The organism is Shewanella sp. BC20, assembly GCF_003129585.1.
In the GTDB taxonomy this organism is placed as follows: domain Bacteria; phylum Pseudomonadota; class Gammaproteobacteria; order Enterobacterales; family Shewanellaceae; genus Shewanella; species Shewanella seohaensis.
In genome coordinates this window covers 57,672-153,931 of record NZ_NHRI01000012.1, presented here as the reverse complement: position 1 = coordinate 153,931, position 96,260 = coordinate 57,672, and the positions used below count along the sequence as shown (strand labels likewise).

81 protein-coding genes and 1 tRNA gene (1 of these 82 only partly in view) are annotated in these 96,260 nt (G+C 48.3%); 51 read left to right on the top strand and 31 right to left on the bottom strand.

What is annotated here, in order from left to right; genetic code table 11:
- Positions 1 to 624 precede the first annotated feature (624 nt).
- Complete coding sequence (locus CBX96_RS13760; protein ID WP_109287066.1) at positions 625 to 2,082, top strand: OmpA family protein; 1,458 nt, start codon at positions 625 to 627, stop codon at positions 2,080 to 2,082.
- Positions 2,083 to 2,244: 162 nt separating this feature from the next.
- Here CBX96_RS13760 and CBX96_RS13755 read toward each other — a convergent pair whose 3' ends face one another.
- From CBX96_RS13755 to CBX96_RS13745, 3 genes are all read right to left on the bottom strand, one after another.
- Positions 2,245 to 2,955: a 23S rRNA pseudouridine(2604) synthase RluF gene (locus tag CBX96_RS13755; protein ID WP_109287065.1), complete on the bottom strand. Its 711-nt coding sequence runs from the start codon at positions 2,953 to 2,955 to the stop codon at positions 2,245 to 2,247.
- 11 nt (positions 2,956 to 2,966) lie between these two features.
- Positions 2,967 to 3,659 (bottom strand): hypothetical protein, encoded by a 693-nt coding sequence (locus CBX96_RS13750; RefSeq protein WP_109287064.1) that lies wholly within the window; start codon positions 3,657 to 3,659, stop codon positions 2,967 to 2,969.
- A gap of 186 nt (positions 3,660 to 3,845) precedes the next feature.
- Entirely contained in the window at positions 3,846 to 5,183 is a 1,338-nt protein-coding gene (locus CBX96_RS13745) for a Na+/H+ antiporter NhaC family protein (protein WP_011625394.1), read from the bottom strand.
- Positions 5,184 to 5,731: 548 nt separating this feature from the next.
- Here CBX96_RS13745 and CBX96_RS13735 point away from each other — a divergent pair.
- The 4 genes from CBX96_RS13735 to CBX96_RS13720 all read left to right on the top strand — a co-directional run bounded on the left by CBX96_RS13735 (position 5,732) and on the right by CBX96_RS13720 (position 8,642).
- Positions 5,732 to 6,640 (top strand): DUF6662 family protein, encoded by a 909-nt coding sequence (locus CBX96_RS13735; protein WP_109287062.1) that lies wholly within the window; start codon positions 5,732 to 5,734, stop codon positions 6,638 to 6,640.
- 79 nt (positions 6,641 to 6,719) lie between these two features.
- Entirely contained in the window at positions 6,720 to 7,271 is a 552-nt protein-coding gene (locus CBX96_RS13730) for an FMN-binding protein (protein WP_011621715.1), read from the top strand.
- The gene (locus CBX96_RS13725; protein WP_109287061.1) at positions 7,271 to 8,119 is read left to right on the top strand and encodes an FAD:protein FMN transferase; all 849 of its coding nucleotides are present in this window, start codon (positions 7,271 to 7,273) and stop codon (positions 8,117 to 8,119) included. Before CBX96_RS13730 ends, CBX96_RS13725 begins: the two co-directional genes overlap by 1 nt.
- A 55-nt stretch (positions 8,120 to 8,174) precedes the next feature.
- Positions 8,175 to 8,642 carry a hypothetical protein gene (locus tag CBX96_RS13720; protein WP_109287060.1) on the top strand — a complete coding sequence of 156 codons (468 nt, stop codon included), beginning with the start codon at positions 8,175 to 8,177 and terminating at the stop codon, positions 8,640 to 8,642.
- Positions 8,643 to 8,726: 84 nt separating this feature from the next.
- Here CBX96_RS13720 and CBX96_RS13715 read toward each other — a convergent pair whose 3' ends face one another.
- Positions 8,727 to 10,358: a methyl-accepting chemotaxis protein gene (locus CBX96_RS13715; RefSeq protein WP_109287059.1), complete on the bottom strand. Its 1,632-nt coding sequence runs from the start codon at positions 10,356 to 10,358 to the stop codon at positions 8,727 to 8,729.
- Between the two features lie 142 nt (positions 10,359 to 10,500).
- Positions 10,501 to 11,391 carry a DMT family transporter gene (locus tag CBX96_RS13710; protein WP_109287058.1) on the bottom strand — a complete coding sequence of 297 codons (891 nt, stop codon included), beginning with the start codon at positions 11,389 to 11,391 and terminating at the stop codon, positions 10,501 to 10,503.
- A 212-nt stretch (positions 11,392 to 11,603) separates the two neighbouring features.
- Between CBX96_RS13710 and CBX96_RS13705 the strand changes: the two genes are divergently transcribed.
- A complete protein-coding gene (locus tag CBX96_RS13705) occupies positions 11,604 to 12,383 on the top strand; it encodes a helix-turn-helix domain-containing protein (protein WP_109287057.1) in 780 nt (259 codons plus the stop codon).
- A 567-nt stretch (positions 12,384 to 12,950) separates the two neighbouring features.
- On the opposite strand, the gene CBX96_RS13700 is transcribed toward CBX96_RS13705, so the two are convergent.
- From CBX96_RS13700 to CBX96_RS13685, 4 genes are all read right to left on the bottom strand, one after another.
- Positions 12,951 to 13,337 carry a GreA/GreB family elongation factor gene (locus CBX96_RS13700; protein ID WP_011621721.1) on the bottom strand — a complete coding sequence of 129 codons (387 nt, stop codon included), beginning with the start codon at positions 13,335 to 13,337 and terminating at the stop codon, positions 12,951 to 12,953.
- A gap of 466 nt (positions 13,338 to 13,803) precedes the next feature.
- A complete protein-coding gene (locus CBX96_RS13695) occupies positions 13,804 to 13,938 on the bottom strand; it encodes a DUF2474 family protein (RefSeq protein ID WP_084789167.1) in 135 nt (44 codons plus the stop codon).
- A gap of 61 nt (positions 13,939 to 13,999) precedes the next feature.
- Positions 14,000 to 15,007, bottom strand: coding sequence for a cytochrome d ubiquinol oxidase subunit II (cydB, locus tag CBX96_RS13690; RefSeq protein WP_109287056.1), 1,008 nt, complete (start codon positions 15,005 to 15,007; stop codon positions 14,000 to 14,002).
- A 55-nt stretch (positions 15,008 to 15,062) separates the two neighbouring features.
- Positions 15,063 to 16,403, bottom strand: a complete 1,341-nt coding sequence (locus tag CBX96_RS13685) for a cytochrome ubiquinol oxidase subunit I (protein ID WP_109287055.1) — start codon at positions 16,401 to 16,403, stop codon at positions 15,063 to 15,065.
- 145 nt (positions 16,404 to 16,548) lie between these two features.
- Between CBX96_RS13685 and CBX96_RS13680 the strand changes: the two genes are divergently transcribed.
- Together CBX96_RS13680 and CBX96_RS13675 are read left to right on the top strand one after the other, a co-directional pair.
- The gene (locus CBX96_RS13680) at positions 16,549 to 17,961 is read left to right on the top strand and encodes a PLP-dependent aminotransferase family protein (protein WP_109287054.1); all 1,413 of its coding nucleotides are present in this window, start codon (positions 16,549 to 16,551) and stop codon (positions 17,959 to 17,961) included.
- 206 nt (positions 17,962 to 18,167) lie between these two features.
- Complete coding sequence (locus CBX96_RS13675) at positions 18,168 to 19,460, top strand: O-acetylhomoserine aminocarboxypropyltransferase/cysteine synthase family protein (protein ID WP_023268366.1); 1,293 nt, start codon at positions 18,168 to 18,170, stop codon at positions 19,458 to 19,460.
- A 352-nt stretch (positions 19,461 to 19,812) separates the two neighbouring features.
- On the opposite strand, the gene CBX96_RS13665 is transcribed toward CBX96_RS13675, so the two are convergent.
- Positions 19,813 to 22,959, bottom strand: a complete 3,147-nt coding sequence (locus CBX96_RS13665; protein WP_109287053.1) for a DUF2339 domain-containing protein — start codon at positions 22,957 to 22,959, stop codon at positions 19,813 to 19,815.
- Between the two features lie 206 nt (positions 22,960 to 23,165).
- Complete coding sequence (locus CBX96_RS13660; protein ID WP_109287052.1) at positions 23,166 to 24,299, bottom strand: methyltransferase; 1,134 nt, start codon at positions 24,297 to 24,299, stop codon at positions 23,166 to 23,168.
- A gap of 234 nt (positions 24,300 to 24,533) precedes the next feature.
- On the opposite strand from CBX96_RS13660, the gene CBX96_RS13655 reads away from it, so the two are divergent.
- From CBX96_RS13655 to dinB, 17 genes are all read left to right on the top strand, one after another.
- Positions 24,534 to 25,136 (top strand): alpha-ketoglutarate-dependent dioxygenase AlkB, encoded by a 603-nt coding sequence (locus CBX96_RS13655; protein ID WP_375136847.1) that lies wholly within the window; start codon positions 24,534 to 24,536, stop codon positions 25,134 to 25,136.
- A 134-nt stretch (positions 25,137 to 25,270) separates the two neighbouring features.
- Positions 25,271 to 25,591: a BolA family transcriptional regulator gene (locus CBX96_RS13650; protein ID WP_109287050.1), complete on the top strand. Its 321-nt coding sequence runs from the start codon at positions 25,271 to 25,273 to the stop codon at positions 25,589 to 25,591.
- Between the two features lie 203 nt (positions 25,592 to 25,794).
- Positions 25,795 to 26,910, top strand: coding sequence for a TRAP transporter substrate-binding protein (locus CBX96_RS13645; RefSeq protein WP_109287049.1), 1,116 nt, complete (start codon positions 25,795 to 25,797; stop codon positions 26,908 to 26,910).
- 155 nt (positions 26,911 to 27,065) lie between these two features.
- Positions 27,066 to 27,575 carry an S-ribosylhomocysteine lyase gene (gene luxS, locus CBX96_RS13640; protein ID WP_109287048.1) on the top strand — a complete coding sequence of 170 codons (510 nt, stop codon included), beginning with the start codon at positions 27,066 to 27,068 and terminating at the stop codon, positions 27,573 to 27,575.
- A gap of 154 nt (positions 27,576 to 27,729) precedes the next feature.
- Positions 27,730 to 29,781, top strand: a complete 2,052-nt coding sequence (locus tag CBX96_RS13635) for a TonB-dependent receptor domain-containing protein (protein WP_109287047.1) — start codon at positions 27,730 to 27,732, stop codon at positions 29,779 to 29,781.
- A 403-nt stretch (positions 29,782 to 30,184) separates the two neighbouring features.
- Complete coding sequence (locus CBX96_RS13630) at positions 30,185 to 31,519, top strand: Na(+)-translocating NADH-quinone reductase subunit A (RefSeq protein WP_109287073.1); 1,335 nt, start codon at positions 30,185 to 30,187, stop codon at positions 31,517 to 31,519.
- Positions 31,519 to 32,718: an NADH:ubiquinone reductase (Na(+)-transporting) subunit B gene (locus CBX96_RS13625; protein ID WP_011716068.1), complete on the top strand. Its 1,200-nt coding sequence runs from the start codon at positions 31,519 to 31,521 to the stop codon at positions 32,716 to 32,718. Before CBX96_RS13630 ends, CBX96_RS13625 begins: the two co-directional genes overlap by 1 nt.
- Positions 32,711 to 33,499, top strand: coding sequence for a Na(+)-translocating NADH-quinone reductase subunit C (locus tag CBX96_RS13620; protein ID WP_011621732.1), 789 nt, complete (start codon positions 32,711 to 32,713; stop codon positions 33,497 to 33,499). Before CBX96_RS13625 ends, CBX96_RS13620 begins: the two co-directional genes overlap by 8 nt.
- A complete protein-coding gene (locus tag CBX96_RS13615; RefSeq protein ID WP_011621733.1) occupies positions 33,499 to 34,131 on the top strand; it encodes an NADH:ubiquinone reductase (Na(+)-transporting) subunit D in 633 nt (210 codons plus the stop codon). The genes CBX96_RS13620 and CBX96_RS13615 overlap by 1 nt, the downstream gene beginning before the upstream one ends.
- A gap of 6 nt (positions 34,132 to 34,137) precedes the next feature.
- A complete protein-coding gene (gene nqrE / locus CBX96_RS13610) occupies positions 34,138 to 34,746 on the top strand; it encodes an NADH:ubiquinone reductase (Na(+)-transporting) subunit E (RefSeq protein ID WP_006080469.1) in 609 nt (202 codons plus the stop codon).
- A 46-nt stretch (positions 34,747 to 34,792) separates the two neighbouring features.
- Positions 34,793 to 36,049: an NADH:ubiquinone reductase (Na(+)-transporting) subunit F gene (gene nqrF / locus CBX96_RS13605; protein ID WP_011621734.1), complete on the top strand. Its 1,257-nt coding sequence runs from the start codon at positions 34,793 to 34,795 to the stop codon at positions 36,047 to 36,049.
- Between the two features lie 98 nt (positions 36,050 to 36,147).
- Complete coding sequence (locus CBX96_RS13600) at positions 36,148 to 37,206, top strand: FAD:protein FMN transferase (RefSeq protein ID WP_089068993.1); 1,059 nt, start codon at positions 36,148 to 36,150, stop codon at positions 37,204 to 37,206.
- Positions 37,207 to 37,217: 11 nt separating this feature from the next.
- Positions 37,218 to 37,442, top strand: a complete 225-nt coding sequence (gene nqrM, locus CBX96_RS13595) for a (Na+)-NQR maturation NqrM (protein ID WP_007645837.1) — start codon at positions 37,218 to 37,220, stop codon at positions 37,440 to 37,442.
- A gap of 375 nt (positions 37,443 to 37,817) precedes the next feature.
- Positions 37,818 to 38,291 (top strand): bacterioferritin, encoded by a 474-nt coding sequence (gene bfr, locus CBX96_RS13590; RefSeq protein ID WP_011621736.1) that lies wholly within the window; start codon positions 37,818 to 37,820, stop codon positions 38,289 to 38,291.
- 9 nt (positions 38,292 to 38,300) lie between these two features.
- On the top strand, positions 38,301 to 38,768 hold the full coding sequence (gene bfr / locus CBX96_RS13585) for a bacterioferritin (protein ID WP_011625412.1): 468 nt from the start codon (positions 38,301 to 38,303) through the stop codon (positions 38,766 to 38,768).
- 299 nt (positions 38,769 to 39,067) lie between these two features.
- Complete coding sequence (locus CBX96_RS13580; protein ID WP_109287046.1) at positions 39,068 to 41,071, top strand: methyl-accepting chemotaxis protein; 2,004 nt, start codon at positions 39,068 to 39,070, stop codon at positions 41,069 to 41,071.
- Positions 41,072 to 41,221: 150 nt separating this feature from the next.
- Positions 41,222 to 42,301 carry a DNA polymerase IV gene (gene dinB / locus CBX96_RS13575; protein WP_109287045.1) on the top strand — a complete coding sequence of 360 codons (1,080 nt, stop codon included), beginning with the start codon at positions 41,222 to 41,224 and terminating at the stop codon, positions 42,299 to 42,301.
- A 189-nt stretch (positions 42,302 to 42,490) separates the two neighbouring features.
- Here dinB and CBX96_RS13570 read toward each other — a convergent pair whose 3' ends face one another.
- A complete protein-coding gene (locus tag CBX96_RS13570) occupies positions 42,491 to 43,954 on the bottom strand; it encodes an aminoacyl-histidine dipeptidase (RefSeq protein ID WP_109287044.1) in 1,464 nt (487 codons plus the stop codon).
- A 218-nt stretch (positions 43,955 to 44,172) separates the two neighbouring features.
- Between CBX96_RS13570 and CBX96_RS13565 the strand changes: the two genes are divergently transcribed.
- The 5 genes from CBX96_RS13565 to CBX96_RS13535 all read left to right on the top strand — a co-directional run bounded on the left by CBX96_RS13565 (position 44,173) and on the right by CBX96_RS13535 (position 53,076).
- Entirely contained in the window at positions 44,173 to 45,711 is a 1,539-nt protein-coding gene (locus tag CBX96_RS13565) for a peptidase M17 (RefSeq protein ID WP_109287043.1), read from the top strand.
- 919 nt (positions 45,712 to 46,630) lie between these two features.
- Positions 46,631 to 48,796 (top strand): TonB-dependent siderophore receptor, encoded by a 2,166-nt coding sequence (locus tag CBX96_RS13550; RefSeq protein WP_109287042.1) that lies wholly within the window; start codon positions 46,631 to 46,633, stop codon positions 48,794 to 48,796.
- 406 nt (positions 48,797 to 49,202) lie between these two features.
- On the top strand, positions 49,203 to 50,492 hold the full coding sequence (locus tag CBX96_RS13545) for an NCS2 family permease (RefSeq protein ID WP_011621743.1): 1,290 nt from the start codon (positions 49,203 to 49,205) through the stop codon (positions 50,490 to 50,492).
- A gap of 175 nt (positions 50,493 to 50,667) precedes the next feature.
- Positions 50,668 to 51,786 carry a glutamate 5-kinase gene (proB, locus tag CBX96_RS13540; RefSeq protein WP_086903377.1) on the top strand — a complete coding sequence of 373 codons (1,119 nt, stop codon included), beginning with the start codon at positions 50,668 to 50,670 and terminating at the stop codon, positions 51,784 to 51,786.
- Between the two features lie 12 nt (positions 51,787 to 51,798).
- Positions 51,799 to 53,076 carry a glutamate-5-semialdehyde dehydrogenase gene (locus CBX96_RS13535; protein ID WP_109287041.1) on the top strand — a complete coding sequence of 426 codons (1,278 nt, stop codon included), beginning with the start codon at positions 51,799 to 51,801 and terminating at the stop codon, positions 53,074 to 53,076.
- A 111-nt stretch (positions 53,077 to 53,187) separates the two neighbouring features.
- On the opposite strand, the gene CBX96_RS13530 is transcribed toward CBX96_RS13535, so the two are convergent.
- From CBX96_RS13530 to CBX96_RS13520, 3 genes are all read right to left on the bottom strand, one after another.
- The gene (locus CBX96_RS13530) at positions 53,188 to 53,490 is read right to left on the bottom strand and encodes a hypothetical protein (RefSeq protein ID WP_086903375.1); all 303 of its coding nucleotides are present in this window, start codon (positions 53,488 to 53,490) and stop codon (positions 53,188 to 53,190) included.
- A 124-nt stretch (positions 53,491 to 53,614) separates the two neighbouring features.
- Entirely contained in the window at positions 53,615 to 54,091 is a 477-nt protein-coding gene (gene ybaK, locus CBX96_RS13525; RefSeq protein WP_109287040.1) for a Cys-tRNA(Pro) deacylase, read from the bottom strand.
- Positions 54,092 to 54,224: 133 nt separating this feature from the next.
- Entirely contained in the window at positions 54,225 to 55,145 is a 921-nt protein-coding gene (locus CBX96_RS13520; RefSeq protein WP_011621748.1) for a DMT family transporter, read from the bottom strand.
- 285 nt (positions 55,146 to 55,430) lie between these two features.
- Here CBX96_RS13520 and dnaK point away from each other — a divergent pair, with 285 nt between their 5' ends.
- The 10 genes from dnaK to carB all read left to right on the top strand — a co-directional run bounded on the left by dnaK (position 55,431) and on the right by carB (position 70,073).
- Entirely contained in the window at positions 55,431 to 57,350 is a 1,920-nt protein-coding gene (dnaK, locus tag CBX96_RS13515) for a molecular chaperone DnaK (RefSeq protein WP_011625422.1), read from the top strand.
- 109 nt (positions 57,351 to 57,459) lie between these two features.
- A complete protein-coding gene (dnaJ, locus tag CBX96_RS13510; RefSeq protein ID WP_011716086.1) occupies positions 57,460 to 58,593 on the top strand; it encodes a molecular chaperone DnaJ in 1,134 nt (377 codons plus the stop codon).
- Between the two features lie 1,008 nt (positions 58,594 to 59,601).
- Entirely contained in the window at positions 59,602 to 60,282 is a 681-nt protein-coding gene (locus CBX96_RS13495; RefSeq protein ID WP_109287038.1) for a site-specific DNA-methyltransferase, read from the top strand.
- A 490-nt stretch (positions 60,283 to 60,772) separates the two neighbouring features.
- Positions 60,773 to 62,128 (top strand): DEAD/DEAH box helicase, encoded by a 1,356-nt coding sequence (locus CBX96_RS13490; protein ID WP_109287037.1) that lies wholly within the window; start codon positions 60,773 to 60,775, stop codon positions 62,126 to 62,128.
- Positions 62,129 to 62,251: 123 nt separating this feature from the next.
- A complete protein-coding gene (locus tag CBX96_RS13485) occupies positions 62,252 to 62,845 on the top strand; it encodes a GNAT family N-acetyltransferase (RefSeq protein WP_109287036.1) in 594 nt (197 codons plus the stop codon).
- Positions 62,846 to 62,987: 142 nt separating this feature from the next.
- Positions 62,988 to 63,797 (top strand): M48 family metallopeptidase, encoded by an 810-nt coding sequence (locus CBX96_RS13480; RefSeq protein ID WP_109287035.1) that lies wholly within the window; start codon positions 62,988 to 62,990, stop codon positions 63,795 to 63,797.
- A 192-nt stretch (positions 63,798 to 63,989) separates the two neighbouring features.
- Positions 63,990 to 64,607 (top strand): FKBP-type peptidyl-prolyl cis-trans isomerase, encoded by a 618-nt coding sequence (locus tag CBX96_RS13475; RefSeq protein ID WP_055647162.1) that lies wholly within the window; start codon positions 63,990 to 63,992, stop codon positions 64,605 to 64,607.
- A gap of 72 nt (positions 64,608 to 64,679) precedes the next feature.
- Positions 64,680 to 65,492 (top strand): 4-hydroxy-tetrahydrodipicolinate reductase, encoded by an 813-nt coding sequence (gene dapB, locus CBX96_RS13470; RefSeq protein WP_055647169.1) that lies wholly within the window; start codon positions 64,680 to 64,682, stop codon positions 65,490 to 65,492.
- 168 nt (positions 65,493 to 65,660) lie between these two features.
- On the top strand, positions 65,661 to 66,821 hold the full coding sequence (gene carA, locus CBX96_RS13465) for a glutamine-hydrolyzing carbamoyl-phosphate synthase small subunit (RefSeq protein ID WP_109287034.1): 1,161 nt from the start codon (positions 65,661 to 65,663) through the stop codon (positions 66,819 to 66,821).
- A 27-nt stretch (positions 66,822 to 66,848) separates the two neighbouring features.
- On the top strand, positions 66,849 to 70,073 hold the full coding sequence (gene carB / locus CBX96_RS13460) for a carbamoyl-phosphate synthase large subunit (protein WP_086903370.1): 3,225 nt from the start codon (positions 66,849 to 66,851) through the stop codon (positions 70,071 to 70,073).
- 82 nt (positions 70,074 to 70,155) lie between these two features.
- Here the strand turns inward: carB and CBX96_RS13455 are convergent, their stop codons facing one another.
- The 4 genes from CBX96_RS13455 to CBX96_RS13440 form a co-directional block, all read right to left on the bottom strand.
- On the bottom strand, positions 70,156 to 70,923 hold the full coding sequence (locus tag CBX96_RS13455) for an ABC transporter substrate-binding protein (RefSeq protein WP_109287033.1): 768 nt from the start codon (positions 70,921 to 70,923) through the stop codon (positions 70,156 to 70,158).
- A 248-nt stretch (positions 70,924 to 71,171) separates the two neighbouring features.
- Positions 71,172 to 72,260 (bottom strand): methyl-accepting chemotaxis protein, encoded by a 1,089-nt coding sequence (locus CBX96_RS13450; RefSeq protein ID WP_011621760.1) that lies wholly within the window; start codon positions 72,258 to 72,260, stop codon positions 71,172 to 71,174.
- A 316-nt stretch (positions 72,261 to 72,576) separates the two neighbouring features.
- The gene (mgtE, locus tag CBX96_RS13445) at positions 72,577 to 73,950 is read right to left on the bottom strand and encodes a magnesium transporter (protein WP_109287032.1); all 1,374 of its coding nucleotides are present in this window, start codon (positions 73,948 to 73,950) and stop codon (positions 72,577 to 72,579) included.
- Positions 73,951 to 73,972: 22 nt separating this feature from the next.
- On the bottom strand, positions 73,973 to 74,674 hold the full coding sequence (locus CBX96_RS13440) for a hypothetical protein (RefSeq protein ID WP_109287031.1): 702 nt from the start codon (positions 74,672 to 74,674) through the stop codon (positions 73,973 to 73,975).
- A 680-nt stretch (positions 74,675 to 75,354) separates the two neighbouring features.
- Between CBX96_RS13440 and CBX96_RS13435 the strand changes: the two genes are divergently transcribed.
- Entirely contained in the window at positions 75,355 to 76,488 is a 1,134-nt protein-coding gene (locus CBX96_RS13435) for an endonuclease/exonuclease/phosphatase family protein (RefSeq protein ID WP_109287072.1), read from the top strand.
- 39 nt (positions 76,489 to 76,527) lie between these two features.
- Here the strand turns inward: CBX96_RS13435 and CBX96_RS13430 are convergent, their stop codons facing one another.
- The 3 genes from CBX96_RS13430 to CBX96_RS13420 all read right to left on the bottom strand — a co-directional run bounded on the left by CBX96_RS13430 (position 76,528) and on the right by CBX96_RS13420 (position 78,757).
- Positions 76,528 to 77,343, bottom strand: a complete 816-nt coding sequence (locus CBX96_RS13430) for a DNA-binding domain-containing protein (protein ID WP_109287030.1) — start codon at positions 77,341 to 77,343, stop codon at positions 76,528 to 76,530.
- On the bottom strand, positions 77,340 to 78,221 hold the full coding sequence (locus CBX96_RS13425) for a DUF692 domain-containing protein (protein WP_109287029.1): 882 nt from the start codon (positions 78,219 to 78,221) through the stop codon (positions 77,340 to 77,342). Before CBX96_RS13425 ends, CBX96_RS13430 begins: the two co-directional genes overlap by 4 nt.
- Before the next feature lie 83 nt (positions 78,222 to 78,304).
- Positions 78,305 to 78,757 carry a hypothetical protein gene (locus CBX96_RS13420; RefSeq protein ID WP_011621764.1) on the bottom strand — a complete coding sequence of 151 codons (453 nt, stop codon included), beginning with the start codon at positions 78,755 to 78,757 and terminating at the stop codon, positions 78,305 to 78,307.
- Between the two features lie 448 nt (positions 78,758 to 79,205).
- Between CBX96_RS13420 and CBX96_RS13415 the strand changes: the two genes are divergently transcribed.
- Positions 79,206 to 80,396: a class I SAM-dependent rRNA methyltransferase gene (locus CBX96_RS13415; protein WP_011621765.1), complete on the top strand. Its 1,191-nt coding sequence runs from the start codon at positions 79,206 to 79,208 to the stop codon at positions 80,394 to 80,396.
- Between the two features lie 107 nt (positions 80,397 to 80,503).
- Here CBX96_RS13415 and rpiA read toward each other — a convergent pair whose 3' ends face one another.
- A complete protein-coding gene (gene rpiA / locus CBX96_RS13410) occupies positions 80,504 to 81,163 on the bottom strand; it encodes a ribose-5-phosphate isomerase RpiA (protein ID WP_039978629.1) in 660 nt (219 codons plus the stop codon).
- A gap of 294 nt (positions 81,164 to 81,457) precedes the next feature.
- On the opposite strand from rpiA, the gene CBX96_RS13405 reads away from it, so the two are divergent.
- From CBX96_RS13405 to CBX96_RS13375, 7 genes are all read left to right on the top strand, one after another.
- Positions 81,458 to 82,384, top strand: coding sequence for a DUF808 domain-containing protein (locus CBX96_RS13405; protein ID WP_109287028.1), 927 nt, complete (start codon positions 81,458 to 81,460; stop codon positions 82,382 to 82,384).
- A gap of 93 nt (positions 82,385 to 82,477) precedes the next feature.
- Positions 82,478 to 83,377 (top strand): 3'-5' exonuclease, encoded by a 900-nt coding sequence (locus tag CBX96_RS13400; RefSeq protein ID WP_109287027.1) that lies wholly within the window; start codon positions 82,478 to 82,480, stop codon positions 83,375 to 83,377.
- A 43-nt stretch (positions 83,378 to 83,420) separates the two neighbouring features.
- Positions 83,421 to 84,389 carry a hypothetical protein gene (locus tag CBX96_RS13395; protein WP_109287026.1) on the top strand — a complete coding sequence of 323 codons (969 nt, stop codon included), beginning with the start codon at positions 83,421 to 83,423 and terminating at the stop codon, positions 84,387 to 84,389.
- Between the two features lie 306 nt (positions 84,390 to 84,695).
- Positions 84,696 to 84,772: transfer RNA gene (locus tag CBX96_RS13390), tRNA-Trp, on the top strand.
- Positions 84,773 to 84,930: 158 nt separating this feature from the next.
- Complete coding sequence (locus tag CBX96_RS13385; RefSeq protein WP_109287071.1) at positions 84,931 to 85,221, top strand: DUF2946 domain-containing protein; 291 nt, start codon at positions 84,931 to 84,933, stop codon at positions 85,219 to 85,221.
- An 85-nt stretch (positions 85,222 to 85,306) separates the two neighbouring features.
- Positions 85,307 to 87,454, top strand: coding sequence for a TonB-dependent siderophore receptor (locus CBX96_RS13380; protein WP_109287025.1), 2,148 nt, complete (start codon positions 85,307 to 85,309; stop codon positions 87,452 to 87,454).
- Positions 87,444 to 88,649 (top strand): DUF1624 domain-containing protein, encoded by a 1,206-nt coding sequence (locus CBX96_RS13375; RefSeq protein ID WP_109287024.1) that lies wholly within the window; start codon positions 87,444 to 87,446, stop codon positions 88,647 to 88,649. Before CBX96_RS13380 ends, CBX96_RS13375 begins: the two co-directional genes overlap by 11 nt.
- An 84-nt stretch (positions 88,650 to 88,733) precedes the next feature.
- On the opposite strand, the gene dpsA is transcribed toward CBX96_RS13375, so the two are convergent.
- On the bottom strand, positions 88,734 to 89,201 hold the full coding sequence (gene dpsA / locus CBX96_RS13370) for a DNA starvation/stationary phase protection protein DpsA (protein ID WP_109287023.1): 468 nt from the start codon (positions 89,199 to 89,201) through the stop codon (positions 88,734 to 88,736).
- Between the two features lie 228 nt (positions 89,202 to 89,429).
- Between dpsA and CBX96_RS13365 the strand changes: the two genes are divergently transcribed.
- The gene (locus tag CBX96_RS13365) at positions 89,430 to 89,780 is read left to right on the top strand and encodes a DNA polymerase III subunit psi (RefSeq protein WP_109287022.1); all 351 of its coding nucleotides are present in this window, start codon (positions 89,430 to 89,432) and stop codon (positions 89,778 to 89,780) included.
- Positions 89,781 to 89,877: 97 nt separating this feature from the next.
- Entirely contained in the window at positions 89,878 to 90,330 is a 453-nt protein-coding gene (gene rimI / locus CBX96_RS13360; protein ID WP_181382207.1) for a ribosomal protein S18-alanine N-acetyltransferase, read from the top strand.
- A 68-nt stretch (positions 90,331 to 90,398) separates the two neighbouring features.
- Here rimI and lipA read toward each other — a convergent pair whose 3' ends face one another.
- The 7 genes from lipA to rodA form a co-directional block, all read right to left on the bottom strand.
- Complete coding sequence (lipA, locus tag CBX96_RS13355) at positions 90,399 to 91,364, bottom strand: lipoyl synthase (RefSeq protein WP_011621776.1); 966 nt, start codon at positions 91,362 to 91,364, stop codon at positions 90,399 to 90,401.
- Entirely contained in the window at positions 91,361 to 92,014 is a 654-nt protein-coding gene (lipB, locus tag CBX96_RS13350; RefSeq protein ID WP_109287070.1) for a lipoyl(octanoyl) transferase LipB, read from the bottom strand. Before lipB ends, lipA begins: the two co-directional genes overlap by 4 nt.
- Before the next feature lie 92 nt (positions 92,015 to 92,106).
- Positions 92,107 to 92,373 carry a DUF493 family protein YbeD gene (gene ybeD, locus CBX96_RS13345; RefSeq protein WP_011621778.1) on the bottom strand — a complete coding sequence of 89 codons (267 nt, stop codon included), beginning with the start codon at positions 92,371 to 92,373 and terminating at the stop codon, positions 92,107 to 92,109.
- A gap of 121 nt (positions 92,374 to 92,494) precedes the next feature.
- A complete protein-coding gene (locus tag CBX96_RS13340) occupies positions 92,495 to 93,670 on the bottom strand; it encodes a serine hydrolase (protein WP_011621779.1) in 1,176 nt (391 codons plus the stop codon).
- A 144-nt stretch (positions 93,671 to 93,814) separates the two neighbouring features.
- Entirely contained in the window at positions 93,815 to 94,657 is an 843-nt protein-coding gene (locus CBX96_RS13335; RefSeq protein WP_011621780.1) for a septal ring lytic transglycosylase RlpA family protein, read from the bottom strand.
- Positions 94,641 to 95,705: a lytic murein transglycosylase B gene (gene mltB, locus CBX96_RS13330; RefSeq protein ID WP_109287020.1), complete on the bottom strand. Its 1,065-nt coding sequence runs from the start codon at positions 95,703 to 95,705 to the stop codon at positions 94,641 to 94,643. The genes CBX96_RS13335 and mltB overlap by 17 nt, the downstream gene beginning before the upstream one ends.
- Before the next feature lie 17 nt (positions 95,706 to 95,722).
- Positions 95,723 to 96,260, bottom strand: partial view of a rod shape-determining protein RodA gene (gene rodA, locus CBX96_RS13325; protein ID WP_011621782.1) — the final stretch only. It continues 566 nt past the right edge of the window; only the last 538 of its 1,104 coding nucleotides appear in the window; its start codon lies off the right edge, out of view; the stop codon is at positions 95,723 to 95,725.

Sequence of the window (96,260 nt, the reverse complement as noted above, 5' to 3'; positions counted from 1 at the left end):
AAACTGCGTTGTAAGTTGCTGGGTATTATCTTAATGCCTTCGTGGAGGCTTGAGCCGTATGCAGTGAAAGTTGCACGTACGGTTCTTAGGAGGGCGGCACTTGGTAACAGGTGTCGCCTATCCGACAAAAAGCTTTTAGCCAGATGAACAGTTCAATGGTCGTTAAGATTGCCACTGTTACAACAGTGACCGTTGGCGGCATGGATGCCGCCGTCGAGCCTATAGGGATATATTCACGGCGTGTCACTGGGGAAACAGTGGCAATGCATATAACGCAATATCCGATTCGACTGTCTTGTTTGGGGGCAAAAAGCTTTTAGCCAGATGAACAGTTCAATGGTCGTTAAAATTGCCATTGTTGCAATAGTGACCGTTGGTAGCATGGCTGCTCTTTCACATTCATATGAACATGGTATCTCTACTTCTGTGTGCTATTTAAAGATGGGGCTTCTATATTTTTCTTTATTTCTTCGCAGTATTTCCCGTATTTCCTTTTCAATAAAAAGTATTACTTTTATGTCGTTTAATACCTAGGTAAAAATTTTTATCGTATTATCCCGTCACTATTTTTATCTATTTAATTGCTTCGCGAGAGCTAGACTCCCCCACAGAAAAGGATTTTTTATGGGACATAAGACGTTATTGAGTGCTGTACTTTTGACTGCGACCTGCGGTGTCGCTACTTTTGCGGTGAATGCTGAATCGCTGTTTACTCCCTTTCCTGACGCCAAATCGCCTGAAGAAAAGCGCATCCACTTTACGCCCTTTGAACTTATCACCGCAGTGAATGGTGATAAGTTCACTCTGTTGCCTGTATCAGGCAAATTAACTCGACAAAGCGTTGAGTTGCCAGCGGGGTATAGTCCTGAACATGTGATCAATAACTATTTTGCACAGCTTAAAAAACTGAATGCTGAAGTGCTATTTAGCTGTCAGGCCGCCAGCTGCGGTGATGGTCAAGCGATGCAAGCTCAGCTAAAGCCGCTTAAGAGCGTGAATGCCGATTATCACAGTGCTTACGTGGCGGCAAAACTGAAAGGTTCTCGCGGTGAGGTTTACGCCAGTATCTATGTCGTCAATCGCGAGGATAGATATACCTATCTGCAGGTCGATATCCTCGATTCTATTCCTGAGCCGCTGGATTTGATCCAAGCCAATAGTGACTTTTTACAGCAGGCGCCGAAGCAAATTGAGATAAAAGATAGGCGTAGTGACGATGCTCAAGGCGCGACCGACCATCCTTTATTGGGGCGCATGCCCGGCAGTTATATTACCAGTTACAAACAAACTAACTTTACCCAAGTGCCTGTATTGGTTGGGATCTCGGGCGCAGATTATCAAACCCAATCGCTGGGCGCCAAGCTTACCCAAATCAGTTATCAGATGCCTGAAAGCTATTCGTTGTTTGAAATCAACAGCAATTATGCCGCAGCAGCACAAAAACTGCAGGCTGAGCGGGTGTTCCATTGTAAAGGCACGGCCTGCGGCGACGATGATAACCTGATCAATGCCATCAAATTAATCAAGGACGATAAAGAGGACGAATGGCAGGAGTATCAGCTGTTTAAGCTGAGCCACGCCAAGGGAGATGTTTACTTCGATATCTATTCCCAAGGATATTTCGATGGCACACCTGCCGATACTACGCTTAGGGTAATGGAGCTTTCTACTCTGAAGGATGATCGTGTGGCGATTAACCTCGATGCCCTGACCGATGCGATTAGCCAAACAGGCAAGGCAACATTAGAGGGATTGTTGTTTGATTATGACAGTGAGCGTTTGTTACCTGAGTCCAAGCCTGTACTCGAGGTCCTCGCGAGTTATCTTAAGCAGAATCCGACGCTGAGTTTTTATGTGGTCGGACATACCGATGACAAGGGCGAGCGGAGTTACAATCAAAGCCTGTCGGAGCGCCGCGCCGCAGCCGTGATTAAGCAGTTGAGTGACGAGTTTAAAATTCCGTCGGTCCAATTAACCGCCCACGGTAACGGGGAATACAGCCCTGTGGCCAGTAACACTAATGACGCCGGACAAAAGTTGAATCGCAGAGTGGAGTTAGTGCTTCGTTCCGATAAAAAGTAGCTCAACGCATCAGCTTGAAAGGCTATCTTCGTTCCATCAAAAACGCCTGAGATGACTCAGGCGTTTCTATCTTCATTGGCGCTCTTTGGCAGATATTGTTCGCGCAGGTATTTGTCTCAAATTGAGATTTGCTGCTTGAGGGCATTCGCCATTTGTCTTCCACTAAATTGCCACAGCGGCTTTAAGCGCTGTAACTTCCTCTGGGCTGAGTGGGCGCATTTCGCCTTCGGCTAAGGAGCCTAGCGTTAATGTCATTAACGCGACGCGTTGTAAGTCGACCACCTTATAACCTAAGGCGTTGGACATGCGCCGAATCTGGCGATTTAACCCTTGGATAAGCACTATTTCAAAACTCACATCACTTAACCGCGTGACTTGGCAGGGGAGTGTGCGCACCTCTTTATATTGCACGCCGCTGGCCATTTGCTCGATAAAGGCATCGTTGAAGGGTCTATCGAGTTGCACATGGTAAGTTTTACTGTGAGCAAAACTGGGGTGCATCAGTTTATGGGTGAGTTCGCCATCGTTGGTGAGCAGCAATAAGCCACGGGAATCCTTATCTAATCTGCCAACAGGGTAGAGTCTTGGCGTGGTTGGTAGTATATGCAGCAAACTGGATTTATCGGCGTCTAACAAACGGCAATCTGTGCCTATGGCTTTATTGAAGATCCAATAGGTAAGCGCTTCGGTGCCCGAAATGGGCTTTTCATCTAAGCAGAGGCTATCGAGACAATGACCGTCAGCATCGACATGCACGGCATCGGTATGCTTGGCTATCTTGCCATTGAGGCTGATGCGTCCGGCCTCAATCAAGCGGCAGGCTTCGCGGCGTGAACTAATGCCGCATTGGGCAAGGTATTTGGCGAGACGCATAAATGACTAAGCTAAAACGGGTGATGGACTTGGGCGCGATAATACAGGATTTTGGATAAACGGCGCATGGCAAATGCAAGGCTGATGCACCAAATAATATTGAGGTTTGTTTGCAGCCACATGTTGGCGGCGACAAAACAGAAGTGATTGTCTGTCTCGCAGGGCGGGAAATCTAGCTGGCTCCAGTCCAGCTGTAAGCTCAGACAAACGGCACTCATAAAGCTTAATAAGCTTAAGTAAAACAAAGGTCTTGGGCAGATCAGTTTAGGCATGATTCCCGCAATAATCACCAAGGCATGCAGGGTTAGCGTGCTTAACAGATAGCTAGTGGAAACCAGTCTGTGCATGGTTAAAAAGTTAATCGGAAAAATACCCATCAAAATCACCGAGGTGCCAACCCAGGCGCCGGTGAGCGCAATATATTGGCTAAAGCTGTCGAGCTTAAGTAAGTAGAGCCCAGCCATAGAGATCAACATACAAATCCCTGCGGCTAATAATCCGAGGTTAAAGACATAGGCGAGGGGCGAGTTGATATAGTCACCGAGAAAATCGGCACGCATAAACAGGGCAGCAGTGCCGACGACTTGATATTCGGCGTAGAGCGCGATGATAACCCCTGTGGCACTTAGCATCGCCGCACCCACAATCAACCAAGTAATCAGGCGATGTAAGTCGTAAAAGCTGGGTTCATGTTGCGGATTCATATTGTTATGGATGCATTTTGGGGTGAATGATTATGCCGTAAATTAAGGTTAATACCGCGCAAATAACCCGCTGTAACTTGCCTTAATCCGAAACTGATGGCAAGTCTTGAGCTAATTTGAACCTTAGGCAGAGAAAAACAAAGGGAGCGAATGGCTCCCTTTGTTTTTATCGACAGTCGAATAAGATTAGTGGCGCTTACGGAAAATCACAATCGCAATCGCGACAGCCGCTAGGATCATGCAGTACCAAGCGTGGGAGACGGCCGCCAGCGGTGTGATGCTAAAGGTTGAAGCGATCAGCAGTGCTTGGGCGCCATAGGGAATTAACCCTTGGATAATACAGGCAAAAATATCGAGTACACTGGCCGCGCGCTTAGGGCTAACACCGTGTTTTTCTGCCAGATCTTTAGCAATATCACCCGTCACAACGATAGACACTGTGTTGTTGGCAACGCAGCTGTTAGTGACGGCCACAATCCCTGCCATGCCTAATTCGGCCGCGCGGCATGAGGCTTCGCCTTGAGCTTTTGAGAAACGGGTGATGAGCTTTTCAATCTGCTTGCTTACAAAGGCTAAACCCCCTTGTTGCTGCATCAGCGCGGCTAAACCCCCGACTAGCATCGACAGGATGAAGATTTCCTGCATATTGCTAAAGCCCGCGTAGATATCCTTACCAAATTGGATAACGCCATAGTCCATGGTCAGGAATCCCGCCGCGCCCGCCAGCAGAATGCCTAAGGTCAAGACGACGAATACGTTTAACCCTGCGACCGCTAATACCAGAATCGTCAGGTAAGGAATCACCTTAATAAAGTCAATTTCTTGAGCGGCTAGATCGGCTTGGCCTTGACCAGCAATCACAAAGGCGATAAAGGTCAACAGTGAAGCCGGGATAGCAAAAATCAGGTTCTCACGGAATTTATCTTTCATATCACAGCCTTGAGTACGAGTGGCCGCAATAGTGGTATCCGAAATAATCGAGAGGTTATCGCCAAACAGTGCGCCAGACATCACGGCGCCCGCCATCAGGGCATAATCAATTTGTGCCTGATCGGCAACGCCTAAGGCGATAGGTGCCACGGCGGCAATAGTGCCCATAGAGGTACCCATTGCGGTGGCAATAAAGGCGGCAATCACAAAAAAGCCGGGCAGTAACAGGTTTGAAGGAATAAGTGATAAACCTAAGGCAACAGTCGCATCGACACCGCCTGTGGCTTTCGCTACTGCAGCAAAACCGCCAGCCAACAAGTAAATCAAACACATAGCAATAATATTGCTATGGCCAATACCGCCGATAAAGGTATCAATCGCTTGATTGAGTTTTTGTTTTGATAATACCAAGGCCAGAATAATGGCTGGCAGAATGGCAATCACACTCGGTAATTGATAGAAGGCAAAGTCCACACCTTGGCTTTGGAAATAGACGCCTGCGCCAATAAACAGACTTAGAAAAACGAATAAGGGTAACAGGGCAATAAAGGATGCCGGGCTACTTGGTGCAGTGGTTTGGGCTGATTGACTCAATGTAATTTCTCTTTTACTCGGCGGGTTGTCCGCGTGATCCTTGGCAGTCTAACTCGCTTAAAATCTATGCCGCTTTGGCATCATATCCTAGCAACTTGGTGCCAAGCATATTGGATTGCCATTTTACTGTCAATCTAGACGTCTAGATGTTTTTACTTCCGTTGTGATCTGTTCGTTAAAAAGAGGTTTAAATCGTGGTTTTTACTCAGTTTAGCCCTTATTTATCAGTTGGTTAATTACCGCTATTTTGTTGTCCCCACGCAAAGAACGAACCCTGTATTTGTGTGAGTAGATTGGCCGTGAGCCGATTCAAGGCTGTGGTGAGTATAGTCATTAAGCAGAAATGCGTGATGATCTGAGCAGATTGATTTGCATAGCAAAAAAATATTAATTGAATATTAATTTGTAACATCATGTTTTAAATGAAATATCCTTATTATTTGGTACTTTATCTGATAAAACACTAATGATAATGATTTGCGTTGTTTTTGTTGCTCTACTAGAATCGCCTCCAAATTATGTTAATAACTCTTTGGAGCTTTGTTTAAATGCGCACATCTTTTCGTCATCGCCTGAGTGTCGTCGCTGCCTCTGTGCTAACACTCGGTATCTGCCACACAGCCACTGCGGGTGAAGATTTATTTGGTTATGTCAAAGGCGCTGAGGCTATGCCTAAAGAAGCCATTGAACTCTATCAAAAAGTGACGTTGCGTAACGACAAAGGCCAAGGTACTTACCGTGGCATTAATTACGAAACTGAGCTGGAATACGGTGTGACCGACAAGTTTGCGGTATCGGGTTCGGCTAAGTTTATGTCTTTAGATACCAGTGGCTTAATCATCGATGGTTACCTGCCGAAAGAGAAAAACATTGGTTTTGCCACCTCTGGCGCTGAAGTCGGCTTAAGCTACATGTTTTTAAGCCCTGCCAAGGATGATATCGGTCTGTCTATGACTGCCTCGTTAGACTATGACTGGATTGATGTGCACTCTGGTCAAGACAAAGACACCCTGTCACTCGATTTAGGCTTACAGACTCAAAAGTACATGCTCGAAGGCGAGTTAATTTGGGTTGGCAACCTTGGCATGGAATCGACCTATGCCGACCGTGCGCCAATTGCCAATTTGCCTGAAGACTTTGATTGGTCAACCGATCCAGAGATGGAACTGGAGCTGAAAATGGGCACTGGCCTGAGCTACCGTTTCGCGCCTAACTGGTTTATCAGTGCCGAAGTGTTATTCGAAACCGAATTTGAAACTGAGATTGGTCAAGAGCGTTGGTCATTCTTCGCCGGCCCTTCATTGCACTATGGTAGCGCCAATTGGTGGGCGACCCTCACTTGGTTACCTCAGTTAAGTGGTGGCGGTGAGCAGTACGAAGGTCAAAAGGACACCAGTCTACATCTGATTGAAAAAACAGAACAAGAAGTCAGATTAAAAGTGGCATTTAACTTCTAATTTGTACTTTACTCTTAGGCAGGGCAGCGTTGCTCTGCCTGCGATGAATCAAGCTTTTGCTTTAACACTAGGTATTGAAATGGCGCATACATATCTGAATAGCTTGTGGTTTATGCCAATGGTCGTCGTGGCCGCCCCTGCATTTTCTGCGGATTATTTAACAGTGGCCCAAGCGCAGGCGTTGATTTTTGATAAGGCAGCGGTATTTAGTGAGCGTCCAACCTTACTGAGCTCCGATGCGAAAGATCAGATCAAAGATTTATCGGGCGTTCGCCAACGTCAAGATCAGCAGCCTATCTGGAAAGTTGAAAAGGACGGTCAGTTTCTCGGTTGGTTTGTGGTGGATGATGTTGTCGGTAAACATGAGTATATTACCTACGCCATCGGCATTAGTCCGCAGGGCGAAGTGCTTGGGTTAGAGGTGCTCAGTTATCGTGAAACCCACGGCGGCCAAGTGCGTGAAGCGAGTTGGCGCGATCAGTTCCACGGTAAAACCCTCAAAGATCCCTTTAAACTCGATGAAGATGTCAGCAATATTAGTGGGGCCACATTAAGTTGCCGTAATTTACTCGATGGCGTAAAACGGTTACTTGTTATCCATCAACTCTTTTTGTCGCAGTCAGTCGCATAGTGATACGTAGAGCCAAACCCTTACTCGGCACCTTAGTCGAAATTGCCGCTGAGTCCGTTGCCGGGCACAATGCTCATCCTTCATTGGATGAGCCTGCCCTTCAAGCCGCTATAACAGCGGCTTTTTCGCGTGTGGCCCATATTGGCCGCTTACTCAGTTTTCACCAGCAGGATAGTGAGCTGAATCTACTGAATCGCCAGCCGGGGCAGTGGATATCCTTAAGTCCTGATAGCCTGAGGGTGTTGAAGCTCGCCAAGTGGTTTGGCCGAGCCAGTGACAACCTCTTCAACTGCACTGTGGGCGGCGAGATGATGTCCCGCGGCGCCTTGCCTGCTTATCTCGGAATGCCGCTGCTGTTGCAGGGGGATTGGCGAGATATTGAAATCCAAGCGGATAAAGCAAGGTTAGCTCGCCCGTTAATTTTGACCTTAGACGGTATCGCTAAAGGCTATGCGGTCGATATGGCTGTCACTGAATTGCGACGGGCTGGCGTGTGCGGCGGCTGGGTGAATGCGGGTGGCGATTTAAAGGTGTTTGGCAGCGCTTCATTAAATGTGCTGTGCCGCGGTCCGAACGGATTGAGTCAAAAGATCAACGTCAGTAATACCGCCCTTGCCAGCTCACGGGTTTCCCAGCATTTAAGCCATGATTACCCCGCGTTATTGTTACCGACGGGCAATTTAGACGAGCAGCAGTGTGCCAGCGACCAAGAAAGGGTTGTGAGTGTTCGCGCACCGTTTGCCTGGCGCGCCGATGCGTTAACCAAGGTCGCGGGTTACCTTGACGATGCTACCGCCGCAGCAAAAATTCAGCAGTTGGGTGGCGATTTAGTCAACTTCGCGCCCTAAGATTTGTCGATAACGCTTTCATCACTCTTTAGTATTTTTGACGATATAAATAAAAATGAAAAAATTAAGTGGTTATCCCAATTGGTTTTTCTGGTTGATTATCCTTGCCATCACAGTGACGGGCCTTACGGGCTTATTTATGTTGCCTTGGGTGATGGAGTTTAAGCTGCAGTGGGATGTGGATTTTGGTCTGAGCGGGGATCTGCGCTTACCCGCAGTTGTGATGCATGTGCTGCTAGGCTGGTTGATGCTCATGTTGCTCGGCGCACTGTGGCATAGCCATATTCGTGCAGGCTGGCGTAAAAAGCTTAATTATAAGAGTGGATTAGTGATGTCACTCAGTTTGTTGGCATTAGCGTTAACGGGTGTTGGCTTGTATTACTTAAGCTCTGAATCGGCGCAGTTGGCCGCGAGTTTGTTACACACCTTTTTAGGGCTGTTACTCTGTGGTGGCTTTGGTTGGCATTATTGGCACGGCCGGCAAATTCGCCAGCAATCCTTAACACGCCAACGTATCCTCTAATCGTTAAAAAAGAGTGCCTAGGCACTCTTTTTTATCGGTCTTTGAGTCACGCTAAGTCTGGTACATCTGGGCGCGTTACTTTCCTTAAGCGACTTTAAAGCGTGACACTTCTTTTTGCAGATTGCTGCAAATGGTTTGGGTATTGACGACGATATGCTGAGTCTCTTGGATAACGGTATTGCAGTAGCGGGTCTTGTCAGACAACTCGGTCAAGTTACGATTGATTTCTTCGGTCACATGGGTTTGCTCTTCGGTGGCCGTGGCGGTTTGTGTCGACATCTCACTGACCTTAGAGGTGGAGTTCAGGATCTCATCTAAAGCATCCTGTGTCTGACTGGCGAGGGTCACGGTCGAGTTCGTGAGGCTGGCGCCCGATTCAATGCTCTTCACCGCATCATTCACTCCCCGTTGTAACTCTTCAATCATACGTTGTATATCTTGGGTCGAGGTTTCGGTGCGGCTCGCCAGTGTCCGCACCTCATCGGCAACCACCGCAAAGCCCCGACCTTGCTCACCCGCACGGGCCGCCTCAATGGCGGCGTTGAGGGCGAGTAGGTTAGTTTGCTCTGCAATCGAGCGGATAACATCCAATACGGAGGCGATATTGGCGGAATTGACTGAGAGTTTTTCGATAACCGCTACGGCTTGTTTCACCGATTCCGACAGTTGCTGAATATGGTTAACCGATTGAGTGAGAATGTTTTTACCCTCAATGGTTTGGTCATTGACCTTAGTGATTTCGGTGGCGGTATGCAGGGCGTTGCTGGCCACCTCTCGCACTGCGGCGCTCATCTCATTCACCGCCGTGACTATGGTATCGACAAACTGTTCCTGCTCGTAGCTGATGCCTATAGTGGTGGTTGATTTAGTCGCGAGGTTTTCAACGGTTTGGCTGACATCTTTGGTTTGGCTGATAATCGCGATAACCATTTGCTGCAATTGGGCAACGAACAAGTTAAAGGCATTGGCCAGCTCACCAATTTCATCTTGGCGGGTGATGGGGATACGCTGGGTTAAGTTTCCGTCGCCATCGACAATATCCTTGATCCTGTCAGTGATATCTTGGATGGCATTAACGATAATTTTAGGACCAAAGTAGGCGATCACTAGGGCTACGATAGCGACAAGGGTGGCTATGGTGACCGAAATTTGGGTTTGGGTGGTGGCCTGCTCTGAGGCCTGTAAATCCAATTCTTTCACGCGGTTATCAGCAGCTTCTCCCGCGGCATTGTAGATATTTCTTAGGGCCTTAAACTCTTTTTTAGATTTGTTTTCATGGAGTTGTCTTGCCAGTTCAAAGTTATTATTTTTTACCGCGTTGATGACTTCCGATGAAGCTTGATACCAGAGCGAAAACTGCGCCTCAAAACCACTGGTGGATTGTATGACTTCTAAATGCTCTTGCAGGTAATTTTTAAACTCCCCCATGCGATCACGCGCTTGGTCGACATTTTCCTGCCAGTTGTCTATCTCACTCTTGCGATTGTCGCTGCTGAGATCGGGTCGAAGGAGTACTTCTTCACTCAGTTGAGCCTGATAGAGATCGCGGTCGGCGTTGAGAATGGCCGAAATAGCAGGATTAAATAATTGGCTAAACTCCTGCATTTGCTTGAGGGTGGTGCGGCTTTGCATCGCATCGGTTACGGCCATCACAATCAAGGCTGTCGCCATAATGGCAAACATCAGTGAAAACTTTACTCTAATGCTATTAAACATGGGACTCTCCATAACTCTCTGACAAAACGACTTATTAAATAGCTTAGTCGCTATTTGGGTGTTTGCAGCAGTTAGCGAGAAGTCCGTTATTGGCAACATTAAAGAAAACGCCCCAAGATTTTGGGGTGTTGAGGAGAGAGATTTATTCGGTGCAGGCGATGGGGGCTGTGGGTTTCAGCTTAGGTTTTACCTGCACTAACATCACCCCAAAGATGACCAGAGCGCCGCCTAAGTAGTGATAAACGGCTAAGGTTTCATTCAAAATGATCGCCGCTAAGATAGCCGCGAGGATCGGCATCAAATTGAAGAAAATGCTGGTTTGCTCGGCACCTAACTTGCTGATGCCATTAATCCAGGCCCAAGGTGCAATGAGTGAAGCGCCCAGAGCGGCATAGAGTATTAACGGTGCGGCTTGGCTGCTAATGGCGACACTGGGCGCGCTAAACAACAGTGGAGTTAACATCAACACCGCAATAAGCCCTTGAATATACACTGACTCCCACGTCGATATCGGTAATTGCCAGCGTTTAAGCAACACACCGTAAAGCGCGTACACAAAGGCGCTGATGAGTAACAGTAAATCCCCTTGGGTCACGCCTATGGCAAGATTGGCCATATCCCCGTGGCTTAACATAAACACTAAGCCCAAGAGCGAAATCACAGTGCCACCAAAGACCAAGGGTGTCAGTTTTTGTTTGAGTAAAGGCACGGCCAAAAACAGGCTCACCATAGGCACCAGCGAGTTGATTAAGGCCATATTGGTAGCGGTTGTGGTTGCCGCGGCAAAGTAGGCAAGGCTTTGGTTTAATACCATGCCTAAGGCGGCTAAGGTAGCGAGTTTGGGCAGTAATGGTGCAATCGTTTTACGCTTGTGCCAGACGGGTTTTAGCATAAAAGGCGTTAACACTAGCATGGCAAAAAACCAGCGATAAAAGGCTATCGCTTCGGGGGCGATAATCCCAAAGGAGAGTTTGTTAACAATGGCGTTGCCTGCCCAAATCACGACGGCGAGCAGGGGAAATAAATACAGCATAGATTAGTCTTAATTGGCGTGAAGACGGGGTTAGGCGAAAGGACATAAACCCGATGTCATAGATTGGCTGCTATTATCCTTGGTCTTTTATGATATAAATATCGCTTAAAAGACAATGTCAGTTCGTCGGCGGACAATCCTTTTTCGGTTATAGCTCCTGTATGCGCCCCGAATCGACTCGCTATTATGGAGTACAGTGGAGTGGAGTACTGATGCGTCCCGTTTATCATCCGCTCAGGGCGGAACAAGCACCTGTTGCCGATATTTTCTTTAACTATGAAGCTTTTCTCCCTAATACCATCACCCCAAAACACAGCCACGTTTGGGGGCAATTGCAGCTGATCAGCGGCGGTATTATGGAGCTGCATGCCGCTGGGCAGCGATTTTTATCGCCCTCCCAATATGCGATTTGGGTGCCGTCGGGGATTGAGCATGAGAGCTACACTCGGCGCAGTATCCATTATTGCTCGATGAATATAGTGGCAAATCGTGCGGGTGTTTTTCCGGAGGAGACCTGCCTGCTGGCGGTCACCCCCATAGCACAGGCGATAGTGAACGATCTGAGGGAGCGTCAAGTCCGAGTGGCTGAGAGCGAAGCGGATAAACGTCTGGTTGAGGTGTTAATCGACCAGTTGATTTTAGGTCAGGCACAGCCGCAATTTTTACCCTCGAGTCGCGATAAATTATTACAGCCCATTTTGCAGCAACTCGAACTCGACCCCGCCAGCCAAAAGAGCCTTAAGACCTGGGCGAGTGAGCTGCATACCACAGAGCGCACTTTGGCTCGGCGTTGCCAAGACAGCCTTGGGATGAGTTTTACCGAGCTGCGACAGCGGCATAAGTTTATTTATTCGTTACAGCTATTACGTGAAGGATTGGCAATCAAGGAAGTGGCGCTGACCTTGGGCTATAACCAAACCTCACCTTATATAGTGATGTTTAAAAAATATGCCCAATATTCGCCTGAGCAATATCGCCGTCAACTGGGATAAAAAAGAGGGCGCGGAAGTCACCACGCCCTCTTACAAATAAAGAGAGGATTTAAGGGATTTTTTACACAGGGATTAATCGGAGTTTTTCTGTCGATTCCGTTTATCCTGACGTTTCTCTTTTAAGGTTTTCATCGGCGGTTTTTTCGCTTTTTCTTTACTCATGACAAATACTCCTAACTGAACTTAAACTCAGCAAAGTGATACTCAGTAAAGTGAAACTTAATAAGATGAGACTATCGAGTGTAGCGCCGCATTCTTACGGATAGTCAATTTAAATTAACCTTTCGGCTAATTTAAACCATAAAAAGCGTTATGAGCCAGTACAATAAAGCTTTTGCCTCTTGATAGATTTTACATAAGCGCTGCCATACTCGGTAAATATGCAAGAGGTTTAAGCGCTGACTCATTGGCTTTAATTGATTTCGCGGCCTGTTAATGACTTCAAAATAGCGTTCTCCCTATTTTATTTATGCCTGTGCTAGATGCCGCCGCAAATAGCGATTTAAAAGCATGCTGCCACTGAAATTTGAACATGCTTTATTCTGAAAATGCTATTTTTCCTCTGATTTATTTCTTACAAAGGGCGATATCCTTCACGATAAACAACACGGGTTTACCTAGAATATTGACTTCGGCATATTCGCCCTTAGTGCGTCCGAGTAGGCTGACACCGAGATCGGAGATCACCGAGTAGCGTCCTGCTCTGGGTTTGTGCCTAGGTGGATACACCAGCTCGATGCGGTATTCCTGCTGGTCATGTTGATTAACCAGTAAAATCTCTCGTCCAACCGTCACTTTATCTAGGGTTTCTTCACTTTTGAGTTGATCCAGTTTTGCAATTACTGCCGCTAATGAAGTCGGGCGCAGTGAGGCATTAAAACTGTTTTGTAGGTAATAGGTTTCCGTTTTCAACATAAAAGACTGAAATAGGTTGCTAAAAAAAGAATAAAACATAACTACCCCAAATATGAGCTAGATAACTGCCATGCTCCAAAATAAAAGTTGAAGCAATAAATTAAAAAATAAGAGATGGACTGCCGAGTGCGAGTAGCACTCGGCTTAAACTGGAAATTTAAGTGAAAGGCGCACGAAGCTGGCTAAATAATGAAGCTTATTCAGCAAAAAAGAAGATGGCTTAAGAGTGATGGATGAAAATGCATTTTTAAACATAGTGCTACATCTCCATATCAAAAAAAGGTTAAATTAACCATCTAGCTTACTTGATGATTAATGACTAATAAACTGTCGATACCATAGGCCAACTAAAAAAATAAATCAACTCATGTTTTGTCTCAGTCGGCATTATTACTGGCTTTGTGTTGATGTCCCGATTAAATAAAATTTACCACGTTAAAATGCCGCTAATTTTTAGAGATTTGTTACCGCATAAATTTATTTTTTTGGGTTGAATATTGTTCGGTTAGGTCGTCAGCCCTGCGCCTTGCAGCAATATTTTAAGGCACAGGGAAACCAGCAGTAAGCAACTGACGCTGGTGCACCAAATCAGCAGTAACCAGCCGAGTCGTTTGGGGAGCGATGAAGTTTGAGTCGTCATAGCAATCTCCTAAGTTTGTGTTGCTGGCAGCCGAGTCTAGGCCGGCTGCATGAAATCGTTTTTAGTGATAACCCGCATCCTTGGTGACTTTGCCGCGAAACACGTAATAGCTCCAAAAGGTGTAGACCAAGATCAAGGGGATAATTATCAGTGCGCCGATGAGCATAAAGCCTAAGCTGCTTTCGGGGGCGGCCGCCTGCCAAAGGTTGATCGTCGGCGGAATAATATGTGGCCAGATGCTAATGCCTAAGCCACTAAAGCCTAAGAATATTAACGCGAGTGTTAGCAAGAAGGGGCGGAAGTCATCCTCAGTATTTAAGGCGCGGATAAGTGCCTTAGTGCAGAGCAATACCAGCAGAGGTACAGGCGCAAAATAGAATAAATTCGGCAGACTAAACCAACGCAGAGCAATATTGGGCTGTACGAAGGGCGTCCATAAACTGACGATTCCTATGCTCATCAGCAGGCAGATAGCGAGGACTTTAGCGATCTGCTGCATAGTCGTTTTAAGAGTGCCTGTGCATTTCTTCACTAACCAAGTTGCGCCAAGGAGCGCGTAGGCCAGCATCAGCCCAAAGCCACAGAAGAGTGAGAAAGGCGATAACCAATCGAAGCTGCTACCGCTAAATCTTTGTCCATCGACCGAAATACCTGAGATAAATGCGCCTAGCACTACGCCTTGAGCAAAGGTGGGAATAATCGAGCCGAACATAAAGGCTTTGTCCCAAAAGGGTTTGGTCTCTGCGCTGGATTTAAATCTAAATTCAAAGGCAACGCCGCGAAAAATCAGGGCGAGCAGCATGATTAGCAAGGGAATGGTCAAAGCTTCGAGCACTATAGCGTAGGCGAGGGGAAAGGCGCCGAGCAGGCTAGCACCACCGAGTACCAGCCAGGTTTCGTTACCATCCCACACTGGCGCGACAGTGTTGACCATTACATCCCTATCGTCTTCATCATGGATGAAGGGAAATAAGATGCCGATGCCAAGATCGAAACCATCCATCACTATGTACATGAGTGTGGCAAAGATGATGATCCCAAACCAAATCAGGGGTAAGTCGAATTCCATGGTGCACCTTTAAATGGGTTGATTAATCGAGTGACAAGATAAAATGCTTGGTTTGTTATTCATGGTTTTCAATCCCTTGCGCTACAGGCCCTTTGCTAATGAGTCGCATCATGTAGCGATATCCCACGCCAAAAATGCCGAAGTAACAGATAACGAACATCAACAGGCTGAGGCTTAAATGGGTCACACTGTGGGATGAAACGGCATCTTGAGTGCGCATTAATCCTTGTATAACCCAAGGTTGGCGACCAAGTTCAGTGGTAAACCAGCCCGCGAGGGTCGCGATTAATCCTGCCGGACCTAGCAAAAGTACAAAGCGCAGGAAGAGGCGATTGCTGTATAGCTTTTGCTTGCGTCTAAGGTAGAGGCTCCACACGCCCGCCAAAATCATCAGTACACCTAAGCCCACCATCACCCTAAAACTCCAAAAGACTAAGGGCACATTGGGCCAATCCTCGGCAGGAAACTCTGTGAGCGCTGGCACTTGCTTGGTTATATCGTGTTTTAAAATCAGACTGGCTAATCCCGGAATTTCCAAGCTGAAATGATTTGTTTGGCTATCCATATCGGGCATGGCGAATAAGATGAGCGGCGTGGGTTTTTCCCCTTCATTACGCCAGTGGCCTTCCATTGCAGCGATTTTTACTGGTTGATACACAAGGGTATTTAGCCCGTGAAAGTCACCAATGACCGCCTGAAGCGGTGCAACAATCAGTGCCATCCACATGGCCATGGAAAGCATTTTACGAATTGCGGGAGTATTCTTGCCTTTTAGTAAATGCCACGCGGCGGAGGCGCCTACAAAGAAGGCCGATGAGAGAAAGGCGGCAACCGTCATATGGGTTAAACGGTAGGGAAATGAAGGATTAAACACGATTTGCCACCAGTCGGTGGGGACGACTCGGTTATCAATGATTTCAAACCCCTGAGGTGTGTGCATCCAGCTATTGGAGGCGAGGATCCAAAAGGTTGAAATCACAGTGCCCGTGGCCACCATGCAAGTGGCAAAAAAGTGCAGTTTTTTGCCGACCTTATTTTGCCCAAACAGCATCACCCCAAGAAATCCCGCCTCGAGGAAAAATGCGGTCAGCACTTCATAGGTGAGCAGAGGGCCGGTTACGCTGCCCGCAAAGGCCGAAAAACCACTCCAGTGGGTGCCAAATTGGTAGGCCATCACTATGCCTGAGACCACGCCCATGCCGAAGTTAATGGCAAAAATCTTGACCCAGAATTGATAAAGCTGCTGATAAATCTGATTGTTTGTCTTCAACCAGAGTCCTTCTAACACGGCTAAGTAGGTGGCTAACCCAATAGTAATTGCGGGAAAGATAATGTGAAAAGAAACGGTAAAAGCGAATTGGATCCTCGCGAGTACGGTGGCATCAAAATCAAACATAGTGTCCTCAGGAGTGCAGCAAAGGGATGTGTGAATACCAGTCGGTCAGCGCCTCGGATTCGCGCCGCTGATGGCTTGTGTGCTATTAGACCATGGGGTAATCTTGCTATAACAGATACAGAATTGGCTGAATTAGCTATAACAGATGTCTAAATACCAGCAGTTAGCGCAGGATCTCAAAAACCGAATTACTCAAGGTGTCTGGCAGGCAGGGGATAAACTGCCCTCATTGCGGCAAACCGTGTCTGATTCGGGGCTGAGTTTAATGACAGTGCTGAACGCCTATCAATTACTCGAAAGCCAAGGCGTGATATTAGCGCAGGCAAAATCGGGTTACATAGTAGCGCCTCAGCCTGAAGTCTTTCGTTACCCAGAGACGCAACGACAGATCTATTTCTCCGATAAGGTCGATATTAACGAGTTTGTGTTTAGCGTATTACAGGCATCGAAACAGGCTGGGATTGTGCCCTTTGGCTCGGCATTTCCCGATCCCAGTTTATTTCCACAGCAAGCCTTGGCACGCTCGCTGGTTAAGGTCACTCGGCAGATGTCACCGTCGTTTGCGGCCGATAATCTTCCCCCAGGCAATGCTGGATTACGCAAGGCGATTTCCCAACGTTATGCCAAGTTAGGCATGAGCGTCTCGCCCGATGAAATTTTGATTACCTCGGGGGCGATGGAGGCGCTGAACTTGAGCTTAGCGGCGCTGACTCAGGCGGGAGACTGGGTTGTGATTGAATCGCCCGCTTTTTATGGCGCAATGCAAGCCATTGAGCGACTCAAACTGAGGGCGATTGCTGTCGCGACGGATCCCCGCGAAGGGATTGATCTTAACGCTTTGGCTGAAGTGCTGAAGAGCTATCCTGTCAAAGCCTGTTGGTTGATGAGTCTACATCAAAATCCCTTAGGCTGTAGTTTATCGGAACAGAAAAAACAGGCTATTTATCAACTGCTTTGTGAGCATAATGTCAGCCTGATTGAAGATGATGTGTATCAGGAGCTTTATGTCGGTTCGAGTGCGCCTAGGCCGATTAAAGCCTTAGATACCCAAGGCTGCGTACTGCATTGTGGTTCTTTTTCTAAATCCTTGATCGCAGGATATCGAGTCGGTTGGGTTGCCGCAGGGCGCCATGCTCCGCAATTGCAACGGTTGCAGTTAATGTCGACCCTCTCAACCAGTGCGCCTATGCAACTGGCCATCGCCGATTTTATTCAGTCGCCCCAATATGAGCGTCATTTAAAGCGCTTACGCCACACCTTAGCGGATCGCAAATTTGCCATGTATCAGTTACTGCGGGCTCACTTACCGGAGTCCGTGAGTGTGAACTTTGAGCCGGGCGGTTATTTCCTCTGGTTGGCATTGCCTGCCCATATGGATGCGACGCAGATATACCATAGCGCGCTTGAGCGAGGGATCAGTATTGCGCCGGGGAATCTCTTTAGTAATCAAGCAGAATTTCGCCATTTTATGCGCATTAATGCCTCCTACGACTGTTCATCTGAGATAGTGCGTGCGGTAAAAGCGCTCGCGCAACTCCTCTATCACTCCCCGAATTGATCCGCCAAAGTGTGAGCCGCTGCGGTGAATTCGTTAGCGACTCAAAAAAATTTAGACTTCTAGATGTCCATCTGTTAGCTTGGATGCAGTGCACAAATCTTGTGCGATCGGAGCATCAATTGGCGTAGCGCACATCCTCGATTTGCCTTGGGGAGTAGCTATGTTTGGGGAATGGCTTGGGGAATTTATTGGGGAAGGACACAAAGATGAAACTTGAATCACTGGCGTTACACCACGGATATGAATCAGAGGCGACCACGAAAGCCGCTGCGGTACCTATTTATCAAACCACTTCCTACACCTTCGATGATACCCAACATGGTGCTGATTTATTTGACTTAAAAGTCGCAGGCAATATCTACACGCGGATTATGAACCCGACGACCAGCGTGCTCGAGCAGCGGCTTGCGGCCATTGAAGGCGGCATAGGTGCACTCGCTGTTGCCTCGGGAATGGCAGCCATTACCTATGCGATTCAAGCCCTTACTCAGGTGGGTGACAATATTGTCAGTACCAGCCAACTCTATGGCGGCACTTATAATCTGTTTGCCCATACGCTGCCGCGCCAAGGAGTCGAAGTGCGGATGGCAGCCTTCGATGACTTTGAAGAGCTCGATGCTTTAATCGATGCTAAGACCAAGGCGCTATTCTGTGAGTCCATCGGTAACCCTGCCGGCAATATTGTTGACCTTAAACGTTTAGCCGAGATAGCCCATAAACACGGCGTGCCTTTAATCGTCGATAACACTGTCGCCACCCCTGTTTTATGTCGCCCGTTTGAACATGGCGCCGATATCGTTATCCATTCATTGACCAAATACATTGGCGGCCATGGTACGACGATTGGCGGTGTGATTATTGATTCGGGCAAGTTCGATTGGGTGGCCAACAAAGAACGCTTTGCTTTGCTCAATCAAGCTGATCCTTCTTACCATGGCGTGGTTTATACCGAAGCCTTTGGCGCCGCAGCCTTTATTGGACGTTGCCGCGTGGTGCCACTGCGTAATACTGGGGCGGCGCTTTCACCCCACAGTGCATTTTTGCTGCTACAAGGGCTGGAAACCTTGAGCCTACGTATGGAGCGTCACTGCTCGAATGCCTTGGCATTGGCCGAATACTTGATACTGCACCCTTCGGTCAGTTGGGTGAATTACGGCGCTTTGCCGAGCAGCCCGTATCGTGAAAATTGCCAAAAAATCACTGGCGGTAAAGCCTCTGGGATCATCAGTTTCGGGATTAAAGCGGCCACTCCCGAGGAGGGGAAAATCGCTGGCGGCAAGTTTATCGACGCGCTGCAGATGATTTTGCGCTTAGTGAACATTGGTGATGCCAAGTCGCTGGCCTGCCATCCCGCGAGCACCACCCACAGACAGTTGGATGCGAACGAGCTTGCCAGAGCCGGGGTGTCTGAGGACTTAATTCGAATCTCCGTTGGCATTGAACATATCGACGATATTATTGCCGATGTGGCGCAGGCGCTAGAAAAAGCCTTGGCTTAAATTAGGGCGTGTTGACGTTTCGAGATTAGATTTTGTTCGTTCTGGCAAGAACGTGCTCGCGAAACGAGGAATGATGTGTAGTTATTCTACTCAAATGACGAGCGGCTCTTATGACAGAAAGTAAGAGCAAGGGCTTGCCAGACGAACCCTTCGGGCAGCATTTGGCTGGCGTTTCTGCTGCGTTATCGTCCGTTTATGTAGAATAACTACACAGAACGGACTTTACCTTGCATAAAAGCCAGCCAAATTGCTGCAAAAATAACCCTGAAACGTCAATACGCCCTAGTAGATTGATTATTTGAATGAAAAGGCCGCTATTGTTAGCGGCCTTTTGCTTTGCATTACTGGTGACTTATTGGTTTGCTTCTTGTAGGCGATTACGCGCCTTTTGATAGAAGTAAGATACGGTCAGTAAGATCACCCCTATCACCATAAAGGCGATAACCTTTTGCACTAGCTCGAAGGATGCCATGTCCAGCAATAACACTTTGAGTGTGGCTAAGGTAAAGAGTCCGGCGGCGAGGCGGATCATATCTGCATGCTGGGGTTTTAGGCTGATAAACATCAACACGCTGCCATGCACGACGAGTAAAATGGCACTGAGTGGTGCGGCAATAATGTTATCGAACGCATAACTCCAGGTGAGATAACTCAGTGCGAGCAACCCGTGCCAGCCCCATTTGAGCCACTGCAGTGGTAAGAAACGCTGATGCAAACGAATAGCGACGCCGCGGCGCAAGATAAGTAGCGCGAGCAGGGCTAATGCCATCAATTCACAGAGGATCAATAACAGGTTATTCAGATCGAGTCTTAGTGACAACTCAAAGTGCAGCATTATCGGCAATAGCGCGAGCCCCAGACAAAGCCCGTAGGCCATGCTGTAGCTTGAGCGCACCGCGGCTTGGGTTTCTATGGCTATGTGCGCTATTAATCCTGTTTGCACGGCGCCATGTTTGGTGCGTCTTTGGATCAAGAGGGCAAAGTAGCCACTCAGCGCTAAAGCCGTCATCGACCATGCCACTACATCAACGCGGTTAAATCCATAGACCAATACGGCCAGCACTAGCGCGAAATAATAAGGGCTAAGTTGCCATTGCAGGGTTAGCAGTGATGCCCAAGGCTGGGCAAGCTTGCGATAACGCAGCAGTACAAAGCCCATGACTAGGGCGCCAATCAGCAGTGCGATAAGCCCTTGCCAAACTTCAAACAGGCACAAGCTGGCGGTGGTGAGTATTGCCAGCCAAGTCAAAATCTTGGTTTCAATCTCGAGGGCTTTATGCTTGATAAAATAGGCAAGGGCGAGGCTGAACAAACTGCTGAGCCAGAGTGCAACCGCGGTAAACTCCCAATAACTGCGTATTACCTTAGGCAATAACATCAGCGGCAGTAGCAGATAACAGCCGAGCTGTATCTGCTTGGCGGCTTGGGCGAACAGCGAACTTGGATAATGCTTACGATACCAATAGTGGGCCAGCAGCATGGCGGCGAACAATTCGATGCGTGCCAGCTTGGCCATCAGTGGCTGCGCACTAAAGCTCAGGCTGTCAGTAAGGGTCACGCCTTCAACCACAGTAAATAAGAGTGGCAGTAGCAAGAGCCAAGCGGCAAACTCGCTGACCATCAACTTGTCTTTACCACTTAAATACAACAGCAACAGACTCACGAGCGGGATGATGGCGAGATAATAATCGCTGCTGACAAGGAAAGCCGCCAGCAAAAGGGTCGCCGCATAAAAACCGCTGAGTAACTCTTTGAGTAAATAGCTCAGTTGCCGCTCGAGCCGTGACAGTGGCAACTCATCATTGCCAATTTGGCGGATAACAAATAGTAGGGCCGCCGCGCTTAAGGCTAAGGTGAGCAGCGGGAACCCAAGTGCCGCCACCGGCGTTTGCTCGCCAAGTCCGAGCAGGGAAAAACCTGTCAGCACTGCATATAAATTGAGCATCAGCCCTGTCAGCAATAACACATAGGCTTCGGCACGTACCGAAATCAGTTTTTCCTTAAGGCCAATCCAGAGCAGCAGCAATGCTTCGAGGATAAGCACTAATCCGAGAAAATCATGGCTTAACAGATAAAGGGCGGCAAAAGCGGCAAAACTGCCGCCAAAGACTAATAAGAGACTGCGCTGGGGCGGGGCGAGTCGAAACTTGAGCTTAACGTATAAGCCCGCACAGATGAGTGCGTTGGCGATAAAAATCTCCCCGGCAAATGGCGTAAATTGGGTGATTTCGAAGAGAGCAAATGCCAGCAGGGCTATCGGCAGAACTAGGGCTCTATGGCTGAGTGAGGTCGTTGAAGGATTCACCATAAACCCATATAGACCATAGAGATAAAACAGTGCGTTAATGCTTACTAGGGCGAGCACTGCAGCGCCACCCCATTGGGTGAGCGGTAAATCGACAAAATAGCTGAAGGCTTCGATGCAGGCGATATGCAGGAAGGCGGTGATTTCCAGCAGTAATGGCCAGTGTAATTTACGGCTTTGGGCGAGGGCGCCCGCACCAATCAGTAGTAGATAGGGAATATACAGTAGCGGCGCATAGCTTTGGGATAGCAGCATCATAGGTGCCATCGAGCCGCCGACTAAGGCAATGACGGCTATGATCTTGGCATCGAGCCGCATCGACAGGCCATAGCCCGCTAAGGTTATCAATAGCAGCAGGATAAAGCTGGCACTATTGGGGATAATCTCAAAGTAAGGGCCAATAAAATAGGCGCAGAGATAGTTTAGGATGAGGCCTAATCCGACAATCCCAGAGCCAAAGTCGGCCATGCCCGCCCTTTTTTGGCGGATAAAAATCCCGCCCGCAATAATCGCATTGGCGCAGCCAAAACCCAGCAGGGCTTTGCCGAGTTCGGAAAACCAATGGTTAATGGAATATTGCAGTAGATAACCAAAGCCTAGGGTCAGGGTGATGATGCCCGCGACTGTCATCAAAAACACTGGGCCTAAGCCCTTAGCTTGATAATGCTGATAAAAGCCTTTGACCTGTTCAGAGATGGCCGCAAATGGCGCCATTATTGCGGCAACGCCTTGGGATAATATGGTCTCTAACTGACTGGTGGCCTGCACACCCACTTCAAGTCCGGCTTGCTGAGAAAAGGCCTTATCTTTCTGCGAATCATCCTGCTGCGAATCCTCAGGTGAATGCATGGCTTTTGAGGGAGCCTTTGCGTGGCGCTGCCAAGGGTCGTCTTGCCAAGGATTTGCCTCGGGCATTTGTGGTTGGATATGGGGGGTAAGATCTTCAGATTGCAGTGAAACGCGCTCATACCCTGAATCCATCGTCGTGCCGAATGGCGCCGTGATATCGTCCACACTCGCGGATGGGGTGGTGAGAGGGCCATTGTCTTGCTGCTCAAGCTGAAGACTGAGGCTGTCGAGCTTGGCCGAGAATTCTGCCAGTTGGCGGCTGAGTGAAGATTGCTGCGACAGGTGCTGCAGTTTTAACTGCGCCAATTCTGCCTTGAGTTGGTCAACGTCATCCTTTAACGGCATCTCTATATCCTAAATATGCTTTCCATATCCATGGGGCATAAAAGTCTAAGTGACTCACTTTTATGCATTTGCTGCCGAAGATTGTACTGACAACTTAGGGGGACGGCTAGCGAAAAGCCGTTATTCAGTATGCGCTGATGCTGGAATGAAAAGAGAGAGCAAAGATAGCGCCATGATTTTGCCCTATCTTTGCTGAGCTAAAGCGGTTATTTCTGCGCTTGCAGGATCACAAATTTGCCGTTGGAGGCAACAGTAGTGCAGTTTTTAAATAAACGCTGCAATTTCACGTGGTAAGCCAAATGGCGATTACCCACTATATGTAAAATGCCGCCATTTTTGAGTCGGCGACGCGCGTCTAAAAACATCTGCCAAGCAATATGATCGGTAATCGCTTCACCCTGATGGAAGGGCGGGTTGCAGAGCACTAAATCGGGTTCGACTCCATCGGGTAAATGGGTCATACAATCATCCCAATGAAAATGGCCTTTTTGTGCGGGGAGTTGGTTGTTTGCCCAGTTAGCTTTTGCCGAGGCCACAGCCATTTCGGAATCATCAATAAAATGGATATCGGCATTTGGGTATAACTGGGCGGCACGCAGACCGAGCACGCCATTACCACAACCTAGGTCGACAATTGTTTTAAAATCGCCCTGAGGGAGGTTATCCAACATAATGCGTGCGCCGATATCGAGTTTATTGGCGGCAAACACATTGCTTAAATTACTGATGTGGAGATTAAATTCGGGAATATCCCAAGTGATTTCCTTTGGCAAGGCACGTGGCTTACCATCGCTAATACAGGTGATGACGCGGGTTTTCTTCCACGCGAGGCTGGCGCTCGCTGGCCCTAAGTATTTGGCAAAGACTTCCAATAAGCTGGCGTTGATTGACTTGGCTTTTGCACCAACCAACACTTTGCAGCCCGCGGGCAACACTTGGGATAAGCGCATTAGCTGGTGGGCAAAGTAAGTGAGGTTTTTAGGCAGCTTCATCAACACGAGGGCGATATCGCCTGGCAAGGCATAGCGACTGGTAAACCAGGTGAGGTTATCCATAGGCAACTGATTGCGATGATGATTTTGCTCTGCACCTAAAAAACTGGTTCTGGCATCGGTTTCGACATTTAGTGGCCAATCGGGAGTGAGCCGCGATAGGGCACAGCTTAAGGCACCAAAGCTGTCGTTGATAATGGCCGTTGGCACTGCGGTTTGTCCGCCTTCGACTAGGGTGTTAATCAAATGCTCGTCTGCCGCATCCCAAGCTTGGAGATTGGATTCCTGCGAAGCGGGGTAGCGAAATAGTTCAAGCTCAATCCCTGCCACTGAAAATTGTGTCGTCATCTTTGTACTATGCCAATAAAAACGGCGCCAATAAAAATGCTGCCAATAAAAATAAGGCGCAGATTATCGCAGATTTCCCCTCATCGTGCGATGCTTGCCTGAGGTTGTGTATCCGCTTACGCATTTATGGTTAATTGAGCGGGGTCAATCACGTCGTCAGTCGTAATAAGGTGCTGCATGAAACAAGTCGATTTAGGACTCGAGCCTGAGGTCAATATTGAAGCTGATAGCGGCATGTCTTGCGCCCATCATCAAGGTGAGACACTGGTCGAGCCGCCTATCACCTTAGTTAGGGATTATTTGAATGTGGCGCAGCAACATGCCTTGCTCAAGGAGGCCGAATCTTACCCGCTGAGTCGCCCACAAATTCAAGTGTTTGGGGAATATCATGCTATTCCAAGGCTGCAGGTTTGGTATGGCGATGCGGGATGCGACTACTTATATTCAGGGCTATTTATTCGTGCTCTGCCTTGGCCTAAGTATTTGCAAAAATTGCGCGACAAACTGCAGCGGGATTTTGGACTAGGCAGCAATGGTGTGTTAGTGAATCGCTATGCCGATGGTCAAGATTGCATGGGCGCCCACAGCGATGATGAGCCCGAGATTGCTTGCGGCAGTGATATCGCCTCTATCAGCCTTGGCGCCTCGCGGGATTTTGTGATTAAACATAAACACAGCAAGGTGAAATACACTATTAGCCTGCACAGTGGTGACTTACTGATTATGCACTGGCCAATGCAGCAAGATTGGTTACATAGCGTGCCTAAGCGCTTAAAGGTTAAGGAGCCCCGCTGGAACTACACTTTTAGGCAATTGATTGTTAATTATCATGGCTGATTGAAAGCTAAATCATTTCATACTGTTGTTAAATTGGCTCAGTTTAAAGCCGCAAAGCTAACGTTGGGATTTGATCTTTTGTACTTGAAGCAGTACTCTGCGGCCACTGGATTTTCCCATGTTGAGATTTGAATATGTCCAATACCCATTCGCAGGGCACAGTGGCACAGACCATTGATAAGAAGCTGACCGAAAGCTTCTCGCCAACTCATTTAGAAGTCCTTAACGAAAGCCATCGTCACCATGTTCCGCCAAATTCAGAGACTCACTTTAAAGTGGTTGTCGTCAGTGATGAATTTGAAGGCCTTCGCTTACTTGCCCGCCATCGTTTGGTAAACAATTGTTTAGCCGATGAATTAGCGAACGGTGTGCATGCACTTTCTATCCATACCTTCACTCAGAGTGAATGGGCTAAGGATGTTGAAGTGCCTAAAACGCCAAATTGCCGCGGTTAATTGCGCCCCTGATTTTATAAAAGCCACGTTATCAACGTGGCTTTTTTGTTTTAGGTCAAATAGAGGAAATTATTGGGTTTCCCTCCCTAACTTTATGTGTTAACAATATGTTTTATTTCAGCAGTATTAAGCGTTCAGCGTTCGATAAAAGAACGCTAATTTTCATACTGTTAACTGGTTATTTGTCTTCAGGGAGAGGTTTGATGCGTCATTTGGGGAGTCTATTGCTTGCGGTATTACTGATTGGACTCGGTGGGTGTAATCCTGCGCCTTCACAGACCGAACAGATTTCTGCATCGCCTCATCCTGACTCGGCTCCCGCCAAAGAGGTGATTGAGTGGCGCTTAGCCACGTCGTGGCCGAAAAACTTCGCTGGTTTAGGCATGGCGCCTGAGCGTTTTGCTAAGCTGGTGAACGACATGTCCCATGGTCGTTTGCAAATTCATGTGTATGGCGCGGGTGAACTCATGCCTGCCTTTGCGGTATTCGACGGGGTGAGCCAAGGTAAAGTGCAGATGGCCCACGCCGCCTCCTATTATTGGAAGGGGAAAGCGCCCGCCTCACAGTTTTTTTCTTCTATCCCCTTTGGTATGACGGCCCAAGAGATGAACGGCTGGCTGCATTATGGTGGCGGCATGGCTCTGTGGGAGGAAGTCTATCGCCCCTTTGGTATTATCCCTTTAGCGGGTGGCAATACGGGTATGCAAATGGGCGGCTGGTTTAATAAACCCATCAATACCATTGCCGACTTTAAAGGCTTGAAGATCCGTATGCCTGGCCTCGGGGGCGAAGTGCTGAAACGTGTCGGTGCCGTTCCCGTTAATATGGCGGGCAGGGAGCTTTATGGCGCTTTGCAAACGGGGTCGATTGATGCGGCTGAGTGGGTTGGGCCAGTGAATGACCTTGCCTTTGGCTTACATAAAGTCGCCAAATATTACTATTATCCCGGCTGGCATGAGCCAGGCTCTAATATGGAGTTCTTGATCAATAAAGCCGCCTTTGAGAGCCTGCCCGAAGATTTGCAGGCCATAGTCAAAGGCGCTGCGCGTGCTATCAATCAAGATATGTTGGACGAATACACCACGCGTAACGTGACCGCCCTTGAAACCTTAGTAAAAGACGAGGGTGTGGTGCTGAAGGCATTCCCGCCGGAGGTGCTTAGTGAGCTTGAACGTATTTCACAGCAGGTCATTGAAGAGCAAGCGGAGCAGGATCCTATGATGCGCAAAGTGTACCGCGCTTACCATGCCTATGAGCAAGGGGTGCGTGAGTATCATAAGATTTCAGAGGATGCTTACAGCCAGCAGCGCCAGCACTAATGCTGCTAATTTGAACAAAATGTTCATATTAGCGTCTGATTGATATGAGATGATTTCATCTTACATTATCTTGTTATCGACCGAATCCATTTGGTGTTATGCTTGCGCCCATAAACCGATAGCGGTTGTATCGCCCTAAGAATTTGGAGAGCCCTATGCCATTACTTGATAGCTTTACCGTTGACCATACACGGATGAATGCGCCAGCCGTGCGCGTTGCCAAACATATGAGTACCCCCAAAGGCGATGCCATTACCGTATACGATCTGCGTTTTTGTGCACCGAATAAAGATATCCTCAGCGAGCGCGGTATCCATACCCTAGAGCATTTGTTTGCGGGCTTTATGCGTGATCATCTTAATGGCAGCGATGTTGAAATTATTGATATTTCACCAATGGGATGCCGCACTGGTTTCTACATGAGCCTGATTGGCTCGCCTAGCGAGCGCCAAGTGGCCGATGCATGGCTTGCCTCTATGGAAGATGTGCTCAAAGTGGTTGAGCAATCTGAAATTCCTGAGCTTAACGAGTATCAATGTGGCACTTATCAGATGCACTCGTTAGAACAAGCCCAAGATATTGCCCGTAACATTATCGCCGCAGGCGTGAGTGTTAACCGCAACGACGACTTAAAACTCAGCGATGAGATCTTAGGTCAACTCTAAGCTTTGCTGGGCTAGCGCATTCTGCGCTAGCGAGGTTCAAAGTGTTAGCGTCAAGAAAGCGACATTCGTCGCTTTTTTTTTCGAGTAAATTCAGCTATTTTACAAAATAACAACAAAAACGCCGTACGCTAACAAACACTTTTGGGAGCTTGGTATGTCCAGTCGCTACTTTGTGATGTCGCTGACCGCGCTTGCGGTTTCCTGTGTTTACCCTAATACACTTAATGCAAACCCGCTCCATTCTCATACGCTCGATCTGATTGAACTCAATAACCAGTATCACTCCAGTGATGATGGAATGCAGTTGAGTTACTTAAACAGCCTAACTTTATTGCGAGCCGACCACAGCGGAAACAGTACGAATATCAGTATGCGCTCCGCCAGCCAAGGTGTGGCTGTGATGCAAGATAGGGTGTACTTCTCACCCGCACCATATTCGGCGCCGCAGTTGCAGCTACTGCCTAAACTTTTACTACAACAAAATGTCACGAGTACACCACTGGCAAATATGACGGTAGGCGGGCAGGGGGCCTTTGGGGTGGTGAATTACCAGAGCCTTGAAATTGCCGACCAACCTCAGTCTGGTAGTTTTCAGGTTGAAGGGGCGACGGATTCCGACTTCAATGCCGGCATGACATGGGGTGTTAAGCAAAAGGAATATGGAGCCTTATTCGCGGCGAATTATCTTCAAGAACAAGGTGATGCAAACTTTTTCAACGGCAGTGATGCCGACAGAAAAAAAACTGACCTGCTGTTTAAGGTCAACGCAGCCAGTTTGCTCGGGGCTCGTAGTCCGCAGCAAACAGAATTTAACTACCAATTTATCGATGATGACAGTTATCGCTCACAGCTTGGTATCACGGCAGCGGACTGGCAACAGGATCCCTTACTCTTATATTCGGCAACGGCACAAGATAAACACCAGGGGCGGCAGCACAAGTATCAGCTATCACACCAAGTGGATTTAGGCGGCAGTAAAGTGATCACTGACTTCTACTATCAGTCCTATTCACAACAACTGAACCAACTTGGCTTGTTTAATGGGCAAGAGATTGATGCTGCAACGCTTGCGGACATCGCCGCCTTTGACCGTGCGCCAACCGCGGATGCTAATGATGTCGCTCTGCTCGTCCAAGACAACGATTACAGCGCCTTTGGCGCCCAGACCCAAGCCATAAACCAATATGGCGAACATCAAATTATTTACAGCGCTCGTTATCATACGGATAAGGCCGAAATGCACTTTGGCGAGCAAACGGTGTTATGGCAAGCGGATAGAAGTCTGATGGCTGATGAGTCAAACGCCCTGTTTGCTTTTACCGATGATGCCACTGCGCTGACGTCGGCCATCGATTCGTTATTCCGTTGGCAAGGCATGCAAATCAAGTTAGGGCTTACTTACGAGCATGTGAGTGTTAATCGTGAAGTGAAGCAAGCGTTCGCGGGGCTGGATGAAGCGGATTTCTCCGATAGTGATTGGATGCCGCAATTAGGTGTTCTCTATGATGCAGGCGATTGGCGTTTTAGTACCGATATCCGTCGTGCCTGGACTGCGGCAAGCGCGGGGAATACCACCCAAGAGGCTCAGGTGTCGCTCCACTATCAAGTGAGCGCCCAATATGCGCGCGAGGGGATAAAAGCGGATTTACGGGCCTATGTGCAAGAGTTCGATAATTTACATGTGGACTGCGATAGCTATTCGATGTGCGCCGATGAACGCTTGTTAACCCAAGAGAATATTCCCGATGTGCTCACCTATGGTGTAGAACTTGGCCTTGGCTATCGCTGGGATCTGGGTGGGGTAGAGCTACCCTTAGGGCTAAATTATCAATATCTTAGCGCCGAGTATCAAACCAGCACTTGCACCGATGTTCAAGGCTGTGTTCTAGAGGGAGAGAGATTGGCTTGGTTACCCGAGCATCAATTGCAATTGAGTGCGGGGGTTAACTATGGCGAATATCAACTAAATCTTGAGGCGGCCTATCAATCGGAGCGGAATTTCAGCCAATTTGGCAGCGAACTGCAACAGGTTTCGGGCCAATGGCGGGTCGATTTAGCGGCAAACTATGATTTTGATAAACACCATAGGTTGTATATTCGCGTCGAAAACCTACTCGATGAGTCCTTAGTCACCACAGCATCAAATAGCGGAATTCGGTCTGAAAATGGACGGATCAGCTATTTGGGTTATCAATGGCGTTTTTAAACTGAATTAAATCTTGTTTAAAGATTATTCAAGGGGAAAGCAAAAAGGTCGTGTTAATCCTCGCCATAAAGAGGTATCGACCTTTCGCTAAATTATTTCTTTTAAAATTAATGTTATAGTATTTGACGACCGTAATATTTTCTCTTTCTGAGCCCTCACTCGGTCGGAAGGTGAACGCTGTAGCGCATGATTCTTTTAAATCCTTATTTGAGGTTTGAAATCACCTATAATTTTCGTGGCGATGCCACGGCAATTGGGGTAAAATGCGCGCGACCAGCGTGATTGCGATCGCATTTCTGTGATAAATCTGCGCTAGCTCAATGCAGTAGGTTTTGTTTAAAACCTCAGTATTTAGCAGGAACGCGGCGCATTGTCTTTCCTTCAAAACGTAGTGCTTGTGGATATGATTACAATTAAGAAAGGATTGGAACTGCCTATAGCAGGCGGACCAGAGCAAGTTATCCATAATGGCCCAGCCATTAAACATGTAGCTACTTTGGGTGAAGAGTATATTGGCTTACGTCCAACGATGAAGATCAAAGTGGGCGATAAAGTACAAAAAGGTCAGGTGATTTTCGAAGATAAGAAAAATCCTGGCGTAAAATATACGGCTTTAGCCAGTGGTACTATATTAGACATTAACCGGGGCGCCCAGCGTGTGCTGCAGTCTGTTGTTATTCAAGTAGAAGGGAACGAAAGCGTTGCCTTTGCTAAGTATGACGCCACTGCTCTCGATACGCTAGACTCGCAACTGGTCCGTGACAACCTGATCGAATCAGGCTTATGGACTGCATTGCGTACACGTCCTTTCAGCAAAGTGCCTGCCGTAGATTCTTCTGCCGCTGGTATTTTTGTAACCGCGATTGATACGCAACCCCATGCCGCCGATCCTGTTGTAGTGATCCGTGAGCATAAAGAAGATTTTGCTAATGGTCTTAAGGTCTTAGCAAGACTTACCGAAGGTAAAGTTTACCTTTGTAAAGCGCCTGGCGCCGATATTCCTGCCGCTAATGCCCAAGTTGAAGAATTTGCCGGTGTTCACCCTGCGGGTCTTGTTGGTACTCATATCCATTTCCTACTTCCAGCTTCTGCAAAACGTACTGTTTGGCATGTCGGTTACCAAGATGTAATAGCCATTGGTCAGCTATTTACTACCGGTCAACTGAATACCGAACGCGTGGTCGCGATTGCCGGTCCTAAAGCGGCTAAGCCACGTTTGGTTCGCACTGTTTTAGGTGCAAGCACGACTGAACTGACCGCGGGCGAAACCTTAGATGGTAACGTACGTGTTGTTTCAGGTTCTGTGCTGAATGGCCGTACTGCTGTAGGTCCTCAAGGATATTTAGGTCGTTACCACGCGCAGGTGAGTCTGTTAGAAGAAGGCACTGAAAAAGAATTCTTTGGTTGGGTGTTACCAGGCTCAAACAAATACTCTATTACCCGTGCATTCCTTGGCCACTTAAGCGCTTCTCGTCTGTTCAACATGACAACGAGCACTGGTGGTTCAGACCGCGCTATGGTGCCAATTGGCAACTACGAGCGTGTAATGCCATTGGATATTCTTCCTACTATGTTGCTGCGTGACCTGATCTCAGGTGACTTTGACGGTGCTGCCACTTTAGGCGCGTTAGAGTTGGATGAAGAAGATCTCGCACTGTGTACGTTCGTATGTCCAGGCAAATATGACTACGGTTCATATTTGCGTGACTGTTTAGATACGATCGAGAGGGAAGGCTAATGAGCTTGAAAGATTTTTTCGAACGTATTGAACCCGACTTTGAAAAAGGCGGTAAATACGAAAAGTTTTATGCCCTCTTCGAAGCGGCATACACCATTTTTTATACGCCAGGTAAAGTGAACAAGGGTAAAACCCACGTTCGCGACAACATCGACCTGAAACGTATGATGATCACGGTTTGGGCCTGTGCCTTCCCAGCGATGTTCGTGGGTATGTACAACGTAGGTCTGCAAGCACAACTTGCGCTAATCGCGGGTTTTGCAACGCCTGACGTATGGCAAGTGAGCCTGTTCGGCATGTTCGGTACCGAACTGACCGCCAACTCTGGCTGGCCAGCACTGATGTGGTACGGCGCCTGTTTCTTCCTGCCTATCTACGCGGTGACCTTCGCCGTGGGTGGTATTTGGGAAGTGCTGTTTGCCGCTATCCGTGGCCACGAAGTTAACGAAGGTTTCTTCGTTACCTCTATCCTGTTCGCGTTAACCCTGCCTGCAACTATCCCATTGTGGATGGTGGCCTTAGGTATCACCTTCGGTGTGGTTGTGGCTAAAGAAGTGTTCGGTGGTACTGGTCGTAACTTCTTAAACCCAGCATTAGCCGGTCGTGCCTTCCTGTTCTTCGCTTACCCACTGAACATGTCTGGTGACACTTCATGGGTTGTGGCTGACGGGTACTCTGGTGCAACGGCTCTGAGCCAAGCGGCAGCGGGTACTTTAGATTACACATTCAACCAAAACTGGTGGGATGCGTTCTTCGGTTTCATTCCTGGCTCTGTGGGTGAAGTATCGACTCTGGCGATTCTGTTAGGTGGTCTGGTTATCATCTATACCCGTATCGCTTCATGGCGCATCGTTGGCGGCGTGATGGTCGGTATGATTGCTATCTCTACACTGTTAAATGTGATCGGTAGCGACACTAACCCAATGTTTGCAATGCCTTGGTACTGGCACTTAGTGTTAGGTGGTTTTGCATTTGGCATGATGTTTATGGCGACTGACCCAGTGTCGGCGTCGTTCACTAACCAAGCTAAATGGGCATACGGTATCTTGATTGGTGCAATGGCTGTGTTTATCCGCGTGATTAACCCTGCATTCCCAGAAGGCATGATGTTAGCGATTCTGTTTGCTAACTTGTTCGCGCCATTGTTCGACCACTTCGTGGTTCAGGCAAATATCAAGCGGAGGATTGCTCGTGGCTAGTAATAAAGATTCGTTCGGCAGAACGTTATTTATCGTCGTTGGCTTATGTCTAATTTGTGCGATATTCGTGTCGACTGCGGCAGTATTACTGCGCCCAACTCAAGCAGAAAATAAGCTGCTTGATAAGCAAAAGTACATCCTCGAAGCTGCGGGTCTGATTGACACGAAAGCGGGCAAAGTAACCAAAGCTCAGATTTTGGATACTTACAGCAAGCACATCGAAGCTAAGTTAGTTAACTTAAAAACCGGTGATTGGGTTGAAGGTGTTGATGCCAACACATTCGATCAACGCAAAGCGTCTCGCGATGTGAAAACCTCATTTGTACCTGAAAACGACATCGCTTCTGTTAAGCGTGTTGCTGAAGATGCAGTTGTTTATTTAGTGCGTGACGAACAAGGTAAGTTAACCAGCGTGATCCTGCCAGTTCATGGTTATGGCCTGTGGTCGACTATGTATGCTTTCCTCGCGTTAGATGCTGATCTGAACACGATCCAAAGCTTAGTGTACTACGAGCAAGGTGAAACCCCTGGTCTTGGTGGTGAAGTCCAAAACGCTCAGTGGAAAGCGAAATGGCACGGTAAGAAGTTATTTGATGAGCAAGGTAACATTGCTATCAGCGTAACTAAAAACCCAGCCGTTGCTAGCACTGAATACGGTGTGGATGCATTATCCGGCGCGACTCTTACCAGTAACGGTGTTCAACACTCTCTGACATTCTGGTTAGGTAAAGAAGGTTTTGCGAGTTTCATTGAAAAAGCACGCAATGGAGGTCTCAGCTAATGTCTGACGCTAAAGAACTGAAACAGGTTCTGACTGGACCTATCGTCAACAACAACCCGATTGCATTACAAGTACTTGGTGTATGTAGTGCGTTAGCGGTAACGAGCAAGCTCGAAACTGCACTGGTAATGGCGTTGGCATTAACTGCGGTAACAGCGTTTTCTAACCTGTTTATCTCAATGATCCGTAACCATATTCCTAGCAGCGTACGTATTATCGTACAGATGACCATTATTGCCTCTCTGGTAATCGTGGTTGACCAATTGCTGCAGGCTTATGCTTATCAGATTTCTAAGCAGTTATCGGTATTCGTGGGCCTTATCATTACGAACTGTATCGTAATGGGTCGCGCTGAAGCCTATGCGATGAAAACACCGCCAATGATGAGCTTTATGGATGGTATCGGTAACGGTTTAGGTTACGGTGCGATTCTGTTAGCTGTTGGCTTCGTGCGTGAACTGTTTGGTAACGGTTCTCTGTTCGGTGTTCAAATCCTGCACAAGATCTCTGAAGGTGGCTGGTATCAACCAAACGGTCTGTTATTACTGCCGCCAAGTGCGTTCTTCCTGATCGGTATTCTGATTTGGATTATTCGTACCTATAAGCCAGAGCAAGTTGAAGCAAAAGGGTAATTTGAGATGGAACATTATATTAGCCTGTTAATTCGCTCTGTTTTCATTGAAAACATGGCACTGGCCTTCTTCTTAGGTATGTGTACTTTCTTAGCGGTATCGAAGAAAGTGACTACCGCGATGGGCCTAGGGATTGCGGTAGTTGTAGTGTTAACTATCTCTGTTCCTGCTAACCAAGTTATTTACCAAGGGCTGTTAGCACCTGGCGCACTGGCTTGGGCTGGTGCACCTGAAGCTGACCTTAGCTTCTTGAAATTCATTACCTTTATCGGTGTGATTGCGGCTTTAGTTCAAATTCTGGAAATGGCACTGGATAAGTACTTTCCTCCTTTGTACAACGCGCTAGGTATCTTCTTACCTCTGATCACTGTGAACTGTGCGATTTTCGGTGCGGTATCATTCATGGTTGAGCGTGACTACAAGCTGGGCGAAAGTGTGGTGTTTGGTTTCGGCTCTGGAGTAGGTTGGGCATTAGCTATCGTATTGATGGCCGGTATCCGTGAGAAGCTGAAGTATGCCGATGTGCCGAATGGCCTGCGTGGTTTAGGTATTACCTTTATTACTGCTGGTTTAATGGCCTTAGGTTTCATGTCGTTTTCTGGTGTGTCTCTGTAAGAGACACCAAACGGCTTCTTGAATTGGACCTTCTAAGGATAAGTTAATGGATATTCTTGGTATTTTTAAATCTACTCCGCTCGAGGTTTACCTCGGTGTGAGTATGTTTACTGCTATCGTCCTGGTCTTAGTGTTAGTGATTTTATTCGCTAAATCTAAGCTAGTGTCTAGCGGTGACATCACGATCGGCATCAACGACGATCCTGAAAAAGCGATTACAACCGGTGCCGGTGGCAAGCTGTTAGGTGTGCTGGCGAACAGCGGTATCTTCGTATCGAGCGCCTGTGGTGGCGGTGGTTCTTGTGGCCAATGTCGCGTAGTGGTGAAGTCTGGCGGCGGTGATATTCTGCCAACAGAATTAGATCACATCAGCAAGGGTGACGCCCGTAAAGGTTGCCGTCTGTCTTGCCAGGTGAACGTTAAGAACGACATGGAAATCGAGCTTGACGAAGAAATCTTCGGTATTAAGAAGTGGGAATGTACTGTTATCTCTAACGATAACAAGGCGACCTTCATTAAAGAACTGAAGCTGCAAATTCCTGATGGTGAATCTGTTCCGTTCCGTGCGGGTGGTTACATCCAGATCGAAGCGCCTGCACACCATGTTAAATATGCTGATTTCGACGTACCTGAAAAGTACCGTGGTGACTGGGAACACTTTGGCTTCTTCAAGTTAGAATCTAAAGTTGACGAAGAAACCATCCGTGCTTACTCAATGGCTAACTACCCAGAAGAGTTTGGCATCATCATGTTGAACGTGCGTATCGCGACGCCACCTCCACGTAACTTGAGCTTACCATGCGGTAAGATGTCATCTTACATTTGGAGCCTGAAGGCTGGCGATAAAGTGACGATTTCTGGCCCATTCGGTGAATTCTTCGCGAAAGATACCGATGCAGAAATGGTGTTTATCGGTGGTGGTGCGGGTATGGCACCAATGCGTTCACACATTTTCGACCAACTGAAGCGTCTGAAGTCTAAGCGTAAGATGAGCTTCTGGTACGGTGCACGTTCTAAGCGTGAAATGTTCTACGTGGAAGACTTTGACGGCCTAGCGGCTGAAAACGACAACTTCGTATGGCATGTGGCCCTGTCTGATCCTCAACCTGAGGACAACTGGGATGGTTACACAGGTTTCATCCATAACGTACTGTATGAAAACTACCTGAAAGACCATGAAGCGCCAGAAGATTGTGAGTTCTACATGTGTGGACCTCCAATGATGAACGCGGCCGTGATCGGTATGTTGAAAAATCTTGGTGTCGAAGACGAAAACATCCTGTTGGATGACTTCGGCGGCTAATGTGAATTAGCCCAAGGTGAGAAGAGTTGCAGATGTGGAGTAAAGCTCTCATCTGCAACTTTTGCATTAAAGGGCATCCAAAAGAGTTGTTAGTCACTATGTTTAAAACCCTAGCGTTAAAAACCCCAGTGTTAAAAACCTCAGTGTTAAAGCATTCAGTGAGCTGGCTGGTCCTTGTAGGTCTAGCCTTTTTTATTTCAGCCTGTAGCAAACAGGATGAGGTTATCTCCCTCGCGGGCAGCACAATGGGCACGACCTACCACATTAAAGTGGTTCCCAATGAGCAGATGCCGACGGCCCAGCTGTTGCAGGCCGAAATTGACTTAGCCCTAGAGCAAGTCAATAACCAGATGTCGACCTATCGACCCAATTCAGAACTGTCTCGTTTCAACCAGTTACCGCTTGAGCAGAGCGTTGAAGTGTCGCCTGATACCATTAAAGTGGTTAAAGAAGGCATGCGTTTATATAACGTGACGGACAAAGCCTTAGACATTACCCTAGGGCCGCTGGTGAACCTATGGGGATTTGGCCCCGATAAGCGCCCAACCAAAGTGCCGACTCAAGCCGATATCGATGCGGCTAAAGCCAAAACGGGTATCAGTGAGCTTTCTATCGAAGGCAATCGCTTAAGCAAGCACAATGCGCATTTATATGTGGACTTGTCTTCAATCGCCAAAGGTTTTGGCGTGGACAAAGTGGCCTCGATTTTAGATAAGTACCATGCAAGCGGTTACTTAGTCGAAATTGGTGGTGAGCTGAGCATTAAGGGTACTAAAGGCGATGGTAGCTCGTGGCGCGTCGCAATAGAGAAACCGACCGATGATGGCATGGCGGTGCAGCAGGTGATTGAGCCTGGCACTATGGCGATGGCAACGTCGGGGGATTATCGCAATTATTATGAGGAAGAAGGTCAGCGTTTTACTCATATAATTGATCCACGTACCGGTTTGCCTATTAATCATAAGCTAGCATCTGTGACCGTTTTGCATAAGGAATGTATGACGGCCGATGGTTTTGCGACGGCGATGATGGTTTTAGGCACAGAAGCGTCATTGGAGCTTGCCAAGAAAGAACACTTGGCGATAATGCTAATAGAAAAGCAAGGCGAAGGATTTAAAGTCTACTACAGTGACGCCTTCAAGCCTTTCCTTAAGTAGTTGGAGTTAACATGAGCACTTTTATCGCGGCATTTGTGATTTTATTACTGTTCTTTTTGCTTATGTCGATAGGTTATCTCATCAAGCGCAAAGCCGTTGAAGGAAGCTGTGGCGGTTTAGGTGTATTAGGGATTGAAAAAGCCTGCGATTGTGATGATCCCTGCGACAAGCGTAAGCGTCGTATGGCCGCAGAAGAAGCGCGCCGTGAGAAGTTGACGAAAGACAGGATCATTTAATTATCCGCTTCAACTGAAATAGCCTCCTCTGGAGGCTATTTTTTTGCCTCGATTTTAGCGCAGCAGAGGTTTAAAGAGTCGATTTCGTTCTGGAAAGTGCAAGTTCACGAAGGGATGAGTAACGCGGATTATGCTAATCAGTTGATGAGCGGTATTTATAACTGCAAGAAAGAGAATTTACTTACCTGCTGAGCGTACCCATAAAATTAATCCTTGATATATGAGGAGGATAGCTGGCTAATCTAAGCGATAATGAGAATGCTTTTCATCTTTAAGTTTGTGAAAAATAAAGAAAATTTGAGTTGGCTTGAAAACTGTACTAGGCTAGAAGCTTGATTTAGATCAATCTTTCACTCATATCAAGGATAGTTACTTATGAAAGGTCATCCTAAAGTGGTGGGACAACTCAACCGGGTGCTTACCTGTGAGTTAACGGCCATTAATCAATATTTTCTCCACGCTAGAATGTTCAAGCATTGGGGTCTCGAGAAGCTAGATCACGTCGAATATAAGAAATCCATCCAAGATATGAAACACGCCGATAAACTTATCGAGCGGGTATTATTTTTAGAGGGATTACCGAATCTGCAACAACTCGAAAAACTGCGTATTGGCGAGCACACCCAAGAGATGCTGGATTGCGATTTGGCCATGGTGCAGGAACAACTCACACTGTTACGGGATGCCATAAGCCTTTGCGAGGCGGAGCAGGATTATGTGAGTCGCGATCTGCTCGAAGATATCCTTGAAGATGAAGAAGAGCATTTAGATTGGCTCGAGTCACAGCAGGAGCTGATCAGCTTAACCGGCATTCAAAACTATCTTCAATCGCAAATTAGTGAGTCATAGGAGCTGAATATGAAAGGTGATAAAGAAGTCATCGACGCGTTGAATCGACTCCTAACGGGAGAGTTATCGGCGATGGATCAGTATTTTGTGCATGCCCATATGTACGAAGACTGGGGCCTGAACGAACTCTATGAGCGTATTGCCCATGAGTCGGATGATGAAAAGGGCCATGCGGCCAAACTGGTACAGCGTATTTTATTCCTCGAAGGCGTGCCGAATGTGGCCGCACGGGAAGCGCTCAACATTGGTTCAAACGTTGAAGAGATGCTGCGTAACGATTTGGCCTATGAATATAAGGTCGCCGATGATCTGCGTAAGGTGATTGCCCTGTGTGAGTCGAAAAAAGATTATCAAACCCGTGAGATCTTAGAAGTGTTACTCGACGACACCGAATCTGACCACATGTATTGGTTAGAAAAACAGCTCGGTTTGATTGACCGAATTGGTTTACCGAATTATCTGCAAACTAAGATGTAACCACGCCAGCTTACGCAGCTTAAGCACAAAGGCCAGTCACTAAATGACTGGCCTTTGTTTTTGGATTTTGAGTATTTAGTCTAACACTCTGTAAAAAATCGCTATCGCAATTGGATCTTCTGATGGATGTCGATTGTTTAGCGATTCCTGTTATTTTGCTAATGTCTATTCTTTACAAATACTTGTTTACGTTTTTTCTCATCATTTCGGCTGTTGTTGGCTGGTAAAAATTGTTACCGTGTGAAACTGTTTTTGCAGGATTTTTTGTTAAGTGGTTGGTTAACCAGACGGGAAGATGGATGAGATATATAAAACGTTCTCTTAGTTTGCAGTTAGTGGTAACTATCGTCGGTGCCCTCGCTGTACTTCTTACTTTAGTTGCCGCTTTGCTCGTGAATAAAGAAAGTAATAACACACGTAAGCAAGTGGATGCGGACATTTCGGCGCTTGTGGCTCTCAAGGCCAATGAGATTGGTGGTTACTTTGTTGCTAAAGGGCAAGTGATCCACTCGGTTTTTGCCGAGCCAGGGCTGATTCATTGGTTTAGCCAATATCATGCCCGTGGCAGTAACTTAGCAAACGATCAACAGTACCAAGATATTATTCGCTATTTCCGCTCGTTCTCCGACCGTGATAGCGATGTGAAGTCAGTGTTCTTTGGCTCGGCGAATACCTTCGAATATTTCGACCTCAATGGCCGTTTCGATGGCGATCCAAACTATTACACTAACAAGCGTCCTTGGTGGCAGGAGGCTATCGATCAGCACGGCCTATTTGTGGGCGATCCTGCGGTCGATGCCAACGATGGCTCTATTTCAGCCACAGTTAAAACCCCAGTCTATGGTGTCAATGGCGAACTCATCGGGATTGGTGGTATGGATATTCTCATCGATACCATAGGTAAAACCCTGTTAGCGCCAATCAAATACCGCAACTATGGGCAAGCCTTCCTGATGACAGATGAAGGTAAGCTGGTTTATTTCCCAGGATTCTCAGATAAATTCCCGCCTGGCTCACTTGCGAATCAAATCGATAGCCAGTTTAAGGACACCTCAGGTTTTACCGCCTTAAGACAACAAATGCAGCGCGAAGCACAGGGCTTTGCCGAAGTCACCTTTAACGGTGTACCGCAGCGGGTAACCTTTGTGTCTGTGGGCGGTGATTATCCTAAGCAAAAATGGCACTTAGCCTTTATGTTGCCCCATGAGGTGATTGAAGCGCCTGTGACCGAAGCCTTTTGGAATGCCTGTTTTGTTGCCTTAGGGATCATGCTCTTGGTCGGCATCACAGTATGGTTGATGTTATTGCCCTTTAGACGCCAGCTCGGCAAATTGCTCGATGCCATGGAAGACATTGCCGAAGGTGATAGCGATTTATCCCAACGCATTTTAATGGAGCGCGAAGATGAGTTAGGCAAGTTGGGTGATGCCTTCAATCGCTTTGCCGAAAAGGTGCAGCAGATGTTACTGCACACTCGCAACTTAACCCAAGAGGTGGGCACTGGGGTGATGGATGCGCGCCAAGTGTGTGATTTAGCGGTATCTTCGGTGTCATCGCAGAAACAACAAATCGACTCAGTGGCCACGGCCGCCACCCAAATGGCACAGACGAGCCAAGAAATGGCGATTAGCGCCCAGCGGGCGAATGATTTTGCTGAAAAGGCACAAACCCAAGCCCATGACGGTACTCAAATTGTGTCCCGTGCGACCGAAGGTATGAAGGCATTATCGGTTCAAGTGATTGAAGCGGCCAAAGTCATCAAGGAGTTACGTAGCAGCTCTGAGCAAATTGGCGAAGTGTTAAGCGTGATCCGTAACATTGCCGACCAAACCAACTTGCTGGCGCTCAATGCGGCCATCGAGGCGGCGCGGGCGGGGGAGCAGGGCCGAGGCTTTGCGGTGGTGGCCGATGAAGTGCGTACCCTCGCGTCTCGTACCCAAGATTCTACCGCCAACATTCAAGGCATTATCCAAACCCTGCAACAGAGTGCGCTACAAGCCGAGCAGGTGATGGAATCTGGGGTTGAGCAGGCAAGAGTCGGGCAAGACTTGACCACACAAGTGGAGCAAGCCTTAAGTGATATCGCCAGTGCCATTGTGTCGATTCAGCAGCAAACGGTGGAAATTACCGTCGCGATTGGCCAGCAGGCCGTTGTGGCTGAAGAGGTGGCACAGAACGTGGTTAGCGTACGTGGTTTGTCCGATCAGTCTTTGCTCTCAAGCCAAGATTTATCCCAAAGTTTGCAAGGATTTGAGCAAGCTACTCACGAACTCACCCGTAACATTGGGCAATTTAAGATTTAATTCAAAACGTTGCAAATCAAGGGAGCCTTAAGGCTCCCTTTGTTTTTTGAGAGTTTATAATCCAAGCGCAAACAGCACCACGGCAAATTGATAAGTGACACTTGATTACTGTTTTTATATACAGTATTTTGAGTGTCGGAGGAATGCAAGGTGCGAAAAATCATTCATATCGATATGGATTGCTATTTTGCTGCGGTGGAAATGCGGGATTTTCCCGAATACCGCGGTAAACCGCTGGCTGTCGGCGGCAGTCGGGTGCAGCGTGGCGTCATCAGCACTTGTAATTATGAGGCGCGCAAATTTGGCGTGCGTTCTGCCATGGCGACGGGCTACGCACTGAAATTGTGCCCCAATCTTATCCTCGTTCCCGGTCGTATGCAGGTCTACAAAGAGGTCTCGCAGCAAATTCGCGCCATATTTTCCCGATACACAGAGTTAATCGAACCGCTATCCCTCGATGAAGCCTATTTAGATGTTAGCGATTGTAAGCTGTTTAAGGGCTCTGCCACATTAATCGCCGAGGCGATTCGCCGTGATATTTTGGCCGAAACTGGGCTGACGGCATCGGCGGGCGTGGCGCCGATTAAATTTCTCGCCAAGGTTGCCTCTGATTTAAATAAGCCCAATGGACAATGTGTTATCCCACCCGATGAGGTGCCTGAGTTCGTTAAAAGCTTATCCCTGCGGAAAATACCCGGAGTCGGTAAAGTGACCGCTGAGAAACTGTCTTCGCTAGGCTTAAATACCTGCGCCGATGTGCAGGCTTATCCTAAGCAAGAGTTGATTGCCCGTTTTGGTAAGTTTGGCGCTGTGTTAGTCGAGCGGGCCCATGGCATCGATGATCGTGGGATTTCAGTGAGCCGCGAGCGCAAATCCGTGGGCGTTGAGACCACTCTCGCTCAGGATATTTACACGCTGGAGCAGTGCCAGCAAGTAATGCCGGGATTAATCCAAGAGTTGTCCAGCCGTTTAGGGCGAAGCGCTAAGGGAAGGCAAATCCATAAGCAGGTGGTCAAACTTAAATTTAATGATTTTAAACAGACCACCATCGAGCATCGTAGTGACGAGGTCTCCGTGGTGATGTTCTATGAGCTACTGAGCCAAGCAATGGCTAGGCAAGAGGGCCGTGGAATTCGGTTACTCGGGGTTTCTGTTGGACTCGCCGAGAGTAAAGACACGCTTTCGCCGCTCATGGTACGCGAAACTAAGCAGTTGGATTTTGTGTTTTAGTGTTTATCTAATCTGGGCGGCTCTGGCTCAGCATAAATCTAACCTAGCTAAGCTTAGCTAAGTTATGTAAGTTAACGCGATAATCAGCCTTACGCAGTGCGCAAATAGAAGCCATAAAAAGGCTGCATTGGTAAACCCTCTGCGGCCTTTGTTATTTAAGTCTGCTTAGCGACTATTCACCTAGAGTGATTATTCACCTTTAGCGGGAATACGTTCTAGTACAGCAAGGAGCAGATCCCAGTATTGACCAACTGTGGTGATATTGACCATTTCATCTGGGCCATGTGGATAACGGATGGTAGGGCCAATCGACACCATGTCCATTTCTGGATAAGGCTTCTTGAACAGACCGCATTCAAGACCCGCGTGGATCACCATGATAACCGGTTCTTTATGGTAGATAGACTCGTAGGTCTCACGCACAATCGCCATTACGGGTGAGCTGTTATCTGGCTTCCAACCTGGGTAAGCGCCACTGAATTCAACTTCAGCGCCAGCTAGGTTGGTCAGCGCATTAAGCATGCCTTCAACTTGGCTGCGGCCCGAATCGATGAGCGAGCGAATTAGGCACAGAATGCTAACTTCTTCATCGTTAGTGCTAATCACGCCAACGTTGAGTGAGGTTTCTGTCACGCCCGCGACTTCATCGCTCATACGCATCACGCCATTAGGGCATACATGTAGCAGGTCGATCAATGTGTTTTGGCTGTTTTCACTCATCACACGTTTGGGCGTTGGGATTTCGCTCAATACTAAACACATGTCTGGGTCGGCAATTGCCAGCTCGGCGCGGACTAAGGCTTCAAAAGCACGTACTTTTTCATTCAGTGCATCGACATTTTCTGGAGGTAACATAAAGCTGATATTGGCTTCACGGGGGATAGCATTACGCAGTGAACCACCGGTAAATTGGGTTAATTCCAGCGCTAATTCATCAGCATTTTCAAAAAGGAAACGCGCGAGAAGCTTGTTGGCGTTACCGCGACCTAAATGAATGTTAACCCCGGAGTGACCGCCTTTTAAGCCCGATAAATGCAGGCTAAATGATGCGTAACTTTGCTCCGAGGCTTGCCATACCATAGGCAGAGTGATCTGGGCATCGACGCCGCCAGCGCAGCCCATGTAGATTTCACCTTCTTGCTCTGAGTCGGTGTTGATCAGGATTTCAGCATCCAGCATACCCGCTTGCAGGCCGAAGGCGCCTGTCATGCCCGCTTCTTCATCAATTGTGAGCAGCACTTCCAGCGGGCCGTGTTTGATGTCGTCGCTACCTAAAATCGCTAAGGCCGACGCCATGCCAATACCATTGTCGGCGCCTAAGGTTGTGCCTTTGGCTTTTACCCAGTCACCGTCAACATAGGCTTCGATAGGATCTTTGGTAAAGTCATGCACTTTGTCGGCATTCTTTTGCGGCACCATATCGATGTGAGCTTGGATCACGACGATTTTGCGATCTTCCATTCCGGCCGTTGCGGGTTTGCGAATGATTAAATTGCCGACCGCATCTTCCACGACATCGAGTTGTTTACTCTTAGCCCATGCTTGGATGTGTTGGCTGAGTGCTTGTTCATGTTTGGAAGGGTGGGGAATTGCACAGATTTGTTCGAACCATTGCCATAAAGGCTGTGGGTATAACTGACTTAACGCTGTCACAGGAGGTCCCTCATCAGGTCTTGTGGGTATAGGGCAAATTTGGCTTGATCCTACCACATTCTGCTCGACCGATTAATCTTCTCGATAAGCCTATGTGTGCTTGTGGCAGCGAAAGTTGCCACCCTCAGTCTTTTCGATGGGGACAAAGGGATTTTTTGATTGGTAATTAAGCGTTATAGCGGGAATAATGCAGGCACAATAATGAAAAAGGATGGGTCATGTTTCAAGTTAACTTTGTTGATGTACAAGCAGAAAATGCCATTTTTGATGGTGAAGGTTGGGATGCGGTTGTGGTCGTCACACCGGATCTTGGTGCTATTGGAATTGATGAGATCAGTTTATTGGCCGAGCATGGCGCTAAGGTCGATAAACGTGTCGGTAAGAGCCCGACGTTATTGTTTGCCCCCGGTTTAGCCGGTGGTCGTTTAATCATTGCGCCGGTTACTCAAGTGGCTGATGATTATGCCGATGTACGTGTTTATGGTGATGCGGCAAGAGCCGCCATTGCTATCGCTAAAGACGCGGGCGCTAAGCGTCCCCTGCTTTATGTGGTGCCTTCTACCACGCCCAAGTTTGGGTTTGCGACTGAAGTTGCGGCGCTCGCCTGCGGTCAAGAATTATGGCAAACCTTAGAATTGCGCGAGGCAACGGGCTTAACGCCAGCGTTTGAAGCCATAGGGTTACTGTCTCTATCAGCTAAAAAGAGTCAATTGCTCAACGCATTAGAAGCTGGTCGTGTGTTGGCAAGGGATTTATGTGGCACTGAACCTGAGCGTATGTCGGCTAAGGCCTTTGCCGAATATTGTTTGCAAGCCTTTAAAGGCAGTGTGATTAAAACGGCAGTAGTGGAAGACAGGGATATTCTCGAGCGCGATTATCCACTGTTAAGTGCGGTGGCGCGTTCTTCCTTTGCCGTTGGCCGTCATCAACCGCGGGTGGTGAAACTCGAATATCTGCCCGAAGGCGAGATTACTCGTACCTTCTTATTTGCAGGCAAAGGTGTGGTTTACGATACGGGCGGCGCCGATCTGAAAGTCGGCGGCGCAATGGCGGGCATGAGCCGCGATAAAGGTGGTGCCTCTGCCGTGGCAGGGTTATTTAAAACTTTGTCTATGCTCAAGCCTAAAGGGATCCGGGTGATCGCCGAGCTGGGCTTAGTGCGTAATAGCATTGGTAGCGAAGCCTTTGTCACCGATGAAATTATCACTAGCCATGCTGGCGTGCGGGTGCGAATTGGTAATACGGATGCGGAAGGGCGCTTAGTATTGGCTGACCTGTTAAGTCATCTGCGTATTAAAGCGGTTTCGGCGGTGCAACCAGAGTTGTTCTCGGTCGCGACTCTCACGGGCCATGTGGTACGTTGTTATGGGGCGTATCCTGCTGCGGTTGAAAATGCGGTCGCCAGTGGCATCAAGTGTGCGCAGACACTCGCGTTACAGGCAAACCAATGGGGCGAACCCTTTGAGGTTTCTACATTACGCCGCGAGGACTTTGCTAAGATCCGTGAAGTCTCAGGGGCGGCTGATATTTTATCTTCTAACAATGCGCCATCTTCGGTAACGGCCCGTGGGCATCAATATCCGGCGGCGTTTCTGCTCAAAGCTTCGGGGTTGTTTGAACATGGTGTTAACGCCGCAATTCCTTTAGCTTACACACACTTAGATATCGCTGGCAGTGCAACGGAGGGCGATCCGCTCTATGGAAAACCCACTGCGAGTCCCTTGGTCGGTCTGTATCAATATCTGATCAATCGTTAACAATTTAACGTAATAAATAGAAATAATTCTGTAATATCTTATTTATTAGGTGGTTACAGGATTATTTCTGTTTTTATGTGATGCATGTCGCCAAGATTTTTGGTTGTTTTACGTAATAAAATTACATTAAAAAGCCTTAATTAAAAAAAATACAAATAAAGCTTGTAATAAAACTACGAAAACATATAATAGTTTTCGTGGACAGGGCAATGCGCCCATCCCCTCTAGTCTATCCAGGATGGATATCCTTCTCCAAGGACCCGAGTGACAAGTCGTCTCAACGGATTTGAGAATCTCTAGTTCCAAGGAACCGAGCCAAGCTTTACTAGAGTACTTAATCTCAACTTTACTTAGGAGTAATTGACTATGTCTTATACAGGCAAGAATCACTTTGTTTGGCAAAACACTTGGATTAACTCTGATGTTTTGCGTGGCGGTTTATTCGCTATGAGCTTTAAGGGCTAACTATCCCTTTAAACCTAGTTTCCATCATCCATCAACCTTTGTATCGCCTTTTTGGCGTGTTTAGACTCAAGTAGCATATCGGTGTTTTTGCATGGGTATGCCAGGTTTCTTCCGCTAGCGCGGTAATGTACTTCCCCGAAAGGGACGCTTGAAATATGTCTTGCCTGCTCATTGAGCAGGCTTTTTTTTAGCTTTTTTCTGTCGTTACGGCGCAATGCCCCTTATTCCTTCCCATAATCGTAAAATTTTTTGCAGCCATCTCGAGATGACTGCTTTTATCAAGAATTAATTTAATTATTTGTTTTTAAAACATAAAACTTTCTCATCAATCTATTCATCTTTTTGTACGACTTAAGAATGATGAATTTGTTACATTTGTCACATAAAATACAAATGCAAATCGTTCTCAATGGTGTTACCGTATGCGCACCTTAACGAAACTTGCTGAACGACTATGCGTTTTAATCTACTTCCACTTGCTGCTGCAGTAACCCTAGCTTTGAATCCTTTGGCGCTGATGGCCGAAGAACAAACCGCTTCAACAACAGAGACACAAGATCAAAATATCGAGAAAATCACTGTGATGGGTAAATACACAGTGAGTCGTAATATTGATACCGCAACGGGGTTAGGACTCACGCTGCGGGAAACGCCACAGTCGGTCAGCATTATGACGGCGGATCGGATTGAAGATCAGGCGCTAAATACCGTGGTCGATGTGGTCAACAACACTGTGGGTTTATCATCCTCAAAAACAGATAACGTGCGTAACGGTTTTTCGGCTCGCGGTTTTACCGTGCAAAACTATCAAATTGATGGTGTGCCTTTATCTTGGAGTTTAGGCGGTGATGCCGGTGAAACGGTATCGGATGTGTCCATCTACGAGCGCGTTGAAGTCGTGCGTGGTGCTACCGGATTATTAACGGGTGCTGGCGATCCTTCGGCCTCGATTAACTTAGTGCGTAAGCATGCCGACAGTTCTGATCTTAAAGGTTATGTGGATGTCGCCACTGGAAGTTGGGATAAAAAACAAGTCACCGCGGATGTATCCAATGGTCTGAATGAAGACGGCAGCGTGCGTGGGCGCTTGGTCGCTAAGTATGTAAATAGCGACTCTTACCAAGATCTGTATCAAGACCGCAAAACCATTCTCTATGGTGTGGTTGACAGTGATATTACGGCCAACACCTTGCTGCGTGTAGGTGGTAGCTATAACCACAACGATCCCAAAGGGGCTATGTGGGGCGCGTTGCCCGCCGTCTTTAGTGATGGTTCAGCCACTGATTGGGATACATCGGCCACCACTGCCGCCGATTGGAGCCGCTGGGAAACCAAAAATATCAACTACTTTGCGAACCTGAATCACTACTTCAGCAATGGTTGGCAGCTGGTCGCTAACTACAACCGCATGGAGTATGAGACCACCACTAAGATGATCTACATGTCGGGTATGCTCGATAAAGACACGGGTGCGGGACTCAGTGGACAGCGTTATCACAGCCATGGTGAAAGTAACTCGAATAACTTTGATGTGCAGCTTAAAGGCGACTATGACCTCTTTGGTCAAACCCATGAGTTTGTGACGGGCGCTTTGTATAGTAAGCAAAAATCCTACGCCGATACCTATGAGCCTATCCGTGACGATATGACGGGTTGGGACTCGCAAGTGGTCGATAACTTCTACGAATGGCAACAAAATCAGTTTGCCGAGCCAGAATGGTCGAGCAACGCGAACCGTCAGCTCGATATGGATACCGAGCAAAAAGGCTTTTATGCGGCGACTCGCCTGACCATTACCGATGATTTTAAACTGATTGCCGGTGGACGTATCTCAAGCTGGAACCGTGAAGGCGTGAGCTATGGTACCGATACTAACTTTGGTGATGATGGGGTGTTTGTGCCCTATGTTGGCGCCTTGTACGATATCAATGACGCGCATCGCATTTACGCCAGTTATACCGGAATTTTTAATCCGCAGAATAATTTCGATGCCGATCAAAATTACCTCGATCCATTAGAAGGCAAAGCCTACGAATTAGGTCTGAAGAGTGCTTATCTTGACGATCGTCTACATACCACTGTAGCCGTGTTCCAAATTGACCAAGATAACTTGGCAACCTTAGCCGGAACGATTTATATCGGTGGTAAACCCGTGAATTACTATGAGGCCGCACAAGGCACTAAGAGTAAGGGGTTTGAACTAGAAGTGGTGGGTGAGCCTGCAGATGGCTGGAATATCTCTGCGGGTTACTCGCAATTTAATGCCGAAGATGCAGAGGGTAAGCGAGTCGCGACTACCAGTCCGCAGAAGCAATTTAAACTGTTTACCACCTATCAATTTGTGGACTTATTGCCTGAGTTAACCATAGGTGGTGGGGTGAATTGGCAAAGTGACAGTTACTCAGATGTCAGTGATGTGGCAATTAAGCAGGATGCTTACTCCCTAGTGAATCTGATGGCGCGCTACGATCTGGCTGAGAATATGGATCTGCAAGTTAACGTAGAGAATCTGCTGGATGAGAAATATTATGCCTATATGTCAGCGTCTGGCCTAGCTTACAGTGTGTATCACTACGGCGCGCCACGTAATTTTACCGTCAGCTTTAACTATCGTTTTTAAGCATTTTACCCGTTGAACTCAAAAAGCCGGCGCCCTTGGGCGGCGGCTTTTTGCTATCGACTTCAATCCCATTTGGGGCGCAGAGGTAGCCTTATATGTCAGCATGGGATAACCATTGTGCTTTATTATGATTATTTCGCTTTAAAAACAATGTGCTGTTAATCCTGAATGGCGTTTGAATTTTCCTGTGGTTGAGATTGGCTTGCTAAGCCCTATTTATAGTGAGCTTTAATGTAAATTAAGTGCGGTGGTTTTTTGTTCTGTTTAGCGATTTCTATCAAGAAAATCTCCATCAATTTTCTGGCCTGACCAGCACAAACTCCCTATAATCCCCTGCGAAAAACACGACTACATAGTGTTTACATTTTTGACCCTACCTACTTTAAAAGAAAAGGAACCCAGTTCCATGTTAGAAAAGCTGTTCAAACTGAAACAAAATCAAACGAGCCTCAAGCAGGAAGCGATAGCAGGTTTGACAACATTTATGACTATGGCCTACATCATTTTTGTGAATCCAATGATGTTAGCCGATGCGGGTATGGATCATGGCGCCGTGTTTGTGGCCACCTGTTTAGCGGCGGCGGTGGGCTGTATTGTGATGGGTGTGATGGCGAACTACCCCATTGCACTGGCCCCTGGTATGGGACTCAATGCCTTTTTTACCTACACTGTGGTAGGTGAGATGGGTTATAGCTGGGAAACGGCACTCGGTGCTGTTTTCCTGTCGGGAATTTGTTTTTTAATCCTGTCTCTAGTGCGTATTCGCGAGTGGATTGTGAACAGTATTCCTATGTCGCTGCGTATCGGTATTGCTGCGGGTATTGGTTTATTCCTCGCGCTGATCGGTCTTAAGAGTGCTGGCATTGTGGTCGCAAGCCCTGCAACTTTAGTGACTATGGGCGATATTACCGCCTTCCCAGCTGTGATGGCCGTGTTAGGTTTCTTCCTGATCATCGCCATGGTGCAACGTGGAATGAAATCGGCGGTGATTTTAAGCATCCTGATCATCACAGGGCTTGGGTTACTCTTCGGTGATGTGCATTACAACGGTATCGTCTCTATGCCGCCTTCTGTCGCGCCGACCTTTATGGCGATGGATTTATCCCAAGTATTTGAAGTGACAATGCTATCCGTGGTGTTTGCCTTCCTGTTTGTGGATCTTTTTGATACTTCGGGCACCTTAGTTGCGGTTGCGCAGCGCGGTGGTTTCCTCGATGAAAAAGGCCGTTTACCTCGCTTAAACCGTGCCTTAACCGCCGACAGTTTAGCGACGATTGCGGGCGCAGCATTCGGTACGTCAACGACCACCAGTTATATCGAAAGTACCGCTGGGGTGAGCGCGGGCGGCCGTACTGGTTTAACTGCCGTCGTGGTCGGCTTACTGTTCATCTTGGCCTTATTCTTATCACCATTAGCTGGAATGATCCCCGCCTATGCTACGGCTGGTACCTTGTTCTATGTGGCGATTCTAATGATGGCTGGACTGGTTCACGTTGAATGGGAAGACTTAACTGAGGCTGCACCTGTGGTTGTGGTGTGTATCCTGATGCCGCTGACCTTCTCGATTGCCACAGGGATTGCGCTGGGGATTATTTCCTATGCTGTCATCAAGCTGTTAACGGGCCGCTTTAGCGATTTAAATATCGGCGTGCTGGTGCTCGCTGCCATGTTTATTGCGAAATTTATTTACGGCTGATACTGAGCTAGCCGCCCATTCGCGGCTATTTTTTGAGGGTCATCTAATCGATGGCCCTTTTTTATGCGCGATCCCAAGCAGAATTGAAAATTTCTACCAACATCCTGCCCACTAACTACCAATTGCTCTGCGGATTAGGTATAAGGATTATCCGGTTATTTTCTACATATGAATAATGAATTTAAGTGAGATAGCGTATCGCCGCGTGGTAGTGAAGTTAGGGACGAGTGTGCTGACTTCTGGCAGTAAACAGCTGGATAAAGCCCATATGGTTGAGCTTGCTCGTCAAATGGCCGCACTGATGAGATCAGGGGTCGAAGTCGTATTATGCACTTCTGGCGCAATTGCCGCCGGACGCGAACATCTCCAATACCCGGTATTGCCCGACACTATGGCTAACAAACAGTTATTAGCCGCTGTCGGGCAGAGTCAGCTTATTCTCGCTTGGGCACAACTCTTTAGCATCTACGGTTTGCATGTGGGACAATTGCTGCTGACCCGTGCCGATCTACACGATAGAGAGCGATATTTGAATGCCCGCGATACGCTTAATGCCTTGCTGGCAAACAATATTATCCCCATCATCAACGAAAACGATGCCGTCGCTACTAATGAGATCAAAGTGGGCGACAACGATAACTTGTCGGCGCGTGCGGCACTGCTGTGTGATGCCGACCTGTTGATTTTGTTGACGGATCAAAAGGGCTTATTCGATGCCGATCCGCGCACTAACCCGAATGCTAAGCTGATTTCTCAGGTCGAGAAAATTGACGACAGTCTGCGTTTGTTAGCGGGTGGTTCTGTGTCGGGCTTAGGTACGGGCGGAATGTCGACTAAGCTAGAAGCTGCGGATATTGCTCGCCGTGCGGGCATCGAAGTGGTGATTGCCTCGGGTCATCACCCCGATGTGATTAAAAAAGTCGTCGGCAAAGAATCTGTCGGCACACATTTTAGTGCCATTGAAAATCCGTTAGAGAGCCGCAAACAGTGGATTTTAGCGGGACCTGCCGCCCAAGGTTCCTTGGTGCTCGATGCGGGCGCGGTGAAAGCCGTGACCGAAAAAGGTCGCAGCCTACTCTCTAAGGGGATTATTGGCGTTAAAGGGGAATTTGAACGTGGTGCAACCCTGCAACTGGTTGACCAAAAAGGCAAAATCATTGCCAGAGGCATCACCCGTTACTGTGGTGAGGCTTTAGGGTTAATTGCGGGTAAACATTCCGACGAAATCGAGTCTGTGCTCGGTTACGATTATGGTGACGCAATAGTGCACCGCAACGACATGGTCGTCTTATAAGCGAGGTCTGTTTTGAGTCAAACTAATCAAGCGCAATATTTACAACAACTGGGCAGTCAGGCTAAACAAGCCAGCTATGCCTTAGCAAATCTTAGCGCCGCACAGAAAGCGGATTTACTCGAGGCGATTGCCGAGGCCTTGACGCAGAATACTCAGGCGATTCTCGCTGCCAACGCCAAAGACGTTGCAGCCGCTAAGGCTGAAGGCTTGAATGAGGCAATGATCGATAGACTCTTACTTAACGAGTCGCGTCTGGCGGGGATTATCGGTGATATCAGCGATGTGGTGCGTCTTGCCGATCCCGTTGGCGAAGAGTTTGGCAGCCGCGTGTTGGACAATGGCTTAAGGCTCACGCGCCGCCGTGTTCCACTTGGGGTGATTGGGGTTATCTACGAGGCGCGGCCGAATGTGACGGTCGATATTGCTGTGTTGGCACTTAAAACCGGTAATGCTGTGATTTTGCGCGGCGGAAAAGAGACGCTCGAATCCAACAAACTGATTAGTGAAGTGATCCGTGGCGCAATTGCAAGCCAAGGTCTGCCAGTCGATGCGGTGCAGCTGATTGATTCTCCCGATAGAGCCTTAGTCACAGGGCTACTCAAGCTCGACCAATATGTCGATATGATAGTCCCCCGTGGCGGACAAGCCTTACAGCGCCTTTGCGCCGAGCAAGCGACAATTCCGGTGATCTTAGGTGGCATTGGGATCTGCCATCTGTATGTCGATAAACATGCCGATCTTGAGCGCGCACTCGAGGTGATTGCTAACGCAAAAGTGCAGCGTCCAACGGTATGTAATGCATTAGACACCTTGCTGGTGGATAACGCGGTTGCCGAGCGTTTTGTGCCACAAATTGCCGAGTACTTACACCGTTTAGGTGTACGTTTTTCGGTGTGTGAACAAAGCTATGCGCTGCTCGATGGGTTGGGGTTTGATATTTCCCCGGCAACAGAGCAAAGCTTTGCGACCGAATGGTTGTCTTTGACCTTAGGTATAAAAGTGGTGAGCGATATAGATACAGCTATTGCCCATATCCGTACCTATTCCAGTGGGCACTCGGAGGCGATTCTCACCGATGATATCCACGCGGCAACGCATTTTATGAACGAAGTGAATTCGGCAGCTGTGTATGTTAATGCCAGCACCCGTTTTACCGATGGCGGCCAATTTGGTTTGGGTGCCGAGGTGGCCGTAAGCACGCAAAAACTCCATGCCCGCGGTCCTATGGGGCTCGAGGCGCTGACCACCTATAAGTGGTTAGCATGGGGTGATTACACCAGCCGCGCATAGTTCACTCGCCAACGACGGGCCATCTCGCTTGGCAACATCGCTCTATTAAAAAAGCCGCTATAGCGGCTTTTTTGTTGGCAAACTTATTTCAGGACGAGACAAGCATCTCGGTTAATGGATGAGTGGAGTGTAAGTGGCAATCAACCACAGACACAGAAACGCCACCGACATTAGGGTAGTGAATTTACGAAAGGCCCTGATATATACCAAGGTATACAGGAAATACCTTTCTTGCACTCTACGGGTGATCAGTACCGAGGGGAGTAAAAAAGTACAGTAGAGCATCACCACCATGGTCGTAAAACCATTTCCCCAAAAATGTTCGTAGATAAAAAGGGCAATACAAATGAGCATGGCGACCCAACTGATAGGGCTTAAGCCATCTTCTTGATTCCATTGAGTTGATTTTTCCATCTGACTATCCTTAGTCGTCTGTGTACAGTTCAATTTATAGTCGGATATGTCTCTATTTTCAAATCAATTTGGGATAAATACTGTGATGCTCTGAACATATTTTAGAAATATCTGATATTTAGCCTTAAAGCGTTTTTATATCCGCAAAAGACCCGCGGCACAATTTCGCTAAGTCATTCGCCGCAAGGCAGATTTCAAGGCCACGGCGGCCGGCACTCACATAGATTTTATCGAATTGCTGAGCCGTCGCATCGATTAGCGTTGGCAGCTGTTTTTTCTGGGCGAGCGGACTAATGCCGCCAACGAGGTAGCCAGATGATTTTTGTGCTAAATCCGCATCGGCCATTTGCAGTTTCTTCTGGCCTAAACATTTAGCGACGGCTTTTAAATTGAGTTGATGGTCAACGGGCACCAGAGCGACGGCCAGTGGTGGATGGGCTTTATCGATCGCAACCAGTAAGGTTTTAAATACCTGCGCGGGGGCGAGCCCTAACACATTGGCGGCTTCTTCGCCGTAGGCGGCGCAGTGTGGGTCGTGGCTGTATTCTAAGATTTCAAAGGGAATTTTGGCTTTCTTTGCCATTTGTACGGCTGGTGTCATGCTCTCGTCCTCGCGCCCCAATTAGCTGCAATAACAGTCTAGGGGCAATAAAAGTCCGCCATAGTAGCCCTTTCTGCGGCATTAAAATGTTAGCTCGGGCATAAATTGCTTATGCCCGAGAGATACGCCTTATTCAATCTGCAAGCTTGGCATTGAGCTTGGTTTTGCGCTCCAGATAGCGCGGGAATAACTGCTGCAACATCATGCCACTCAAAATAAAACCTAACCCGATATAAGTCGCGGCGGCGATAGTCTCTTGCAAAATCCAGGCAATAAAGCCAATCGACATCACAGGGGATAAAAATACTAAGGTACTGATATTGGCCGTGCGAGTCGCGGTTTTTAGTGCCATTAACCAGAGCACGAAGGTAATGCCCATCTCAAATAAGCCAACATACATGCCCGCCATCACGGCGCTCAAACTAAAGCTGGGCAGGGTATCGGTCAGCAGTAGTGTCACGGTAATAAAGGGCAAACCTATCAAAAAGCTTAATAGCAGGCTGACCACAGGGTCACCTTGATCTTTAGTGTTCACAATCCAATATAGGCACCAGAGCAAAGTGCTGGTTAATGCAAGCCCAATCCCGAGTGGACTGTCGAAGCGAAAACCGCTGACATCGCCGCCGGTGGCGATAATAAATACCCCAGAGTAAGCAATCAGTGCCGCAATCATATCGCTCTTACGCAAATGTTGTTTCAGCAGCGGCGCGGCTAACAGCGGCAGCAATACCGCCCAAGTGTAGTTGAGTGAGAGTGCCTGCTGGGCGGGTAACAGTGAATAGGCTTTAAACAGCACCACATAATACAGAAAAGGGTTAATCAGCCCGGTAACCAGATAAAACGCCGGGCGACGCAGGAGCTGCGCTTTAAGGAGTGGCAGTTTTTTCTGCCAAGCGAGAATGGCACCTAGGGCGACGATTGAAGTGAGTACCGCCACAAACACCAGTTGCAACGGGCTATAAAATCCGAGGGCAATCTTAAAGGCGGTTGCCACCGTCGACCAGAGGAATACCGCGGCCATGCCGTACACATACGCCAAATTTGAAGATTTCACACTATTACCCTATGCGCTTAAACATCACTCAATGTGCGCAGATTGAATAACAGCTATTGCTGATAAGCAAGCGGATTTTGTGGTTTTGAATATTTTATACAGTCGAGTCCTTTGAAAAGATAAATCAGAAAAATTTTTTATCGGCCCTTGTAATTAAATTCCCTGTCCCAATATAGGTGTTAAGGCAGAGAAGGTGGCCAACAGTGGACTTGAAAAAAAACCGTCCGGCCCCATATCAAAACCAACTTATAAATTTAGTTAGACAGAAATTTTTCGGAGGACCTCATGGGTAAAATTATTGGTATCGACTTAGGCACAACAAACTCTTGTGTAGCTGTCCTCGATGGTGGCAAAGCACGCGTATTAGAGAATGCTGAAGGCGATCGCACAACCCCGTCTATCATCGCTTATACCGATGATGAGACCATCGTGGGTCAGCCAGCAAAACGCCAAGCTGTAACTAACCCAAATAACACATTCTTCGCGATCAAGCGTTTGATCGGTCGTCGCTTCAAAGATGACGAAGTTCAACGTGACGTGAACATCATGCCATTCAAAATTATCCAAGCCGACAACGGTGATGCTTGGGTTGAATCACGTGGCAACAAAATGGCTCCACCACAAGTTTCTGCTGAAATCTTGAAAAAGATGAAGAAAACAGCAGAAGACTTCTTAGGTGAAGAAGTGACAGAAGCGGTAATTACCGTTCCTGCATACTTTAACGATTCACAACGTCAAGCCACTAAAGATGCGGGCCGCATCGCAGGTCTTGAAGTTAAACGTATTATCAACGAACCAACGGCTGCAGCACTGGCCTACGGTATCGACAAGAAGCAAGGCGACAACATCGTTGCAGTGTACGACTTAGGTGGTGGTACATTCGATATCTCTATCATCGAAATCGACAGCAACGACGGCGACCAAACCTTCGAAGTATTAGCGACTAACGGTGACACTCACTTAGGTGGTGAAGACTTTGACAACCGTTTAATCAACTACTTAGCTGACGAATTCAAGAAAGAACAAGGCTTAGATCTGCGTAAAGATCCATTAGCAATGCAACGTCTGAAAGAAGCAGCTGAAAAGGCGAAGATTGAGCTTTCAAGCACCAACCAAACTGAAGTGAACCTGCCATACATCACTGCCGATGCAACAGGTCCTAAGCACTTAGTGGTGAAAATCACCCGTGCTAAGTTAGAGTCACTGGTTGAAGACTTAATCATTCGTACTTTAGAGCCATTAAAAGTGGCACTGGCTGACGCTGACTTATCAGTATCAGACATTAACGAAGTGATTTTAGTGGGCGGTCAAACCCGTATGCCTAAGGTTCAAGAAGCGGTTTCTAACTTCTTCGGTAAAGAGCCTCGTAAAGACGTAAACCCAGACGAAGCCGTCGCCGTAGGTGCTGCGATTCAAGCGGGCGTACTGTCAGGCGACGTGAAAGACGTTCTACTGTTAGACGTAACACCACTGTCTCTGGGTATCGAAACCATGGGCAGCGTAATGACCAAGCTGATTGAGAAAAACACCACTATTCCTACTAAGGCACAGCAAGTGTTCTCAACAGCCGATGACAACCAAAGTGCAGTAACCATTCACGTACTGCAAGGTGAGCGTAAGCAAGCGAGCGCGAACAAGTCATTAGGTCAGTTCAACCTTGACGGTATTGAGCCAGCACCACGTGGTATGCCACAAATCGAAGTGATGTTCGATATCGACGCTGACGGTATTCTGCATGTTTCTGCTACCGACAAGAAAACCGGTAAGAAACAAAACATCACCATCAAAGCTTCTTCAGGCTTAAGCGAAGAAGAAGTGGCGCAAATGGTACGTGACGCTGAAGCACACGCTGAAGAAGACAAGAAGTTTGAAGAGTTAGTGCAATCTCGCAACCAAGCTGACGGCTTAGTTCACGCAACTAAGAAACAAGTTGAAGAAGCGGGTGATGCACTGCCAGCAGACGACAAAGCTAAGATTGAAGCGGCAATGAGCGCAGTTGAAGTTGCAACTAAAGGCAACGACAAAGAAGCCATTGAAAAAGCGACTCAAGAGCTAATCGAAGCGTCTGCTAAGCTGATGGAAATTGCTCAGGCTAAAGCTCAAACTCAAGGCGGCGCACAAGAAGGTGCTGCTAAACAGTCTAACGCGACTGCCGATGACGTTGTCGATGCTGAATTTGAAGAAGTGAAAGACGACAAGAAATAACATTTGCTCTCAATCAAATTGATTGATTTCAAATAGTTAATTTCTAGGCGGGCGTTACGGGGAAACCCTAACGCCCGTTCGTTCAACTTAAGCTGAGAAGCATGAGATTATGTCAAAGCGAGATTATTACGAAGTATTAGGCGTTGGTCGTGACGCCAGCGAACGTGAAATTAAAAAAGCCTACAAGCGTTTGGCGATGAAGTTTCACCCCGATCGCAACCCTGGCGACAAAGCTGCCGAGGCGAGCTTTAAAGAAGTTAAAGAAGCCTACGAAATCCTTACCGATGCCAACAAAAAAGCGGCCTATGACCAATTTGGTCATGCGGGTGTGGATCCGAATCGTGGCGGCGGTGGTGGCTACGGCGGCGCGGGAGATTTCGGCGATATTTTCGGTGATGTCTTTGGCGATATTTTCGGCGGTGGACGCCGTGGCGGTCAACGCCAAGCGGCCCGCGGCTCAGATTTACGTTACAACCTAGAGTTATCACTGGAAGAAGCCGTAAAAGGCCTCACCAAAGAACTGCGTATTCCAACCTTAGCCAGCTGTGATGTGTGTGACGGCAGCGGGGCGAAAAAAGGCTCTTCGGCGACCACCTGTGGCACCTGTCATGGTCAAGGCCAAGTGCAAATGCGCCAAGGTTTCTTCACCGTACAACAGCCATGTCCAACCTGTCATGGTCGCGGCAAGATCATTAAAGATCCTTGCTCTAAGTGCCATGGTGATGGTCGTGTCGAGAAGACCAAAACCCTGTCAGTTAAGATCCCAGCGGGTGTCGACACTGGCGACCGCATCCGCTTAGCGGGTGAAGGTGAAGCGGGCGAGTTTGGTGCGCCACCGGGCGATTTATACGTTCAGGTCACAGTACGTGAACATGCTATTTTCGTGCGTGATGGCAACAACCTCTACTGCGAAGTGCCGATTTCATTCAGCAAAGCGGCGCTCGGCGGCGAGATTGAAGTCCCAACACTGGACGGCAAAGTCAGCCTGAAGATCCCTGCCGAAACGCAAACTGGCCGTATGTTCCGTCTGCGTGGCAAAGGGGTTAAATCGGTTCGCAGCCATGCCGTTGGCGACCTGCTCTGTAAAGTCGTGATGGAAACGCCTGTTAACCTCAACGAGCGTCAGAAAGAATTACTGCGTGAGTTTGAGGCGACATTAACCGGAGAATCAAAGAAGCACAGCCCAAAGGCTGAAGGCTTTTTCGATGGCGTGAAGAAGTTTTTCCAAGACCTAAATAGCTAATTAGGTTGGGTGGTGCAGCTGTTATGTTAGCTGCGCACTAGATAAATAAAGCCTCGCAGTGTTTAGCACTAGCGGGGCTTTTTTATATCTCAAATCTAGTTTGAGATTTGATTGTTTTTAAAGTCAAAGTCAAAGTCGTGGGGCTTCACCCCACACCCGACCAAAAGGGGAAAAGCGCCTGTTCCCCTTTTGGATATCCCCCGGCGTCCCCAACGGAGTTGAAAGCCCCTTGGGCATTAAGCGTCCTTATGCTATCGCGTCAGACGCTCGTCCCTGATTCGACTGACGCTATCTCGGCATCCATGCCTCGCTCACGCAACGGACACAAATGCCCTGCGGCAACTCCGAGGGGAGGTGAACTTCTGTAGCTTCGAAGTTAACTGTTAATCCCGAAAGAGTTATGCTTGTCCGATCTCCCATCCTTTTTTAGATAATGAATATCATACTAATTGTTTATTTATTGCCCAAAATATGGACTAAAAACATACAGGTTAATATATTGTAACGCTTAAAATAAATACAATATGGATGAGCCTCAGATATTTCGATTTTGATGAGGATTACTTGCATTAGAATAACTTGGCAAGTCATGAGCAATATATTTATTAGAATCGCCTTATGCATCATCCAGAGAGCTAATGTCTTTTTTATACGGAATAAGCCCAATGTATTTTTAATATTTTAGTGAGTTCTACTTTTGTATTCTTTATGGAGATTTATATGGCTTGTAACTGCTGTGGAAAAAGATTAAATAGTGGAATGATACATAAAAAAGATTCTCAGACAGGTAAGAAATATAAATCCTGTCCTCATTGTTCTGACGCTAATGGTGGTCTCCATGTGTTTCATCCTTATCCTTCGTCATTTGGGAATACTCCTGCTCGTGTAACAGCTAGAAATCCTGATGGAGATCAGAGCTATTGCATTGATTGCCGTGGGTTAGATAAAGGTGTACCTTCACAGGTTTATTTGAATGGTCGAACCTGCAACAGTTTTATCTGAGGTTAAATGCATATTTATCAAAGTGATGCCGTGAGTTGGCTTTCAACACTCGCTGATGCGAGTGTTGATCTATTAGTCACCGATCCCCCTTATGAATCCCTAGAAAAACACCGTAACATTGGAACTACGACTAGGCTAAAGATTAGCAAATCATCTAGTAACCAATGGTTTAATGTGTTTCCCAATGAACGTTTTGAGGATTTGTTAAAAGAGATATATAGAGTTTTAAAAAAGAACTCACACTTCTATTTATTTTGTGATCAAGAAACCATGTTTGAGATCAAACCGATAGCTGAGAGAGTTGGTTTCAAATTTTGGAAACCTATTATTTGGGACAAGGTCACAATAGGAATGGGGTATCACTATAGATGTCGTCATGAGTACATTCTTTTTTTTGAAAAAGGAAAGAGGAAGCTCAATGATTTGGCTGTGCCTGATATACTCGAATGCAAGAGGGTTTATAGAGGTTATCCCACAGAAAAACCAGTGTACTTACTTGAAATGTTGATTTCTCAAAGCAGTGCCGTCGGGGATTTAGTGGTTGATCCATTTTTTGGCTCTGGCTCGACATTGATAGCTGCAAAAAATTTAAATAGAGCTTACCTAGGTTGCGATATTTCAGATTTGGCTCATGAGTATTTTATGAAACGAGTCACAGTACCTTCTTGCCAAGCAGTGCATGTATAGAGTCGGACTGATTAGTAATTTCCTTTACTTAACACATCACAAATTATCCCAGAATACACCTTCCCCTGCGAAGTTGCCGCGGGGCGTTGGAATAAATTGCGTGAGTCCGGTCATGGATGACCGGCTAGCTTTCGCAGGTGCAGGGATGCATCCTTCGGAAGCGATAGCAATTTACCCATAAGACCAAGGCCACTAACCAATGCATGTAACTTCGCTAGGGACGCCGGGGGATTTCCAAAAGGGGAACAGGCGTTTTTCCCCTTTTGGTTGGGTGTGGGGTGAAGCCCCACGACTTTGACTTTGATTTTGATTTGAAAATCCAAACGAAGCTTGGACATTGAATTATTCTCAGCCGAAAGAGAGTAAACCTTTGCACGAATGCAAATAATGAAAACAACTATCCCAGGGCTTTAGTCAAAGCCGAAACTATATTGGTATTAGCAGCCAACTCTGCGTAAACTTTCGCTCCCATGTTTTTATTGGTGTTGCGATGACCATTCCTAAGCCTTTTTCTTCCACAGAGTCTTCCCCAGAGTCGTTAACCTTTGCCGAGCTTGGCGTCAATGCGGCGTTATGTTCGGTATTGCCAGCCGGGCTCAAGCATCCGACACGGGTACAGCAATTAGCGATTCCGGCGATTCTTGCGGGGCGAGATGTGTTAGCGTTGTCGCAAACCGGTAGCGGTAAAACCTTGGCTTTTGGTTTGCCCTTGCTACAAGCTATCCACCAACAACTACAACAGCAAGTGGGATTAGCGGGGGCGGAGTCAGTGCCATCTTTGGCCAGCAATGCGCAGGCTTTGGTGCTAGTACCGACACGGGAATTGGCGCAGCAGGTAGCGATAGCGCTGCACGCGCTGGCGAGTAAGTTATCGTCTTCTTTGAATATTCAGCTCCTCTGTGGCGGCATAGCGCAGGAAGACCAATTAGCCGAACTTGCCGCTAAACCGCAGCTTGTCGTGGCCACCCCTGGGCGCTTATTGGATTTATGCACTCAGTCCCATATCAGTCTCGACTCGATAACATGCCTAGTGCTAGACGAAGCCGACCGCTTATTGGAAATGGGATTTTGGCCCGATGTGCAAAAGCTGATGGCAATGATGCCTAAGCGTAAGCAAACCTTACTGTTTTCAGCCACCTTGCCAGAGGCGTTGGATGCCTTGGTGGGTAAATTGCTGACCCATAATCCCCTTCGGGTCGAGGCCAGTACACGCAATGCTGTCGCCGCCGACATCGAAGAGCGGCTGTATTTAGTCAATAAGGGCAGTAAGGCGCAGGCATTGATTGCGTTACTCAAACAGTATCAATGGCCGCAAGTGCTAGTGTTTATCAGTGCTCGGGATGATGCGGATGGAATAGCGAAACGACTCGTTAAGGCGGGGATAAATGCTGCTGCGTTGCACGGCGAAAAAGATCAAACCGTGCGCAGTCAAACCTTGGCCGACTTTAAAGCCAATCGTATTCAAGTTGTGGTGGCGACAGATTTGATGGCCCGAGGTATTCATGTTGATGCCTTACCAGTGGTGATCAATTTAGATTTACCCACCAGTGCGCCTGTATATGTGCACCGTATTGGCCGCACCGCAAGGGCGGGCGCCAACGGGCTTGCTATCTCTTTGGTGTGCCATGGTGAAATGCCAAGCTTGACCGCGATCCGCAACTTGACGGCGCGTGAGTTACCGTTAGCATCATTGGTGGACTTTCCTGTGACCGATAAGCCGAGCGAAAGAGTCAGAGAAGACGGTACCGAGAATAAAGTGGCGCCTAAGCGCCCACCTCGTGATAAGCAGGCGAATCGTCGCAGTCTTAATAAGCACAGCATCAAAGCCTTTAAAGGTAAGCGTTGAGAGTGAGCCTGCGCTGTTATCCATACTTATTGGTTGCTATTTATCTGTTTCCGCTGGGCGAACTATATAGCTAGTTTAAGGGCTTACTCACATTAGCGGTTTATTCACATGAAAGGAGCTGGCATGGCGTCGACATTGGCGATAGGTAACGCACTTCACCACATGGTAAATCACGGTTTAACCACCCAACGTTTTACGCTTCGAGCATTTCAGCGAGCGGATCTCGAAGCTTTTACCGCCTATCGAGCCGAGCCTAAGGTCGCCAAATATCAAAGCTGGACGGATTACTCTTATAGCGATGCCGTCGCGTTATTCGAGAACATGGATTACGCACAATTTGGCGAGGCTGACACATGGTTTCAATTGGCGATTGTCTCTGAGGCATCGGCAGCGACGCCTGCCATCTTAGTGGGCGATTTGGCGCTACATTTTATCGATGAGCAGCAAATGGAGATCGGCTTTACGATTGCGCCTGAGTATCAAGGCCAGCAGGTTGCGTTTGAGGCCGTTAGCGCATTGCTGGATTATCTCTTTGTGGAATTAGATAAGCATCGTGTCATTGCGATAACCGATGTAGACAATCTTGCCTGCTGTAGATTACTCGAAAAACTCGGCTTTCGACGCGAAGCCCATTATGTGAAAAACATCTTCTTTAAGGGCGCATGGGGCGATGAATACCTCTATGCCATGTTAAGGGAAGAATATATTGCATCTTAACTGGCACTTGGTTCATTTATGCTTGCTAGGCAAGTTCTGAATGTCGTTTGGCTTCTGCTTGCTATCTCAGTAAAATCTTAAGCATGATCAGTTGAGTCACTTGGCTGCGAGGTTCGGCCTCGTTCGGATTAAGGAGTTCCCTATGAAAGCAACATCACTCGCCTTAGTGGCGATTGGACTCACGTTAGGATTATCGGGCTGCGCGACCACTAAATCGCCCACGGGGCGTGGCCAAACTTTGCTGTATTCGGCGTCGCAGATGCAGCAAATGGGGGATGCTTCTTTTGACGAAATGAAAAAGCAGCAAAAGATCAGCAGCGATAAAAAGCTCACCCAGTACGTAAATTGCGTGGCGAATCGCGTCACCGCAGCGCTGCCCGATCAAAGCCAGAAGTGGGATGTCGTCTTGTTCAACTCCGAACAAGTGAACGCCTTTGCATTGCCTGGCGGACACATTGGCGTGTATACCGGCTTATTAAAAGTCGCGAGCACGCCGGATCAACTCGCGACCGTCTTAGGCCATGAAGTGGCCCACGTCTTAGCCCAGCACGGTAATGAGCAGGTCTCTCGGGCGCAGATGACGGGCATGGGGATGCAAATCGCCGATGCCGCCCTTGGCGCGAGCGGCGTCTCAAACCGTGACTTATATATGTCGGCCTTAGGACTGGGAGCGCAGGTTGGGGTGATTTTACCCTTTGGCCGCGCTCAGGAGAGTGAGGCGGATGTGATGGGGCTGGAGTTGATGGCGCGGGCAGGGTTCGACCCAGCGCAGAGCGTGGTACTTTGGCACAACATGTCGAAAGCGGGCGGTAGCCAAGGGCCTGAGTTGTTATCAACGCATCCATCAAACAGCAATCGTATCGCCCAACTCGAGCAATTACAGGGGCAAATGCAGCCTTTGTATCAGAGCGCAAAGGCGAATATCAAAAACCAATGCGTGTTGCCTAAATAGTCATTCAGAGCGTGGCGCTCGTTTAGAGGCTGGCCTTATCTTGCCGCAATTAGGCGCTATTGCTGGATAAATACGCATCGGTTACGTAAAATCGCCACCAAAGTTAAATAAGCAGTCAGTTTATCAGCATAGGGCGTGGAACTATGGTAAACTGGCGCGCAAAATTCCATTGAACATTGAGAGTCGTTAATTATGTCTGATAAATTCAGTACTGTTGAACAGCAAGCAAGCTATGGTGTAGGTCGTCAAATGGGCGAGCAACTGGCTGCTAATTCTTTTGAAGGTGTGGATATTGCTGCCGTTCAAGCAGGTTTAGCCGATGCATTTGCTGGCGTTGAAAGCGCTGTATCTATGCAAGATATGCAAGTTGCATTCACTGAGATCAGCCGTCGTATTCAAGCGGCTCAAGAGCAAGCTGCTGCTGCCGCTTCTGCTGAAGGCGAAGCCTTTTTAGCTGAAAACGCGAAGCGTGCGGGCGTGATCGTGACTGACTCTGGTCTGCAATACGAAGTATTAGTTCAAGGTAGCGGTGCAAAACCAACCTACGAAGACACTGTGCGTACTCACTACCATGGTTCTTTTATCAATGGTGACGTGTTCGACAGCTCTGTTGTTCGTGGTCAACCAGCTGAATTCCCAGTATCTGGCGTTATCGCTGGCTGGACTGAAGCCCTGCAATTGATGCCAGTAGGTACCAAGTTAAAATTATTCGTTCCACATCACTTAGCTTACGGTGAGCGTGGTGCGGGTGCTTCTATTCCTCCATACTCAACCTTAGTGTTTGAAGTCGAGTTATTAGACATCGTCTAATGTGATCGAAACGCCTAAGCCAGTCTTAGGCGTTTTTGTATGGAAGTGATGAACAGGTTTGAGGAGATTGAAATGGGTGGACAAGTGAGAGTTGCAATTGTCGGTGCGGGTGGACGCATGGGACGGACTCTTATTGAATCGGCTTATCATCAAGAGCACATTCGCTTAGGTGCCGCCATTGAGCGTCCTGGTTCAAGCTTAGTTGGCGTGGATGCGGGCGAGCTTGCCGGTGTGGGCAAGTTAAATGTCCTAGTGATGGATTCGCTCGACTATGCGACCGATGACTTTGATGTGCTGATTGATTTTACTGCGCCAGAGGCCAGTATTGTCCATTTAGACTGGTGTGTGCGCCATAAGAAAGCCATGGTGATCGGCACAACCGGTTTCAATCATGCTCAAAAAGAACAGATCAATGCCTTTGCTGAGCAAACGCCGGTAGTGATGGCGCCGAACATGTCCGTGGGTGTCAATCTGATGTGGAAATTGCTCGAGTTGGCCGCAGAGGTCATGGGCGATTACACCGATATCGAGATTATCGAAGGTCACCACAGATATAAGAAAGACGCGCCATCTGGCACTGCGCTGAAAATGGGTGAAGTGATTGCCAAGACCTTAGGTCGTGATCTTGAAAAATGCGCCGTCTATGGCCGCGAAGGGATCACTGGCGAGCGTGACCGTGAAACGATTGGTTTTGCTACTGTGCGCGCGGGCGACTTAGTCGGTGAGCATACCGCCATGTTTGCCGATATTGGTGAGCGTTTAGAGATCACCCATAAAGCCTCTAGTCGTATGACCTTTGCTAATGGCGCTATGCGTGCCGCCCATTGGTTAGTGGAGCAAAAACCGGGTCTGTATGACATGCAGCAGGTATTAGGTTTGAATTAACAGAAAAAACGCCATATTGGCGTTTTTTTTTGCACTCAGATACCAGGGTGTAGACGAGTTTGGATTTATCCTGTAAACTCGCTGGAATTTGTCAAAATTTCGTAAATAAGCGGAAATTGGTATCTTAACATAGCATAAAAACATTATATTTCAGTGGCTTGGCTCTTTATGGAGGTCGCGTTGACAAAGTCTGCCTTACTCGTACTCGAAGATGGAACCGTATTCACTGGCACAGCAATTGGTGCCGATGGTCTCTCTGTTGGTGAAGTTGTTTTTAACACTTCCATGACAGGATACCAAGAAATTTTAACTGATCCCTCTTATTCACGCCAAATAGTAACTTTAACCTACCCCCACATTGGTAACACTGGTACCAATAATGAAGACGTCGAATCCAATGGGGTTCATGCTTGTGGTTTAATCATTCGCGATCTTCCGCTCGTAGCAAGTAGTTTCCGCAATCAGCAAACCCTCAGTGATTATCTCAAAGCGAACAATGTTGTTGGCATCGCAGATATCGATACTCGTAAATTAACTCGAATCCTCCGTGAAAAAGGTGCCCAAGCGGGTTGCATCATGGCGGGTGTTGACTTAGATGAAGCGAAAGCACTGGCTGCGGCTAAAGCCTTCCCTGGTTTAAAGGGCATGGATTTAGCGAAAGAAGTGACGACTGAGAAAGCTTACCCATGGCGTAAAGGTAGCTGGCGTTTAGTGGGCGGCTTACCTGAAGATACTCCAGCCGAAGCGCTGAAGTACAAAGTCGTTGCCTACGACTACGGCGTTAAGCAAAACATTCTGCGCATGTTGGTTGACCGTGGCTGTGACGTCACCGTTGTTCCAGCAAAAACACCCGCAGCTGACGTGTTAGCGATGAACCCAGACGGTGTGTTCCTCTCTAACGGCCCTGGTGACCCAGAGCCATGCGACTACGCGATTGAAGCGATTCAACAAATCCTGAAAACCGATACGCCGATTTTCGGTATCTGTTTAGGCCACCAATTACTGGCATTGGCATCAGGCGCGAAAACCTTAAAGATGAAGTTTGGTCACCACGGTGCTAACCACCCAGTGAGCAATATCGAAAAAGGTAACGTGATGATCACCAGCCAAAACCACGGTTTTGCTGCCGATGAAGCCACATTACCTGCCAATATCAAAGTGACTCACAAGTCACTGTTCGATGGTTCACTGCAAGGTATCCATCTGACGGACAAACCTGCGTTCAGCTTCCAAGGTCACCCTGAAGCGAGCCCTGGTCCGAACGATGCGGCCCCACTGTTCGATCACTTTATCGAGCTTATTGAACAATACCGTCAGAACGCTAAGTAATACGCAAGCTAGGAGAAGAGAGAAGCAATGCCAAAACGTACAGATATAAAGAGTATTCTTATCCTAGGTGCAGGCCCGATTGTCATTGGTCAGGCGTGTGAGTTCGACTATTCAGGCGCTCAAGCCTGTAAAGCCCTGCGTGAAGAAGGTTACCGCGTCATTCTGGTGAACTCTAACCCTGCCACCATTATGACCGACCCTGAAATGGCCGATGCCACTTACATCGAGCCAATCCAATGGGAAGTGGTACGCAACATTATCGCTAAAGAACGTCCTGATGCGATTCTGCCAACTATGGGCGGCCAAACCGCGCTGAACTGCGCCCTTGAGCTTGAAGCAAAAGGCGTACTGGCTGAATTCAACGTTGAAATGATCGGTGCAACCGCCGACGCGATTGATAAAGCAGAAGACCGTAGCCGCTTCGACAAAGCCATGAAGAGCATTGGCTTAGAGTGTCCACGCGCGGGCATCGCCCACAGCATGGAAGAAGCCTATGGTGTACTCGACCTCGTGGGTTTCCCTTGTATTATCCGTCCATCATTCACTATGGGTGGCTCAGGCGGTGGTATCGCCTACAACAAGGAAGAGTTCGAAGAAATCTGTTCTCAAGGTTTAGATTTATCGCCAACCAAAGAGCTGCTCATCGACGAGAGCTTAATCGGTTGGAAAGAATACGAGATGGAAGTGGTTCGTGACCGTAACGACAACTGTATCATCGTGTGTTCTATCGAAAACTTCGACCCAATGGGCGTGCACACTGGTGACTCTATTACCGTTGCCCCAGCACAAACCCTGACAGACAAAGAATACCAACTGATGCGTAACGCCTCTATGGCGGTACTGCGTGAGATTGGTGTTGAAACCGGTGGTTCGAACGTACAGTTTGGTATCAACCCGAAAGATGGCCGCATGGTTATCATCGAGATGAATCCACGCGTATCACGTTCATCGGCACTGGCGTCTAAAGCAACGGGCTTCCCGATTGCGAAAATCGCCGCCAAGTTAGCGGTGGGTTTCACCCTCGATGAGCTGATGAACGACATCACTGGCGGTCGTACGCCAGCGTCATTCGAGCCAGCCATCGACTACGTCGTGACTAAAGTACCTCGCTTTAACTTTGAAAAGTTTGCCGGATCAAACGATCGCTTAACCACTCAGATGAAATCAGTGGGCGAAGTGATGGCGATTGGCCGTACTTTCCAAGAGTCACTGCAAAAAGCCCTGCGCGGTTTAGAAGTGAGCCGTCACGGCTTTGACCCAATCACTGACTTAACCAAACCCGATGCCTTAGCGCGCATTCGCCTCGAGCTGAAAGAGCCAGGCTGTGACCGTATTTGGTACATCGCCGACGCTATGCGTGCGGGTTTAACCCTGGATGAAATCTTCCGTTTAACCAACATCGACCCATGGTTCTTAGTCCAGATTGAAGAGCTGATTAAGCTGGAAGGCCAAGTGGCCGAAGGTGGTTTAGCCGGTCTTAACGAAGAACTGCTGCGTAAGCTTAAGCGTAAAGGTTTTGCCGATGCGCGTTTGGCTGCGGTCCTTGGCGTAAACGAGACTGAAGTCCGTAAACTGCGTGACCGTTTCGATATCCACCCAGTTTACAAGCGCGTAGATACCTGCGCGGCTGAATTTGCCACCGACACCGCTTACATGTACTCAACCTATGAGGAAGAGTGTGAAGCGAACCCATCAGATCGCGAAAAAATCATGGTGTTAGGTGGTGGTCCAAACCGTATCGGTCAAGGTATCGAATTCGATTACTGCTGTGTGCACGCGGCATTAGCCCTGCGTGAAGACGGTTATGAAACCATCATGGTTAACTGTAACCCTGAAACCGTTTCTACCGACTATGACACTTCAGATCGTCTGTACTTCGAGCCTGTTACCCTAGAAGACGTGTTAGAAATCGTCCGTATCGAGAAGCCAAAGGGCGTTATCGTACAGTACGGTGGTCAAACGCCGCTGAAACTGGCTCGCGCCCTTGAAGCGGCGGGTGTGCCCATTATTGGTACTAGCCCAGATGCGATTGACCGTGCTGAAGACCGTGAGCGTTTCCAGCAAGCGATTCAACGTCTGGAAATGAAACAGCCTGAAAACGATACAGTCACCACAGTTGAAGGTGCAGTGATTGCCGCCGAGCGTATCGGTTATCCGCTGGTTGTTCGTCCATCCTACGTACTGGGCGGCCGCGCGATGGAAATCGTTTACGACCAACAGGATTTACTGCGCTACTTCAACGAAGCGGTAAGCGTATCTAACGCTTCGCCAGTACTGTTAGACCACTTCCTAGACGATGCTATCGAAGTGGATATCGATGCAGTGTGTGACGGCGAAACCGTGGTTATCGGCGCGATTATGGAGCATATCGAGCAGGCGGGTGTTCACTCAGGTGACTCAGGCTGTTCACTGCCTCCTTACACCTTAAGCCAAGCAATCCAAGACGAAATGCGCGTACAAGTGCGTAAGCTTGCGATGGAGCTGGGTGTTGTCGGTCTGATGAACGTACAGTTTGCCGTGAAGAATAACGAAATCTACATGATTGAAGTTAACCCACGTGCAGCGCGTACCGTGCCATTCGTATCGAAAGCGACTGGCGTGCCGTTAGCTAAGATTGCCGCCCGTGTGATGGCGGGTCAAAGCTTGAAGGCGCAAAACTTCACTCAAGAAGTGATCCCACCTTTCTACTCAGTGAAAGAAGTGGTACTGCCATTTAACAAGTTCCCTGGCGTTGACCCACTGTTAGGCCCTGAAATGCGCTCAACAGGTGAGGTGATGGGTGTGGGCGATACCTTCGCCGAAGCCTATGCTAAGGCGCAGTTAGGTGCGACTTCTGAAGTGCCTAAGTCTGGTCGTGCTCTGTTGTCTGTGCGTAACAGCGACAAGAAACGTGTTGCCGACTTAGCCGCTAAGTTGATTGAGTTGGGTTATCAAATTGATGCAACCCACGGTACTGCGGTTATCCTAGGTGAAGCGGGTATCAACCCACGCTTAGTGAACAAGGTACACGAAGGCCGTCCACACATTCTTGACCGCATCAAGAACGGTGAGTACACCTATATCGTGAACACCACTGAAGGCCGTCAAGCGATTGAAGACTCTCGTCAATTACGTCGCGGTGCACTGCGTTACAAAGTGAACTACACCACGACCATGAACGCAGCATTCGCCACTTGTATGGCACACGCTGCGGACGACCGTACTAACGTGACGTCAGTGCAAGAGCTGCATCAGCGCGTATTGGCTAAATAAGCCATAAGCCTCTGTCATCAAAAGGCCGGATAACTGAGTTATCCGGCCTTTCTTTTTGCACTCAATACTTTGTACTAAAGATTTATTGTCCAACGCGCTCGGTTTCCATTGGCGGCGCATCATTGGGCAGCCAGCGGTGATAAATTTGTGCAAAGGTGCCATCGGCCTTGATGTTGATAAGCGCCTCTTTCCATTGTTCTATTTCTTTGTTGGGGGTTCCCTTCGAAAACGAAATGTATAGATGATTTTCGCTGATCGTGTAGAGGGATTTGACCTCATTCATACTCGCGCCCGCTTCGGCGAGAATACTCGGTGCGGTGAGGTTAGTATTGCACCATAAGTCGATACGCTTTTTCATCAGTTGCTTCGCGCTCAGTAACGGTGTGGTAGCGGGGGCAATATTGGTAAACTGATGCTCCATTAATAATTGATCTTCCACGGAAGAGCGATATACACCCACGGCTTTCGCCTGCTTGGCATCATCAATCGAGCTAATCTTGAGTTGGCTGTCTTTTAGGGCGTAGAAGTTAATGGTCCCCGTGGCGATAGGGCCAATCATGCTGAACAGTTGTTCCCGTGCTGGCGTTCTGGTCATGGCAAACAGCACTGTATTAGGCTGTTCTGTCATGATTTTCCAGCCGCGTGCCCAGGGAACGACCTTGATGGGATCCTGATTCTTCACGCGCTTTTGAATTTCTTGCACCACTTGTACCGCTAAACCATCGGGTTTGCCGTCGACGGAAAAGCTAATGGGAGCCCATTCTTCGGTATAAATACTGAGGGCGGCAAGCGCTCGGTACGGAAGAATACACAGGCACACTGCAAGTAGTAAGTGTGTGACAAACTTCATTAATCACCCTAAAAATGAAACGGTTATAGGCAAGTCTCACGGCATGCTCTCAATGAAGTAAAGTTGATAAGCCCTAGGCTATCAAGGCGGCTCTAGGGTATTTGTAGGTTGTGATGGCGCGATGGCTTCTAGTCAGCGGCACATAGATAGTGAATTCCCCCTACTACGAGTGCAGGAGCGGGAAGGGAAAAGAGACTTAGCAATAACAAGAGCGCCCAAGGGCGCTCATCTCTGCTGACACTTGCGAGTTACTGGCGATACACATCTCGCAGTAGATTATCGAGGCAAGCCACAACCCGCATACTCGAGTCTTCCATAGCATGTAACTGCTTTACCATGTCTGCTAAGTTGCCTTTCTGTTTTGCTGCCAGCGCCGCTTTACCCGCATCGTGCACTGCTTTATGGGGAGCGTCGAGGGCTTTAAAGTTGCTTAAATGCTGATAATTTTCCGCGCCAAATCCTTTGAAATACCATTGCCCCAAGCGGCACTCTGTATGGGAGTTCACACTGTGGTTATGTTGATTCTTCTCAATTAATTGATACACATGGCTCTTCCATACAGCGTGGTCGAGTTTAGTGGTATTTAAAAAAGATGCGGTCGCCGCATTGTGGATCACCTGCTGCATTTTGTGGGAGCGTTGGAGTACATCTTCAACCACTTGGCCGATTTGAGTCGAAGAGGAGGCGACATCGAGGGCGCTGTTTTGATTGTTGTGCACAATTTCTTTGATATTCGACGCCTGTGCCACAATCTGTTTTACCAGTTTTTCAATTTGGCTACTGGCCTCGTGGGCCTTGCTGGCGAGTTGTCTTACCTCGTCGGCGACCACGGCAAAGCCTCGGCCAGCTTCTCCCGCACGAGCCGCTTCGATAGCGGCATTGAGGGCGAGTAAGTTGGTTTGCTCTGAGATGCCTTGAATGGCGGAGACAAACTGATTAATCGATGAGGTAGTGTTATTCAGCTCAGTTACGGCATCCATACTGTTGGTGGCTTGCTCGTTGATGTCAGTCGCGCGGCTGCCTAAATTGGCAATTGCTACCCGTGTTTGATCAAATATTTTATCTAATTCAGACAGCGCAGCCTGTTCTTCTGTGAGTAATTCAGCGCTGCTGGCTAGGCCTTCTCTCACTGCATTTAGCATCTCGCCGCCTTGGTTTTGGCAGGCGATGACTTCGCTATATAGATCAATATGCTGACGGGACTGTTGCTGCATGGCCTCGTTTTCTCGGGCCATGTTTTTTAACTCTTCAATTTCCAATTCGTGTCTGTGTTGTTGATCCATCAGCCGCTGTTTAAGCGCTTCGTTTTCTGCTTTGAGTTTGGAATGAAACCACATAAAAACCTCTAAACCTTTGTCGATATTGTTATGGCAGCAGCTTGTTCGCCGATTAATGGGCGATTCCTGTGAGGCAGGTGTTAAATCAAAATGCGGCTAGTAAAAGCGTAATCTACCCCAGCGTTTTATTCTTATCATTTTCTTAATAAACAACAAATTTATGAACTGGCGCAAATAACGGACCTCAGCCAGATGGGAAGACTGAGCGATAAATGCCTTTGCCTTCCCATGGTGGTTTTAAGCTATGACACCAATCTATGCGTCACAGCGGCATTTGACTGCAAACGCTGTGACGACTTGTTAGAGGGCCATCGACCTATGCCGTCGGTAAGTCGAGTATCAGAGTGGCAATACTAAAGTAAACCAGCACACCAATGATATCGGCTATTGAGGTGATAAGTGGCGCGCTGGCTGAAGCCGGATCCATTTTTAACTTGCTGAGTAAAAAGGGTAGTGACATACCAATCAGGCTGCCAATGATCACCACAATTTGCATAGTCAGTGCGACGACGAGGGCAATTTCAGGGCCGCCGCGCCAGAAACCGAGCAAGGACACCGCCAGTGCCATGCTGGCACCGAGTAATCCCGCAACCCCTAACTCGCGCGCTAGCAGTGTGAGCCAATCCTTGAGTATCACTTCGCCCGTGGCTAATCCCCGCACCATTAAGGTCGCGGATTGCGAGCCAGCATTACCGCCGCTGTCGATAAGTAAAGGCAGAAAGAAGACTAAAGACACATAGCTCGAAATCGTATCTTCGAAAAAGGCGATACCCGCCCCGGAGAAGATATTGCCAAAGACCAAAATCACCAACCAGACCACACGCTTACGGTAGAGTAGTCCTATGCTTGCGGTCTTTAAATTGTGTTCGATATTGCCTATGGCCGCGGTTTTAGTGAACTCGAGATCGGCCTGTGAGCTGGCAATATCCATCGCATCGTCATAGGTCACAATCCCGACCAATTGCCCCTTACCATTGATGATGGGCAGGGCCAGCAGATCGTAATGGGCGATCATCTGCACCGCTTCTTGGCATTGAGCGTTGGCATCCAAAGCAATGGGGTTGGGCTTCATAAAATCGACCACTCGTTCTTCGGGCTGGGCCAGCAGTAATTGCCGTAGTGAGACGGTACCAATTAAGCGCCCCAACATATCAACCACATAGGCTTGATATATGGTTTCTTTGTCGGCGGTTTCCGTGCGAAGCATATCAATCGCCTGGGCGGCGGTATGTCGACTATTGAGCAAGGTGTAATCCGATGTCATCGCCGCACCGACCTTGGTTTTATCGTAGGCGGCTAGGGTACGCAGATCTTCCCGTTTAGCCTGCGCTAACACTGGCAGGAAGAGTTGTTGCTGCTCAGGTTCGAGCAGATTGTAGAGATCGGCGCGCTCATCCGCCGCCATCGTCAGTAATAGCGACGATAGTGTCGCTTTATCAAGCTGTTGCACTAATGCGGCTTGCTGCTCATCGCTTAAATAGCGCAGTAAATCGGCGGCAACTTTTGCCGATGCCAGTTGCAAAAACACTAATTGCTGCGACTGACTAAAGGTGCTGAGCGCGGTGGCAATGTCCGCGGGATGGCGCTCTTTGGCCAAGGCGACCATGCTCTCGCTGTCGCGTTGTTCTAGGATGATTTGCAGGGCTAAGATGATTTGCTTAGTGTTTTTTTGGTTGTTGTTCATGTTCATAGGTCATTCTCCCAACGAGCTATTAGCCAAAGAAAAAAGTGATATCAGCACCGAATTGCTGGGCGTTTCCCTTAAGGTCATTGCCTAGGCTGAACTCGAGTTGCAACTGTCTTTTGAGTAACCATTGATAGGCAAGCCGGTAGGCGTGTGCCTCGGGTGCTTTGCGATAAATTTCGCCGATCCATTGCTGGTCTTCGCTCTGCGCTAAGGCAATGGCGATGCCTGCGATCAGTTGTGGCGACTGAGCCGCGTGTTGATAAAAGCCCAAATTGCTATAGAGGCGTAAATCCCGTTCCGCCATCTGATATCCCATAATGCCGAGCACTTCTGCGCCAATGGGGTGAGGATCTTGATGATGGTGTTGCAGATTAATGGCCAGCGCGCTCTGCCAAGGGCCAGTGTCGATAGGCAAGGGTAATTTAATGCCCAGCTCGGTTTGCTGTTGGTTATTGCTGCTGTCTGCTTGTTCTTCAACGCTTAGATGCTGATGTTCAAACCCTAAGTGCCATTCCCATTGTCCTTGGTTGCAGGTCGCCGCCGTTTTGAGTGCAGAGGCAGAGTGATCCGATCTAGGTTGTTGCCAGCCGAGTTGCAGCTCGCAGCGCTCGGCGATGCCTGGATCATCAACGTCCAGTAAAGAAGCGTTCGCCGTGACGCTAAGGCATAGCCCAAAGAGGGCCAAAGGTTGCCGGGCTAAGGTGGATGTATGCTTGATATAAGCCATAGATAAACTCCCAAGGTAAGGGAAGCCTACTGGGGCAAAACATGGGTGAAGATGTATTCAATGGTCAGCATTCTACCTCCAGCCAAAGGCCGGATAAAACCAATAGCCGAGCGCAAGCATAAGCTGATTGGCCATGGGGAAAGGCTTAAATTGAATATATGGGAGTGGAGTGAGGAAGCGTCACGCTACTACCCTGCCTAGCAGGTAGCAGCAAAAACATTGCGGGCTAGTGCTAGGTGTTTAATCCTGTCACTTGGACAGGGCATCTACTGTCACTTATGTGTGTGCCCACAGTGGGTCTCCGCAATGATAAAAGTGGCTAGATTCTAAACCGCGAAAACGCAAAGTCAAACCCGAGTGCCAATTCACTATGTTTATGTTTGAGTTTGGTTTTTATTCTTGAACGAATTGAGTTGGTTGGTTTTAATCTTGTTGCGCCTTGGTGATTAAGTGTTCTCATTGGGTGTGGCGATTGTTGGTTTTATGGGCTTTCTTGCCTAGGTTGCTGGTGGCAATGAGCATGCTGTGATTGATGATCAAATCGATTTAGGTATAACCTTGGGTATCACGCCTTAAGATGGCATCTCTTGCCTAAGTCGTTGGGGAAATAGGTCATTTTGATGCGTAAATCCGTTAAAGGCGCTGTTGAGAGCATGATTTGGCTAAAGAGGAATAATACCGTGGCGCAGCATTCCCCAGAATGGTCTAGTTCGACCGAGGCAACGCAATCGAATATTAAAATTGCGACCCTGAATCTATTTAACTTTATCGAGCCGCCCTCAGCCTTTTACGATTTTGAGAATATCTATAGCCACGGCCAATGGCAGAAAAAGTGCCAATGGTTTAGCGAGTTGTTGAATCAACATCATCCGGATATTGTTGGGTTTCAGGAGGTGTTTAGCCCTGAACCGTTACGCCAGCTTGCGCTGCAGCAGGGACTCACTCACTTTGCGGTGGTCGATAGTGCAACCTTGGTCAGTGACTATATCTACCAAAGCCCTGTGGTGGCGCTGGCGTCTCGCTTCCCTATCCTAGAGGTACACGCTATCGAACCAGAGGCGCACTTAGTGGCGGCGATGGGGCTGTCGAGCGAATTTAGCTTTAGCCGTAAAGTGTTACGTGCGACGGTGGAGGTGCCGCAGATTGGCCCCTGTGATTGCTATGTGGTGCATTTTAAATCTAAGCGGCCGGGATTGGCTTTAGAGCCGCATCCCTTGGGTTTGTCGTTAAATGCGCCGTCGGATCTAAAGTTACACGCCGAGACTAAGTTATTAACCGAACAAGCCCTCGGGCGTTGGGCCTCGACCATGCAGCGGGGCGCCGAGGCGGCATTGCTGTTCCATGCCATACTCGCCAGAAGACAGAGTGCCAAATATCCGGTGATCCTGATGGGGGATTTTAACGATAGTTTGTCCTTAGGCGCGCTGGATGCGTTAACGCTCCAAGGCGAAGCGCTGCACAGTAACGATATTAAAGCCGCAGGGCTTGGGCATTTATCCGATGCGGCGTTAGCTCAAGTGTTTGCCCACTATCGATTACAAGATGCCTATGAGCTGTTTATCGAAGCCAATTTAGCCGATAACGCCGTCCATTACCGTGAGCATAGGGCGCCCACCCATTACTATGGCCCTAAAGGATCTGTGCTGGATTATGTGTTGCTCTCCAATGAGTTTGATGCCAGCGATAGCCGCAGTTTGGCGCAGGTGGTGGATTATCAGACCTGTGATAGACACTTAGTCAGGCCCGAATATGAGCGCGATGCCTATAGTACCGACCATGCGCCCGTGATGGTGGAGTTGGCACTGCGGCGTTAGCGGTTCGAGCCACTGCTTGTGTATAGAGCGGCTGATGCCTTAATCATTCGGTTGAACACTCAATATCAAGCCTAAATGAAACCAAGCCTGCAGTGCTTGTAACAGCTGCTGCATGGCCTCTTCTGGCGTAAAAAACGCCAGCATCAATTCGCATTGCTCGGCAATATTGGCGCCGTGAATAAATCCTTGAATCAAGGCTAATTGGTATTCTGCGAGGGAGATAAACTCCGTTAAACGACTCTCGCCGCGCCAGAGTAGCCAAGCGCGTTTAGCTTGATAATCGGGCGCGGGTGGGACTTGTTGATGCTTTAAGGCTTGCCAGGTTTCGACCGCATTGCTGGCACACTCAAAAAGTTGCACGCTAGGGTGAAAACGCAGTTGGCAATAGGGCCAAGCATCGGCGGGTAAGGATTGTAGTGCCGCAAAACTTGCGCGCTGTTCATCCTTGGCATCGAAGGCGTTAAGTAGGCGGCGCTCGAATCTGGCGATATCGCTGATAATTGGATACTGACTAAAAAAAGCGTCACTGGCTAAGTAGTCGGGCAGGGCATCGGCAAATTGGCGTAGCGAGGTAAAACGTGAGGGCTGGTGGGCGATATAGCCATTGGCCATGCGCGCGAATAAGTCATCTCCCAAATACTGGCCGAGTATTTCATGGTCGGTATCGAGGACTTCGGTTAAGCGAATGCGATAGGCATTGGCGTAAATCTGCATGCGAATATTGCGCCCCACGCCGCCTTGCTCGGCAACTTTGTCACTAAAGGATTTTTCTATGGTTTCTGGTATCGGCGTTTGGGCGGCGCTTGCCAGCAGATAATCCATAAATTGCTGTTGGATCTCGCGAAGTTGACTCATGCCACCGTCTCCTGCCGCGGTCTGTAAACCAGAGGATGGGACTCGCCTAACGTGGTGCGGGCGATGTTGCGGGCAATCGCCAATTCGGCTTCCAATGAATTAAATTCGGGGATATTGGCATCGCGCTCAATCATAGTGCTGACGCCGCCAAAGCGGGTTAATGCCTGCCGATACAGCTCCCAGACACTGGGGCAAACGTCGTGATCATGGGTGTCGATAACATAGTCGCCGTAATCCGAGTGACCCGCTAGGTGAAATTGTTGCACCCGATTAGGCGCGATTTGCAGCAGATAATCCTCAGGAGGGAACTGATGGTTACGGGCGCTGACATAGATGTTGTTAATGTCTAACAGCAATAGGCAATCAGCCTCCTCGGCTACCGCATTAACAAATTGCCACTCATTCATGGTGGAATCTTGGTAGGACAAATAGCTGGAGACGTTCTCCATCAAAATGCGGCGGCCTAAAAAGTCCTGTACTATGCCGATGCGCTCGGCCACGTGTCTTACGGTTTCTTCGGTGTAGGGTAGGGGCAGTAAGTCATGGCTATTGATACCGTGGATGGAGGTCCAGCAAATATGATCCGAAATCCATTGGGGCTGCACTTCATTCGCGAGTTGTTTGAGCGCCTTGAGATAATCCATATTCAGCGGATCTGTGCTGCCGATGGATAAAGAAACGCCGTGCATCACCAGTGGATAACGCTCGGCAATCTCACTCAGGTAATAGCGAGGTTTTCCGCCCGCGACCATAAAGTTTTCCGAGAGTATCTCGAACCAGTCGACCTCGGGTTGATGCCTAAGCACATGGTCGAAGTGCTGGGTTCGCAGTCCTAAACCAAAACCTAGGGTAGGGTGAGTGAGACGCTGTTTATCCATGTATCAACCTCATGATGACTGAGTGGCTGAAGCGGCCCAGATTCCGACCGCTTCTTCCTCTGTACCAAGCTTGCGGATAAGCCTTAGGCGCCGACCTTGCCACCTAAGTCGCCACAGGCTTTCGCTGGGGTAGCTACAAAACCACTGCCTTTACAGCTGGCGTGTCCAGCGCAGGCATTGTCTGCTGTTTTACAGTCATTATGGCCTTTGCAGGTATTAATGCCATAGCAGTGCACTAACTCGGTATTGGCGATTTTGCCCACCCAATCATCGGCCACTTTGCCACCGACATCGCCACAACTCTTGGATGGCATAGCCACAAATCCACTGCCTTTACAGCTGGCGTGTCCGGCGCAGGCGTTATCTGCGGTTTTACAGTCGTTATGGCCTTTACAGGTATTCACGCCATAACAGTGGACGAGGTCGCTACTGTCGGCGCTGGTCATAGGTTCTGCTGCATTCACTTGGCTTGCCATACCGGCCATGGCCATAGCAAGTGCTGCACCTGAAAGTGCGGTTTGGGCTTTCTTATTCATGGTCTTTTCCTTTGCATTCTGACTACATGAGTCATCTTGTTGATTAGCTTGCTTTTATAACGACAGCACCAATAGGCAGCATATAAAGCGGATGGATAAATACAGGAATAAGCCTAGTTGCTTGTGCAGCTTTTGCTTAAGTCCTGTTACTGGGATAAGACCTTAAGGGGCGAGAATATCTTTCAGCGAAATCCTGTTTATCTCGTCGAAAATCGTGCTGGCTTACCAAAAATCGGCTGTGGTAAGTGGGTTTTGCGGCGAAAACTAAGCTATGATCGCCATCACTTAGCGCGGCACCATCATGTGTTGTTTACTGTGGATGGCTCGCGCTCAAACGATATTAGGTATATTATCCGCTTCCATTTTTTGAAGACGGCGCCTGACGAACTTAACGCAGTTTGTTGTGGCGGTTCAATTTAGCAAGGCGGTACTTTTTTAAGGCGGTACTATGGCAGTCAGAATCAAACTTAAACCCGGTCGCGAAAAGTCCCTTGAGCGTCGTCATCCTTGGGTATTTTCCAACGGGATCCACAACGTTAAAGGTAAACTCGAAGCGGGCGATACCGTCGATGTGGTTGCCCATGATGGCCATTGGTTGGGCCGTGGTGCCTGGTCTCCTGAGTCTCAAATCCAAGTGCGGATTTGGACTTTTGATCGCGAAGAAGAAATTGACCGTGAGTTTTTTAAGCGCCGTATTCTGCGAGCCCAAGCGGGACGCGACGATCTCATTCGTGAGCAAGGCTTAACCGGTTACCGCTTAATTGCCGCCGAGTCCGATGGTTTGCCCGGTATCACTATTGATAAATACGCCAATGTGTTGGTCTGCCAATTGCTGAGCATGGGCGCCGATGTATGGCGTGACACTATTGTCGATGTGCTCGCCGAGTTGTACCCCGATTGCGCGATTTACGAGCGCTCAGACGTTGATTCCCGTAAGAAAGAAGGCTTAGCTTCCACCATGGGACTGCTCCATGGCACGCTGCCTGAAATGCCCGTCATTATTGAAGAAAACGGTATCAAGATTGCCGTCGATGTGACTAAGGGTCATAAGACTGGTTTCTACCTCGACCAGCGCGACAACCGTGCTATGGCGGCGCGGTTTGTGAAGGGCAAATCGGTGCTGAACTGTTTTTGCTACACGGGCACCTTTGGCCTGTATGCTGCTAAGGCGGGCGCCGCCAGCATTGAAAACGTCGACGTGTCGGCGCTTGCCCTCGATACCGCGCGTTTGAACATGCGAGTCAATGGCTTAAATGATGACAATGTGCATTACAACGAAGCCGATGTGTTTAAGCTGTTACGCCAGTACCGTGATGAGGGTAAAACCTTCGATGTGATCGTACTCGACCCGCCAAAGTTTGCCGACAATAAGTCGCAGCTCAATGGCGCCTGCCGCGGCTATAAAGATATCAACATGATTGCGCTGCAATTATTAAATCCGGGCGGGGTGCTGTTGACCTTCTCTTGCTCGGGATTAATGCCTGCGGATCTGTTCCAAAAAATCGTTGCCGATGCGGCTTTGGATGCCAAACGTGAGATCCAATTTATCGAGCGTTTAAGCCAGGCGAGCGATCACCCGATTGGCAGCGCCTTCCCAGAAGGTTTTTACCTCAAGGGCTTAGTGGCTCGAGTGTGGTAATCGCTTAATAGCCCTAGGGTCATAAAAAATGAGGGTCATAAAAAATGCCGGTGCAACTGCACCGGCATTTTTGTTTCTTACATGGGAGTCTTTTGACTCACCTTGCCTTAAGCGGTAAAGGTTTTCACGCCTTCAGGGGTGCCAACCAGTAACACATCGGCGCCGCGTTTTGCGAACAGACCGTTGGTCACTACGCCGACGATGGCGTTGATCTTATCTTCTAATTCCTTAGGATTGATGATCTTAAGGTTGTAAACGTCGAGGATTACGTTGCCGTTATCAGTCACAACGCCTTCGCGGTACACTGGGTCTCCGCCGAGTTTGACCAGTTCACGGGCCACGTAAGAGCGCGCCATTGGGATCACTTCAACAGGCAGTGGGAATTCACCCAGGATATCAACTTGCTTAGTGTTATCCACGATACAGACAAACTTTTCAGCCACAGCCGCAACGATTTTCTCGCGGGTTAATGCCGCGCCGCCGCCTTTGATCATGTCCATATGGCCGTTGATTTCATCGGCTCCATCGACATACACGGATAATTTATCGACGCTGTTTAAGTCATAAACTGGGATGCCAAGGGCTTTCATCTTTTGGGTTGAGGCTTCTGAGCTTGATACCGCACCTTCAATATCAGCCTTCATGGTGGCGAGGGCATCGATAAAGTGATTGACGGTTGAGCCAGTGCCTACACCCACAATGCTGTCTTTCTCAACGTATTTGAGAGCAGCCCAGCCAGCGGCTTTTTTCATTTCATCTTGAGTCATGTTGACATCCTGTAATGGCAAATGAGTAAAAATTCTGGGCTTAGTATACTCTTTTCCATCAAAGTGTGTGGTGCTATTGCACTGTAGCTGTGATCTTGGGTGGTGATCTTATGCAGTGTCCGGCTTAATGTGCTTACAGATTTAATCACTAAGCGAACTCGTTAAAATAAGTGATGTGCCTAAGATAAAGCCCATTTCGCTATTGACGATTCGCTAGGCGGGCTTAATCTAACTAAGTTACTATGGCAAAAGCAGAATTGATAAAAACAGCATTATTTGTTTAAGGGAGCATGTATGGCAGGGGCGAGTTTATTAACCTTACTCGACGATATTGCATCCATTTTGGATGACGTGGCGGTGATGAGTAAGGTCGCGGCCAAGAAAACCGCCGGGGTATTAGGGGACGATTTGGCCTTAAACGCCCAGCAAGTGACAGGTGTGAGTGCCGACCGTGAATTACCCGTGGTCTGGGCGGTCGCCTTAGGCTCGTTTCGCAATAAATTGATTTTAGTGCCGGCGGCAATGTTGATCAGCGCCTTTATTCCTTGGGCTGTGACGCCCTTGTTGATGTTCGGCGGCTTGTTTTTATGTTTTGAAGGCTTTGAGAAATTACACCACAGCTATAGCCATCGCAAAGACAAACACGCGGAGCAGGCCGAATCTGACTTACCCGAGATAAGCGAACTGGCGGCCTATGAGAAGGAAAAGGTGAAGGGCGCAATTCGCACCGACTTTGTGCTGTCGGCAGAAATTATCGCCATCACCTTAGGCATAGTCGCGGATAAGTCGCTGACGACGCAATTTTTTACCCTCGCCATTATCGGTATTGTGATGACCATAGGCGTTTACGGTTTGGTGGCGGCGATAGTCAAAATGGACGATGCGGGTCTGTATCTGAGCCAGCGTCAGGGCGAGTCGAGCTTTACTCGCTTTAATCGCAAGTTGGGTTTTGGCTTACTGAGCGCGGCGCCTGTGTTGATGAAGAGCTTAACCATTATCGGTACTGCCGCCATGTTTATGGTGGGCGGCGGCATTCTAACCCATGGATTACATTGGGTCGGCGAGCAAATCCACCATGCCGAGCAATTTGTGGAAACCATTGCCGTCGTCGGCCCAGTGCTTGGGTTACTGACGCCGAGCATTCTTAACGCGCTCTTTGGCATCGCGGCGGGCGCTGTGGCGGTACTGCTGATGACTGGGTTCCAAAAGCTACGTAGCTGATCCGTTTTTGATCCTTTATTGCTGATCAGCTAACCCGAGTTGCGCGAGTGCTAAGATGCTCGCGGCGATTATTTCAACGCTCAAGGACGAAGTATGCAATTAATGCGTTATTGCCTTTCTCCCAATAAGTTAGCTTGGCTGCGTCAGGAATTAGGCGAACACGCCGACGAGCTTATCGCGGCGATGGATGCTGCTGGGAGTCAATATCTTGCAGGGTTAGCCGAGTCACAAGCGGGGGACTTATCGGCAGGCGATTCGCAACTTAAGTTCCAATGGTTTCAGCAAAAACTCGCCCTAACGACGCGATTAACCGATGCCGAGCTGGCAAACCTCGTACCACTGTCGCTGTTGGGTATGCGTGGCGAAATTCGTGGTGAAATGCGAGTCGAGTTAGTCACGCCCGATACGCTTGCCAACGCACTACAACAACTTAGCAGTGAATCCGTGCTGGGGTTTGATACCGAAACGCGGGCAAGCTTTGAGCCGGGTGTTCAACATCCCTTGAGCTTAGTGCAATTGGCGACCTCAGATAGCTGCTATTTGTTTCAGCGGGCGGTGTTGGGTGAGAGGCTCGTCGAGCTTAAACCTTTGCTCGAAAATGAGCAGATCCTCAAAGTGGGGATTGGATTAAGGGGCGATGGCCAAGCACTGAAACGGGATTGGGATATTCAGGTCTCCCCTAGACTCGATTTGAATTGGGCGATGGCACAGCTCGGCGCTGGGAAGGAAATGGGCACGCGGCAATTGGTGGCGGCATTACTGCATAAACGCATCGATAAATCTAAAAAAATTACCCTCTCAAATTGGCAACAGGTGCCTTTATCCCAAGCGCAAATTCAGTACGCCGCCCTCGATGCATTGGCGGCGAACCTCTGTTTTTGGCAGTTAATCGACAAGCTGCAAGGTTTTTATGGCAAAACAACTGTCGGTAATAAACCCTTATTGCCGCCGAGTTTAGCCGCACGACTTGCGAGCTATTTTCATCCAGCTTAAGACTTGAGATAAGGTCGAGAAGATAAGGATTAGGGGGCAAGAGATGTTGGATGCGATTTGTGTACTCACAACCGAGGCTGCGGCAGAGCACGCTTCGTCGCCATTACGACTCAATCCTCATGCTCAGGCCGGTGTCACCTACAGTGTGTTCAAGTTTCAGCAGTTACCCGAGGCTGAGATTGAGCGTTTGCGCCAGCATTTATACTGCCCCGCCTGCTATGGTAAAGCCTATTTTCGTAAAGCATCTAAGGATGGTAAGGCCGCCTGTTTTGGCTCCCGTTACCATGAGCTCGATTGCATCGAATTTAATCCGTCGGCGCAAAAATCCCGTGAAGAACAAGATGTCCTCGAAGTGCAGCAACAACTGCTCGACGCCGATGCCTTGGTTATCGATTTTTCGCTTAATCCCAGTAATAAGAAACCATCTAACTCAGCGCACAAAATCAAGGCTCCCCAAGAGCAAGAAGTTGGGGCCAAAAGTGAAATTGAAAATGCAACCGAGCCATTAGCGTCAGTACAGGAACCCAAAGCTGGCTATCAAGTGGCGACCGATAAGCCCGAGATAGCCATCACGGCAAAGCGTACTCCGAGCCAAGGGCTAGAAAAGTTACTCCATAGCCTATTGCGCGGCTCCGATCTGGCGACTTCGGATCTTTGGGTTTACACCGATGATGAGCGTAAGTACCGCTGGCGGGCGAAGAATTTGTTTGTAAATTTTGCCGATGCGGATCCTACAGATAACAAACCCCATATGTACTGGGGGACTATCTCTCACAGCGACCCGACGTTATCTTGGCTTAATCCTGCCGACAGTAAAGACATCGGCATTCCAATCGAGGCCGTCAAAACTAAACTGTTTAAGCGCTTTAATATCGAAGATAAGCGGGATTTAGAGGGCGCAGGGCTTATCCTGTTTGGTAAGTGTTTTTGGAATAAGGATAAGACCCGTAAGATTATCCAGCTTTGGGACAATGATTTGCGGCGAATTTTTATCTCAACCCTTGATGATTAACCATCTGCGAGGGGATTTAGTCACGAGTGTATGGGACCTACCTGCGCTTAAATTCATCTTTTAAGGCATTTTCACGACTCTTTTGTTAGTTTTTTCCATAAGCAGGGCGTCAGGTCTTAATGTTTACTCGGTTGCAGGCGGGTTTTTAACGCGCTGCACTGAGCTTACATGCTGACTTTTTCAGCTTTATGCCAATTAAATCAACAGTAGATGGCAAACTTGTTTGAAAATTCCTCAGTTAATTAAGTTTGTCATAAAAAGTCCTTTACCTTTGAGAGTGCTTTTAGCATAATGCCCCACGTCAACAGGGGTGTAGTTCCAATTGGTAGAACAGCGGTCTCCAAAACCGATGGTTGCGGGTTCGAGTCCTGCCACCCCTGCCAAATAAAACAACGGCTTGCATAGAAATATGCGAGCCGTTTTATTTTGCGTGCGATAAATTTTCTCACCGCATTTGCTTACATTTGTTAAGTAAAGGTATTTGCAACTTTCGTAGTGTCTAACATACAATCGCAAGCCCTTTGGTTTGAGGATGTATGGTTTGAGTTCTGTGATGCAAACAAGGCGAAGATTAGCACTATGGCTTGCAGCCATCTTAGTGTTGCTGTCTGTTGCGTTTGCGCTGCACAGTGTTTCCCACCTCAATGATGATACCAAGGCCCACTGCGCGCTGTGTTTGCATCAGCATCAATTGCAGCATGCGATCTCATACTCTCCGTTAGATTTTCAAGTTGCTCAACAGGGTGTTATCTCGGTTGAGTTTGATGTTATTTCCTTTAAGACGCCATTTAGGCGCCACTTCCATAGCCGCGCGCCGCCGCTAACAGCCTAACTCCTGCTTTTTATCTATTTCTCTTATTTTTCGAGCGCCTTGGCTTAACCAAGGTGCCCGATGCTGTTTATTTTTGGAGTAAAAAATGGCTACTTATGTCATTCAAAAGCGCTCGGTATTACTGCTGGGCGTGGCGTTATTGGCGTTGGATACAAGTCTTCCCCTATTGGCCGCCGAGGCGCTGCAAACTGATAACACTGGACTTAATAATGATATCGAGCGTTTAAGCATTCATTATCGACAGGCCTACCGCGGCAATGTGCCTGCGACGGAGTTACCTCAGGCCATCACAGTGCTGGATGAGCAACTGATTAAAGATACTGGGCTGACGCGTTTTCAAGACTTATTGGATTATTCCGCCAGTGTCGCGCGGCAAAACAACGGTGGTGGGCTATGGGATAGTTTTTCGTTACGGGGCTTTCCTGGGAATGAAAACATGCCATCGGGCTATTTAATTAATGGTTTTAATGGTGGCCGAGGTTTTAGCGGTCACAGAGATCTATCGAACGTAGCCTATGTGGAAATCCTTAAAGGCCCGGGCTCGGCGCTTTATGGACGCTCGGAGCCCGGCGGTACTGTGAATATAGTGACTAAAAAGCCGCAGTACGAGGCGCAGGGCTATTTAAAAGCCTCCGCGGGGAGTTTTGATCAATATCGGTTAGAAGGGGATTTTACTTCGGGGCTGACCGATACCTTGGCCTTTAGGATCAATGGCGCTTGGCAGGAGCATGACAGTTTTCGCGATCATGTATTTAGCGATAAAAAGATCGTCACACCATCGCTGCGCTGGCAACTGTCGGATAAGTCATCGCTCCTGTATGAAGTTGAATATCTTAAGCAAGAACAGCTATTTGACCGTGGCGTAGTGGTGCTCAATAACGACTTTAATACCGTGCCCCGTTCGCGTTACTTGGGCGAGCCCAACGATGGGCCAACTAAGGTGGATGCGACTGGACATCAGCTTACCTATGAGTATGAGTTGAGCGATGATTGGTCGCTTACTGCGGGTTATAACTATCGCGATTCGAGTTTAAATGGCTACTCATCGGATGCCGAATTAGCTAAGGGGCGTCAATCCTTATATGACGATGGACGTACTCTGACGCGGCAGCATCGCTATCGAGATTACGCTTCTGAAGACCATTCTGTGCGGGCCGAACTCAGCGGCCTGTTTGATACTGGCAACATAAGGCACAATCTGCTGCTCGGGACGGATGCCTATCATTATCGACTAAAAACGGGACTCTACCGTTATCGAGGCAAGAAGGGCGCCTATGCTATCGACATCTTTGCCCCCCAATATGGCGCGGCTCAGCCTGAGGTCAGTCTGCTGTATGAAAACCGAGAGACTCAAGATGCCTGGGGGGCCTATTTACAGGATCAATTGGAGTTAACCGAGCACTGGAAATTGCATTTAGGATTAAGGTTTGACCGTTATTCCCAAGAAATCGCAGAGCAGGTGAACGCGAGTCTGTCGGATCAAAGCGACCACAGGATCAGCCCGAAAGTCGGATTAGTGTATCAATGGTCTGAGGCGTTAAGTGTTTACGGCTCCTATTCGGAAGGCTTTTTACCGCTTTCAGGCACTGATTATGCGGGTAATCCCTTCGAGCCAGAGGAGAGCAAATCCGTCGAGTTGGGGGTTAAGTTCAACAGCACTTGGTTTGAGCTACCCGTCAATGGCAGTTTTGCTTGGTTTGATGCGCAAAAGAGCAATATCTTGACCTCAGATCCCGTCAATGTCGGCTTTTCGGCGACCCTTGGTGAAGCCAAAAGCACTGGGATTGAATTGGATGTCGCGGCCGAGTTAACAGAAAGCTTACAAGCAACCTTGTCCTATGCCTATCTTAATACCCGCACGGCGAACGACAGCCTGAATCTGGATTGGGGCGTGTTAATTCCGGCGGGAAGTCCACTGGTCAATGTGCCAAAACACACGGGCAGTATCATTCTCAAACAGGACTTAAATGATCTTTCTATCGACGGTCATTTAGGGTTGAGTTGGCGTCATGTGGACTCTCGTTTGGGTGATTCGGCCGATCCGAGTTTTCAATTACCGAGTTATCAGCTGCTTGGAATGTTCTTTACGACTCGGCTTGCTGACAACTTAAGTCTCGCACTCAATGTCGATAACCTGCTGGATGAACACTATATCGCCAGCAGTTATTCGGCGCTGTGGGCCGTGCCGGGTGAGCCACGTAATGTTAAAGTGAGTGTTAGCTATGAATTCTAATGTCACAGTGACACCCGCGGCTTCGTCTGTAGCGCCTAAGCAGCAAGGGCGTCAGCGGATCAATAGCATCGACATGATGCGCGGCTTAGTGATGTTGATTATGTTGCTCGACCATGTACGGGAGCGGTTTTTCCTGCATATGCAGGTGAGCGACCCAATGGATTTAAGCACAACCAACTGGGCGCTGTTTGTCAGCCGTTTTGCGGCGCACTTTTGTGCGCCGGTCTTCGTCTTTTTAACTGGGGTCTCGGCTTGGCTTTACGCCAATCGTGGTTATGGCGAACCGCGTTCTGCGCGCGAGTTTTTAATCAAGCGCGGATTATTCTTAATCGCCCTCGAAGTATTGGTGATTAATGTCTCATGGATGGGCAATTATCACACCCTGTGGTTGCAGGTGATTTGGGTGATAGGACTGAGCATGTTGGCTCTGGCGGCATTAATCAAGCTCCCAAGGCTGTGGATGGCATTACTCGGGCTATTGATTATCTTTGGCCATAACCTATTGTCACCTATCCATTTTACGCCGGATGAGTGGGGCTATAGTCTGTGGACGATATTGCATGACCGAGGTTATTTGATTGCCGAGGGTGAGCTTAAGCTGAAGATAAGTTACCCAGCGCTACCATGGATTGGCGTGATTTTATTGGGCTATGTAGCAGGCCCCGTCTTTGGTCGAGGGGGAGACGCGTGGCAGCGTCAGCAGAAATTAATACTGCTAGGGCTTGGTTGCGTCCTGCTATTTGGCTTGCTGCGTGGGTTCAATCTCTACGGCGAGACGTTGCCTTGGCAGTTTGGCGATACCTTAGGCCAAACCTTAATGTCGGTATTCAATCTAACTAAGTATCCGCCATCCCTCAGTTTTTTGTTGGTGACCTTGGGCGGGATGTTCTACGGCTTAGTCGTGTTTGAGCGCTATTTTGCGACAGGCAGAGTATTAGGTTGGATGGGGCAGAAGTTGGCAGTGTTTGGCTCAGTGCCTATGTTCTTCTATATATTGCACTTATATGTACTGCTGTTGCTGTATTCGCTGGCTAAATGGGTATTTGGCGCAAACCATGGCGAGCTGTTTGGCGTAGCGCATATGGGATGGGTATGGCTGATAAGCTTAGTCTTGATCCCTTTGCTCTATTATCCCGTGCGCTGGTTTAGCCGTTACAAAGGACAGAGTCAGCAGGCTTGGCTTAAGTATCTCTAAATTGGCTTTAGCATCGATAAATGCCCAATAAAAATGGCCGAGCGCGTGACTGCTCGGCCATTTGGCTTGGGGATGATGAAAGGGTTATTCGCTTAATAAGCTACGTAACATCCACGCATTCTTCTCATGGAGTTGAATGCGCTGGGTGAGTAAATCTGCCGTTGCCTCATCGTTGGCTTGGCTAACCAAGGGATAGAGCGCTCGAGCGTTTCGAATCACCACTTCTTGGTCGCTTAACAGTTCACGGATCATGGTTTCGGCTTTTGTGACACCTTGATCTTCACGGATTTCAGTCAACTTGGCATAGGCCGAATAGGAGCCTAAGGCTCTTACGCCTAATGCACGAACTCGCTCGGCGATTAAATCGACCGCTAAGGCAAGCTCGGTATATTGCTGTTCAAACAATAAGTGCAAGCTAGTGAACATGGGGCCTGTGACGTTCCAGTGGAAGCTGTGGGTCTTAAGGTAAAGGCTGTAGCTGTCGGCCAATAACTGATTTAACCCAGCGGCGATTTCTTCTCTGTGACTCTGGTTGATGCCGATGTTAATCATGGAAATTCCTCCTATTGTCCTACTTGATGGAGATAGCTTATCAAATGAGTTAAACATCTAAAGCGGTTAAAATAGATCTTATAAATCGAATTTACAGATTAAAGTCTGTGACTTAATTGGAATGTTGGGATGGATTTGTATGAGGACTTGCCTCGAGACAATAACATTCAGCCTATTTAGCTGGTATCCTTATGCGGTGTCAGTGCCTAATGAAACCCTAGTCAACCCATGAATAAATCAGCCTATTTAGCTGCAATGGAGATCACTCCTTGGCAGCTTCGTGATACTAAAGTGCGACCTTATCAAGTGGTTTGGGATGCTGATGAGATGACGCCTGCCGCCGAGCCTTTAGTCGAAACCGTGCTGGGATTAATTGGCATCAGTAAGGACGACTGTGAGTTCAACACTGAGCCACATAAGGGCAAAACCATCGTCTGGGATTTACGCCGCCACAGGGTTAGGCCCAGAGTGGCTTGGTTAGTGTCGGATCCCTTAGCGGACTTACTGTCTCGCAGTGAGGCAAAGCGTGCCTTATGGACGCAGATTTGCCAGTGGCGTGAGCAGCAATTAACGGCCTAAGCCTCTATGGGTCGTGCCCTGTATACATTATCTTAAGTTGCCTTTTAATTTGGATTGTCCCGTGAGTTATCAAGTCCTTAAAACCCATAGTGAATCGTTGCAAATTGTGCTCCTGACGCCAACGGATGTGAACCAAATGGCGCGCATTGAGGCGAGCGCCCATTCCCATCCTATGAGTGAGAATAATCTTGCCGACTGTTTTGGCCACTTGTACCGCGTTATTGGGTTAATGCAAAACGATGGCGAGTTGCTCGGTTTCGCAATTGTGCAGCAGATTGTTGATGAGGCAACGCTACTGGATATTTGTTTGCCGCCGGAGCAACAAGGGCGAGGATATGGGCATCTGCTACTCACGGCGGTTATCGACGGCGCTAAGGTTGCCAAGGCTGTGGTGCTGATGCTGGAGGTTCGTGAATCAAACCTTGCGGCGCGCGCGCTCTATCAGAAACGGGGCTTTATCGAAACCGGTCGTCGCAAAGGCTATTATCCTTTGGCTGACGGCAAGGAAGATGCGATTTTGATGGATTTAGCCTTAAGCGAAACGGCTTAAGGTTTTAGAAGAAGATAAAAAAAACAGCGCCTTAGCGCTGTTTTTTTATGGGGTTAATAAAGCGAAGATTACTTCACTTCTTTACCTTGAGCTTGCAGGTCGGCATGGTAGCTTGAACGTACTAATGGACCACAGGCGGCGTGAGTAAAGCCAAGCTCGTCGGCAAGGACTTTAAGCTCATCGAACTCGGCTGGCGACACGTAACGCTCAACTGGTAGGTGGAACTTAGACGGTTGCAGGTATTGGCCTAAGGTCAACATTTCGACCTTGTGCTCACGTAGGTCACGCAGCACTTGAGCGATTTCTTCGTTGGTTTCACCTAGACCCATCATCAGTCCCGATTTTGTCGGCACATTGGGGTGACGCTCTTTAAAGCGCTTCAGCAGGTCGAGTGACCATTGATAGTTCGCACCCGGACGCGCTTTGCGGTAATGCATAGGTGCAGTTTCGAGGTTGTGGTTGAACACATCAGGCGGCTCGGTCGACAGAATGTCGAGGGCTGCGTCGATACGACCACGGAAATCGGGCACTAAGATCTCAATCTTAATTTCAGGATTGAGCTTACGGATCTCTCGGATACAGTCGGCAAAGTGCTGGGCGCCGCCATCACGCAGGTCATCGCGGTCAACCGAGGTGATAACCACGTATTTCAGCTTCATATCACGAATGGTTTGTGCCAGTTTGACTGGCTCTTCCGCATCGGGCTTGAGTGGACGACCGTGGGCTACGTCGCAGAATGGGCAGCGGCGAGTACAAATTGCGCCCAAAATCATAAAGGTCGCGGTGCCGTGGTTAAAACATTCTGCCAAGTTAGGGCAAGAAGCTTCTTCACAGACTGAGTGCAGACCGTTCGAACGTAATGCTTGCTTGATCTCGAGAATGCGTTGGTTAGAAGCGGGCAGTTTGACCCTTAACCAATCGGGTTTGCGTAACATGGTTTCGCGCTCAGAGGGCACGATTTTAACCGGAATGCGCGAGACCTTATCGGCATCTCTTAATTTGACTCCGGGTTGTAAACGTTCAGGCCTATTCATGACGCTGCTAATCCTTGATGATGAACTAGTTGTTGGTAGCCCAATAGTTGGCTAAGGGTAATAATGAGTTGGTCGCCTGCTTCTATCACGGTTTGTGGGCCGCCCAGTTCCTTGCATTGCACCATTTCAAGGCCGGCATAACCGCAGGGGTTAATACGGCGAAACGGCGCCAGATCCATATCGACATTCAGTGCTAAGCCGTGGAAGGAGCAGCCTTTACGAATGCGAAGCCCTAAAGAGGCGATTTTGCGCTCATCCACATACACGCCCGGCGCATCGGCCTTGGCGTAGGCATTGATATCATATTTGGCGAGCATATCGATAATGCTTTGCTCGATATGGGTCACGAGCTGACGGACGCCAATCTTGCTGCGTTTAATATCGAGGAGAGGGTAGACAACTAATTGTCCCGGCCCGTGGTAAGTCACTTGGCCGCCACGATCCACTTGGATCACGGGAATATCTCCCGGATTCAAAATATGTTCGCTTTTACCTGCTTGGCCTTGGGTAAATACGGGTGGATGTTCAACGATCCACAGTTCGTCTGGGCTATCGCTGTTACGTGTGTCGGTGTAATGCTGCATCGCATGCCACACAGACTCGTAATCCTGTTGTCCCAGATGCCGAATATGCAAAGTGGTGTCTTGCAAGGGCAACCTCTCCCCTAGAATTGAGTGGCGCTATTATACGCCTCTTGACCATAAATGTAAGACAGATCACATTTCATGGCCTTGAGGAATACTTATAGTACTCGGCGTACGCCTTCGATACCGGCAAGCTCAGTGTACAGTGTCTCAATATGATCTTTGCTGGTCACTGTGACGCGGATGGTCACAGAGTAGTAGCTACCTTTGCTTGAGGCCTTAACCGTAGGTGAATAATCACCTGGGGCGTGTCTTTGCACTACGGCAACGACTCTGTCGGTCAGGGCTTCGTGGGCATCGCCAACCACTTTGAATGGGAAGGCGCAGGGGAACTCCATGAGTTCATCAAATTTCGTGTTTAACATAGTCGTGCTCTATAACCATTTTAATGGGAACTATATGGTGACGATTATACCCGATTCAAGGGCGATACTCCCCCAAAAACAACTAAGCCACCCGAAGGTGGCTTAGTTTTTGTGATTCCGATTAGCTAAACCAACCAGAAAACAGTTGTTTAAAGTAATCAACTAATTTGCTGAACCAGCTGCCTTCATTGACTTCTTGCAGGGTAACCAGCGGGAATTGCGCAATATCTTTGCCATCTAACTGGAAGTATAAGCGACCAACGGTTTCACCTTTTTTCAGTGGCGCGTCCAGTGGCTTAGTCAGTTCGAAGTTGGCTTTTAAGTCTTTTGCACGGCCACGGCTGATGGTGATTGGGGTATCAGTAGCAACACCTAAATCGACAGTGCTCTTATCGCCGTACCAAATTTGTTGGGTCACGAAGCTGTCGCCAGCCTTGTAAGGGGTTACGGTTTCGAAGAAACGGAAACCATAGGTCAGCAGCTTTTTACTTTCGGCTTTACGGGCGGCTTCACTCTGGGTGCCCATGACCACTGAAATTAAACGCATACCGTCTTTGGTGGCAGATGCAACTAAGTTATAACCCGCGCCAGAGGTGTGGCCGGTTTTGATACCGTCGACATTCATGCTGTTATCCCACAGCAGACCGTTGCGGTTATATTGCTTGATACCGTTGAAGGTATAATATTTTTCGCTGTAGACACGGTATTCTTCAGGCACGTCACGGATAAGTGCGGCACCTAATAACGCCATATCGTAGGCGGTTGATTTGTGGTTTTCTGAGTCTAAACCGTGGGAGTTTTCGAAGTAGCTGTCACGCATGCCCAGCTGCTTCGCCCATGAGTTCATCATGTCGACGAAGGCGCCTTCGGTGCCAGCAATGTGTTCGGCCATGGCCACACAGGCATCGTTACCCGACTGGATGATGATGCCGCGGTTTAAGTCGGAAACCTTAACGGTTTTACCCACTTCGATGAACATTTTTGATGAGTCAGAGAAGTTCTTCGACCATGCATTTTTACTGATGGTCACATCATCATCTGGGGATACGTTACCGGCTTTGATTTCTTGACCAATCACATAACTGGTCATCATCTTCGTTAAGCTGGCTGGGTTTAAGCTTTCGTAGGCATTTTCTTCGGCAATGATTTGGCCCGAGTAATAATCCATCAAGACGTAAGCCTTGGCGGCAACTGTAGGTGCATCAGGGGTAACAATCGGCTGCGCAGCATAAACAGGAAGAGAAACACTCGAAATTAGCAGCAATGTTTTAATGGGACTTTTTACAAAATTCATCATTAACTTAGCACGTCTTTTTGGTTGTATTGAAAGAAAAGGCAAAATAGTTTCGCGAGTATACCACCCTTCGACAAAGGTTTTCAGTGAAGGTTCCTTCATCTGGGGTATTTTTAAGCTAAATCTATATCTTATAGTGAGCGGTCACTACTCCAAAACCATATAGCCTTCGGGGTACCCGTCTTGTTTCACTTTATTAAGTAATCGGTCGGCCAGTTCGGTTTGGCCAATTGGACCGAGCTGTAGTCTATACATATTGTTTGCCGGTTGTACACGGGTCTTGACCTGATATTTCTTCTCCAGATCCTTCGCCATTTTGTTCAGCCTATGCTGATCCTTTGAAGCCACCAATTGTATGTAGTGATTGCCAGAGGATTGAATACTGGCGATAGCCGATTGTGTCGCGGCTTGGGTGCCAATATAGATCACATCCAGCTTAATCCGAGCGGTACCTGTGCCTAACATGCCCAGCTTATAAGCGGCGGCGTAGGATAAGTCCAAAATCCGGTCCGAATGGAAAGGGCCGCGATCGTTAATCCGAATAATGACCTGCTTATTGTTATCTAAGTTAGTGACGCGAGCATAGCTTGGCAAAGGCAAGGTCTTGTGTGCCCCTGACATGCCATACATGTCGTAGGGCTCGCCATTAGATGTCTCATAGCCGTGGAATTTCTCACCATACCATGAGGCGCGGCCAGTCTCTGAAAAGCCTTGGCCAGAATCTAACACCGTATAGGACTCACCATAAACCGTGTAAGGTTTATTACCGCGACGGCTGTAAGGCTCGTATTTTGGAGTCGCGTTTGGCACATGATCCACATTGGGTGGATTGATGGGCATCTTATCGTTTTTTAGCGCATAGCGGCCCTTGTTGGGATCCATGTTCTTGTTCTTCTCGCTGGCCGAGCCAGAATTAGAACTCGAGCAGGCCGCGAGCGCAAAACAGCAGCCGAGCATCAAGAGCTGTAAAAGATTATTTCTTAGCGTCATGTTGTTGCTTCAGTTGTTGGCTAAATTGGTAAACGGCCATGGAATACAAAGGGCTACGGTTATAACGGGTGATCACATAAAAGTTATTGAGTCCTAACCAGTAGTCCTTGCTATCCACTTGTTCCAGCTCGATAAGCATGGCCTTTTGCGAGGCATTTAAATCGCGGGCGGTGGCCAGCGATAAACTTGGGGAGAGAATATCAGAAACCTTGTACTGCAACTTCTCGCCGGCCCACACTTTGGCTTTAGGCGCATTGGCACTGCTGTTCACTAAAGGGAGCGCAACGGGCGCGTGCAACTGCCAACCGTGTTCATGGAAATAATTGGCAACACTGCCAATGGCATCCTCTGGACTCTGGAGTAAATCACGGTTGCCGCTGCCATCAAAATCCACGGCATAGTGGCGGTAGCTTGATGGAATAAACTGACCAAAGCCCATGGCGCCAGCGTAAGAACCCTTGAGGCTATTGATATCTAAGTGTTCTTCTTTTACCAGTTTCATCAGCTCGCCAAATTCCTTGCGAAAGAATGTGGCTCTTGGCTCGTAATAAAACCCTAAGGTATAGAGCGCGTCGATTACCGGATAATTGCCCGTGTACTGACCATAGAAGGTTTCGATACCAATAATGGCTACAATAATTTGTGGCTCAACTTGGTATTTAGTGGCAGCTTTGGCAATCGTTGCCTCGTGTTTTTTCCAGAAGGCTAGGCCCGCGTTGAGGCGTTTCTCGGTGAGGAAAATCGGATAATACTGGTGCCAAGGCTTAGCTTCCCAAGGGCGAGAAATCGCATCGATAACAGCTTGGTTATAGTTGGCTTTGGCTAAGAAACTTTCCACTTCGGCTTGAGTAAAGCCTTGTGCCATTTGGGTTTTAATAAACTCTGCCTTTAAGGCCTCGGGCAATACAGGTGTTGGCGCCTGTGTGGTCACGGCCGCGCTTGGCGGCGGTGTCGTTGTTGCTGGCTCGTTCGCGGTCGAGCAGCCAATGAGGTATGAACTGAGGCAAAGCACTGCCAGTGGAGCCAAACAAGCTCGAAGAATAGGCATTAAGAAGTCCCTAAAAATTATCTATCTACAAAACGTCTATGGGTATGAATGCTCATAAGAATGCCAAACCCTGTCATCAATGTCAGCATGGAAGTGCCACCATAACTGACAAGGGGTAAAGGTACACCCACCACAGGCAGGATACCTGAAACCATACCAATATTCACAAAAACATAAACGAAGAAAGTCAATGTGATACTGCCGGCAAGGAGTCTGGCAAAGCTGGTTTGCGCCCGAGAGGCGATGACTAAGCCGCGTCCGATGATGTAGAGATACATCAGGAGCAGGATAATACTGCCTATCAGGCCAAACTCTTCACCGATCACCGCAAAGATAAAGTCGGTGTGACGTTCGGGGATAAATTCTAATTGGGATTGAGTGCCATCGAGCCAACCTTTACCCCAGAGGCCACCAGAGCCGATGGCTATTTTAGATTGGATAATATGGTAACCCGCACCTAAGGGATCCTGCTCTGGATCGAGTAGGGTCAATACGCGGGTTCTTTGGTAATCGTGCATCAGGAAGTACCAAAGGATCGGTAAGAAGGCTAATACG

Bases quoted from the DNA above. Each gene is read 5' to 3' on its own strand.
- CBX96_RS13760 (WP_109287066.1), top strand. From the start codon at position 625: ATGGGACATAAGACGTTATTGAGTGCTGTACTTTTGACTGCGACCTGC.
- CBX96_RS13755 (WP_109287065.1), bottom strand. From the start codon at position 2,955: ATGCGTCTCGCCAAATACCTTGCCCAATGCGGCATTAGTTCACGCCGC.
- CBX96_RS13750 (WP_109287064.1), bottom strand. From the start codon at position 3,659: ATGAATCCGCAACATGAACCCAGCTTTTACGACTTACATCGCCTGATT.
- CBX96_RS13735 (WP_109287062.1), top strand. From the start codon at position 5,732: ATGCGCACATCTTTTCGTCATCGCCTGAGTGTCGTCGCTGCCTCTGTG.
- CBX96_RS13730 (WP_011621715.1), top strand. From the start codon at position 6,720: ATGGCGCATACATATCTGAATAGCTTGTGGTTTATGCCAATGGTCGTC.
- CBX96_RS13720 (WP_109287060.1), top strand. From the start codon at position 8,175: ATGAAAAAATTAAGTGGTTATCCCAATTGGTTTTTCTGGTTGATTATC.
- CBX96_RS13715 (WP_109287059.1), bottom strand. From the start codon at position 10,358: ATGTTTAATAGCATTAGAGTAAAGTTTTCACTGATGTTTGCCATTATG.
- CBX96_RS13710 (WP_109287058.1), bottom strand. From the start codon at position 11,391: ATGCTGTATTTATTTCCCCTGCTCGCCGTCGTGATTTGGGCAGGCAAC.
- CBX96_RS13705 (WP_109287057.1), top strand. From the start codon at position 11,604: ATGCGTCCCGTTTATCATCCGCTCAGGGCGGAACAAGCACCTGTTGCC.
- CBX96_RS13700 (WP_011621721.1), bottom strand. From the start codon at position 13,337: ATGTTTTATTCTTTTTTTAGCAACCTATTTCAGTCTTTTATGTTGAAA.
- CBX96_RS13695 (WP_084789167.1), bottom strand. From the start codon at position 13,938: ATGACGACTCAAACTTCATCGCTCCCCAAACGACTCGGCTGGTTACTG.
- cydB (WP_109287056.1), bottom strand. From the start codon at position 15,007: ATGGAATTCGACTTACCCCTGATTTGGTTTGGGATCATCATCTTTGCC.
- CBX96_RS13685 (WP_109287055.1), bottom strand. From the start codon at position 16,403: ATGTTTGATTTTGATGCCACCGTACTCGCGAGGATCCAATTCGCTTTT.
- CBX96_RS13680 (WP_109287054.1), top strand. From the start codon at position 16,549: ATGTCTAAATACCAGCAGTTAGCGCAGGATCTCAAAAACCGAATTACT.
- CBX96_RS13675 (WP_023268366.1), top strand. From the start codon at position 18,168: ATGAAACTTGAATCACTGGCGTTACACCACGGATATGAATCAGAGGCG.
- CBX96_RS13665 (WP_109287053.1), bottom strand. From the start codon at position 22,959: ATGCCGTTAAAGGATGACGTTGACCAACTCAAGGCAGAATTGGCGCAG.
- CBX96_RS13660 (WP_109287052.1), bottom strand. From the start codon at position 24,299: ATGACGACACAATTTTCAGTGGCAGGGATTGAGCTTGAACTATTTCGC.
- CBX96_RS13655 (WP_375136847.1), top strand. From the start codon at position 24,534: ATGTCTTGCGCCCATCATCAAGGTGAGACACTGGTCGAGCCGCCTATC.
- CBX96_RS13650 (WP_109287050.1), top strand. From the start codon at position 25,271: ATGTCCAATACCCATTCGCAGGGCACAGTGGCACAGACCATTGATAAG.
- CBX96_RS13645 (WP_109287049.1), top strand. From the start codon at position 25,795: ATGCGTCATTTGGGGAGTCTATTGCTTGCGGTATTACTGATTGGACTC.
- luxS (WP_109287048.1), top strand. From the start codon at position 27,066: ATGCCATTACTTGATAGCTTTACCGTTGACCATACACGGATGAATGCG.
- CBX96_RS13635 (WP_109287047.1), top strand. From the start codon at position 27,730: ATGTCCAGTCGCTACTTTGTGATGTCGCTGACCGCGCTTGCGGTTTCC.
- CBX96_RS13630 (WP_109287073.1), top strand. From the start codon at position 30,185: ATGATTACAATTAAGAAAGGATTGGAACTGCCTATAGCAGGCGGACCA.
- CBX96_RS13625 (WP_011716068.1), top strand. From the start codon at position 31,519: ATGAGCTTGAAAGATTTTTTCGAACGTATTGAACCCGACTTTGAAAAA.
- CBX96_RS13615 (WP_011621733.1), top strand. From the start codon at position 33,499: ATGTCTGACGCTAAAGAACTGAAACAGGTTCTGACTGGACCTATCGTC.
- nqrE (WP_006080469.1), top strand. From the start codon at position 34,138: ATGGAACATTATATTAGCCTGTTAATTCGCTCTGTTTTCATTGAAAAC.
- nqrF (WP_011621734.1), top strand. From the start codon at position 34,793: ATGGATATTCTTGGTATTTTTAAATCTACTCCGCTCGAGGTTTACCTC.
- CBX96_RS13600 (WP_089068993.1), top strand. From the start codon at position 36,148: ATGTTTAAAACCCTAGCGTTAAAAACCCCAGTGTTAAAAACCTCAGTG.
- nqrM (WP_007645837.1), top strand. From the start codon at position 37,218: ATGAGCACTTTTATCGCGGCATTTGTGATTTTATTACTGTTCTTTTTG.
- bfr (WP_011621736.1), top strand. From the start codon at position 37,818: ATGAAAGGTCATCCTAAAGTGGTGGGACAACTCAACCGGGTGCTTACC.
- bfr (WP_011625412.1), top strand. From the start codon at position 38,301: ATGAAAGGTGATAAAGAAGTCATCGACGCGTTGAATCGACTCCTAACG.
- CBX96_RS13580 (WP_109287046.1), top strand. From the start codon at position 39,068: ATGAGATATATAAAACGTTCTCTTAGTTTGCAGTTAGTGGTAACTATC.
- CBX96_RS13565 (WP_109287043.1), top strand. From the start codon at position 44,173: ATGTTTCAAGTTAACTTTGTTGATGTACAAGCAGAAAATGCCATTTTT.
- CBX96_RS13550 (WP_109287042.1), top strand. From the start codon at position 46,631: ATGCGTTTTAATCTACTTCCACTTGCTGCTGCAGTAACCCTAGCTTTG.
- CBX96_RS13545 (WP_011621743.1), top strand. From the start codon at position 49,203: ATGTTAGAAAAGCTGTTCAAACTGAAACAAAATCAAACGAGCCTCAAG.
- proB (WP_086903377.1), top strand. From the start codon at position 50,668: ATGAATTTAAGTGAGATAGCGTATCGCCGCGTGGTAGTGAAGTTAGGG.
- CBX96_RS13530 (WP_086903375.1), bottom strand. From the start codon at position 53,490: ATGGAAAAATCAACTCAATGGAATCAAGAAGATGGCTTAAGCCCTATC.
- ybaK (WP_109287040.1), bottom strand. From the start codon at position 54,091: ATGACACCAGCCGTACAAATGGCAAAGAAAGCCAAAATTCCCTTTGAA.
- dnaK (WP_011625422.1), top strand. From the start codon at position 55,431: ATGGGTAAAATTATTGGTATCGACTTAGGCACAACAAACTCTTGTGTA.
- dnaJ (WP_011716086.1), top strand. From the start codon at position 57,460: ATGTCAAAGCGAGATTATTACGAAGTATTAGGCGTTGGTCGTGACGCC.
- CBX96_RS13495 (WP_109287038.1), top strand. From the start codon at position 59,602: ATGCATATTTATCAAAGTGATGCCGTGAGTTGGCTTTCAACACTCGCT.
- CBX96_RS13490 (WP_109287037.1), top strand. From the start codon at position 60,773: ATGACCATTCCTAAGCCTTTTTCTTCCACAGAGTCTTCCCCAGAGTCG.
- CBX96_RS13485 (WP_109287036.1), top strand. From the start codon at position 62,252: ATGGCGTCGACATTGGCGATAGGTAACGCACTTCACCACATGGTAAAT.
- CBX96_RS13480 (WP_109287035.1), top strand. From the start codon at position 62,988: ATGAAAGCAACATCACTCGCCTTAGTGGCGATTGGACTCACGTTAGGA.
- CBX96_RS13475 (WP_055647162.1), top strand. From the start codon at position 63,990: ATGTCTGATAAATTCAGTACTGTTGAACAGCAAGCAAGCTATGGTGTA.
- dapB (WP_055647169.1), top strand. From the start codon at position 64,680: ATGGGTGGACAAGTGAGAGTTGCAATTGTCGGTGCGGGTGGACGCATG.
- carA (WP_109287034.1), top strand. From the start codon at position 65,661: ATGGAGGTCGCGTTGACAAAGTCTGCCTTACTCGTACTCGAAGATGGA.
- carB (WP_086903370.1), top strand. From the start codon at position 66,849: ATGCCAAAACGTACAGATATAAAGAGTATTCTTATCCTAGGTGCAGGC.
- CBX96_RS13455 (WP_109287033.1), bottom strand. From the start codon at position 70,923: ATGAAGTTTGTCACACACTTACTACTTGCAGTGTGCCTGTGTATTCTT.
- CBX96_RS13450 (WP_011621760.1), bottom strand. From the start codon at position 72,260: ATGTGGTTTCATTCCAAACTCAAAGCAGAAAACGAAGCGCTTAAACAG.
- mgtE (WP_109287032.1), bottom strand. From the start codon at position 73,950: ATGAACATGAACAACAACCAAAAAAACACTAAGCAAATCATCTTAGCC.
- CBX96_RS13440 (WP_109287031.1), bottom strand. From the start codon at position 74,674: ATGGCTTATATCAAGCATACATCCACCTTAGCCCGGCAACCTTTGGCC.
- CBX96_RS13430 (WP_109287030.1), bottom strand. From the start codon at position 77,343: ATGAGTCAACTTCGCGAGATCCAACAGCAATTTATGGATTATCTGCTG.
- CBX96_RS13425 (WP_109287029.1), bottom strand. From the start codon at position 78,221: ATGGATAAACAGCGTCTCACTCACCCTACCCTAGGTTTTGGTTTAGGA.
- CBX96_RS13420 (WP_011621764.1), bottom strand. From the start codon at position 78,757: ATGAATAAGAAAGCCCAAACCGCACTTTCAGGTGCAGCACTTGCTATG.
- CBX96_RS13415 (WP_011621765.1), top strand. From the start codon at position 79,206: ATGGCAGTCAGAATCAAACTTAAACCCGGTCGCGAAAAGTCCCTTGAG.
- rpiA (WP_039978629.1), bottom strand. From the start codon at position 81,163: ATGACTCAAGATGAAATGAAAAAAGCCGCTGGCTGGGCTGCTCTCAAA.
- CBX96_RS13405 (WP_109287028.1), top strand. From the start codon at position 81,458: ATGGCAGGGGCGAGTTTATTAACCTTACTCGACGATATTGCATCCATT.
- CBX96_RS13400 (WP_109287027.1), top strand. From the start codon at position 82,478: ATGCAATTAATGCGTTATTGCCTTTCTCCCAATAAGTTAGCTTGGCTG.
- CBX96_RS13395 (WP_109287026.1), top strand. From the start codon at position 83,421: ATGTTGGATGCGATTTGTGTACTCACAACCGAGGCTGCGGCAGAGCAC.
- CBX96_RS13380 (WP_109287025.1), top strand. From the start codon at position 85,307: ATGGCTACTTATGTCATTCAAAAGCGCTCGGTATTACTGCTGGGCGTG.
- CBX96_RS13375 (WP_109287024.1), top strand. From the start codon at position 87,444: ATGAATTCTAATGTCACAGTGACACCCGCGGCTTCGTCTGTAGCGCCT.
- dpsA (WP_109287023.1), bottom strand. From the start codon at position 89,201: ATGATTAACATCGGCATCAACCAGAGTCACAGAGAAGAAATCGCCGCT.
- CBX96_RS13365 (WP_109287022.1), top strand. From the start codon at position 89,430: ATGAATAAATCAGCCTATTTAGCTGCAATGGAGATCACTCCTTGGCAG.
- lipA (WP_011621776.1), bottom strand. From the start codon at position 91,364: ATGAATAGGCCTGAACGTTTACAACCCGGAGTCAAATTAAGAGATGCC.
- ybeD (WP_011621778.1), bottom strand. From the start codon at position 92,373: ATGTTAAACACGAAATTTGATGAACTCATGGAGTTCCCCTGCGCCTTC.
- CBX96_RS13340 (WP_011621779.1), bottom strand. From the start codon at position 93,670: ATGATGAATTTTGTAAAAAGTCCCATTAAAACATTGCTGCTAATTTCG.
- CBX96_RS13335 (WP_011621780.1), bottom strand. From the start codon at position 94,657: ATGACGCTAAGAAATAATCTTTTACAGCTCTTGATGCTCGGCTGCTGT.
- mltB (WP_109287020.1), bottom strand. From the start codon at position 95,705: ATGCCTATTCTTCGAGCTTGTTTGGCTCCACTGGCAGTGCTTTGCCTC.